This is a genomic window from Paenibacillus sp. FSL L8-0663 (genome assembly GCF_038008125.1).
GTDB lineage: Bacteria > Bacillota > Bacilli > Paenibacillales > Paenibacillaceae > Paenibacillus > Paenibacillus polymyxa_D.
In genome coordinates this window covers 1,107,742-1,223,084 of the sequence record NZ_JBBOYM010000001.1, presented here as the reverse complement: position 1 = coordinate 1,223,084, position 115,343 = coordinate 1,107,742, and the positions used below count along the sequence as shown (strand labels likewise).

Sequence of the window (115,343 nt, the reverse complement as noted above, 5' to 3'; positions counted from 1 at the left end):
CCAAACTTGGTCATCGTTAAGCCTTTTCGTTTCAGATAAGTTTGAATTTCTGCCTGTATCGTAGGTGTGATTTCCATGGACAAACCACCCTTTCAGCATTTTCATAGAATTTCAATTTCAATAAACAATGTAGTTTGGAAACTAATGGTATAATTATTGATTTTCTTTCACGATAATACCATCTTTTGGAACAAACATAAATGCTTTTACTTTATTGATTTTTATATTTTTTTTAGGAGATCATTGGATGTTGGACAATGGAAGGAGAAGATCACTTGAAAAATACAGGTATGACACGTCCCTTGGATACGTTAGGCCGGATTGTTATTCCTAAGGAGATGCGAACCTCTATGGGGATTCAAGCTGGTGAATCTTTAGAATTTTATTTGGATGTTGAAACAGGATTATTGAGCATGCGAAAGTATATAGGAGTCTGCTGTCATTTATGCTATTCGGTTCAGGATTTAAGCTATTTCAGGGGTTCATTTTTATGTAAAAAATGCATAAACGATCTGAAGGGAAACATAGGTGTGAGTCAAATGCCTGTTCCTGTTATTAAGGAACCTGCGTGCAAAGAAAAAAGTGTACATCGGTTGTCTTCACAATATTTGGTTGAGAAGCTAAGAAAACTCATGCGCGAGCATCCAAACGCCAAGCAAGGCGAATATGCTGAACGGCTCGGCGTATCCCAAGGCCGTATTTCCCAGCTTAAAAAGCTATTATAGGTATCGCTCAACTCATATTCTAGCAAAGCTAAATAACCAGTCGCTGGTTGATTTCGTGCGACTGGTTATTTCAACTTCTAAGCCTATATTTGCTGTAAATTATGGAATTAAACCTATCAAAGTGGTATATTGACTCAAAGCTAAAAACTAATGTTGAAGTAGGTGTATAAATGAAATCACACGTTTTAATTTATGATGGTTATGTGAGTTTTGAGATTATGCTAGCAACCTATTTTATGAAAACCAAAGGGGACATTGTTACGATTGGAGTAACCAAAGACCCTGTAATTTCCTATGAGGATTTTAAAGTTACGCCTTCGGTAGCCCTTGATGAAGTGTCTGCTGAGGATATTCAACTCCTAATTATACCTGGTGGAGATAACACTCTATTAAAGACGAACAAGCAACTTCTAGCTCTAATCAGTACACTAAATAATGATCATAAAGTGATAGCGACCATTTGTTCTGCCACTGAACTACTGGAGATAGCAGGTGTCTCCTATAAAAATCCTGTGAATCATCCAACGGGTCTGGAGATACACAAGAATATCATTACGGCTAAACCAAATCAGTATGTGGACTTTGCAATTGAAATAGGCAAGGTGATGAACATTTATACTGATGATGAAGATTTAAAAGAAACCATTGATTTTTTTAAGCTCTTTAAAGATAATTGACTCTTCTGCTCTCCCACAACAATCACTTTATGTATGGTGATATTTAGGATACTATAGTGAGGGAATTAGCATACATAAGAGGGGTAATCAAAATGAATGACAAATTAAAGGGGCTATTAGTGGGCTTAACCATTGGTATGATGATTACTGGTGCAACCGCAATGGCTGCATCTGGAACAAGCGTAAATGCTGTTGTGAAAAAGTTTGATGTATTTTTAGAGGGGACAAAAAAGAACACTGCCGATGGCTTGATTTACAACGGAAACACGTATATCTCTGTTAAAGATATTGGGATTGCAGAAAGCAGACAAATCAGCCTCATTGATAATAAACTGTATTTAGGTAAACAGCAAAAGATGATTACAGAAAATCAAGCACTCCATATTCTTTCTGATAAAATAAAAAAGGATGCTGTTAAATATAATTTAAACTTAATGGTTGAAGGTTTGGAAGGAACTAAATATTGTATAAGAGTTTACGAAGATTTCCCTGATCACATTGCAACTTATGGATTCTATTATGTAGATAAATACACCAGTAAAGTAACTAAATATGACATAGCACAAGATAAGGAAGTGGAAATTTAAGGATGGGTTTCCCCCATCCTTTTTTTATTGTCAAACGATCTACTCCTCGACTTATTCAAGAGCAGATATACCACGGTATCCCCGGCTAACGCTTCAATTGAGCTTCATTCGAAGCGCCGGACTTACGATCGAATGTAATCGGGCCTTTACGGTTCACAAGCCGTTTCAAGTCCACGGTCATTTCATTCTTCAACTTATCAATAAGCTGATCTTCTTGGATGCCTTTGCTTTTAGCAACCTCGGCCAACGACTTCCCTTGTCCCAGCTCTTTCTCTAACTGGACAGGAGTGATGCCCAGCAGCTTGGCTACTTTCTCGTTGAGATGGTGATTCAAACCCCCAGGCCTTTTGCCGTGCCTATGTCTGTGAACATGCCCGTGTTCGTCCTGTGGTTCAGCATTCCATTGGCGGGCTGCCCCTTGGATAGAGGCGTTGGAGGTGATTGCTTGCAACGAATTACCCGGTTCCGTCCCGGAAGCTCCAGCTGCACCCGCAGTGCCATACATCATCACTCCTCCATACAGGATAGCAGCGGTCAGTTTCCATTGTTTTTTCATGTTGCAGACCCTTCTTTCATCCTTTTTAAAATAATATTTTCTTTTCCCGCTATTTTTATTCATATTTTCGCCTGTTAAGTAACCATAAGACGGGAAAAAAGAAATTATGAACATTGCTATCACAATTACACCCAACCTTCGATCTACACGCGCTCCTTGGGAACCCTATCCTGTAGAGTGAGCAAGAATGAATAACTATACTTTCTACAATATAACTTGAAATTTTCCAAGTTATATATTAAGGAAAATATGATAAAATAAAATTGTAAACGTTTACATTTTTATTTTTGGAAAGACATGTTGCATTAAGCTACTACAGAATGCACTGCATCATAGTGAGGCTACAGGAGGAAAGTCCAATGAAACAAAAAAATAAGGTTATTTTTATGGACATCCAAACGCACGAGCAAAACCATATCGGTCAGCGAGCACTTCAAAAAGCGGGAATATATGGACAAGATGTATGAAGATTCACTTATTGTATAGGGATACCAAATCAGTCGGAGTGCCAATGTAACTAGTAATACAATTACGATTGGCGGCAATAATGGCACCAGAAACCAAGAGATCGAGCTCGTTGTAATAGCCGATGACGGGACATGGGATGCTTATATTAACTATTTGGAGATCGACTAAAATTTCAAATCTAGTAAAGAGTTGAATCGGTTCGGAGTATCGGAACATCCATACTATATTAAAATAGCTAGGAGGTAGACCCATGTTTATAGCTAAAGCAGGAAAATGGACGGCGATTATGTCAATCACCTTGTCTTTATTCACAGGCTCGCTGGTGATCTCGAGCAACCAGGCGCTTGCGGCTGATTGCTCGAGCGGTTATGTAGCGTTAACCTTCGACGATGGTCCCAATCCCTCTAACACCAAAGCGCTTCTTAGTGCTCTGAAGCAAAACGGTTTACGCGCGACGCTCTTTAATCTTGGACAAAACGCGCAGAATAATCCTTCGCTTGTACGTGACCAGCAAGCAGCAGGCATGTGGATCGGTAATCATTCATGGTCACATCCGCATATGACACAACTGAGCACATCGCAGATGTCATCGGAAATTACACGCACGCAGCAAACGATACAGTCCATTACTGGCACGGCACCAAAGTTGTTCCGTCCTCCGTATGGCGAGACCAACGCAACCCTCAAATCCATTGAGACCCAAAACGGTCTTACCGAAGTATTGTGGAACGTTGACTCCCAAGACTGGAACGGCGCCTCCACCGCACAGATCGTAGCTGCTGCGGGCAAACTTAAAAACGGCGATGTGATCCTGATGCATGATCAGTACCAGACTACACTCCAAGCTATTCCACAAATTGCACAGAACCTCAAAAATCGTAACCTTTGCTCTGGTATGATCTCACCAAGCAATGGCCGGGCGGTAGCGCCTGATGGCGGAAACGGCGAAACGCCGCCAAACAAAGGTACAAAAGTGGAAGCAGAGAATATGACCAAAGGCGGTCAGTATACTTCAAATATCAGCTCGCCGTTCAACGGAGTGGCTTTATACTCCAACAATGATTCAGTGAAATTCACACAGAATTTTACCAGCGGCACCCATAGTTTTTCACTCCGTGGTGCTTCAAATAATTCCAACATGGCCAAAGTTGATTTGAAAATTGGTGGACAAACGAAGGGTACCTTCTACTACGGCGGGAGCAGTCCTGCGGTCTATACTTTAAACAATGTCAGCCATGGAACCGGAAATCAAGAGATTGAGCTTGTTGTAACAGCCGATAATGGGACATGGGATGCTTATATTGACTATTTAGAGATCATCTAATTTAAAAAAAACAAAATCCCGGCGGGATCTTCCCAACCGGGATTTTTGTCGATATCCTTTTTACAACATTCTCAATGTAAAAATAACAAAATCTTGAAAATTGCAATCTGTTGTATAATGGCGGGTAACAACTAGAAGTCGCTATAAAAATATTCATAAGAGATGCAGGTGATGGCGATGGAATGGTATTTTGCATACAAAGACGAATTGGAAAAAGTATTTCGTCAAGCGGAGGAACGGACGTCCACGTTTCCAGCTCCCTTTCAGCAAGAGGGTTTGGACTATCTGGCGCGTTTTAATCCGTTGCGGGAAGACAGCACGCGTAATTACATATGCTATTTGCTTCCATTTTGGCTGCAAGAACTCACAGGACTGCCCCCCGAAACATGCCGCAGGCTGTCACTTGGCAACGTGTTCGTCATGGCTCACTATTTAATTCAAGACGATGTGATGGACACAGCAGCAGACAACCGTAAAACGCAACTCGCTTTAAGTCAACTATTCTATACCGAGTGTCTAAGCGTATATCGGGACCTTTTTCCGGCAACCTCTCCTTTTTGGTCATATGCCCGAACGTATGTTGATGAATGGGCCGTTAGTGTGATATCCGAAGGAACAGAGGACTATTTTCAAGGAGAAAAAAATAAGGTCGCGCTGAAAGCAAGTCCATTAAAAATGGCCGGAACGGGTGCTTTGCTGCTCGCAGGCCGTGCTGATCTGATTCAAAACATTACAAATATGACGGACTTGGCGCTACTCGTGCTTCAAATGTCGGATGATTGGGCGGATTGGTCAGAAGATTTGGTCGAACATAGCTATAACTGTCTTTTGTCCCATATCAGTGCCGAGCAAAAGACGGCTTACTGTGAAGGATTGGGACCCAAACAGATTCAGGAAGCGATTTATGTACGCGGTGCGCTTGCCAGCTATGTGAACATTGCCGATCAAGCAGTCCAACAGTTAGAGACCCTGGAGCCTTCTATCCACGGCCTACATAGCTTTGCACATTCTATCGCAGCTGAGCTGGGCGAAGTGGCGGCAGAAATTGAAGGCGGACGCTCGCATTTGAGAAGAGGCGGACTTGACTACTGGCTCTCCAAAAATATGAAATAATGCTAGATTTTTCTGAGTCCTTCGTGGTATACTGACTAGGTAAATATATCCAATTGAATGAGAGGGTGATTTTTGATGGCTACTGAAGTTCTTCAAACACAAGTCATTCAAAAAGCTTGGGAGGATGCCAGTTTCAGAGAGAAACTGATGACTGATCCCAAATCTGCAATTCGTGATGTGTTAGGAGTCGTGATCCCCGATCATATCCAAATCAAAACATTAGAAGAAACGCCTGATCAGTTTTTTCTGGTAATCCCTCCAGACCCCTCCGGCGTGCTCGCTGCATCCCAGAAACCTCGCTCAATGTGGTAGAATGGTTGTTAATGCTTATTTAATCTAGATTCCTTAACCTCATAGGGGTGGGCTCAGCAAGCTTCCCTCCGTTTTCTCCGAACGCAAAAAAGCCGGATATTATCCGGCTACGGGGAAGCGGATGGTCGCTTCTGTTCCCACCCCTTTTGCACTTGTAAAAGTTATTTTTCCATTCATCGTTTCAATAATCCGAAAAGTCACCATCATTCCTAAACCTGTGCCTTTTGTCTTATTCGAAAAATAAGGCTCACCTAGTCTGGATAAAGTCTGAGCATCCATCCCTTCACCATTATCCCGAATATGAATGACAGCTTCTCCGTTATCCACATAAGCCCATATATGAATAAGCCCCTGGTCTCGCAGCGCTTCAATACTGTTTTTGATGATATTGATGAACGCCTGCTTGAACTTGGAGGAATTCCCGCGTACTTTGATTTCCTGGGGAATATCCAGCGAAATTTTTCCACCTTGCAAATTAGCCATTGGACTGATGATTCCTTCAATATGCTTGAATTCGTCCAATATGGTCAACGTTTTGGTTTGGTCAAATTCTGGCTTGGCAAAGGTCAGAAAATCAGTAATAATCGCGGAAGCTCGATCCAGCTCCTCCAGAGCGATATGTAGATAGTCTTTGTTCTTACCATCCTCCTGCTTGCTCATCAACTGAAGAAATCCACGTGTAACTTGAAGGGGATTACGTACCTCATGAGCTACAGATGCAGCCAGATCGCTAATAATCTCCATTTTCTCCGAACGTTGAAGCTCATTATTGAACATTTCCAGTTCTCTGGAATACCGAACCACCTGCTTGTGCTTTTCTGCCAGTCTTCTGCCCAAAATCGCGATCAACGCCAGTACAAAACCGAACACGCCCCATTTCCACAAAAACATATTGTAGTGTCCGTCCAGAATGAAAAACCAGCTCAGTTCCCCGATAGAGATGACTGCAAAAAATGCAAAGCCTGTCGATAAGATGATCGCTTCGTGATCACCCTTAAGTGCCATGCGAACCGAAGCAAATACCAGCAGTATCATTAAGGCGACGAGTAATATACCCAGAATGACTACACTAAAAAAATAATATATGTTGTTCAACCGCTCCTGTGCTCCTAAATTCACAATCATCATGGTAAAGCAGAACAAAGAGTAGGCGGTTAACAACTTTCTGAATTTGCGAATCAGTATAATCGAATTGATGTTTTGCTCAAAAAAGAAGGCTAATGAGGGCAGCAGAATAAATAGTGCCACATCAAAAAGTTGTAAGTACAGCTTGCCATAGCCGCGATAGAATGTATACAAGAATGGTGAATACGTTACGATCATCAGACCAATAGACAATACAATCGCACTTAGAGACAGCCACATGGCCATACTCGGACGGAACAGAAAAAACGAGCAGATCAGCAGCACCAGGGCGATAAAGATAAACGTACTGCCCAGTACAATATCTAAAACATCCATTCTGACCAAGGTCCCCAACAAATCACGATAATCACCGGTCATCACATTACCGATGATGCCCAGTCTTTTCTTACTGCTTTCCGTCCATATGTATAATGTTTTACCGCTGTCTTCCGGCTTCAGCGGAATCAGAATACGATTATTCTCATAATTGTACCCACGGTAGGATTCGTAAAAATTGGTTCCATCCTTATACAGCGTAATATGCCTACCATAAATATTTTCAAAAAGGATCGCTGGCGTTTCATCATTTAGCGAAGGTAACTTAATACGAATCCAGGCGGAGCCTATATTGCCAGGCTGCCTAAGCAGTTGTGTATCATTTTCAATATGCATCCAGATCTTGCTGGGATCCTTTACCTCATCTAAAGAGCCATCCTCGTCTACCTCTCCCCATCTCATATCCCAGGAGGGTATTTTATAATCCCCTTCCGGGGTTATTTTGGCCGCATAGGCGGAGTGACCCAGCGACAACAGCATCACAATGACCGCTAGCAGGGCGGCGACAGCTTTGGGCACATGCCTCATATTAAGCACCTCAAAGTTACATAGTAGGATTTACAAGTTTGTATACGTTTTAACATTTTTTACGTCCTGAAATTATATTATTCTATACGATGATGTGCATACCTTCTTCACAAGAAGGATATCATGTTCTTTTTACTCATTTTTTGTAAAATCTTCATATTGATTAATGATCATTTCCTGTTCGCGCCGCTCTTTCTGCTCTCTAATCCCCAACCATGGTTCACAATCTTCATCTTCATAGATCGTCCAAATATCGGAAAATAAATAATCGCGTATTTCTACTATTTTTCCGGCCTGTCCGCCATCTGTCCAGTATAAGCCTTCCGGGCGTCGAATGAGGGTGCGGGAAAATCCCGGGGTAGATGCCTTTTGTCCTACGCGGATACGACTAATCATCGGACCAAACATGTACCATTCCAATTCATATCCCTCCCTATCTTCTTTATCATATCACAGCAGTTACCAAAAAAACGCTAATTGAGAATGGGCATCTCCCTATTCGCATGATTTTAACTTCCTACAGACACACTAACTGAAGGTTTAGCCGTTCCGCTGTTTGGGTAAGGTCGGAATAAGCAACAAAAAGTAAAGGAGCTGAGCAACATGGCAAATCGTGACGATCGAACTACTGAGCTACATGACAATGATTTTGAGCCTTCTCTGCAAAATGCAGAAACCAACTGGGAGAATCTGACCGAAGGGCCGGATACTCCTCTGGAGGACGTACCAGATGCCGATGAACTGACACCGAACAGTCCCGTTGATCCTTCTGCTCCTGCCGAATTCCTGCATGGTACCGATTTGCTGAATGGTACCGATGGGGATGAAGAAGATCAACTGGAAAGCGACGATATGCTGGATTAACCACTTCATTTTATCGAGTGAAAGAAAACGGTTACCCATTCTGCTATGCGGGTAATGTAGTGTATAACAGAAAGGAGTTGACTGATCTCCTATGTATAAAGATCCGATGTCTCAGGCCGATATGGAATACAAACGGTATAAAGCCTTGAATCCTGTGGAAGCAGACGACCGTAGGACTGCGGACAAGACGAATACGGACGATACCTCGACCGAAGATAACCCACGAGGAGTCGCATCTGCGAATCCCGAACCCAGGGATCAAGGAAAATAAAAGGGCAGCAATTCAAGGGCAAAAACTTGAACCTGATAATCAGGGCTTGCCTTCTGCACCTACTTTGTTTAAAATAAGGTCAAATCTTTTGAATACCATGAACAAAGACATCGACGGAGACAAGTAAACGTCTAATGGATTCCCACAGAAAGGTACGAATTGCTGAGAGCGTACCGCAATCCCGCGTTGAAATTCACTCCCGAGTCGAGCCTTGAACCGACAGAAGGATTCATTCCTTTGTCCGAGTAGAGGTTTCCGGAAGCCCCCGTTACGGGCATCAAGCTCAGAAGTTACTGCTGTCGACTGAACGACGTTGACGATTCGTATGTATACTTCTGTAATTAGGGTGGTACCACGGCATTCGTCCCTTGCGGCGAGTGCCTTTTTGTGTTATTTTCTGCAAAAAAGTCCATGGACTGACAGAAAAAACAAATTAAATTCGGGAAGGGTGTAGTACTGTATGTCTACAAATGAAAATTCTTTGGAGCTGCTGCGTGAACAACTCGATGCTACAAATTTGCAATTGCTGGAGCTGCTGTCCCAACGCGCTGAACTGGCCGGACAACTTGGAAAATTGAAGGAAGCTCAAGGGGTACCTGACTTTGATCCGGTACGTGAGCAACAAATGCTGGACAAGCTGATCGCGGCTAACCGTGGGCCTTTTGACGATGCTACGATTCGCCAACTGTTCAAAAATATTTTCAAGGCTTCTTTGAACTATCAAAAAGAAGAACACAAAAAACATCTGATCGTCAGCCGCAAAAATCAACCAGATAGCACAATTATTAAGGTTAAAGATACGCTGGTAGGCGGCAAAGCCTCCATCATGGTCGCAGGTCCATGCTCGGTGGAAAGCTACCAGCAAACTCGTGAAGTAGGTGCGGCTCTCAAGGAAGCCGGTGTGCCGATTCTTCGTGGTGGCGCGTTTAAACCACGTACGTCTCCGTACGATTTCCAAGGACTGGGCGTGGAAGGACTGCAAATTCTCAAACGTGTAGGTGATGAGTTCGGACTGGCTACAATTAGTGAAATCGTCGATCCAAGACATTTGGAGGAAGCGATCCAATACATCGACATTATTCAAATTGGTGCACGTAACATGCACAACTTTGAATTGCTCAAAGCTGCGGGTGAAACAAGAACTCCGGTTCTGCTCAAACGCGGACTGGCTGCAACAATGGAAGAGTTCCTTCATGCTGCTGAATACATCGTTTCCCGTGGTAACACGCAAGTCATGCTGATTGAACGCGGTATCCGTACGTACGAAAAATGGACGCGTAACACGCTGGATATTTCCGCTGTTCCGATTTTGAAAAAGGAAAGTCATCTGCCTGTATTGGTGGACGTGACTCACTCGACAGGCCGTAAGGACATCCTGGCCCCTTGCGCCAAAGCTGCCCTGGCTGCTGGAGCCGACGGTATCATGGTGGAGGTCCATCCGAACCCGGCAGTCGCTTTGTCCGATGCTCAGCAACAGCTGAACATTCCTGAGTTCCACAACTTCCTATCTGAAGTCAAAGAATCCGGTTTATTCAAAGCGTAAAACTAATTTTATGCTGGGACTTGTAAACCGCTTTCATTTTCTCGGACATTGATGTAAAATCGGATCAGGATTGTGACTGATCATGCAGGCAAAACCTAAATGTATATATGCTCAACTATTGTTGAGACATATATATGTTTAGGTTTTTTTTATGCCTAAATCTTGAATAAAAAGAATACTTACATGGTCATAATCCTAAAAAACATCATAGGAGCGTTCAGAGTGGGGAACAAAAATGAGAGAAAGTAAACACGATTGACTTGCAAGGTAGTGATACGAATGCAGTTAGTTTCACAGTTCCCGCAGATGCTAAGTCAGGGAATACGCTTCATATCATTGCAGAAGTACAGGACAATGTAAAACATCCTTTAAAGCATTATCAACGTGTGATTGTAACCGTAAAATAATAGAACACAACATCCAATAAAATTAGGCTCATGGAACACTCCATGGGCCTGTTTATTTTTGCACATCGGACCTCAGACAATCTCTATACACGTTTCATGCTTTTTTCAGTCAAAGGAATATAATATCCTTTGCCATTCGGACCCATAGCAAATTTATTGCGGAGATGGATTAGATTAGGGCCGAATTTCTCTTCTAATTGTTCACGGAACTCATATAGGATTTCCATGATATAAATATCATGAATAATCACTTCCGTAATCGGCATCACCAGACCCGGGTGTAACGTCCATGCAGCGCGGCTGTCATCACCAAGTGAAAGTATGCCAGCTACGACCTCCCGGTCGTCTATGCTAAGTACAATCCACCGACCCCCAATTTCGGACGTAATCTCTTCACTCATATCATGGCGGTAAACAGTAGCGAAATCAAAGTTAAGCTCCCCATACGCTACAATGATTACTTCAATTCCTTGTTGGGCTACTTGCTCTAAGGCATCTCGGAACACCTCGGCATCCTCTTTCCAAATTTCCAATAAAATTCGGTGTTTTGCTCCTTTTACCCCTTCATTTATGCGATTGATAATGGCTTCATACCCCGAAATATTCCAAATATTCTCTCTGTTTTGAAATGATGCCGTGTACTGCTCCAAACTCTCTTGCGCCACATTGAAAATCTGCTCTGCTTTGCGTTTTCTCTGGGCAATCAATTCATGTGGCGGAAGCGGCACATACAGAGGCGTATTTTCTTGACTGACCATGATGTCCCCACGGTTGACCATTCCAGACAAAACCTCGTAAATTTTGGATCTCGGAACCCCGGAATTCAATGAAACGGCGTATCCCGAAAGCGGAGAGCTTTCCAATAAGGTCACATAAGCCTTGGCTTCATATTCACTAAAATTCAAATCCCGTAGAATTTCTAATATATTTGGTTTTGGTTTCATGACGTCTTCTCCTCAATTCGTGTTCATCCTTACTATATCACTTCCCCTTGACAAAAACTGATATACACATTATCTTTTTAGTAACGTTTTTATAGTAGTCACCATAGTAGCAACTATTGTATTTCACAGGGGATTACCTCAGGGAGGATTTAACTTGAACAAAGTCATAACTCATCACAGCGAAAGCAACAGGATTTACTACGGTTCTACGATCCTGGCCCTATTGATCTGGAGTACATCGTTTATTGCCACCAAAGCAGCCTACACGACGTTCCCCCCTCTTACCTTGGGTCTATCCAGATTTATGATAGCTTCCGTTGTGCTAGGTATCGTTTTGCTGATTAAAAAAGAACATGTCAAAGTAAAGCCAAAAGATTTGGCTACGATTTCGTTTAGTGGTGTTTTGGGAATCACTCTCTATTTTTCAATGGAGAATATAGGGGTTAGCCTGACTACCGCTTCCAACGCAGCATTAATTGTTGCATCATATCCCGCAATTACATCGCTGCTTGAACTTATTTTGTATAAAGTGAAATTATCCAAATATAAATTCTGCGGCATAGCACTGGCCATGATCGGGGTATATTTCTTGACTTCAGTTGGCGAAAGTTCGGATAGTAAGAATCAACTCATCGGAAATTTAATATTGATTGGAACGGGTTTTGCGTGGGCGTTTTACACTTTCATGACGCGTAAGGTTGTGGACAAATATCCACCCGTGACGTTATCTTTTTATCAAACCGTTGCAGGGAGTATCTTTTTTATACCGTTGGCTCTATTAGAAAAGGATCGTTGGCAGGTTCCAACAACAGGATCGTTTATGTTGTTAGTATATCTGGGTGTATTCTGCTCCGTTATCGCGTTTTTGCTTTATAATTACGGATTAATCAAGCTGTCACCGAGCAGTTCCGTTTCTCTGATGAATTTGGTTCCGATATTTGGAGTCTTATTTTCTGTGTTGCTTTTGCAAGAAACGATTACATGGCGCCAAATCATCGGCGGTTTGGTCGTTATTATCGGTGTTTTACTAAGTGCCCATCAAACAAACCGTACCTAAAATGATAGATTGCACACTAGTTAGAAAAGTTAAGACAAGCATCGTTGTTATAATTATTAGCGCTACAATACAAGGGCGAGTGACCTCACCAAAAGTTTCTCGCCCATCGGTTACATTTATGCCGTCGGTTTTTTTTCTTTTATATAAAAAAGGTGGTTATATTGATTGATGAGGTTATCCATAATTACAGACTGTCTGAGCACACTGGCATGATTAAAACCATGTTTTGCTTGCAAAATATACAGCTTTTGACGAGCATTCTCAAGCTGTTGACGCAAAATGTCGTCTCTTATCATAATATATCCCTCCTTGTCATATTATCAGTGTAGAGGGTTATGAATAAGTATACTAAAAGTAAAGGTTTGGGATAATTATCTAATCGCGCAAAAAAAGACCTGCTCTAGGAACCTTAAGCTTATGCCATTAGACAATCTGCTGTCATTCTCCTATCCGGCAGAATGAATATCCTGATCCGTGACGTTCTTCTTGGCTGAAACCGGAAAAACGTTTTTTCCCTTGGCCCATAGCAACAACGCTGCAAGCAGCAATATGCCACCGTTTAACACAAAGATCCAGCGGATTGGCATCCAGCTGCCAAGCATGCCGCCAATCAACGGCCCCGCCATGGTCGCGAGTTGGGTGGCTGATTGATTCAAGCTAAAGGCTCGTCCGCGAAACTCCGGCTTGGTGACCTCCACAGTCATTGCGTTGATAGCAGGCATGACGGACGCATAAAACAATCCATATCCAAACCGAAGCGCACCAAAACCAACGAAGTTGGATACATAAAATTGTAGAATATTCCCGATTCCCGAACCGATCAGCCCAATCAGCAGCACGTGTGCAAATCCGGTCCGTCCTCCAATCCGTCCCCACCGGGGGGCCATCAGCACGGCCGCAATACCTACGGCTGAGAATACAATTCCGGAACTTAGAGACGCTTGGCTGCGGTCAACTCCCATCTCAAGCACATATACCGTAATTAATGGTTCCAGTATCATAACAGAAAAGGTGCTTAATCCCGCCAAAATAAGCAAAAAATACAATGGCCGGTTAGCAATAGCCTCCTTGATATCATCACGAACATGCGAGCGGGTACGGGTTCCCTTGAAGCTGTCCTCTCTAGCGCCAAAGGTCGCAATTAATGCAGATACCAGTACAAGAGCTGCAGAGAAAAAAAAGGCATTCCGATTGCCATAATAATGGCTCACTACACCACCGATCAACGGGCCTATAATGCTGCCTGTCGCCCCAGCGGTCGCCATTATACCGAGCGCATAGCCCGTTTTCTCTTCTGGCGAACCCGTTCCGACCAGCGCAATCGCAGCAGGAATAAACCCGGATAGAAGACCTTGAAACAGTCGTACTCCTACGAACACATATGGATCTGTCACAAAGGCACATATCAGGTACAACACCGCCAGGCTAAAGCCTGAACGAATCAGCATCGGCTTACGTCCATATTTATCTGCAAGCGAACCCCAAAATGGGGCAATCAGCGCACTGGCTAAAAAAGTGACTCCAAAGGCAGTCCCCGACCACAGTTCCAAATGATCATTTACGCCCATTTCCGTATTCAGAAAAATAGGTAAAAACGGAATAGACACGGAATAGGCCATGCTGCAAAACAACACGCCAATCCACAAAATGACCAGGTTTCGCTTCCAATATAGATGCATGATGCCACACGTCCCTTCTGCTCATTCCATTATTACCCCCTCAATTAGAAAAGTCTACCGCCCCCCTCATCCTTCCATCGTGGAACAACCGTGAAGAAGCTGATATAATCGAATGGAATGGAGATGATGACATGGCTAAGAAAAGAAATTCGTCTTCCCCTGCTCCTGCGCCTCAGGACAAACCTGCTACGTTAAAGGATCTGTTGAGTCAGGATGTGCTGAATAAGCTTAAGGCTCAAGCCAATGAAGCCCAAGCAGAACAGGACAAGCGTAAAGAAGACGAACGGCAGCGTGCCGTCGAAGCAAAAAAAGCTGAACAGAAGAAGCTAGATAACAACTTTGAGCATCTGCTGAATAACAGCAATTTGGACTGGCACAAATACAAATAAGCCAAAACCATAACGGTTTTGGCCTATCTTTACGCTTTATGTTATAGCCAGTCACGAATATGTTGTACTGAGTACAGCACCCCTACCCAAACCGGCAGACTGAACGCCATACCCCATATGAGACCTTTTGCCAGCTTTTTGTCTACCTCCATCATGATCCTGCCCCTTTCCTTGGGAATAGCAGCAGTATGGGTCAAGAATACGGCTTTCAAACCCGTATTTCCTTATCCCCAGCAAAAAAGGTATGATAGAAAATGGAAAAGTGTTCTGCGCTGCCCCCAAACTTTAAATTAGGATGTTACACCATCCAACCTTTCAGGAGGAATATCAATGAACCGAAAAACGATACGCCCATGGTACACGCTGTGCCTACTGGCCATCATGCTCGTGCTGGTTGCTGGATGCGGTACAAAAGCGGCCGATGTGGAAGCTGCCAGCCGGACAAGCACTTCAACTCCTGCTGCGACTAAAGACAAGAACAAGGCTGTTTCCCATCCGATTGTCACGATTGTCATGAATGATGGCAAGAAAATTAAGCTTGAGCTGTATCCGGAAGTAGCACCGAACACGGTTAACAATTTCATTTCTTTGGTACAAAAGGGAGCCTATAACGGCACCATTTTCCACCGTGTGATCCCAGGCTTTATGATTCAGGGTGGTGATCCGCAAGGTAACGGTACAGGTGGCCCCGGCTACAGTATCAAAGGCGAATTCAAGAGCAATGGTGTTAACAATACACTCAAACATACACGTGGCGTATTATCCATGGCCCGCTCAGCGGATCTGGATTCGGCCGGATCGCAATTTTTCATCATGGTTGCCGATGCGGACTACCTCGACGGTCAATATGCCGCTTTCGGTAAAGTAACGTCCGGGCTGGACGTGGTCGATGCTATCGTCAATTCCAAACGGGATAGCAATGACAAACCGATCCAACCGGCTACGATGAAAAAAGTAACTGTGGATACGCTGGGTAAAAAATATCCAGCTCCAGTCAAAGTAAAGTAAGACATTCAAATCACTCTTTCAAAACGGGATAACAGCAACGACCTTGTGCATACGCATGAGGTCGTTTTTGCTTATCCCTTGATGCTCTCTAAGCTGCTACCTCTATGATGTAGTAAGAGTATATACACAAAAGGAAGCGTTTTCAATCATTATTTTTAAAGTTTTTTTCCGTTATAAGAGCCGCCAGCGTTCGACAAAAAAACTACTGTATGAGCAGTAAATTCGTCTAATTGGACTTGGTCTCGACTGAACGAATACCTTCCATCTCTTGCAGCAGTGACAGCAATTCCTCCACTCCCTCTGACCGGGACAGCTTTAGAAGCATATGAATAACCAACTGTTCACCGTTATTGATGCGCTCGGCGTGAAAACTGTGAATGCTCAGCTTCTTGTGCTCCAACAGTTCTTTGATCCGATTCAGTACGCCCGGTTCATTGTCGACCTGAACAACCACTTGTCGCGTAGACGGGGTAGCCATCTGATAAAACCGACTATGGAGCAAGGACTGAGCCGCTAAAATAAACAGCGTCACACCTGCACCAAGCCCATACATCCCTGCACCTACGGCTATACCGATTCCGGCGGTAGTCCAGATGCCTGCGGCAGTGGTCAATCCTTTGATTCTATTTTTTTGTGTGAAAATCATCCCTGCGCCGATAAAGCCGACTCCACTTATAACCTGCGCTGCTATTCTGGAAGGGTCCAGCGACAGGTTAGACCAGACGGCTTGATCCTGAAACCCATATTTGGATACCACCATCATGAGCGCTGCGCCAATACCGACAATGAAATGCGTGCGAATGCCTGCCTCCTTCATCCGACTCTTCCGTTCATAGCCGATTAACGCACCGCACAAGCCAGCGAACATGACCCGAATCAGATAATCCCAATCCCACATACTTTTTTCACTCCACTATTTATTTATGTTTTGAAAAGATGTTGCCTTAATATATACAACTCAATAATGCTACGGCAAATGAGCCGTTTATACAGCTGTTATTTTGTTATTACCCAAATTTTAAGGTATCTTCACTTCATGCTCTGGCAGATTGCGATGTACCTTTCTCCCCTTAAGCAGCCACAACTCCGGTGTATCCTGTACACCATCAAGGCGCAAGCTGAACGCCCCCGCTGGTAAATTGCGTATACGCAGCAATAGACGGTTTCCGTCTGCTACGGCATCCACAAGCTCCAACAACGTTAGTGAATCCTTCCTTAGGTGGCGGCTCAGGTCACGTGTTGTACCTGCTCTGTCCTCCCGGCTCCATATACGCAGCTCATCTACAGACGGTGTAGCAATCCGCTTGCTGAAAGAAATAACCACCTCATCTTCAGCTGATCGTTCCGCCTTAAGCGGTTTGGGCGGCTCATCGTACATGTAACCACCCAAATGGTATTCATAGGCGGTCCAGGCGTCGTACCCGCCCTCCAAGGCGGCAGCGCCAAACCGCCGCGTCCACTCACGGTCCCGAACCATACGCGCGAGAGAACCGATATCCGCCTGCACCCCGAGGGGCAGGCCCGGATAAGCGGCTCGTATCGACTGCGCGATGCGGGCGTAGCCGCGAGTATACTGCGGCGGCAGACGGCGCCGCATCCAGTCCGGCCAATGGGTCTGGAGCACGTGCATATCCGGGGCTACGCACCCGATCATGGCTACCGCGTCAAGACCCTGCCATTCCCGTAGCTGGCCGGGGACATCGCCGCGCCCGCTCACAGCAAGCGACCATGTCGCCACGCAGATGTCCGGCCGGACATCACGCACACCACCCGCACCGTTTACCAGCTCGCTGATCAGGCCATTCACGGCGTCCACGCGCAGGTCGACCCACTGCGCGTACAGCTTCGGAACCTTCCGGTAATAATTCCGCGCATGCTTGTCGCGAAAATCCGGAATGTCCTCACCGCTACGCTCGCGAAAGGCGCGCTGTGCATGTGGCCCAATATCCCCGTACACTCCACTGCGCAGCCCGTTCCATTCGGGGAAATAAGGCTCCGCCACCTCGAACCCGTCGAACGGAATGTCGGTGACGAGCCGGGCAGCGGCTTTCTTTTTCCATTCCACATACTCCTGGGCAAAATGCGAAAGCCGCTGAAACCCGTCGTTCGGTTCGCGCAGCAGCTCCATGCGCCATCCTTTCCACTCCGGCGGCAGCTGGGACACGCCAAAAGAACCGTTGCCTAGCACCATCGCCCACACCGCTATGCCTCTGCGTTGAAAAGCAGCAACAAGCGCTCCATCCACTTCATTTTCACGCACGACAAAATAATGAACGGTCTGGTAGCCCGCAAGGGCGATCTCATCTGCTATACTGTCCCGCGAACGGTTCGCGTAATAGGGAAACAACGGATCGATTTGAATACTGGGGCCGCTCAGTGCCCACGGTTTCACTTTTCCGGTCAGTGCTATAGCGTCTGTCGATTCGGGTTGGTCATTTGCGTTATAGCTCAATTCGATCCACCTCCGTCACCCGGTCTTCCCCGATACGTGTTCCTGCTATAAGTTCCTGCTGGTTCCCTATGTTACCATATTTCGCAAATGGGGTGAAATCCAGCGGTGACTGTTTCACCATCAACGTACAGAGGTATGGAATAACGAGTCAGGTTTAGTTTATGAACGGAATGGGAGGAATAGTCAATGGCAGAGCAGAGATTGCAAGGAAAGATAGCAGTGGTCAGTGGTGGAGGTTCAGGAATCGGCAAGGCGACCGCGATCCGTTTTGCAGAACAAGGCGCCAAGGTGGTCATGCTGGATCGGACACCCAAGCATGCAGAGGAGACCCAAGCAATTATTGAGCAGGCTGGCGGTGAAGCACTTGTGCTGGAATGTGATATTTCCAAGCCAGATATGATTCAGCAGGGGTTCGCTAAAGTCGTGGAAACGTACGGAAAGTTGGATATCGTGTTCGCCAACGCAGGCATTAACGGCACCATGGCCCCTATCGAGACACTGGAGCTAGAGGAATGGGACCGCACGATGAACATTAATCTTCGCGGCACCTTTGCTACTGTTAAATATGCCGTTCCTTACCTGAAAGAACGCGGCGGCAGCATTATCATTACCAGCTCCATCAACGGTAATCGAACCTTTTCGGGTATTGGATTCTCAGCCTACGCCTCCACCAAGGCAGCTCAGGTTGCGTTTATGAAAATGGCAGCGCTGGAGCTGGCACGTTACAAAATTCGGGTCAACGCGATATGCCCGGGAGCCATCGACACGCAAATTGACAATAACACATACCCTTCGGAAGACTTGAAGAAGGTACAAATTCCAGTCGAATTTCCGAAGGGCGGAGAGCATCCGCTAGAGGATGCCCCTGGTGAACCAGAGCAGGTTGCCAATCTGGTCCTGTTTCTCGCCTCAGACGAGTCATCTCATGTATCGGGTACGGAAATTTATGTAGACGGAGCAGAATCACTACTGCGTTAAGTATTAGAATGGAGAACGTTATCCCCAGGCGTACTATTGTTTAGGCATTCTTAGCATTCTTAGCAGCCTTATCCTTGGTCAGATACTTGTGGAGAAGGCTGCTTTCATATGGCTTTACAACGGCTTTGATGTCGACCTATCAGCACCATGCACAGCTCCTTTGCGAAAGCGGACATACAGCCTGCCTCCCGGGAGCACCTCGAACAACAGCATCAGAAGCGAAAAGAACAGCAGTGCAATGGCTTCTTCTGCCAGAATGTACAGAGGATATGGCCCCAAAACATCCAATATCGACGGTGTCGACGGCTTTCCGGCTAGAAACATGTAGTTAGCACCGAGAGCATCGTCTACGATCCACACTATCAGCGCCAAGCCATTCAGAAAAAGCATAGCTCCCCCCACACTCTTCCATGTCGGTTTGAGTCCTTCTATCCAGGTCATATACAAGGCTGCCAAAATAATAGCACTATGAGCTACGAAAAAATGGATAAAACGATAATGCGGAAAGGCATATGCCAAATTAGGCGTGAGTACTGCTTGGAGCGCCCCTCCAATTCCGGCAAAAAGGATGATCGGATATAACCAGCGGCTTCGAAAAATGAGCATCAGGATAGACAACAGCAGTGTCACACTACACAGTTCTAATGGCAATGAAGTCTGGACATCCCAAATATGCTGCATCACATACCAAACATTCAGAGTCACCTCTGACAGAATGAGGACTGTAATTAACAACCAGCGAATTCCCTCACTTACAGGCTTGTTCGACCGAATCCATCCCCTAGTCAGCCACAGCAGCAAAGCGCAAACAATGAGTCCCAATACAGCCAACCCATGTGACGGAGAAAAAGCCTCGAACCCTTCTGGCGCGTTGGCATCAAACCAAGGCCCTGACCACGACCTATCCATAGCTAGCCCCCTTTGATCTCTTTCTCGATCTCTTTCTCGATCTCTTTCTCGCTTCATTGCATTCTATTTTATAACCAATAGCCAATTATGTTCTAGCCGCGTTTCTTGCTTGTTCAATACCTTACCTTTATGATAAAAGATATTATATTCAAAGGAGAACCCTCATGGCCATTAATCGCCGATTAATTACAGATCAGGATTTCAATGAGGCACTGGAACGTCATCTTCGTGTCCGAGTATTTCAGGATGACCAATTGATTGGCTCTGGCGGAATCATAATCCGTTTCGACGATCAAACCATCGTCGTGCAATCCAGCGTCAGTGATCTGGCTTACCACCCTAGAAAACAATGTGAGTTTTTTGAAATTAAAAAATAGCCGCTACACACCGGGAAACCATTTTGCTGCGTTTTCCGGTGTATAGCGGCTACATTTTGTTCGTATATATCATGCCTCACATGACGATTTCTGATTATAGTTGCATTCCACGTGTTTTCATCATGAGTTTATTCGTAAGCACTTTCAAATCCTCGGAAGAAGACGAAATTTCCTGCATAATTGCTGTCTCCTCATGAGCAGCTGTATAAATTTTGTGAGCCCCTTCAGAGAAGGCCCCAGACATTTGCTGAATACGATGGATCTGCTCAAAGGTTTGATCTACCCGATTCGTCTGCTCCGTCACGGCCTCTTCCATTAAACGGATGCTCTCGACAAATTCACGTACAATAGCGTTCAAATGGTTCAGCGTCTGATCCACAGAGCTTGTCCGTTCCGCCTCGGCACTGACCAATGACGTTTGCTGATGCATCAACTGCACTGTCTCTACGATTTGTGACTGCACACGGCTAACGATGGCATTTATTTGCTGCACAGACTCCGTACTTTGGGCGGCAAGTGCGCGAATTTGGTGAGCCACTACCGCAAACCCGTTCCCTTCTTCTCCCGCACGCGCCGCTTCTATAGAAGCATTCAACGCCAGCAAATGGGTTTGTTCAGCAATATCCTTCACGGTGCTTGTAATCGCTTCAATTTGGGAAGCTTCTTTTTCCAGTCGTGCAATTACCTGCTGCGAACGACCATGTGATGCTGTCAGCTCTCCCATTCCATCCATCAGGGATGAAAATACGGTCTGCGTCGAATCTACTGAATGCTCCATATGGCCTGACAGTTCCAGCATATGTCCCGATTTGCTACGCATCATTTTAAAATCGCCCAGCATTCGGTCTGCTGTTTTAATCGATTGGGCAGATGCTTGCTTTTGCTGCTCCACGCCATTCAAAATATCTTCTACCACCGAAGACATGGACTCAATTTGTGTGGTAGCCTGTACAATAGCCAAGCTCAGATTTTCCGCACTTTGCGAAGTGGTTCTGGTGCTGTACGAGATCTCATTGAACATATCTTTAATGTTCAGCATCATGTGCCGAAATGCATCATACAGAACTTTGATTTCATCCTCCGAGCGACGTTCAGGAATCACAACAGACAGGTTCCCCGCCGAAGCTTCCTCTGCCGCCTTCGCCAACCTAACAATGGGCCGCGTGAGTAATTTTGAGATCAACCAGCCCAAAATGCCACTCCACAGGACACCCAATAACAGAATGATCGAAGTGTACACCCATTCTTGTGTACCTTGAGCAAGCCAGTCCTTGAGTACAAAAATAAAAAAAGCGCTTGTTCCATAGGTTATTGCAGAAATTGAGACAAATGCAGTAACCATTTTCGTACCTAGTGACATCTTCATGTACTGTAGCCCACCCCAAAAAACTCAAATTTGATTCCATTTCACCATAAAATTGCTACATTTCTAGTAGAATTTTTCACAGACAGATATATTTATGAGCATAAAGATACAGAGTCTTAAGCCCCCTATCCTAATTACAAAAAACAATATGTTACCAGGTAGCAGCTTGCATCTTAAGATGGACAAATCGCGTTGCCACAAGCTTTACAGGCTATTCGTCACATCTTAAGCAAGCTGTTACTCGACAAAGCCATTTTCCATTATTAAAAATCATTGTCATTTTTCTGTTCAACGACTGCTTTCTTCATTGCTTCAATTGTGTCTATTTGGTGACCGTTTTTTTCCAGTACAGTAAACTTCCATAAACCGATGGTCAGCTTGTCTCCTTGCTGGATATCAAAACGCTCTGAAAGCATCCATCCACCAATCGTATATACGTCCCCGGCCTCAATATCCGTCTCCAAGCGCCGATTGACCTCATGAATGAGCGCCTGTGATTTGAGTATGTAACGATGATCATCTGTTTTTGTAATGAGTGGAGTTAACGCTGCGGGGGTTTCGGTGTCGGTATAGGAAGGAATGTCTCCAACAATCTCCTCCATAATATCCTCCAGTGTGACAAGTCCAGATGTTCCACCATATTCGTCCACCAGCACCGCTACTGGAATGCGCCGTTTTTGCATCTGAATCAGCAGATCCCGAGCCTGAACCGTCTCGATAACCTGAAGCACCGGATGAATATAAGAAGCCATCGTCGTATTCCCTGTGCTGTGCCCACGTGCCAAATCATGCAGGGCTTCCTTAACGCGAATCATCCCGATAATACGATCCCGGTCGCCATGTTCAGCTACAGGTAGAAAATTATAAACTTTGTCCTCGATCAGCTCCATAAACTCGGCCACTGTTGCCTGGTGGGAGATGGAGCGGATGTGGATGCGCGGTACCATAATTTCCTGCGCTGCACGGTCGTCAAAATCAAATACATTGTTCAGATATCGATATTCTGTCGGTGTAATTTCACCACTACGAAAACCTTCAGATAATGCCAAACGAAGCTCAGCTTCACTAAGTGCTGCATCTTCTTCAGATACTTTTTTGAGCCCAAAGAGACCTGTAATGACACGCGATGAACGACTAAGAACCCAATTCAGAGGATAGGTCATTTTATAAAATATCGTGATCGGACGGGCAAAAAACAATGCCATCGGTTCCGCAATCTGTATGGCGAATGTTTTCGGTACCAGCTCCCCAATGACCACCTCAAAATAGGTCAAGATCAGAAAAGCCAGCAAAAAGGAGAGCACTCCCGTCAGGCCTGGCGGAATATGAGCCAGCACAAACAGGGGGTGTAGCAGATGTTCAACAGTAGATTCCCCTAGCCAGCCTAGCGCCATTGAGGTTAATGTCGTTCCGAGCTGACAAGCAGATAAATACTCGTCCAGCCGAGAAAGAATGTTTTTAACAGCTTTCGCATTTTTGTTACCTTCTGAGGCCAATTGATTGATGCGAGATACCCGCACACGAATAATGGAATACTCCGAGGCCACAAAAAAGGCAGTTAATGCGATAAGTATTATAACCAAAATGATATTTATCGTTTCCATAGCCCTCTCTTGCTCCGCTTATGACGAAGCAAGAAGCACCCCCTTTGACATTCATTTTTGGATGGAACCATAACATAAGTAATGATGTCCATAATCGTGTATTACCCAAAAATGACAAGGAGTAGACTATGTATGACCCTGTTAGCGAATCGCCAGCGGACTCTTTTGCACGATATCTATCCATTGATTAGCTATCAACTGATGCCCAACCGCTGTCGGATGAACCCCGTCATGCAGCCAATAGGAGGCGTCCGCCTGGGTAGCGGCTTCGTTCAACATGCTCTGGAGCGGCACAAATACAGCACCAAATTCGTCCGCTAGCTGACGTACAATACGCTGATACCCCGTTATTTTTTCTTGCCAAATGTTCCATCGCGCTTCGGTAGCTCCTGTTTTCAAAATAAACGGCTCGCACAGCACGAGTCCCAGATCAGGCATCACTTCACGCGTTTCTTCCAGAAGGTGGCGATAGGCTCGTTCAAATCGGTCCGTCACCCCGGACGGCTCCTGCTCGACGATCCGCCAGGCGTCGTTCACTCCGATTAGAATGCTGAGCAGGTCTGGCTTCAGGCTAAACATGTCCTCATTCCAGCGTGCATACAAATCCGAAACTCGATCCCCCGAGATTCCCCGGTTCACAAATTCTGGCTGTGTGGTCGTCAAACGGCTCCCCAATGCACCTGCGATCAGATACACATAACTCTGACCCAGCCAATGGTTCGCATCCTCATTTCGTCCCCTTCCTCCGTCTGTTATAGAATCTCCCTGAAATAGAATACGTGCGTGTTCTGTACTCGTCATCTTCCTAACTTCCTCCTTCACATTTTCCAATAATACCCTTATCATACCTCGCGTCATCTAAATTATAAAGCGGTTTCAAAATATAGAAGAATTATAGATTTGCCATATGGCCGGATTCACTAGCTTTAATTAGGGTAGGAATCCGGTGGCAAAGGCGATCAAGTCATTTCACACCGCTCGGTACTTACACACCTCACGAAAATTACAGCCTCCGCACGCTCTGCGTGAAGGCATCGGAGTGAAGAAAGACTCGGACTTGGGGCGGTTATAGTAATCGTCATTGAGACAGGACTTCATTTCATCGATGTATCGTCCTACATTACCAACCACTTTGTCGATATCTTCTTGCGCGGGACGATATACCTCATGCTCTCCTGTCATCAAATACTCCACACGTACCTCAATCTTCTCCAAAGGAAGCTGATAGTGCTCCTGCACATAGGAAGCATACAAAAAAAGCTGGTCGGAAAAATCGCCTTCCTTGCCTGTTTTCCAATCCACGATGACCATGTCTCCATTGTCTCTACGGTAGAGCAAATCCATTTTGACATACACCTTCGTCTCATGAAGGAGCATCGTATCCCACTTCTCCACTTCTACAATTCGGGCCTTTCCCTGTTGCAGTTCACGCCAAACCGCAGTACGGTACAAATTGTGTATCACCGCGTGCTGCCGCTCCTTAATAAGGGCGATCCGTTCTGGAAGCACCTCGTCGTCGTAATAAACCTCCGCCAGCATGACGCGATTTTTCGGATCTTGTAGCCATAGCTCACGGTGTAGCGATTCCTTGTAGCTGTTATTCAACATGTTCTTCATAGCTGTCTCAAGGTATGCTGTGCGCGGGATAGCCCCTTTTTCCATCCATCCACGTATGACGGATTCACACATTTGATGCGTAATATTCCCGAATAAAATATATAAGTTGCTCAGTTGCTTGAGCCGATACAATGTAACTTGCTCTTCAGTGCCCTGTGCCGAATTCCAGCCATTATGCGAGCCGTAATAATGATAATAGTATTTGCGTAAGCATTCATCGAACGTTTGAGCCCTCGATTGCGAATAGGACCAGGACGGGTATATAGCCATGACAGGCCCTCCTTCATTAAAACTATCATCTCTTTATTATAACGCAAACCCAAGCTGTATCGGCGATAAAAAGGACGAAGACCTTAACCCATGGGTTAAAGTCTTCTACTGACTGACTAGTTTGTAGACTCGCAATGAGTCCGTTCAACATTGATCAAATCACTAACATTAACAGCACCGTCCTCACGGACGTTGACAACAAGTACCGGAGTTCCCAGCATGCCGCTGATCCACTCCTTATAATTATCCACATGATTATTCGGAAGAATCGTCAAGATGACACCAGCAAAGCCACCACCATGTACCCTACATGCGCTGTTATCTATTGACTTTAAATACATTTCGGTTAAAGCCAGTGCAACCGATACGTCTTGTTCCCGCGCAATCCCACTTCTATATACGTTTTGGAGCCATTTCCATGAGGAATTACCAGATTCGGTAACGAGCCTCAGGAAATCAGTAAAGCGCCCTTCCTCCAGTGATTTCACCTGTTCATCCACACGTCTATTTTCTTCAAAAAAATGCAATGCCCGCAGCACTGCACGGTCTCCTGCTTTTTCCCTGACCATCTTGAGGTTGGCATATAGATCCTCCGGCAATAAGTCACGGCAAACCGTTGCGCCTAAAGATTGTGCCACTGCACGCATTTCGTTGGGCACTGCCGCGTAATCGTCCGTTAAATCAGCATGATTTCCACCTGTATTTACAATAACAAGGGAATATCCGTTTTGTTCAAAATTCCAATGAACAGGATTTATGATCGGTTCCTTGGGATTTTCAAAGTCAATGGAAATCAAGCCGCCATACGCACAAGCCATCTGATCGAGCAGCCCCGACGGCTTGTTCCAATAGCCATTTTCTGCATACTGACCAATTTTGGATTTAGCAACAGCATCTAACGCTCCCTCGTTATAAAAATGATTTAATATCGTACATATCAACATTTCAAAAGAAGCGGAAGAGCTTAAACCTGAAGCAGAGAATACATTACTTGATATATAAGCTTGGAATCCCCCAATACGGTATCCGAATTCAAGTAGACCAGCGGCAATACCACGGACCAGCAGCATCGTACTGTCATCCTCCGGTTTTGGCGACAAGTCAGTTAAATCGATGACGTACTTCGTCTTGTAGCCTTCAGAAAAGAATGTAATTACAGATTCCTCCACTTTAGAAGCTACAGCGATGGTATCAAGTGTAATACTGCCTGCCAGCACCTTCCCGTGATTGTGGTCTGTATGATTTCCACCAATTTCGCAGCGCCCCGGAGCACTAAACAGTTCAATATCCCCTACACCAAAATGCTCCCGATACGCCTGTATAAGTGATTCATATCGAGTCGTTTGCTCAGAGATTTGCTGTTGACCGTACATTCGGGCAAGCACTATTTGTCCCTCTCTGGAATTCAATAGTTCCATATCTTTCATCGTATATCCCCCTAATTGTATGTGTTTTCCTATGCTGGAATGATACTATCATTATCTCAATTTTCCCTGTATGAAAGTATGGCACTTTTAAAATTTGTAAGCGCTTATTTTAATCGCTTTACTGAGCATTTTATCAATATAACTAAAAAAGAACCAGCCCCTAATTGGGCCGGTTCCTTGAATTTCTTTTTAGTCGCGTTTCAGTACATATTCTCCATCACTGTTACGAGTTACTGTGGCGCCAAGCGCCTCGGCAACTGATTTGAAAGGAACATACAATGTGCCATATTCATCCGTATATGGAGCTTGTGGCAACGTCAATGTGCTTCCTTCCAATACAGCTTGTTTAGAGCCACTTTTCAGCTTAATCGTCTTACCTGTAATATCATCAATTACAGTAGTCTGTTTGGCAGCTGCATCCCATTTTAACTCGGAGTTCAGTTCGCTCGTCAGTTCACGCAATGGAATAAAGGCAGTACCACCACGATTCTCCAAGACGTAGTAATCGTCTTTAGGATCGAAAGTTGTTTCTACTTTTGTAATTTCCAAATCATTTTTTAAAATGTTGTAGATCGGAGAATTCGCTTCAAAATTGCGCAGCGTCGCTCCCGGAGTTAATTCAGCTTGTTTATTCAAGTCAATAACACCGTTAGAAATATCCACTTTATCAGCCGTCACACTACCATTGACGTTCCAAGATTGAGTTTCGGTCAGAATTGTGAAGGACTTCACCGGAAGACCATCCACATCTGGCAAAGCAACCGTCAGGTCTGTTGCCGCTTTGCGAACATTTCCTTTTTCATCAAAATACATGTCGCTTTTCAGAACCGTGTTAGCACTCAGGACCGTTTTGATTTCAGGGGACTGTGCATACATGGTGCTAACGCCTACATCATATTGATCAACAGCTAGATCCAAATATTTTTTAACTTCGGTATAAGCCTCATTGACCATTTTTTCTTTGTTAGCACTCAGTTCCGCTGTTACTTTATCACTATCTTCAATATTCATGCCGGAAGCAATCGTCTTCGTCATATCAATGGCTTGCCCGATCAGCTCTTTCAAGCCTGCTTCGTCCTTGGCCAGATTCGCCAGGAACGGTTTTACCAATGTTACCAGCTCATCACCACGAAGTTCAGCATGCAGATGGGTCAGTTTCACTTTGTCTTTCTCACCGTATACTTCCTCGGTTACAGACGTTGCAGAAATGGTCGAAGGGTTAGGCGCATGCTTGAGCATAAGTGCAGCGGCTGTTTTCGTCAGTTCTCTCACGTCTTTGGAATATACATATGGATCAAATCCAGCAGGCAGACCGCTCAAACTCTCTTGCGAGTTCAGAGATATGTAATAAGGTTTTTTGGCACCTTCCAGTTGAATAGCCAAACCTTGGCGGTCTAAAGCAAGTTCAAACGGCAAATTATACTTATCGATGTGCAATGTACCTTTGGCAGAAGCAAGTTCCTCCGATTGTACTTTGGCTTCATCCACAGTGACGGAAATCGAATTAATCAAATCTACGATTTCTTTATCTCCTTGCGTGATTCCTTCTTTGGGAGTCAACTTAAGAGAGATTTTCTCCGTTGTCTGCTGGGATTTCACATCAAGTGTTCCCAATAAATTTTTACTTACATCAAATCCGCCTACTGCCTGGCAACCTGTCAAAGCTACCATTAACAGAATAAGAGGGACGGCAATCCATTTTTTTATATTCATATTAATCCCCTTTCAAGATATTTCCGTAATCTCTTCTATTATCTCAGTGTTAACACGCATTGTAAATGAGTAGAATGGAAAATAGAACTAGTTATTTAGGATCAATTTTCAGCCTGCAGCATCCGGTAAGCCAGTAGTGCCATTTCCAGGCAACGACGTTTGTCAGGGTCTGCCAGATTTCCCTCTATGATTTCATTAATTTTATCCAGCCGATTATAAAGGGTCTGTCTGTGAATGTACAAAATTCCGGCGGTATCACGCTTGGAACCATGGGATTGAAAATAGGCATCCAGTGTATCCAGAAGCTGCATATGGTGCTCACGATCATGCGCAATCAGCCCACCCAAATGGTCCTCTACGAACTCTTGTAGAAAAGGAATGCGGGGCACCGCCTTCAACAACTGATAGATTCCGATGCTGTCGTAAAATAACCGATCCTTCATGACTGGGACGCTTCGTGCCACTTCAATGACCTCATATGCCTCTTCAAAACTGCGATCCGTCCCCGTCATGCGATGCCTTACCTTACCAAAGCCTGCATGAATGCGCACCTTATCAAGCTGTCCTGCGGCATAGTTCTGAATATATTGAACTGTATGGGCAAGCACTTTTTTCATTTGCGCTGCGGAACGCAGTGTTAATTCCTCCTTGGCACAAAGGATGTAACACTGACTCCCCTTCATCATCAACAGATTGTGCAACGTTTCTTTTTTCAACAATGAACGAAGTAGCACTAGCACATCCTGATTGATGGACTCCTTGCGCACCTGACTGGCATCTTTGTCCTGATGTTCCACCTCAATGACCCCTGCCCAAAATAAATACTGTCCCTTCGATAACAATCGCAGGCCCATTCGGGTCTGGGCCTGCTCTTCACTGGGAAGCTGCCCGCTCAGCACATCCTGAATCAATTCATTTTGATTACGCAGCAATCGGTCTTCAAGAAACTGTGTTCTCAGCACCAATGTAGCGGCCGCCTTGGCCGTGTAATCGAGCAGCAGCGACATTTCTTCTGTCGGCATTTCACCATGCAGCACCAAACCTACTGCGGAAAACACCTGACCGAAGCATACAACGGGCTGAAACAACACGGCAGTGGATTCATTCAGGTGAAATAGCAGATGCCCCTCCCGATCGGCGGTCATACTAGATTCCACTTCATGGGCATAAAAATCTGCAATACGGTCCGCTAGATCCGGCTGGACGGAAGGTACGAATCGATTGGTATCAATGGAAGACATGTAGATGACCTGCCGGGCTGCATAGTCATGGAGCACACGCAAGAGGGCGCTCATATCAGTACTGCGCAGGGTTTCCTGCTGAAGTTGACGTGAAAATCGTTCCAGATCTTTTAGGAGTTCATGATGTCGGTTAATAAGTAGGGAATGAATATCTTGTGTAATTTCAACAAAACGCACTGGCTGCTCAAATACGATGACCGGGAAGTGATGTCGTTCCGCCAACTCCAGGATTTCAGAAGGGATTTCATGAATGCTCGTGCCCAGCTCCACACACAATCCCGCGGCTTCCGAGCGGATCAGTTGCTCCATATACTCGGCGCGCTCTTCCCCCTTCCGGGTGAGCCACAGGCCGGTCGTCAAAATCAAGTCATGCCGGCTCACAAACGGAGAGACATTTGTGATTTCTAGCACATGGACCCAACCCACACGGCGATGTACGCCCTGTTCCCCCGCCGCCAGCTTCGCCCGCCGGAAAACGGGACGTTCCAGCACATCCGCAATGGTAAATGTTTTTTTACCGTTCATCGGCATTCTCCTTATGTATATGTCTTTATGTCATTTTACATGACATATATTCATCAAAAAGTCGAGCCTTTAAGTCAGATAATCCGACAAAATGTATGATGTCAAGGAGCTTCACCCCTTGTAAACTGTACCTAATCTAACATGAATTGCATTTATCGGCTTGAGTCCATGTAACTAATCAGCAGGCTGCATAAAAATGATAGTGAAATTTTCTTAACCATTATTTTTAGGAGAGGTGAATGAAATGAAAATTGGGGTTCCGAAAGAGATTAAAAACAATGAGAATCGTGTCGCTCTAACGCCCGCAGGTGCAGCTCAAATGATCCAACACGGACATCATGTGTTTGTGGAAAGCCACGCAGGTGTTGAAAGCGGCTTTACGGATGGAGATTATGCCACTGCGGGTGCGACTCTTGTGCAGCAAGCTGCGGACGTGTGGTCCCAGGCGGATCTGATCATCAAGGTAAAAGAGCCGCTCCCCTCTGAATACGGATATTTCCGACCAGGATTGATTTTATTCACCTATCTGCATTTGGCCGCCGAGCCAGCACTGGCCCGCGCTTTAACAGACAACGGTGTAGCCGCTATTTCCTATGAGACACTAGATGTTGAGGGCAGCCTCCCGCTGCTTACTCCGATGAGTGAGGTTGCCGGTCGAATGGCTGTACAAATTGGAGCACAGCTGCTGGAAAAACCAAAGGGTGGCAAAGGTATCCTGCTGGCAGGTGTGCCGGGGGTCAAACGCGGTAAAGTGACCATTATTGGCGGAGGGGTGGTCGGTACTAATGCTGCCAAGGTCGCCATCGGTCTCGGGGCAGATGTGACACTAATCGACCTAAGCCTGCCAAGACTGCGCCAACTGGATGATATTTTTGGCAATCAGCTCCATACGCTAGTGTCCACCCCGTCCAACATTGCTGAAGCCGTGGCGCAAAGTGATTTGCTGATCGGCGCTGTCCTAATCACTGGTGCCAAAGCTCCGCGGCTCGTAACGGAAGCCATGGTACAGACGATGCAGCCCGGTTCTGTGATTGTGGATGTCGCCATCGACCAAGGCGGCATTGTCGAGACGATTGACCATATCACCACACACGATCAGCCTACCTATGTGAAGCATGGCGTCATTCACTATGCGGTAGCAAACATGCCGGGCGCGGTACCGCAAACCTCGACGCTGGCCCTGACGAACGCGACGCTCCCTTTTGCTCTCCAGCTCGCAGATTTGGGTGTGCAGGAGGCGCTTCGCAGAAGCAAACCACTGCTTAGTGGCACCAATGTCCTAAATGGACATATTACCTACGAAGCGGTCGCACGTGATCTGGGATATCCTTATGTTCCCGTGGAACAGGCATGGCAGGCGAAAGCCTTACAATAGAAACAGCTCAAAGAACCACACGCTCTTCCCAGCAGGAACCGAAGCGTGTGGTTCTTTTTGTACTAGCTATATTCACCGTACTTACTGCATTTCAGATATTTCTGACGAAAGGAACGTTTGAAGACGGCGATAAATATCTGTGATTTCTTCCAGCGACATGCGCACCAGTCCGCTAGACGAAGGTGCCACAAATTCATGCATCTCAGGAATTAGCGGTTCAGGCTGAAATCCCCAATCTACTTTGGATCTTTTACTGTATTCGGTGTACACGCCTTTGCCGACAAAGCAAGCAACCTTCGGGCGGTATTCCTTTAGCTTCTCGTATAGCTTCAGACGTCCTTCGGCGTATTCCTCGCGTGCAATGTCCTCCATTCCCCTCGTGGGACGGGAAACAATGTTCGTAAAACCGAAGCCCAGCTTCAGCAGCTCCCGATCTTCCGATGGATTGTACAAGCGAGGTGTCAAGCCTGCTCCCTCAAGTATGCGCCAAAAGCGGTTGCGCGGATTCGCATAATGATGTCCTACCTCGCCTGATTTCAGGCTGGGATTAAAGCCGATGAATACAACGGATAATCCATAATCCAGATGATCATCTACCTCATGCAGTTCTGTCTCTCGCTCTGTCATGGGCTCCTCCTTCCTCAAACCATATCCAGCGGCTGCTTCCGCATCGGCGGAGGAAAAGCTTCGTCTATTTGTTGAAGTTGTTCAGGGGTGAGCCGAATACTTGCTGCCGCTGCATTTTCTCGTACATGCGATTCCTGTACCGCCTTCGGAATGGCCCAGACATCACCGTCTCGTATGACCCACGCAAGCGCAATTTGCGATGGAGTTACCCCGTGGCTGGCAGCAATGTCTACCATAACAGGATGCTCCAGCAGGCCCCGTCGCAGGCGACCACCTTGGGCAATCGGGCAATAGGCCATCACAGGCACTCCATTCGCACGGCTCCATGGTAGCAGATCATATTCGATGCCCCGCGAAGCCGCGTGATACAGCACTTGATTGACAGCGCAGGCTTCGCCTCCACTCAGGCTCCATAGCTCCTCCATGTCGGACTTGTCCAGATTGGACACTCCCCAGCTGCGGATTTTGCCCTGCTCACGCAGTTTTTCCATACCTTCTATTGTCTCTTCCAGTGGAATATTCCCTCGCCAATGCAACAAATACATATCCATGTAATCCGTTCCCATGCGGGTTAAGCTCGCTTCGCACGCTTGAGCCAGTCCTTGGCGGTCCGCATGATGAGGGTAAGCCTTGCTGACAAGATAGACATCGTCCCGGCGCCCCTGAATGGCCTCTCCGACGATCTCTTCTGCGCCGCCCTCCGCATACATTTCAGCCGTGTCCACCAGCAACATGCCCAGCTCGAAGCCAAGTTGAAGCGCACGCATCTCCTCCTGCCGAAGTGAGGCTTTTTCGCCCATATTCCACGTGCCCTGCCCGATGAGCGGTACTTCACGACCGTCCGTCCATGTGATCACACTTTTCTTATGTTGGCTCATATGCATTCCCTCCTTAGGAGCCTGGTGTCACAGGCTTATCAAATACATGGCTCTGCGTCCAATGCTGTCCACCATCCGAGGTAGTGTACATAACTGGGGCCTGCTCTGAGTCCGAAAAAATAGCCCAGCCTTCTTTGGCATTTGCCATCCCGATTTGCTGACCGCCATAACCGTCAAAGCCTTGCTTTCCATTGTTCCACGTCTTGCCGCCGTCAGTCGTCCAGCCAATCGTATTGGGCTTGTCGCACGGTGCGCAATAACCGCCCATCCATGCGGTACTGCTATTAACCGCATAGAGCATACCTGGTGCCGCCCCTTCATTTTTAGGAACCTGATTGTCTTGCTGGCTAATACCTGGTGCCGGGCCACCGCCAGCGGTGGCATTCGCCAGTACAGGACGCCAGCTTTGTCCACTATCGGCAGTATGCCAAAGCGAATACGACGTCTGATTCATCCCCGTATCTCCAACCAGCTCGATCCATGCGTTGCCACGTTCTACCGAACGAATAATGGCTCCATTTAGAGGCGCCTCCGTTGTCCGTGACATGACAGTAGTCCACTTTTGGCCCCCGTTAACGGTATGTAAAATCTGGAATGAACGGTCTGTGTCCTGCGTAACCGCCCAGCCGTTTTGCCGATCATGGTAATATGGCTGTCCTACCATGTGGCCAGGCACGGGGAGCGAAGACCAGCTTTGCCCGCCATCCTTCGTATATTGGTTGCCACTGAACCCTTCCTTGGATGATACAAAGTGTAAAAAGCCCGTTTGCCCTTGCTCAGGTACAGTCCCAACAACCTCCCAGCGTTTGCCGCCATCGCGAGTGGCCAGCAGCGATCCGCTGTCTGCCATAACAGCCCAGCCTTGCTGCCCGTTCAAGGCAAAAATCTGCTGAACCGTACCTTGACCCTGATATTGCACATTCCACGTCGATCCGACTGAACCGGATGCAGACGCGTCCGTTCGGGCAATCCAGCCATTTCCGCCGATCCAGCCGGATTGGCCGTCGATCAAACGCAACGCGGTAATATTGTCCATGCGGACTTTCGCTATAGTAGTGTCTGTGGTTGCTTGTCCTCCTGTTTTCGGTGTATCTACAGTCGCTCCCGAACCATTCGCTTGTGCCGAGACGGCACCCTTTTGCTCATTTTGAGCCGTTTGTCCTGTTTGCGAACTTGTTTGTGAGCCTGTTTCACACCCCGCTGTCACTATGGCTACGGCGAGTAAAAGCACCCAGACCGATGTTTTTTTCTTCATTTTCGTTCATCCCCTTATGTTGGTGATATACATGGCTGTGCGGGTATTGTATTCACAGCCATGTATATTCTATGTATTACCCTGCTGTCTTCGTTTCACTCTTAAGGTGAATATACGGAATGGACTGAATGCAAACCAGCGTTACAGGATTACGAGTTTACAGGAACAAAGCCGCCTTTTTCGATGGCCCGAGTTCCTTCTTCACTTTGCAGCCATTCGAGTAATCGTTGCATCGAAGGGCTTGGTTCCTCGCCTTCCCGTGTGACTACAAACAGTTGAGCTGTGAATGGATATTGCTTCGAGCGGATGTGCTCTTTGTTCGGCTCCACTCCATCAATAGACAAAAATTTGACCTCTTGACGATTATGCATCACATTTGCAAAATAATAAAATGAATAACCGAGCGCGTTGTGATCCTTGTTAAAATCTGCGACTGCATTAATCATACCACCCATAATGCCAATTTGTAGTTCACGTGGCGGGTCAGCCATTTCATGGCCTGCCATCACTTTCTTTTGCATATATGTCTGACTGCCTGAATTTTCTTCTCGCTGATAAGCAATGATCGGCTGATCCTTGCCCCCTACTTCATTCCAATTACGGATAGCCCCTTCATATATACGGCGAACCTGCTCCGAAGAAAGTCCTCTAACCGGATTGTCTTGATGTACGAGGAAAATAAACGCATCCCACCCAATGGGTGTGAGCTTCATTTGTATTCCCCGACTTTTCGCCAGCCGCAGTTCCTCATCGGAAGGACCAGCCACCAGAATCAGATCCGCCTTCTTTTCGATCAAATTGACATATGCCTGATGGGTCGTGTTGAATCTCAGTTCGTGCGCTGCTCGCGCCTTGCTCATTCCGGTCAGTTCATGCAGCATATCCTGCGCAAACGGAATGGCCGCTGTAGCCCCGTCAACTACCGGAAAATCTCTCTCTGCAATGTATGGGCGTTGAGGAAGCATCAGTGTAATCGTCAGCACAATGACGAGCGCAGCAGATATCGCGGCAACAATCCATTGCCATCTATGATCCACCTTACCATTCTTGTCGGTTAGCGCTGGATAACGATTTACCCCAACTCCTACTACCATGCCAACTATCGGCAGCAGTGCAGCCAGTAGAAACCAGATTTCACCATGCTGTGTATATGGACCCAATACCTCTAACACAGGCTCCGCCCAAGCATGATAGAGTGAAAAGAGCCCCCACGCCCCTCCCGACACTTCAGCAGGTTGACCACCAGACCCTTGTATTCCTACAATCCACAACCACAGCCCACATAATAATGATAATAGCCCGGTCAGCATCAGCGAAAGCTTGCCCATGCTGGACATACGCGCACTCAAGGCACCATAAGCTGCAAAGATGAGACCGATAATCCATGCATATAGAAGCAGTATTACAATCACAGTTGTATCCGTTACACCTTCATGCCTCAGCAGAAGCTGCACTTGGGGTGCCACAACCATACTCCAAACTACATTAAACATGACTGAAAACAATCCAAACATAAACGTACCGCCCAACCATGGCCAAAACCATGCTATCCGCACAGACTCGTCCTTTTCCGGCTTGGTTATAACTTCCTTTGGATCAGACATGTACATCCCCCTATAACTAATGAATGAAATGAGACTGTAAGCCATTGCTTCTTCATTGTACAATTATGGTAAAGATTAGTATACGAGAGGAGGAAAAAAAAGCCTTATCCGATCTTCCCAGCGATGAATTACTCAAGCTGCGTATGGCAAAAAAGGCCTCCCCCACGGGAAAGGCCTTTTTGTCATCGAATCTTCTTTATATTGCTCTGGCATGGATCAAAAAACGGTGCTGCTTCACGTCCCAATAGCCATCACGTTTAATATCTAAATACAGACCATATAGCTGTTCTATATATTTCTCCGGCTGAAAGTCTGTAATCTGCCATTCGATTGCTTTTAAGTAATAGACAATCGCTCCAATATCGTAAAAGCGCTGTATCGGAAACTGTTCCTGCTGCTCTAAAATTTCGAAGCCATTGCTTTTCAAACCTGCAAGTGCTTGAGAAAGGGTCCAGTCCGCATACTCGTAATCAGGTGCTCCCAAACGGTCGTTGATGCCCGCACAATCTAGGCCCCCTACCTGTTGAGTCAAAAACGTCCCACCTGGTCGCAAAATACGCCGTACCTCCGTTGGCGAAAATGACTCATGCTTATTCAGCACGAGGTCGAACCCGGCATCGCCAAACGGAAGGGAATCGTCATCCTGTATAGCCATAACGCGCACACCCAGCGGCTCCAATCTTTCCTTGGCGATAGGAACATTCGGTGCATACGCTTCTGTCGCACATACGATCTCTGGAAAAGGGCGTAGCCGAGATAATAGCTCTCCCCCGCCTGTTCCCATATCCAGCATCGCCTTGGATGAATGAATAAACTTCATAGCCTTGCTGACATAAGACCATTCCAAGGGCTCGCTCGCCACACGTCCCGTATCCGAGATGAATGAAAAATCCCATCCGGAAAATGACTGCTTATAATTCTCCAAGAACTGTAGAAATTCACGATATTCTGTATATTTCATATTATTTTTGCTCCTCCACCATTGAGCTGTACGTTATTGAACTCTTCTCTCTGTATGTTCTACGTTGTATCTCTCTGTACATCTATTTTATGTCAGCTCTAATGTGGAGGAGCTCTTGCCCGTCGGTGAGGTTGTTATATGTCGTGTCGGAACCATCCCATGTTTATCTACCTCCGTCCATATGCCATCCAAACCAGATGCTGTCCCACTTAAGGAACTGTCGGTAATGCCTTCGCAAGCTCCGGTGTGATGTCTTTTGAGGTTAATAAGTAATAAATCGTATGAAAGCCGGAACCGCTGATGGACTTGATTTTAACTTGGAACAGATAAGTGCCTTTCTCTACTTGTGGATCATAGCTGTAGTCATTTCGGTTATCCAGCACAGTATTCCAAAGTTTTGGATCTTCAATTGTGGTGACTTTATACTTCTGCTGCAATATTCTGAACAAATTCGCTGGTTCAATATACTTACCGGGCTGATACGACTTCTTCTCTTGAGAAACCATTGGAATAGCTCGAATCGATATAATGTCTTTCGACGTGACAATCACCTTGTCGGCGTATCCTTTGCGTTCCAGCCAAGCATTCAGCTTGTGGAAGGATATACGCCAATTAAAGGAGACAGTGCGAGTCCACTCTGGTTCTTCTGACAAAATAGATGAAGGTTTGTTCACAATATTAATATTCCCCAACGCGTAAGAACCTGCCTGCATTTCACTATAGCTCATGCCCAAAACTTCTTCTTTCAATACAGCTTCAAATTCACGAATATCTTCCGGATCAGTCAGAACAACTCGCCGTTCATTATCATCTGCCGATTGAATGCTGATCGTCTCCGCTTTACCATACAGCTTATCAAGTGAGTAGCTTACTGTTTTGTAAGGCTCAGACAGCATCACATTCGCCAGCGCTGCCCGGAAAGGCTGCTCTGGAAATGTATAGCTACGAGTCATAATGGTACCATCGTCCAAACGATAGGCAATGGATATCATTTGTTGCGGTTCTTTATTGGACCCAGCCGACTCTCCAACTGAGTGTGCACTTACAAGCTCACGCTGTAAATTCAGCACAGCAGCAATAAAAACTTTATCTTGCGAAAAATAGAGATTTTTCTGTGTCGCTCCCCCGTCCAGATACAAATTTTGCCCAGCATAGACTTGCTCGACTGAATGAGCGGTTGGAATCCGTTCCTCGTAGCCTATCCAACTAGACGTGGGGATGTACATTGCCAGACCCAAAACTGCCCCATATGCAACCAGCTCCAGCAAAGCGCGAATACGTACAATTTGCCATGTCTTGCGGATGACCATCTCCACAGCAATATAACCTAAAATAGCTCCAAGCACATACCCGAAAATTGACCAATCTCTCCCCTGGCCTCCTGTGCTATAAAAATATTCTCCTATCAGCAACATGGCACATAACATGACCCCTGCCTTAAAAAAGGGCTGAAAGAAAGTAAAGGCCATAGCCTGTGTTGCCTTTTCTACCAGCCGCTTGCGATATAACACATAGCCTAAAATCACAAACAGCAAGGAAACACCCATATAAATAAGCAGCTCCACATATGAAAATACGCTACTCGACAAATCCATAATGCGGACGAACGGCGATAAACTATACCAAATATTATTGCTGCTACGCAACCCCACGCCATTACCGTTCTGAACAATGGTTCCCAAAATCTGAGAGTAACCATATAGATTGTGCCCCAGAAAACGACTTATCATGGAGTACAAGAAAAAGGGCAACAACAGCAAAACATACACTACAACAGCTTGCAACAGCGATTGTCCTACACAGATACCTACAAACACGGTAAAGGTAAACAGGAAAATCGTAAGGACGGATACGACCAAAGCCCACGATCCAATATCATTGATATAAAAAATATAAGATAGTTCAACCGACGTATTTAGCAGGGCAGTTACTCCCGCGGTCAGCCAAATAGGTACGAGTAAAAGGATAAGGCCGCTAATTAAATGTGCCGATAACAGATGCTCTCTGCGTAAAGGAAGACTATGGTATAAATCTGATGAACCCTTCCGCTGAATAAAACGAAGCAACATCACGCCCGCCAGCACAGGCACAGTCAAGAAAATAATATTTTGCAATTCATTTCCTGGGATTGTACTATCGAACAAGCTTCTCAAAACCGTGGGCACTCGCTCGTTTCCAGTACTCATAAATAGTGGCAGTGGCACCGTAAACAATAACCCCGCCAAGTACAATAGACCGATCCAGCCATGCTGTCTCAGGCATTGGCGAATTACGCCGCCGCTACAGAAGAATCGGTTGGATGTCATAACCTGCGTCCTCCATTTCATAAATGAAAATTTCTTCAAGCGTCAACGGCAGCAAATCGAACACATGTGGCTCGTATGCTTCAATCGTCTCCGCAATCCGCTCTCGCTCACCCCGGATAATAAGCAGCAGAACACTGCCCCTTCGTTCCTTATGTACGACCGAAAGTTGGCTACAGACAGCTTCCTCATGCATGCTGTCCCGAAAAGCAACCTGCACCTTATGCGTATCGGATTTGAGGTCATCGACCTCTTTTTCCAATAGCATCCGACCTTGGTGCATAATGCCGACATGATCACACATGTCTTCAATCTCACGCAAATTATGAGATGAGATCACGACGGTCATCTCACGTGCAGCGGTTTCTTGGAACAAGAGATTTTTGATCATTCTACGCATCACTGGGTCCAGACCATCAATGGGTTCATCCAAAACCAGCAGCTCAGGCATGCAGCTCAAGGCAAGCAAAAAAGCGGCTTGGCGCTTCATCCCTTTGGAAAAACGGTGAAGTTTGCGCTTCGGGTCCAGCTTGAAAATATCCGTAAGCTGTGTGTAGCGTTCCTCACTCCAACTTGGATAAATGGAGCGGTAAAACCGGGCCATCTGACGAATTGTCGCTTGCGGGAAAAAATAAGGGGTATCCGGTAAAAACAGAATGTGCTGCTTGACTTCAGGCTGCTCATACACTGGCTGACCACCGATTAGCACCTTGCCAGTATCCGGTCGGTAAATTCCGGCAATGATTTTGAGCAAGGTCGTTTTCCCTGCCCCGTTCGAGCCCAGCAGTCCAAAAATGGAGCCCTTCTTTACCGTAAGGGCAAGCTGATCGACAGCCTTTTCTTCTGTAAATGTCTTTGTGACTTCCCTTAATTCAATCAAGGGACATCCCCCTTTCCTTTGTTTGCATAGCTTCCACGTATATGTCGTCCACTTCCTGCTGTGTAAAACCGAAATGGACAGCTTCGATCATCTGTTTTAACAATGCCACCCGAATCTCATCCCGCTTCATTTGTTGCGGCTGCTGCTGGGTAGGCGTGACAAAGCTGCCTTTGCCCTGAACGGAATAGATATATCCTTCGCGTTCCAGCTCGCGATACGCCTTCTGAATCGTATTCGGATTCACCGTAAGTTGAGCGGACAATGCCCGTACAGAAGGCAATTGCTCATCCGGCTGAAGCGATCCGTACATGATCATTTCCTTGACCTTCTCCATAAGCTGTTCGTAGATCGGCTTACGGCTGCGGATATCCAGCTCGAACACATGGACTTCCTCCTTTCAACACTGGCTCAAATTCATTTATACATGTTCAACTGTTCTAACTGTACTATTATTAATAGTACAGTTAGAACAGTTTGTCAATCTTTTCTTTGAACATTTCTTACAAAAATAGCCGTGATGCATCCTGCATCACGGCTATGTCTTTTTAGCCTTCCTTTGAATCATAAGGCTGATCACGGCATATATTGGCAAGCGTTTGCCCTTCCGGCAGTTTAAGATCCAGCTGGAACCGGAATGTTGCTCCTTTGGCCTCGTCGCTATCCACACCAATGGAACCTCCCATTAGCTTGACCAGGTTTTTGCAGATGGACAAGCCTAGGCCTGTCCCTCCATATTTTCGGTTCAGTGCCGGATGAAGCTGGGAAAAAGGCTGAAACAATAGATGTTGGCGGTCTGCTGGAATACCGATTCCAGTATCAGTAACACTGAACTCAATCAGGCATCTATTTTTACGACGGCTGTAAGCCTTTCTCTCCACAAAGATATTTACACGCCCTCGCTCCGTAAATTTGATCGCATTGCTCACCAAATTCACTAGTACCTGTCGAATACGCACATGATCACCGACCAGCATCCCCGGCATCTCCTGATCCACATGCCATTCCAGCTCAATGCCTTTTTCCATAGCCTGCGTCATGAATAGGTCAGCCACACTGCCGACCACGTCATCTAGCACAAAGGATTCGTGCAGCAAAGACATTTTACCAGCTTCGATTTTGCTCAAATCCAGTATCTCGTTCAATATCTGCATTAAAGCACCACTGCTACTGGTAATAATGTCTATATAGCTACGCTGCTCCTCATCCAATTCAGTATCTGCGAGTAACCCTGCCATACCTATAATGCCGTTCATCGGTGTACGGAGCTCATGACTCATCACAGAGAGAAACTCTGACTTGGCCCGATCGGCGCGTTCAGCAGACTCCTTGGCCCGAATGATCTCCTTTTCATTCGTCCTGTCTACAAAAACCATCACAGCCCCTTTTCGCTCGCCATTATCCATCAAAGGGCTGATTCGATAGGAGGCCAGAAAGCTGGACCCGCCTTTTTTCCAAAATACTGCTTCCTCTGCCTGATAAGAGGCTCCACTTCGAATCGCTTGAAGAATAGAGGACTGTTCGTCCGGAAAATGACTGCCAATTTCGTCAGCATGGCGGATCATGTCTATGCATGCGCCATTCAGCGGTTTGGCCGATCCTACGCCGAACATCTCGACAGCTGCCGGGTTCATAAAGCGGACATGTCCTTCGTTACTTAAACCCACAATTCCTTCGGATACAGCATTCAAAATAAGCGAATGCTCATTACTGAGCTTCTCAATTTGAGCAATGTAGCTTTTGAGAGGGGTAACATTTTCTATAATCCCGTAGCAGCCTACAATTTCCTCTTGCACGAAAATCGGGATATTCGTCATCTTGATAAATAGACGCTCCCCCTCCTTATGTATAAATTCCGATTCATAGGTTTGCGTCTCACCCTGCTTGGCCAGCTCCATGTGACGCTTGATTTTATCCTGTTCCTCAGAGGAAGCCATGATAAGTATGTCAGCCCCAAGCAACTCATCCTTCGTATAACCCGTAAGCTCCTCCAAGCTCGGATTCACACTTAAGATATGACCTTCCATATTCACGGCGCATATCCCGAGTGGATTATGCTGAAATAGTGACTTATAGCGGTTTTCACTTTCACGCAGGCGCTGCTCCATTTCCCGGTGCTCTGTAACATCCTGGATCATACCCACCACTTGAACGGGCTTGCCTGCATGCTCGTCCATTTCAGCTTCCCAGATTGAACGCAGTACCTTTTGTTCCCCATTCGGCAATACAATTCGGTAAAAGGTCTCTTCGTGTATTCCCTTCAATATAACGTTGGTGATAATCTGTTTCATGCGCTCTGTATCTTCTGGATGAACAGCCGCCATGAACGCGTCAATACTTGTTTCAACCGGCTTGACACAATAGCCAAATATGCTGCGAAATTCCTTGGAAAAATGCATAACATTGTTGACCAGATCCCAGTCCCATGAGCCGAACATCGCCAACTGTTGAGCTTTTGCCAGGTTCTCCTCGCTCTTCTGGCGCTCTGTGATATTTCGTCCGATGGATAGAACTCGCTTGATTCTGCCCCGTTCATCCCGAATAATGCGGTACGATACTTCTAGCCACAAATAGTGCCCGTCCTTATGACGAACACGCCGCTTCATGATGCCTGTTTCCTTGAACATTCCATGTACACGCATGTAATCGGCATCTTCGACATGGTAAAATTGCAATCGTTTTTTCCCAAGCATCTCCTGTTTCGTATAGCCTAGGAGTTTTTCCACCGAAGGAGAGATATATTGGAGTATGCCGTCCGCCGTGCTATATGAGATAACATCCGGCGTATTTTCCGTAATCAGCATATACAAATCCTCATTATCCGAGAGCACCTGCTCCATGTCCTTTTTCTCCGTGATATCCATTGCATACGCAATCAAATATGACTGCTCGGTAGCCTCATCATCAAATATGGTTAATTCCAGCGATAGCCAGACGGATGTTCCCCGTTTATGTTTCAAACGTAGCTCTGTCTTATAGACTTGATCCGTAGCCTGTAGCCAACCTGCGTAAGCCTCCCTCAACCCTCGCTGATCCTGAGCCTCTTTATACAAGAGATGGTAATATCGGATATCCAGTAATTCCTCCTGCTCATATCCGACCATTTTGCAAAAGGCGGGATTGACGTACAGGCACTTCCCTTCCCTCGACAAAATCACGATTCCTGTCGGGGCATGATTATACATATGTTCCAGCAAAGGTAGTCGTCGAGCAGCAGAAAACACAATCAATCTCCTCCTTTGTAGTCTGGCAGTTTTATCCAATTGCACATATTATACCATGACGTGGGATTTTTATAGCGGTGAGTCCACCTCTAGATGAAAGCCCTTAAACATGTATGCACAAAAGATTGCCGATGCAGATTCATCGGCAATCTTTGAATTATTTTTTTATACCACCCGGCTAATTTATACCACCCGGCTAAGAAAATGACGCAAAAATCGCTCCGCATCGACTTCAAGTGCCACATCAACCGTAGTCAGTGCTTGAGCTTCGTTCTCATTTTGCATCTCACGGGTGCGACCAACCTCGGTGGAATCGCCCACCTCGACGGCAATGTGCATTGGACGCGTCTCCACAAAACTGGAGTCAATAGCCAACCCTACGGCTAAAGGGTCATGCAAAGCACAGCCTGCAATGCCAGGTCTGAAATTGCGATAGGCTTCCATATAAAAGTCTGTCATATCTGCCATAAACGCGCCCAGCTCGGTCCCTTGCTCACGCCATTTGTCCACATCCTGCTGGGGAAGCAGTGTCTGCATCGTGACGTCCAGCCCGACGAGCGTAAGCGAAAAGCCCGCTCCCAGCACATAGGCTGCGGCTTCTGGATCGGCGTAAATATTCGCTTCAGCCGTTGGAGTTACATTCCCTTTCACTGTGACCGCGCCGCCCATGATGATCAGGCGCTCAAGCAATTGGGGCAATTCGGGACAGCGATCCAATGCAATCGCAAGATTGGTCAGCGGTCCCACAGCTACCAGGGTAAGTTTGCCCTCATAGCGACGAGCCTGTCCGATTATAAAATCAGCGGCATCCCCAGACGCAGCCTGACGGGAGGGCGCTCCTTTCAACTGATTGCCAATACCGTCTTCACCGTGAATATGCCGAGAATAAGGTTTGAACAGCTCCCGAGCATACGGCTTGTGAGCCCCAGACACGACCGGAGCCTCTACCCCTAGTTTTTCCAGCAGAATCAGTGAGTTACGTGTTGCCTCCTCCACCGAGATATTGCCAAAGGTGGTTGTAATACCGAGTAGCTCCAATTCCGGCGAATGGACCGCGTACGCAATAGCAAGCGCGTCGTCAATGCCCGTATCTACATCTAAGATTAACTTTTTGCTCATGATGACCCTCCACAGTAGAAACAGCATTCTTTTTTTCATTATACACAATTTCAATGCTTATTCCCTTGGTCATCAAATTCTTTATTCGAAGACGTAAAAGAAGGCTACGACAGTTATGCCGTAGCCTTCTTTTACTACTTTTCAATCACTCAAGGGGCACATGTTCTAGCCGAATCCTAAGGCTCGATTCCCCACACCAGCTTATCATTGTGGAACAACGTTACTTTGTTCCATTCTGCATAAGAGGTTTTAGTTGGATCAAAGGAATAATCATTGGATTCGTTCAGGTTAGACCAGTCGCTATTGTTCATGCGGATCTGAATATCACCTGTTTGCGCTCCAGCAGCGAGCGTGCCGGCAGCAGCACTGAAACCAATTTCAATATAGTTGTCTGTAATGGTGCGCAGCACGTTATCATTGCCTACTTGCGCATAGTCTACTGTGGATTGCAGCTCTTGGCTGCCATCCTTCGTAAAATAGTAACGGATTTTCAGCTCACTCAGCTTCACGGGTGTTGTGCCTTTATTTTTCAGGTTAAGGAAAGGCTTAACTGCGTTATTCGCTGGGTCGGTGTCCCCGGCCCGGTACATTACAACCAGATCACCCGCTGGTTCTGTTGGATCAGTCGGTGTACCTTTAGGTTCAGCACTTACCGTTGCAGAATCCTTACTTGTTCCTTTCGCATTCGTAGCACTTACAACATAGAAGTAAGTTGTTCCGTTCGTCAGTCCCTTATCTGTGTACTCTCTTTCTGTTACAAGAGGGGCAACGGCTGTAAAAGGACCTGCTTCGCTAGTGGCACGTTTTACCGTGTAGCTATCGGCACCAGTAGACGCACTCCAAGTCAGCGTCACTTGAGCATTACCAGCTACGGCCTTTAAGCCAGACGGTACAGCTGGAGCTGTAGGCGCTGGGTCCACACCACCAGTGGAAGGCACGATTGCAGGGTACGCATTTTGTACCAGCATCACAAACTGATCATGGAACCAAGCTCCTGAAATAGGTGCATTCGGCAAAGCATCTGTTAATGTGCCATCCTTGGTTGTATAGGTAGGATCACACATACGGTCAAAGCCTTTACCCTCATCGTTCGGAATGAGTGAGCTGGAACCATCGGAATCACCCGGAGGTTTCGCCCAGACATAGGCATCGATATGGCCAGCTGGAGCCGTTTGTGGCGGTGTTCCCATACCTGCTCCGCTGCTATTACACCAGTTACCACGGTGCGAACGTTTGTCCACACGACCTGAGTTTACATAGGAGTTAATATCATTGCCGACTGCGGAAGTCGGACGGTTAGGTCCTCCCCATCCATTACGGCCGGTATCAATTAACATGCCGAGCGAGCTTGGCCAGCCTGCATTGACAAAATCTCTATGCAAGGACTCAGCGAAATCCGATTCATCGAAATTAGGATTCCATTCGTAGAATTTGGATGATTTGATCGGCTGCCCGCCAATATTCAGGTTGGGATCAGGCAGATTCGGTTCTGTCAACGGTGAAGTATTGGCTGTATTCGTGATAAAGCCATCCACACTGGACAAACCTTTGCTAGTATCTTTGAAGATAGTTGTAAACAGAGATACCGTTGCTGTACGGTTGTTATCCCAACCTAACCAACCAGAGTGACCGATATCCACGTATTTGTACACATTCGGAATCTCGTTCAGCTTATTCATTGTGTATTTAACGCCAGCCTCATAAATTCCTGTAGATTTGGCTTGTCCACATTGGGGAGTATCCAGATTGGTTACCAGATTTGGCAAACTGTCCGGTTCAATGATCGCTACGATGCGAATATCCTTATATTTGGGATTCGCAAAAATAGAAGCGATTTTGTCAATATAATCCTTTTTGTACGTTTCCAGACCTGCCTGAGTCAACGGCAATTCACCATTGGAAGCCAAGGCATGACAATCTCGTCCGGGCAGATCATACACAATGAATTCCGCCGTAATCGGCATGTTGCCTTTCTTTTGCGCCAATACTTGGTCCAAATGCGCTTCCAAGCCAAGCTTGCCCCCACCACCGTTAATAGCAGCAATACGATCAAGCCATACGGCTGTCGGGAACGTTTTGACCGTTTGCATTTTTGCTTTCAGATTGGCATCCGTAATTTTGGCAATCGATGTGTCGACACTAGCCGCATAATCAGGGTTAACATATTTTGTCGCTCCTTGGTAAGGATTATCGACATGTGATTCTGCATGTATTTTATCCGTAAATCCTGCACCTGGTAGAAAGCTGCTTGCGACGAGTGATAGCGCAAAAGCATACTTCATTCCTTTACGAAGCACTTGCTTTGTTTTCAATTGCTTCACCTATCTTTCCGTGGATTTTGTTGAATCTTCCTATGTCGGCACCTGATTGTTACATGATTAATTGTGAGTTACGCCTACTCTACTCTCTCCAAAAAAAGTGGCGTTCATAGTTGCGAAAGGTAAGCGCTTTCTATTTGTGCATGCGCTCACATTTTCCCCTTTTTGTCACCTCCTATGTTAGATTATAGTGAGCTGGAAATCTGCTGTAAATTGAATAAATTAAGGACTACATTATTAATTAGGCATATGAATTGCCACCCTAGTGGTTCATCACGGCCCCTCTTTTTCTGAAGTCGGTTTCTTCATTTGTTGAACATCCCTGCTATAACAAGCTTTCGGGAGATTTAGGATCGACGGCAAAAGAGCAAATTCATAAAAAGCAAGACCGTATTCTTTAATTTCCGTCAGCCTAAATCGACAATGATAAACTCCAGCACGCCAACTATGCCAAATCGTTATATCTATCGACAGCAAAAGGGTGTTTTCAGGCCCTCATGACCGTGAAAACACCCTTTTATTGTTGTGAAGTCAATCTCTGCCCTTGTTGTTCTACACTTTTTCGCGATCCTTGCCCTTGTCGGATTGTCCTGCATTTTTATTGGCGGCATCCCGATCCAGTTGCATTTCTTCAACCGTCTTCGCCTTAAGTCGTGCTGCTCCCTCATAAGGCCGGGTTGGAATCAGATCGCCTGCAGCCAAACGTTGGCGCGCCTCGGCAATCGCTGCTCCGTATTGCGGCAGCCATGCTTCCTGTGCCACTAGCATCTCATCGACCATCTGCCAAATTTCTTTGGGATTACACACCGCGCCCACTAACGGGTCCATCATAAACGCTTGCCGAAGTAGCATGTCGTCACCATGTACAGCTGCTTCGACAGCCAAACGCTGGACGGAAATACTTACATTGCAGACGGCAGCAGGACCGAGCGGAAGGTCTCCTACATGTGGCATGGAGATACCATTCCGATCCACATATCCAGGCGCTTCAATAATCGCATCGTCCGGCAAATTGGAAATCACACCGTTATTAACGACATTAAAATGCCCCCGGTATACACGTCCGGTTTCCAGACCTTCGATAATGTATGAACCATGCTCTTCACCACGATTTTCCGCCTTGTACTCCAATGGGTCTTCTTTCATCCAGTTGGGGAAATCTGTTTCAAACCAATTACGTCCTTCTGTACATACACGCAGATAGCCGCCTGTTTCTCCGTTGATCCAGCTGCCTAGATCAATCCAGTCCATAATCTCATTCGGACGCTTCCGGTACCAAGGTACATATTCACTTAGATGACCATTCGACTCTGTGCTGTAATAGCCAAAACGGCGAAGCATGTCGATGCGCACCTTTTCGGTACGGCTATATTCGGGATGTTTTTCAAAAGCCTCCAGCAGCCCGGCTGTCAGATCCTTGCCTTCATGTGACGCCTGAATGTACCACGTCTGGTGATTGATTCCGGCGCACACAATGTCCACATCCTGCTTCTCCAGACCATACACCTCGGCAATTTGGTGATGCCCATGCTGTACGCCGTGACATAGACCGATTGTACGCACACCGCTGTATTTATTACAGGCCCACGTCATCATTGCCATGGGGTTCGAGTAGTTCAGCAGCAATACATCCGGTGCACTTAGCTCGCGGATATCCTTGCAGATGGCCAGCATTTCAGCAATACCACGCTGACCGTACATAATCCCTCCTGCACACAGTGTATCGCCCACGCATTGATCCACGCCATATTTCAGTGGAATATCCACATCGGTTGCAAAGCCCTCCAGCCCGCCAACCCGGATCGTACAAATGACGTATTTGGCATCCTTTAAAGCTATCTTACGGTCCGTAGAGGACTGTATTTGTATGGACAAACCATTCTCGCGAATATCCCGCTGGCACAGCTCAGTAACCATATCCAGATTGTGCTGACTGATATCCGTAAAAGCCACTTCAATATCATTAAATTCCGGCACCGATAACAGATCTCGCAAAATTCCACGGGTAAAACCGATGCTTCCTGCTCCAATAAAAGCTACTTTAAATGACACGGCATTCAACCTCCGGTAATTAGAATGGGTATATACCGTCATTGTAGCAATAGGCCTGTGGAAAGCGTTATCAAAATCATGACCAGTTTCGTATTTAGGTGTCAAAAATCCTAACTTTCGCGTGATCAGAGGGTTTCCCATTTCCATTTTGATCCATCCCGTTTCTCTCTTTCTATCTAGTGTTTTTTCAGTTCAATATGTACTTTAAGTGCGGTAAATGTAGTAACATAAAAGAAAACATTGGAGAGCAAGGAGCAGCCTAAGATGAACAAAAAGATTATCTTTTTAGATATAGATGGAACGCTAGTGAATGATGATGGTATGATTCCCGAATCTGCAAAAACAGCATGTATCGAAGCGAGAAAGAACGGACATCTGATTTATTTATGCACTGGCCGATCCAAAGCGGAGATTTATGATTTTATCATGGAGGTCGGTTTTGACGGGATCATCGGAGCTGGCGGGGGCTTTGTAGAAATCGAAGGTGAGATGTTATATCACCACAAAGTATCGGATGAAGATGTTAGACATATGGTCGATTACTTTGATGAACATGATTTGGACTTTTATTTGGAATCGAACGGGGGACTGTTTGCGAGTAAAAACTTTTTGCCCCATGTGGAACGGCTTATCTACGGAGATGTAGACAATGATCCCGTGGCCAGAGAAAAAAAAGAACAACGCCCGCATCCTTTTATCACCGGCCTAACTATAGGAGAGGACAACCTGTACCGTAGTGACGTGAACAAAGCATGTTTTTTGGAAAATAAAAATGTTCCTTTTGAACAAATCAAAAAGGAATTCGCAGGGAAATTTGAGGTTATTCAATGTACTGTATCTGCTTTCGGGCAAGACAGTGGTGAGCTAATGGTTCCCGGTATTCACAAAGCCGTAGCTATTGAAAAGCTTATTGAGCATTTGGGAAGATCCCAAGAAGACACCATTGCTATCGGAGACGGGATGAACGATGCTGAAATGATTGAATATTGTGCCCTAGGAATTGCCATGGGAAATGCCAAACCGGGCCTCAAAGCCATTGCAGATGACATTACGGATGCTGTGGATGAAGATGGACTGTTTCACAGCTTTAAAAAGCATGGTCTGATTTAGTGAGGTTATTTTTATATACTTAAGCCCCTGCAGCAGTTTCTGGACTTAAAAATGTCCTAATCCTACTGGTAGGGGCCTATCTCCAATGCTATCTTTCCACGGAATTCATTTAGTGTCTGCTCGACTTCCATCTCCTCAATAATCGCGCTTATGCTGGCGATAGCTGCCTACGCTTCTTTGGCTACTGTATAATGAGTTAAGTCTCTAAATATTTACAAAGGAGCAAGACATGTCAAACCGTAAATGGACATTTATCCTTATCCCGGTCTTCCTGCTATTTGCCTGGCTGCTCTTTCAGTTCACTCTGTCTTCCTTTCAAATCCACCAATTTGCAGAACAATTGAAGACGGTTTCACCAAACGACGGGGGTTCCGATACAAAAGTGGTATTGATATCGCAAGAGCTAGACAATTATTACTGGCGGTCCATTGAACAAGGAGCCCGAAAAGAAGCGGAACAGTACGGTATGCGGCTCGATTATATCGGTCCAGACCGCATTAATCCGTCCGAGCAGATCAAACTGCTGGATAAAGCGATCGCTGCCAAGGCGGATGCAATTCTGGTTCAAGGGATAAATGATCCGGAGTATCGACGATTAATCGACAAAGCAGCCGGACTTGGCATACCTGTCATCGCGATCGATACGGACGAACCGGACTCCCGAAGGCTGGCTTACGTCGGAACGGATAACGAAGGAGCAGGAAAACAGATGGGCGCGCTATTAGCGAAAGCCTCTGGAGAGCGTGGCGACATTGGAGTTATGATCAGTAGCGAGCACGTCGAGAATCAGCGACTCAGGCTTGCCGGATTTCGCTCCGTGATCAGCCGCTATCCCAATCTCCACATTGTGGAGATTCGCTCCTCAAATATTTCACGGCTTCAGGCAGCCCAGCAAGCTCAAAACATGCTCGCCCGATATCCGCAGATCCGCTACATGGTCGGATTCAGTGCGCTGGACGGCCTTGGCATTCTGGAAGCCTCGGAACGGCGCGGAGCGCAGAACTTGCAGATTTTCGCTTTTGACGATATGGCTGAGACGTTGGAAGCGATCAAAGATCGCAAAATCGAACTGACCCTTGTTCAACAGCCAGAAGAAATGGGGGCTAAGGCCATAAAATTGCTGAATGATTATCTAAAGGGGAATGATCCCCAGCAATTAACATACACCAGGGTATATGAAGTGCATGCGGACACTCCCGACAACATGTCCGGAGATGACAGACGATGACGATCAGAACGAAGCTGCTTCTGTTCATCCCTCTTCTAGTTGTGTTCGCCAATATCATCGCTTATTTTGTATTCCAAAGCGGAAAGGTCGTACAACAGAGCTACGATGAAATGCTTGGCCGCATTCTCCTCATCGAGCAAACCTCCGAATCGGCGGAGAGCAACTTAAAGCTCCTATATGCCTATCTGCTTAATCCAAGGGACGATAAGGCTATGCAGGGTCCGACAGAATACCAATTAATGCAGTTGAAAGGCAAAATCCAAGAAGTCTCCGACTCGACCGACCCTTCCTTCGCCGAGGAGGACTACGTGAATTTGTTGACCACATTTCTTGAACAGAAACAAGCCGCAGTTCTGGATGCAAATACACAAGATCCTCAATCGGCTTTTGAACATTATATTGAAGCGGAGAAAACCGTCAGCTATATTCATGAGGAGGGACAGCGACTGATCGATGCTGAACTGGCCTATTACCGGCCGATCATCGAGAACATTCGGAACAAAAATGAGCGAATGAACGTTTTAGGAGTGGCATTGTTCGGCATGAACGCGCTGATGGGGGTTTTGCTTGCAATCTGGATCTCGCGCAGCATTACTGGCCCTGTCGGCAGACTTGTTGGACTGGCAAAGCGAATCGCTACAGGTGATCTGAATATCAAGCCCCCACCGCGACGGGATGACGAGCTAGGCGTACTGTCGGACGCCATTTCGCAAATGTCCGCCGATTTGAGCATCCTCATTGAGAAGGATAAACAGAGTCTGGAAATGCGGCGGCTTGTGAAGGAACTGGAGCTTCTGGCTCTGCAAAATCAAATTAATCCGCACTTTTTATTCAATACCTTAAATGTGCTCTCCAAGCTGGCGATCCTGGAAGGGGCGGAGAAAACCAGCGACCTGATCGTTTCGCTGTCCAATCTACTACGGTACAGTCTGCAGAAGCTGGACAAACCCGTAACTCTTCAGGAGGAACTGGATCATATTCGCGAATACGTGACCATTCAGCAGGCGCGCTTCCGGGACAGAATTCTCTTTAATCTGCACTTTGACGCTTCCGTTCTTCAGCAGCAAATTCCGGCCTTGACGATCCAGCCATTTATTGAAAACGCTTTTCTTCATGGTGTGGCAGATATGGAGGACGGAGCCATTATCACGTTGACGTTGTCGCGAGCGAACGAGGATGTACAAATTGAAATCTCAGACAACGGAAAGGGTATGACGGAGGAAACCCGACTGTCCGTGCTCCGTCTTGAAGGCAAAGTCGAAAGTGACAGTTCAACAGGACTTGGAATGCAAAATGTGTTTAGGCGGCTGCAGTTGTTCTACGGAAAAGAAGGAATGGTTGAAATCAGTAGCAGTACCGGACGAGGTACTACCATAACCATACGAATTCCAGTCAAGAAGGAGAGTGAGTAGACTGATGTATCGGTTGTTAATCGCGGATGACGAGGCTTTAGAGAGAGAAGGACTGGAATTGACAGTGGAACGGGCGATGTCGGGGATATTCCGGTTTATTCATGCCGGCAACGGTCGCATGGCGATTGAATGTGCGGAAGAGCACCGCCCCCATATTGCGATTCTGGATATCAATATGCCCGGAATCGACGGGCTTGCAGCGCTTCGTGAATTAAAGGAGCGGCTTCCCGATACCCGATTCGTGCTCGTCACTGCCTACGATTATTTTGCCTATGCCCAGAAGGCGCTCTCTTTGGGCGTAAAAGAATATATTCTGAAGCCGGCGAAGCGAGAACTGATCATCGGCACACTGAAACGACTGATTGAAGAAATTGAGTGCGAGAAGCGAGCACGTACGGAAGAATTGGAGCTTAGGCACAAAATCTCACAGCTGATGCCGCTCGCAGAAAATGAGCTGGCTTTAATGCTTATGGTCGACCAGACAGTGGATTCGAGCGCTTCCCAGCTAGCAGAATGGCTGGACTTTCCTCTTGATCAGGGAAGCGCCATCATTGCCGCCTTTGACGGATATACGGACGAGCAGGATAAAAAGAAAATTTACGAGCATTTCCGAAGCTATGTAAAAACACATGGCCCGAATGCCATTGTAAGCTCCCTGATCGACCATCATGTAGCCACTTTTTTATGCAAGCCGCCTGCCACCAGCGAAAACGACTGGCGCCAGTTGGTTAAACACCTCGTTCAGCAGCTCTCCGAGCTTGCCCACCAGCAACTTGGCATTAAGACGGCCATTGGAATCGGATCGCTGCATAGCGGCGAGGAAGGACTTCGCAAGTCCTATTTCGAAGCCGTTTTTGCCTCCACCCTACGCAAGCGGGATGGAGGTTACTGCCACTTTGACGAACTGAAGTCGTCAGAGGCTGGAAACGCTTCTGTGCTTGCCGTCAAAGCGGAGAATGGAATGCTTCAGCAGACGTACGTCATGTCAGCACTGCAACGGATACGCGAACAGCGGGAGGTTCAAACACTGACTATGCTGGGCAGAGCGAAAATGTATATCGAGGAACGATTCAACGATGAGCTTTCGCTGGAAGAAGTGGCTGATTTTGTCCATTTGAATCCCCACTACTTCAGTAAAATTTTCAAACAGGAATACGGAGAGACGTTCATCGACTTCGTAACCCGGCTACGGATTGATAAAGCTATTTCTCTGATCAAGGAGGGTAACCTTGCTCTGAAAGAAATCAGCTTTGAAGTGGGTTATAAGGACCCAAACTATTTTAGCCGTGTCTTTAAGAAGATAACGGGGGTTCCTCCCACTGAGTTCAAAAGCCAAAAATAGTAGAAATTCATCCATGCCGACCATCGGCATGGATTTTTTTAAGCTCGAATGACAAGGTAATGCTAGATTTGGCTCCTCCGTCTCCAATTCGAGAACCGAAGCCAAAATCGTGCGTGAAAAGGTCCGTTTATTGAAGACGATAACCGGCCTTTCTTTTATAAGCGCATGTTATACTTCTCCTCGAAGAACGGAATGAGGTTCTAGGAATCTGGAGGGGAGATGATTATATGGGAGTAATCATTCATAATGAAAGCGCTCAACAGAAAGCGCTTCAATCAGAAAAACCCAATATGCTTTTCGTGACGCTGGTATCCATCGTAGCTGCGCTTGGAGGGATATTGTTCGGTTTTGATATCGCGGTCGTTTCGGGAGCAGTTGAATTCCTACAGCAGCGTTTTTCGCTGAGCGAATTTCAGGTTGGTTGGGCGGTGTCGAGTCTGATTGTAGGGAGTATCACGGGAGCGGCTCTCTCCGGCTACATGAGTGAAAGGATCGGTAGAAAAAAGGTATTACTGGCCGCCGGATTTTTATTCGTCGTCGGCTCGATCTGCTCTGCGCTTCAAGACTCGTTCACCGGGTATGTTATCTTTCGCATGATCGGCGGCATTGGCATAGGCATCACTTCCACCGTTTGTCCGGTGTACAATGCGGAGATCGCTCCTGCCAAATACCGCGGCCGTTTGGTTGCTTTAAATCAGCTGGCGATCGTAACGGGCATTTTCCTGGTTTATTTTCAGAATTCGTGGATCGTCAGCATGGGGGATGAAGCCTGGGGTGTCTCAACAGCCTGGCGCTGGATGTTCGGAGTGGGAGCCGTTCCAGGACTGATCTTTATGCTCTTGATGCTCTTCATACCCGAAAGCCCGAGATGGCTTATTAAACAGAATCGGCCTTATGAAGCGTTGCCGATATTGCTGAAAATTCACGGTGAAGAAGCCGCTAAGCAGGAAGTGCTTGATATCAAGGAATCATTCAAAAATGAGAACAACTCATTGAAACAATTGTTCGCTCCCGGTATTCGGGTCGCTCTCTTTATCGGTGTCATGCTCGCCATTATGCAGCATATTACCGGCATCAATGCCATTTTGTACTACGCGCCGGTTATCTTTAAAGGAATGGGACTCGGTACGGACGCTTCTTTGACCCAGACCATCTGGATCGGGTTGATCAATGTGTTGTTTACCATCGTATCTGTATGGCTGATCGACAAAGCAGGACGAAAAATCCTGCTGATAATCGGCACCTCGTTAATGACCTGCTGTTTGGTCATTATTGGAGCCGCATTCAAAATGGGTTTGACCACCGGACCGCTCGTACTCATCATGATATTGATCTACGTGGCCTCCTACGCTATATCGCTTGGGCCAATCGTATGGGTCATGATCTCTGAGATCTTTCCGAACCGCATTCGCGGCAAAGCTGTAGCCATCGCTTCGATGGCACTATGGGCCGGTGATTATCTGGTATCGCAGGCATTCCCTCCTCTGCTGAGTTCAGCCGGTCCGTCCAATACCTTCTGGTTATTCGGAGCCATCTCGTTATTCGTCGTAGTCTTTATATGGCGCAAGGTTCCCGAAACCAAGGGGAGATCACTTGAACAGATGGAAAATATGTGGCTTGGGAAATGACCCAACTTTAGCTCTCAAGAAGCCCCGACACATGTTATAATGCTTTAAAATACACGCCCTCTGAGTCATACCGACCTAAATCGGCAATGGTTCAGAGGCTTCTTATTATCAGCTCCCTTCCTCCTCGGCATAGTTCCTCACATTGCGCTCCACAGCTGAGCGGTATTCTACAGGGGTTTGGCCTGTGTGCTTTTTGAACAGCATATGAAAATACTGCCTGCTGGCTACGCCTACATAATCGGCAATTTCTTGAATGGGAATGTCCGTTTGCTGAAGAAGCATACGGGCCTTGTCCATTCGCAGCATTGTTAAATACGCGGTGAGTGTTAGCCCCGTATGTTTTTTGAAAATACGGTGCAAATAACCTGGGTGCAGATTCACGGCCGCCGCCATGTCCTTGACCACAATCTCTCGATCATAGTTCAGATGGAGAAATTCAATGCATCGTTTGATGTACATATCCGTTTGCTGCGTGTTGCTACGCTCTGCCTCTTCCCGTAGACGTGCAATTCGTACTAGCAATTGCATAAAAAGCATCTCTGCCATTGCACCCGGCTGTTCTTTTCGTTGGTCCAGCTCCAGCACGAGACTTTTCAGCGCATAATATACCTCTTCCGGGTCCGATAGTACCAGATACGGGAACGGACGTGACATGAGAGTCGTGACCTCCTGCTCCTCCGTTGCGATTTGTCGGATAGACGGCCCTACCCTCACCCCTTCCGTAAAACCAAACTCTACATTTAGCATCCGGCACGGTTGTTCTCCTTCCACCACCAGTCGATGCGGTACACCTGCGTCCAGCATAATAAACTCGCCTTTACGCAGCGTGATGCTTTCTTCCGTGTTCTCTCCCGTTTGTACATCTACCCTGCAAAAGCCGGAAATCATGTACATAATTTCAGTGGAATGATGATCGTGGTAAGACATCGTATAGTCATGCCATTGCTTGTAATAGTAAGCAAAAAAGCGGGGAATATAATCCCCGTCACGCAGCCGTGGCTCAAACAGACTTCCGTTCATCCCCGCACCTCCGTGAAATAGATAAGGCTAATATGGCAAGTATATGTAATCGCTCTATTTTCACAGTTTAGCAGACTGAGCCGTGTACTTCTATTTCACACCATTGGACGATCTATAATCCTTTGGAATGTAGCAGGCGACTTCTACCTAAAAGGTAGGGGATTCATCACTTTCTGGACTTAAATACTGAATCAACATCCCCACAAATCGGTTAGCAATTTCTATATCCTCAAGTTCGTTATTCCGTTCGTCCTTGGACGTCAGACTCATTTTCTGGAGTATACCCATCATAGACGTGAAGATAAAATGAGCGGTCTTCAAGGGCTCCGTGTCGGACTTTAATGATCCATCTTGGAATCCAGCTTCCAGAGCATCCATCAGGAAATGTCGTTCCTTTTCCCGGCTAACAAAATTGTTGTACTGTTCTTTGAGTTCTTGATTTGAATCATAAGCTTCGTAATGCAGATCGAATAAAAGAATAAACTTGATGTATTCCGGATGTTGCCAAGCGTAATTAATCCATGCATCAAGCATCGAAGTAAGCATCTTCTTCCCGCTCATTTCAGCTGAAGGTGCCCTTCTAACAAATTCGGTCATGCTCTCAAGGATTTCCATCTGGACCTCAAAGATCAGTTCGTTCATGGACTGAAAGTGCTTATAGAATGTGACCCGACTTACACCAGCCACGTTGCATACATCCTTAATATTAACTTTGAGAAAGCTTTGCTTCATAAAAAGTTCCTTCGCAGCCGCAATGAGTTCTTCCCGATTTTTGTTTTTTAAATTCTGGTGCCAGTTCTCAGTCATTCACAACCATCCGTTTCTTATTTTTCGATTTTTGTAAGGTTAAGAAAAGGGCAGATGCAAGGATAAGTGCACCAAAAATATAAGGAATATGAATGTGTTTGTCAAACAACAAGCCCGCTAAAATGGGTCCCAATATATTGCCTAGGCTGGTATACGTCGTATTCAATCCAGCGGCATATCCTTGGCGATCACCAGCTGAGTTCGCGATCATTGTACTTACCGTTGGTCTTAGGAAGGCATTAAAAGCAAAAAATAGAGCAGATACCGCCAGCAAATAACCTAGATTAATCTTAATGATCATTAACAGTAAAGCGATGGCTGTCATGATCAAAGAAAGACGTATAAGCTTCATCTCACCAAGTCTCTTGATGAGATAATCAAGTAGCCATATCTGCACAACGATGCCTATAATTGCACCAACCGTAATGATCATTGAGATTTTAGTGGCATCAAAACCATATTTTCGTTCCACAAAAAGAGCATACACTGTTTCGTAATTCATCAAACCTAATGTCATGATCAGAATGAGGAGAAGATAACGAAAATAGGATGTCCGAAATGAATTTAGGATTTGGTTGCGAATGGGTTCCCGGCGGACCCAATGGCTAGCGGGTTTTCGTTTTTCCTTGGGTAATGTCTCTGGCATATACAAGCTAAGCAGCGTAGCAACAAGTCCAAGTCCACCAGCAAAAAAATAGGGCACCCTTATGCCAAACTCAGCGATCATACCGCCTAACCCCGGACCAAGCACCATCCCCAAATTCATGGAAGCACCCAAGTACCCCATTCCTTTAGCGCGAGTTTCAGGAGTGGTAATATCAGCAACGTAGGCCATATTGGAAGGAACCATTAATCCAATACCCATCCCCCCAATAAATCGGGCAATATATAAAAGGGGCAATGTCGTAGATACAGCAAACATGAGATCCGAAATGACCGTTAAAAACAGACCGGTGATGATCATGGATTTTCGACCCCATCTATCCGAAAGCTGCCCACCTAGGGGCGAAAAAATAAACTGTGCTGCTCCAAATGCGGCAATAAGATACCCCGCAGCAGCTCCTGCCGCATTAAATTGTTTCAGATATTCAGGCAGAATGGGAATCACCATGCCTTGACCCAATAAAGCAATAAACAAATTCAGCATCAGAATGAAAAGCGGAAATGTAGCAGACTTAGGTAAGCTGCTCATGTTTGTAACCCCCTCCAACCCTTTACACTATGTAACCCTTTACTATGTGTAAACTATATTAGTTGAAATAGGGGGCATTGTAAATAAAAATACAAACCTATTGAGCCTAGCTAATACCGAAAAGAGATCTTGTTATTCTTGATTTACACATGAGGCTCCCTTTTTGCAAACTCTTGTAACATACCTCTTATTTGTTCTACCAATATAGCAGGTGCTTTCTTGGGTGAACCCGTGTCAAACGGAGGCTGAGGATCGTATTCCAAAATCAGCTGGACTCCTTTACTCATGTCTTCTCCCAATTCCCATGCTATTAGCTGGAGTGCCATATCAATACCAGAGGAGACACCGGCTGCTGTAATGATTTTGCCCTGACGAACCACTCTCTCATCTGTTGGAATGGCTCCAAGAGATTGAAGCAGGTCTAAGGAGCCCCAATGACTGGTGGCTACGGTTCCATTTAACAAGCCTGCGGCGCTCAAAATCAGAGAGCCATTACAAACCGACGTGGTCCATTTCGTAGTTTCATGTATTTGGCGAATCCAGTTTAACGTTTCTTCGTCATTCATTGGAGTTTTATAATTTGGCGGACTGCAGCCTGGAACAACAAGAATATCAGCTGAAGGTACTTCAGAAAAACTGTAATCGGCATGCAAATAACCCATATTTGAGTCCAGTTTGACTAACCCTTTTTTCTTAGCGACAAACTTCACTTCACATTTCAGTGTAGCAGCAAATACATCATATGGACCTATGGCATCTAATGCTGTGATTCCATCGAAAAGCATGATTGCGATTTTCATGATGACTCTCCTTTGAAGTGGGATTTTATTCTTGCACACCCATACTAACATACATATACGGGGTATGGGTATATTTAATTTTGTGAAAACACTGCTCGGCTTTCTTCATAGACGATATTGCCCACAACCAGAACAGTGACCTTTTGAAGTAATAATACGCTTACCAGCGTAAAAGCCTCTGCCCTCAAGGGGGTATGTTAATTTCAAACATCTCTTGTCACCAAAAGGCATACTTAAAAAGGGCTACCCCCAGGGTAGTCCTTTTTAGCATCATAAAGCTTCTACATCTTGCCTACAAATCTGTGAATCGAGAGCCGGCTTAAGAGCTTTGCTTACTCAATTGACCATAATATAAATCACTGTAAAAGCCTTTGTGAGCCAGCAGCTCATCATGAGAACCCTGCTCCTCCAGACGGCCATCCTTCAAGACCAGAATCCGGTCAGCCAGACGAATGGTATTCAGCCGATGTGCGATGACGAAACTTGTTCGACCCTGCATAAGCCGCTCCAGTCCTTCTTGTATCTTCATCTCAGTAATGGTGTCGATGCTGCTGGTTGCCTCGTCGAGTACAAGAATGGAAGGGTTGGCCAAAATAGCACGGGCAATAGCCAGCAGTTGTTTTTGCCCTTGACTGATGCCGCTGCCGTTCGCTTCCAGCACCTTGTCGTATCCGTCCTTCATCCGCATGATAAAGGAATGGGCGTTGGCCAGTTTCGATGCTTGTTCAACCTCCTCATCGGTGGCGTCCAGTCTGCCGAAACGGATATTTTCACGAATCGTCCCCTGAAACAGGAAGGAGTCCTGTAGCACAAATGCCATGCGGGAGCGCAAGCTTTCACGCTGTATGGTGGTAATATCGCGTCCGTCCAGCGTAATCGTGCCCTTGTCGGGGCTATAGAATCTAGAAAGGAGCTGGATCAGTGTCGTTTTTCCTGCCCCGGTCGGACCGACCAGCGCGATCATTTCACCGGGTTTGGCTTCAAAAGAGATACCTTCCAGTGTAGCACTTCCCTCATCATAACCGAAGGAAACATCCGTAAACCGCACCGCCCCCTCCACATGCGCTACCTCCACTGCGCCGCGTTCATCCTTGGACTCTTCATCTTCATCCAATATTTCAAATACACGCTCAGCTCCGGCAATAGCAGACAGCAGGGTGTTCCACTGGTTAGCCAAATCGTTCAGCGGTCTGGTGAACTGGCGGGCATATTCTACGAATACAATAATTGTACCTATAGTAATGGAGCCGCGAATGGCCAAAATCCCACCGATCCCCGCTACAATAGCAAAGCTGAGATTATTCAGTCCATTCATCAGCTTCGGTATAAAGCCTGAAATCGTTTGTGCCCAGAAGCCCGACAGCCGAATACGGTCATTGCGCTCGCCAAAACCATGGATGACTCTCTTTTCCTGCGAAAATGCTTTAATAATCTGCTGCCCGGACAGCGTTTCTTCGATGTATCCGTTCAGTTCGCCCACATTCTTCTGGCGTTCCTTATATAAGGGCCCGGTGCGACGTGTAATCCAGCGCATCCCGGCAGCCATCAGTGGCACTACGATAAAGGTCAGCAGGGTCATCAGTGGGCTTAACCACAGCATCACCGTGAGTGTACCGATTAGCGTCAATATGCTCGAAAAAATCTGAATGGCGGAGCTGTTGAGCGTAGAACTGACATTTTCGATATCATTGGTCAGACGGCTCATGATCTCTCCCTGCTGACGTTTGCCATAGAAAGGAATCGGTAGTCGATGCAAATGTGAAAACAGATCGAAACGCATACGGTACACCGTCTCTTGGGCAATCTCAATCATCCAGATATTTTGCAGCCAGGAGGTCAGCGAGTTCAGTAGATATACAGCCCCTAATCCGATGAGAAAATAAATCCACGTGCGTCCACCCGGACCTTCGAGAAAATCATCCACCGCTACACCAACCAGATATGGACCCAGCAGAGCCAGCCCGGAGCTGAGCAGCACCATGAACAGTACCAGCATCAGTTTGGCCTTACGACGAGCCAGATAAGCCCATATCCGTCCTAAGGTGCCAGACCAGTTTTTCGCTTTGGCCTTGCGGCGTCCTTCAGCTCCCGCCGGATTTCGCAGCACACCGGACGGCGGTGTAGGCTGACAGAACGGTTCAATGAGTTCCTTGAACATGCGACTCCTCCTTTCCATATTGTGATCCATAGATACGTCGATACAGATCCGAGCTATCCATGAGATGCTTATGACTTCCGCTTGCCATCAGACGACCCTCATCCAGCAGTAAAATCTGATCTGCCGATGCGGTCGAGCTGATTTTCTGCGTAATGAGAAATGTCGTACAGGACAGGCCATCGAGTGCATTCAGTAGTGCTGCCTCCGTCCCTACATCCAGCGCACTTGTGCTGTCGTCCAAAATCAGCACTGCCGGCTGGCGTACCAGCGCGCGGGCAATCGAAAGTCGCTGTTTCTGTCCGCCAGACAGATTGACGCCACGCTGCCCGAGCATCGTATCATAGCCTTGCGGCAAGCGTTCAATCATACTATGGATTTGCGCCATGCGTGCGGCTTCCTTAATTTCCTCCAGGCTGGCATTCTCCAGCCCCCAAGCAATATTATCCCGAATCGAGCCGGTGAATAGCAGTACCTCCTGAGGGACATAGCCAATGGCCTCTCGCAATATGGACGCATCCAGTTCACGAGCGTCCTTTCCGTCAAAGCGCACATGACCTTCATCCTCTTCATAGAGACGCGTAATCAACTGCACAAGTGAGGATTTTCCCGAGCCAGTGGCCCCCATAATAGCTATCCGCTCGCCCGATTGCGCTTTAAAAGATATTTCCTTTAGGACAGCCAGATCACTGCCCGGATAATGAAAGCTCACCCGGTCCATTTCCACCTGTCCCTTAATCCGTGTATGATGTGTTGAAACAGGCTCCAGCCCATGCCTATCTTCATTAGAAGTTTCCAATATCTCTCGGATCCGCCCCGTAGATGCAGTTGCCCGGGAAAACACAACAACGATACCTGATAAGGCAGACAAGGCTCCAATCGTCCGCAGTGAATAATTGACGACTGCGACCACCTGTCCTACACTGGCATCCCCAGTGTAAATTTGGCCGCGTCCGAACCAAAGTACTGCAATAATCCCTGCATTCATCGTAAACAAAATGAACGGCATCGTCGTTTCCGTCCAGCGTAGAGCGGACACCGTCCCTTTCATCAATTCGCCTCCGTAATGGGCGAAACGTTCGATTTCATGCCGCATCCGTACAAAAACCCGGATGAGCCGGATTCCTGTCAGGTTCTCCTGAATCACTCCGTTAACGTCATCCAGGCGACGCTGGACACCCTTAAACAAAGTGACCGTTCGCCGCATCATCACCAGCACAAACACGAACAGCACCGGGGCCATAACCGCCAATAGCAGCCCAAGCCTGAAATGTACAACCAGTGCCATCACAATACTGCCGATGACTACAAGCGGAACCCGTGTCATAAACCGCAGGCTCATAAACACCGTATCCTGTACTTGCGTGACATCCCCGGTCAGGCGCGTAATCAGCGACGAAGTGGCAAAACGTTTAAACACAGGATACGAAAAGGATTGCACTTTACGGTACAGCTTTTCCCGCAAATCATAGCCGAAGCCCTGACTTGCATGTGAAGCAAAAAAAGAGCTGGATATCCCCGCCATAAAAGCGATAACGGCACTGCCCACCAGTACACTGCCCCATAACCAGACGACGGACAAATTCTGTTGCCGAATGCCCTCATCTATGATTTTGGAGATCAAATACGGCTGCGATAACTCTACCGTCAATTCCAGCAACATCATCACGAGTGCCGCGATGGCTGGAACCCGATATTTTTTTAGAAAAGAGAACATCATCCCCACAAGCATTCCTCCAATTGCCCATAGCCGTCCTTCCAGATCAGCGTGTAATGGTTATAAGATTCGAACCTGCCTGCTGAAAAAACCATATATACGCACTTTATACAGCACTATATTTTATTATACCCTTCTGAACGGCTTCGTTTAACCGGCAAATTGGAGACTCCGGTTGTGAAATTAAAAGATATACAAGAAAGCGTTCCAGTCACGGTCACACTTACCGGACGGGAACGCCTTTTCGGTTATTTCGGCAGCTCTGCCGGATAATACTGCAGCCAGCGCCTTAAATCTGCGCTATGGATGACACGCTTGGGATCTTCACCGACGAGGCGAAGCCTTTCCAGCAGGAAGTTGACTTCACCGGAGCCTGCCGCGATTCCTTCCTGCTCCAGCATATATTGAACTGCACTTCTGCCCGAATGCTTGCCGAGTACGAACGAATGGTCCGTTCCCAGCTCAGTCGGATCAAGGGCCTGATAGGCAGAGCGCTCCTTTAGCAGACCGTTGATATGTATGCCGGATTCATGGGCGAATACCATGTCTCCCACAATTGGCTTGCCTTCGGGAATGATTCGGTTGGAGGCTTGGGACACCAGTGCAGCCAGCGGGTTCAGCAGTTCGGGACGGACGCTGCAGGTTCCTTGATATAGGTCCCTCCACGACATCACCACCTCTTCCAGCGCCGTATTACCTGCCCTTTCTCCAAGTCCCGACACCGTGGTACTGGCCCAGACAGCTCCCGCCTGCAAAGCTGCCAACGTATTGGCAAGCGCGAGGCCATAATCATTATGACAGTGAATCTCAAGCTCCACATCCTGCGGCACGCGCGATACAAACCTGTCTATACGGGCAGCTATGGCAGCAGGATGATGAACGGACAGCGTGTCGGCATATCTGAAGCGCCGGATACCATCCCTGTAGAGCTGATTCGCCAACTGCTCAAGGAACAGGTCATCTGCCCTCGAAGCATCCTCAAAGCCTACGGAAATAGTCATTCCTTTACACTGACCGTAATCGACAGACTTGCGGATCAGTTCCGTCACCTGCTCAGGATTCATACCCAGCTTGGCCTTCATCTGCACCATCGACACGGGAACCGAAATATGGGCCCAGCCGACACCTGTCGATTCAGCTGCATCAATATCTGAGAACACCGCGCGATTCCAGGTCATTAGCTTCATCTGAAGTCCAAGAGCAGCAATTCTGGCAATAGACCTGCACTCCGCCTTTCCCATTGCCGGAATTCCGATCTCAGCCTGCTCCACCCCCGCCGAGTCCAGCATGATGGCAATTTCAGTCTTCTCCTCGGCCGAAAAGGCAACGCCCGGAGCCTGTTCTCCGTCACGCAGTGTCGTATCACAAATATGCAACTGACTCATCTGTATCCCCTCCCGTTCCGCAACACAGACAGCGTGGGTTGCGCTTGACCGCTATGGTACAGCTGCTCATATCCAGCACATTCATACGGTACATGCGGTCAGTGAACAGATTACCCGCATCTGTAATCCATTTGACCGCTTCCAGTGCAGCCATGCAGCCAATCAAGCCGGAGGTCGCTCCCAGGACCGGGAATCCCAGAGGTTCCCAAGGCTGTCCGCCTTCCGGGTAAAGACATTCCAGGCATGCCGTCTTACCGGGCTCAATGGTCATCAATGATACTTCATAGGCGTACATGGCCGCTTCTATCATCGGTCTGCCATGTCGAACACATAGTCTGTTCAGCGCATATCTTTCCGGAAAGTCATAACGTGCATCAATCACAATATCGGCCGCTTCTACCCATGATCCAGAGGATTCTTCCGTGATTCTGTGGGCGTGGCCCTCAAGCTCCGTCTCCGGATTGATACGATGCAAATGCTGTAATGCCGTCTCCATCCGTTCCTCCCCGATTCGTCCGCTGTCCATCAGCACCTGCCGGTTCATATCGGGCAGATGGATTATGCCCTCATGGGCCAATATCAGCTTTCCTACTCCGGCAGCGGCCAGGTACATGGCCGCTGTCCCTCCCAATCCTCCGATGCCTGCAACCATAACAGTAGCCTGCTTTAGCCTGTTCTGACCTTCTACTCCCAACAGCTTCAACTGGCGTCCGTATCTACTGTCTTCCAGCAGCTGTACCATTCGTCCACCCCCTCCATGTGCGGCTCCCGCCTTTAAGATATTCGGTCCGCAGGATCTTGATAACTTATAGGGTTGCTCTTCCTTACAGGAGAGCTCATGATTCGGCTTTGCCGCTGCCCTCCTCAGCATGCAGGATTTTGGCAAGCCACATGGGCGGATTGCGAGCCAGCATATTCTGGAGACGCTGGACCTGCTCCTCAATGGTGCTACCGAAGGCCACCTTCACAGGCATAATGGTCCGTTTGGTAACCTGTGCGGCGGCCGAAGCGCCAATCTGTACCAGGAAGATCAAGGTACAATCCTCGATCAAGCCAATTCGGCTGGCAATCTTGCCCGCCTCGTTCTCATCGCTCCCCAGGGCTATCCGCCGATGCTCCAGGAACTGGACGCCTGAGTGCCGGATTTCAAATACAGTGAACATAGGACTCTGCCCAAAATGAGCATTCACTAGCACGCCGTCTTCCGTCGCAAATGCAACCTTCATCCTCCCCTCCCCCTCTCGGCAAGCAATACATTGCCCACCTTATTCACCCACTCCATGGTTCCACGGTATCCGACGCTTACGGATGTGTGGGCGCCTAGCTCGTCATACACCGGCAAGCCTGCCGGTACGAATGAGGCCCCAGCCCGTGCCGCTCCCTTTCTTCCATGTGAATTGCTGATCCACAAATCAACACCCTGCGCGCTCTCCTCTGCATCATCCAGGTCACCGATCCAGACTTCCCGTTCTGTCTTTTGCAGTGCGGGCGTGCTGCAGGGTGTAATTAGCCGCTTCAGTTCCACTCCCATCTCCTCCAGCCAGGCTGCGGTCGACAGCATATGATCCGGTTCTAGCGCCACTACAGCCGAAGCGCCGGAATAATAGAAATGGGCATCCAGCATGCTGTCCAACAGATTTTCACGCTGCCAGCGAAAGCGAATGGGGGCTGGCTCGCGGCTGATCTTCTGCAGAAAATGTATGAACGCATCGCTCGCGGCCAAGCCAAACAGACCAGCGAACAAGTGGTAGGGAATGCCTGCGGCATGAGTCAGCCTGCGCGCCGGCCGCTCCATGCTCGCGCCAATGGCAATGGTACAGGAAGACTCCAGCATCTGGCAGGCTGAATCTAGCGGAGTCCCCCCTCTTGTCAAAGGGGAGAAGCCTGTCAGCAGGTGACCGGACAAGGAAGTAGAGATATCGGGGAGCGTAATAACCTCCAGGCCGAAGGAAGCGATAATATCCTTGATTTCCATGACATCTCCGGCAGTCAGATGAGAAGCCGGCAGCAGATTGACCTGCATCCGGCGCTGTTTTCTGGGGGACTTGCCTCCGGCCAATCCGAGTACAGCATCCATTAGGGACTCTACTGTACTACTGTAGCCCGTCTCCAGAGAGCCGTGAAAATCAGGCAGCGATACAGAAAACAGCAGACTGTCTTTCAAGGCCCGTTCTCGCTTGAACGCCTTTACCCTGGACTGAAAATCAACGCCTGCCACCTCGGTGAGGGCTGTGCTGATGACGCCGATGACATCTGGATGGTGTTTGGACCAGATATGATCCAATGCCTCCTCCAGATTCCGGTCTGCATCAAATATAACGTCCATCTCTTGCAGTGCAGAGGTCTGAACGGCTATCGGCTCTCGAAAATGGCGAGTCAGCAGCGCCTTGGAGAAGGCCGAGCAGCCCTGAGCGCCGTGCAGCAGAGGCATTGAGCGATACATCCCCTGCAGAGCCAGCACGCCCCCCAAAGGCTGTCCTACCTTGAGCGGGTTGATACTGACAGGCTTCGTGGCGGATTTAATCGGCAAATTCCGTCTCCTCCTCCCATGGAGCTGGTTTGGCGGTCAGCTCCCACACCGGATGCTGCAGCGTATGCACAAGCTGTTTCGCCAGAGACAACAGCCCGTCATAGCCCGCATAGGCTTTGTGCCGCTCCTGATTGATGTCCACAAAAGGAATCTGTTCCTTAAGCGCCATATACATATTCCGGCCCCCGGCAATGACCATGTCTGCCTTGCGGCTCCGTACGGTTTTGAGAATCTGCCGGGCACCGCCTTCCGGGATGTATTCCGCATCATCCCCGATACGGTCAGCAATCCGGGATACATCCTCGGCAGTGCTCTTGTTCGTGCCTACACCTACCACCTTTATGCCCAGCTCCTGCAAAGCCGTAATGACAGACCAGCTCTTTACACCCCCGGTATAGAGCACTGCCCGCTTTCCTTTCAACTGCTTGCGATAGGGCTCCAGCTCCAGCGATAGCCTCATTTCCTCCCGTGCGGCCAGCTTATCCACCCGTCGCTCTACATCACGATCTCCGGTCAGATAAGCCATCTGCCGCAAGGAATAACTCGTCTCCTTTGCTCCATAAAATGAACCTTCAAAATAAGGAATGCCGTATTTACGCTCCATTTGGACTGCTAGGCCCAGCAAAGCTCGGCTGCATACGACCATGTTGGCCTTGGCACGATGCGCCCATCCCACCTCACGGAACCGACCGTCCCCGGTAATTCGGGACAGGATAGTCATTCCCGTCTGCTGCATCAGCCGCTCGATATGCCACATCTCGCCCGCAATATTGTATTCCCCGATGAGATTGATATCATGGGAGGTTGTCTGTTCCGGCTCGGTACTGCCGATAATATGCTGGAACAATACATCTCCGGCCAGCCGAGTCCCGAGATTCTTACTGCCCACAAATCCCGGACTGTTCACCGGAATGATCGGCGTCCCCAGCCGCTCCGATTCAGCCTTGCAGACCCCCTCGATATCTTCACCGGTGAGGGCTGTGACGCATGTGGTATAGACGAATACAGCGGGAGGAGCAAAACGGCTGACAATGTAGCGGATCGATTCATGCAGCTTCTGTTCACTACCAAAAATGATATCCTGTTCTCCAAGATCAGTAGTGAAGCCATACGCCGACAGCCCCGGGCCGCTGGACAGGCTGCCTCTGCTCTCCCAGCTATTGCCGAGACACGCAATCGGCCCGTGCACCAGATGAGCCGCATCTGCAATGGGGATCAGTGTAATCTGGGCCCCGTCAAAGGAGCAGCCACCCGAAGCCTCCCCCGGCACAGGCCGGGGACAGGGCGTGCTTTTGGGAATTTTGTTGCCGCAGGATATCTCCAGCCTTCCGTTAGACACAGCCGGCTCCATCCGCACACCCCCTTATTTCAGATAGAATCCATTGAAATCACAAGCCAAGCTGCCAACTTCCATCTACGCGATACAGCAATTAGCGCACCAAATCAAAGCTATGATCCGGAGCCTGCTCTTCCATGACATCCAGTACGGTATTCACGAATTGGGTAAGCAGATTCAGCGTACCCTGGTAGCCGATAATCGGATAACGATGTAGATGATGCCTGTCGAAGATCGGAAAGCCCACACGGAGCAAAGGAATTTTCGCCTCTTTCGCCGCAAACTTCAGATGGGAACTGCCAATAGCCAGGTCCACCTGGTCCTGGAACAGCAGCGAACGCATATGCCACAAATCCTGACCAGAATGAACCGTGGCTTCTGCACCGTAAGGGCTGGACTTCAGCAGAAGCTCTGCTTCCTTCTCAAATTTCCGGTCTCCATTGGAGCAAACAATATGCACCGGCTCCATGCCCAGCTCTAGACAAAAGCCAATCAAGCCGATGAGCATGTCCGGGTCTCCTGCCATAGCCACTCGTTTGCCGTGCAGATAAGCATGCGAATCCATCATGGCATCCACAACTCGAGCACGCTCCTGCTTCAATGCCTCGGGTATTTCTCTTCCGGACAGGCGGCTAATCTCCTCAAGCAAGCGATCTGTAGCCCGGATACCCAGCGGTGTGGAGATGGAGAACATCTGCTGCCCCCAGGTTTGCTTCATATAACCTAATGTTTTACGAAGAGAGTACTGCTGGATCGCCAACGTGCCGGCAGCATCTGCGGCCTTGGGCACATCCTCAAGCGGCGTTCCCCCGTAATAGTAGCTGTACTCCCCAGTAGCTCCTGAATCAAAATTACTGCTGTGGTCACCCAAAATGGTATACGTAGCGCCGAACATCCCCAGTATGCGCCGCATTTCCGCAAAATTTCCCGTATACCCGTCAAACCCGAGCAGTACATTCAGCTTCAATTCATGACCAGGCTGCGGCGTCCGGCCTGACTTGTTATACAGCGTCTCCAGCACAGAGCGCAGCATGGCATCATAGCCTGTAATATGTGAACCGGAGAAGCTGGGGGTATTGGCAAAAGGAACTGGCATATCCTCGGGAAGGGCTCCCTCCTGACGGGCATTAGCCAGGAAGGCAGACAGGTCATCTCCGATCACCTCTGCCATACAGGTCGTGCATACCGCAATCATCTCCGGCTGATACAAGGCAATACAGTTCTCTATACCGTCAATGAGGTTGCGCATGCCGCCGAATACGGCGGCATCCTCGGTCATCGAGGTGGAGACGGCAGGAACAGGCTCCTTGAAGTGGCGGGCAAGATGGCTGCGGAAATAAGCCGTACAGCCCTGTGAGCCATGAATGAACGGGAGCGTTTTTTCAAAGCCCAGTGCAGCCATAACCGCTCCCAGCGGCTGACAAGCCTTGGCCGGGTTCACGACTACGGCTGTGCGGGCAAAATTCTTGTCCTTGTATTCCTTGGTCTTGGTGTACTCCAGGGTGTCGGTAACCTCCTCTGGCGAACAAGGGGCCTCGAAGGCTCGTTTCTCCTCACGCTGGCGCACATATTTATCCTGCCGAAACAGCTGATTGTGATCGACAATATTCAGACGCTCGCTCATACCGACACCTCCGCAGTCTGCCGGGACGGCAGCAGGCTCCAAACTGGACTGTTTATGGTCATATCCATATCACGTGCAAAAATCTGGAAGCCGTCAAAACCATGATAAGGCCCGCTGTAATCCCATGAGTGCATTTGACGGAAGGGAATGCCCATTTTGTGATACACGTATTTCTCCTTGACTCCGGCGCCCATTAAGTCAATATTCAGCCGCTGGGCCAGTTCCTCCAGCTCATAAGCCGCTGGATCATCGTACAGAATAGTGCCTTCCTTTACATCGGGAAACGTCTTTTCGTAATCATCCTTATGGGCAAATTCGTAGCCTGTAGCCACAATTTCCATCCCCAGATCCTCATAGGCACCGATGGTATGCCTTGCCCGCAACCCGCCAATCAGAAGCATCACCTTTTTACCTTCCAGACGTGGGCGGTATTTACGGATGACTGCCTCCATCTGCGGCATATATTGGGCGATGACCTGCTCACATTTTTCCTGAATCGTTTCGTCAAAACGAGCTGCAATCGCCCTTAAGCTCTCCACTGTCTTGGTCGGGCCAAAGAAGTTATATTCCATCCAAGGAATTCCGTATTCCTGCTCCATCGTTGTGCACATATAATTCATGGAACGATGACAATGGATCAGATTGAGCTTGGATTTGTGCGCAATCCCCAGCTCATTGATCGTACCGTCCCCCGACCACTGCGCTATGACCCGCAGTCCCATTTCCTCCAGCAAAATACGCGAAGCCCAGGCATCACCACCGATATTGTAGTCTCCGATAATGGAGACATCATAAGGCCCGCACTCCTTCAGTTTTCGGCGCCCCATTAGAAAATCGCGGATAGCATCATTGGCAATGTGATGCCCCAGAGACTGGCTCACTCCGCGAAAACCCTCACAGCGTACAGGAATGACCGGAATGCCCAGCTCCTCTGTCATCTTCTTGGCCACGGCGCCGATATCATCACCAATCAGTCCGACCGGACATTCAGATTGTACCGAGATGCCTTTGGCCAACGGGAACATCTCCTTAATTTCCCTGCAGATCACCTCTAGCTTCTTATCTCCGCCGAACACGATATCCTTTTCCTGAAAATTGCTTGTAATCTGCATGGCGGTAAAATTATCGATTCCCAATATCCCATTCGCATAATTGCGTCGGGTACCCCAACTGTATTGCCCGCAGCCGATGGGACCATGGCTAATGTGCACCATGTCTTTAATCGGGCCCCATACCACACCCTTTGACCCTGCATAAGCACAGCCCCTTGCTGTCATGACGCCGGGTCGTGATTTCATGTTGGACTTGATAGAACAGGTCCCGCAGTTCACAAGCTCCTCATCCGCGATCTCAAAATGCTTGGTCCGGTCCTTCTTGGCCTTCTTGGGATATACCTCCAGTATCTCCTCTACGATCTGCTTACCCTTATCCACAATACTGCTCATTTGACCTATTCCTCCCTCCTGCGAGCTGCGCGTTCAGCTCCTCCCATCATCACACGATGATTCCGTCATTAAGCCTTCTGGCTACAGCCTACTGCCCGGACGCCTCAGCTTTGTTAATTGCGGTTTCTTCATCCTCAATAATGCCGAATTCCATCAATAGATCCTCCAGTTCTTCCATGGAAATAGGGGTGGGAACCGTTAGCATGTCATTATTCAAAATTTTACCTGCCAGCTCTTCATACTCCGCAGCCTGCTTATGGTCCGGGTTGTATTGAGTTACAGTCATACGGCGCAGCTCAGCGTGCTGGACAACATTATCACGCGGCAAAAAGTGGATCATCTGCGTGTTCAGTCTTCTTGCAAGCTCTGTAATCAATTCCGCTTCCAGGTCCGTATTCCGGCTGTTGCAGATTAAGCCGCCCAAACGCACCCCACCGCTGTTGGCATACTTCAAGATCCCGCGTGCAATATTGTTGGCAGCGTACATAGCCATCATCTCGCCTGAGCATACGATGTAGATTTCCTGCGCCTTCTTCTCCCGGATCGGCATGGCGAAGCCCCCGCACACGACGTCCCCCAGTACATCGTAGGATACGAAATCCAGCCCTTCGTAGGCCCCCTCTTCCTCCAGAAAATTAATGGCCGTGATAATGCCGCGCCCTGCACAGCCGACACCAGGCTCCGGCCCACCGCATTCCACGTTCAGAATGTCACCGAAGCCCTTCTGGACAACGTCCTCCAATTCCAGGTCCTCCACCGTACCCCTTTCAGCCGCCAGATGCAGCACAGTCTGTTGGGCCTTCGTATTCAAAATAAGACGGGTGGAGTCTGCCTTGGGATCACAGCCTACGATCATAATTTTTTGTTTGAATTTGGTCGCGAGTTGAGCCAGTGTATTCTGCGAGGTTGTCGATTTGCCGATACCGCCTTTACCGTAAAACGCAATTTGTCTCATATTTTCTCAGCCTCCAAAATGTTCAATGGGTAAATCCGAATGACTGCCCTTAACTCCCTTATTACGCTGACTTCCCTTATTGCTCTGCACAGGATACATATAACGTAGAAATTTTACATATTCCAGAACGGATTCCTCAATATCCCCGCCGCATACAATAGGCAGCACGCCAGCTTCCTGCAATGCCTCTTTGGGGGCCTCGCCTATGCCGGCCGACAGCAGCAATGCACAGTCATGCACCATGGAAAGGATCTCCTTCATCGTCTCGGCCTTGTCTCCATTGCAATCGGCTTTCCCGTGGCAGTAGGATTGCACCTTACGAATGCCTATGAAATTTACGATAATCCCGTCGCTTTCATAGATCATAAATTCCTTGGCACGGCCGAAATGCTGATTCACCTTCCCTCCGCCACGACTGGCCACAGCGATTAGGACTGGCTTTGAGGTAAAGCTCACTTCAGGCTTATCCCCAGATAACGGGCAGCTACATCCAGCCCCGGTTGACGGTTGTTTGGGGTGCGATTGTCCCTCCTTGCGTTCCATTCTCACTCTCACCTTCTCATCCAGTTCTTTCTGAAATTGTGCCCTTGCCTCTTCATCCATGGGAGGAGCAGCCGCAATGTTCTCCCATGTAAAATCCTGATTGCGATCCTCGCCCAGCAGTCCAATCGCATCCGCCCTGCACTGACGGCAATGGCGCATAATGACAGCTCCCGCTTCAGCACATTTCTCCTGCAGCTGCCGGACCAGGCGGGGACGGGGGGCCCGCATCCCTTCCTGCTCATATCGGCTACCAGGTGCGATGATGAGCGGCATAATGTTGTGCAGCACTGCGCCGTGCTCCTTGACCACCCTGGCTACCTCCGGCAGATGGGCATCATTGACTTCGGGAATCAGCACCGAGTTCACCTTGCACAATACGCCTCTCGAAGCCAGCATCTTCAAGCCTGCCAGCTGGCGGTCAATCAACAGCCGTGCGGCCTCCTCTCCTGCATAGCGTTTTCCTTCATCGTAGACCCATCCATAAATACGGCTCCCCACCACTGGATCTACAGCATTGATCGTGATCGTGACATGCGAAATGCCCAGATCTACAATCCTGTCGACATGCCTGATCAAAGTAAGGCCATTCGTGCTGAGACAGAATATGACGTCCTTAACTGTCTCACGGACCCGGCGGAAGGTATCGAAGGTTGCCTCCGCATTGGCCAGCGGATCTCCAGGTCCCGCAATGCCGACAACGGACAGCTGCATCAGCTGTGCCGCTACGCCATAGGTCTTGCTCGCCGCCTGCTCCGGCGTAAGCAGTTCACTAACAACGCCGGGACGGCTTTCATTGACGCAATCGAATTTGCGGTTGCAATAATGGCACTGAATATTGCATGCCGGGGCTACTGGAAGATGAATGCGCGCAAAATAGCGATGTGCCTCTTCGTTATAACAAGGATGTCGTCTGAGGGTATCCATTGCTAAGGGGGTTTCCGAGAGATCAACTAAAGAGTCCATTCATTCCCTCCTCTCCACGTTATATTACCTTACATAAATCTCTGTTTTTGTCTGGAATATAATTACATCTTAGAGACAGGGACAAATACAGTCAATTCACTTCTCCATGAAATCCCTGACATTTATCCTCAATTCACATATGTGTCAAATTTTACGTCAAGTAATATATCGTACACTTTACATGTGCGCGGTTACATTTCATATTCTCAATAACATCAAGACGTAAAAAAAGAGAGTCCGTAAATACGGCTCTCCTTTTGAGATAAGAAACTTTAATTTTTTATTATATATTTTGGGAAATAGTCTCCGCTTATCATTCCTTCACATCTATTTTCGTCCCATCGACTATCGTTCCATCGACTTCTTTTTCATCTACCTCTGCTGCCTCTACTTCATCCGCTTCGTCACTGCTCTCTTCCTCTATTAAGGCTTTTGGCGTGTAGAGCTTGGGAATCGGCACATTCGCCCAATCCATATCGGATGCAAAATAAAAGCTCGTGTAGGACGGCTGGTTATACCCGGTATTTTGACGCGCCACATCCGTGCGATACTGCGGATCATGCATCAACGTGTACAATTTATGCGTCGTAGGTTCTGTGCTCAGATAGATACGGATGGCTGAGCTATCCGCTGTACGGACGAGCATTTCCTCCCGCCAATCTCCGAAAATGTCGGCTACCAGCGATGGAGTTCCTTTCGTATAGTTATTCGTTTTGGTTCCAGTAGCGGTCAGCAATGTACCTCGTTTCCAATCCTCAATGGTTGGGGTTACATCAATTGCGCCGTTTACGATTTGTGTGGTCATATCAGCTGCCCATTTGATACTCATATTGGTACCCGGCATCTTCGTATCCAGTTGTTTGCCCGCTGCGGTCCACAGGCCTATGGCCCAGGTCTCCAGACCTCGCTGATCCGGGTCTATGTCACCGACCATTCCCCGACCTGTATCCTTGCCGGAATATGCGCCGTAAATGATTTCACCCGTTTTGGCATCCCGCAAAGAATAGCCATATGGAGCGTAGGTGCCACCTTCATGTACCATAAAGATTTCTTTGCCGGGACGATCCGGGTCAATATCGGTTACATGCAGCGCATCACCATGTCCCAATCTGGCGGTTTGACCCGGAGTTGCGCTTTCAGGAGGCATGACATCAAATGAGCTGTACAACAGGCTGCCATCATGGTCAATCGTGGCGGAACCGTATACGATTTCGTCCTTGCCGTCACCGTCCACATCCACCACGCTCAAAGAATGCGCTCCCTGTGTGGTCAAGGTGCCAAATTTCGGGTCCGTTCCATCACGCCCGTGCGGACTATCGTTAAATGGATTGGTCATTGGTGTCCAGCCACTGTCCACCATCCAATGTTTTTGGAGATGGCGGCCATCCCATGTGTAGGTGGCCAAGGTGGAACGCGTATAATAGCCGCGTGCAAATACGGCGTACGGCTTGCGTCCGTCCAGGTAAGCCACACCTGCCAGGAAGCGGTCTACACGGTTGGCGGGTTCAATTCGGGCCATAGCGTAGTCGCCCCACATGAGGCCATCGTCATGACGCTCCGGCTCATAGCGGATGGTATCCAGCTCAGCACCCGTTTTCCCCTTGAAAATCGTCAAATACTCCGGTCCATCGACAATAAAGCCCTCGAACTCTCTCAGCTTGTTTTTGTCGCTCCGTGATGGGGCATATACATCCATAAAGTAGTCTGTCAGGCTTTCCGCATCCTTTCGGGATAACGGATAACTGTACTTCGGAGCGATGCCAAAGCATTCCTCCAGCGTAGCAGGCCATTGTCCCTTGACCACTTCTTCATGCTTCGTCCAGTTCATGAACATGTTCACCACATGCTCATAATAATCCGAACGACTCAAACGGTAATCGTCCTCATGTGTAATCCCTGCTTTGCGATCCTCACGTGGCAGAGTAATATACTTTTCTTTTTTCGGCTTGCCCTTCTTATCAAAAGAAATCGTTTTGGTCCCTGGAGCCGTCTTGAACATCAGCTCGGCTTTACCATCGCCGTCAAAATCGTACACCATCATCTGTGTATAATGCGCACCTGATCGAATATTCACGCCCAAATCGATCCGATACAACAGCTTGCCTTCGGCCGTGTACGCATCGACATACGTATTTCCGGTGTACCCCTTCTGAGATACATCTTTGGAGTTCGACGGGTCCCATTTTACAAAAAATTCATATTGCCCGTCTCCATCCACATCCCCCACACTCATATCGTTGGCCGAATAAGTATAGGATTCACCCGCTGGTGTTACACCATCGGCAGGCTTTTGAAGAGGAAGCTCATAGTAACCCCGCTGCCATGGCTTCACTTTAGCGCTACGATCCTTTTCCCGCCCATTAACGACTGAAGCTACTCTGTATACTGATTTACCATTCCCTTCCTTATCCACATAGTTGGTACTGTCGGTCACTGTCGCAATCTTCTTACCGTCACGGTATACGTTGAAGTCCGCTCCTGTCAGCCCCGTTGAACCGTAACCGTTCACTTCTTGAGCCAATAACCGCCAGCTTAAAAATACCCCCTCCTGCGTCACCGCAGCTACCAGTCCGCGATCCAGCTTTTCCAGCTGAATGCTGCCGCTACGGTTCTGTTCAACTGCAATGGCTGATTCCGCCTGTAGTGTCGGTTCGGACAAATCTTCCGCAGCCACTCCTCCAGTCGTGCCCGTCATCGCCAGCATCGCTGCCAACGCAGCGGTCAAGCTTCCCTTTCGCCATGCGCCTTTACTTTGAGCCATTCGGGTCGTCCTCCTCAATAGTATTGTGATGACAAGCAAGTACGCCAAAATGATTGCGCTTACATAAATTAAATTCCCTATTATTATAGTTTTGCCGTTCCCTCAAACGCGTTTAAATATCCGAGGATTTCCCTACACAAATCCGTGTTGTTTACTCATTCCAAATAAAACAGCCCCCACCAAGGCTGTATGAAAACGGCATGTCGAGGGCTGAAGATAGGTCTAAATATTCGCATAAATGCAAAAGGAAATAAAAAACGGACAGTGGATTGTTCCCATTGTCCGTTTTCGTATTTTTCGCGCTAGTTACGGATTAGGATTCGTCTTGATTACTGCAACCTAGTGAGGGACAAATGAACTGAAATCGTCCCTGCTCGACTGATCCGCATGATAAAATACTACATCCCCGTCCTGTAAATGAAAGGTATGCCCGTACGGGTCCTTTATCTCTCGGTGGTAACCCTCCAGTTGCCACTGGTTCAATAGCGGGCCATTTATATACTGTAAATGCGGATGCTCGGTGTCACCCTGACGCAGTGACTCCAAATTAAAGCGAACGACGATAAAGCCTGTTTTCTTAAATATATCCGTATGCTCGTTAAGCTCCTGACGGCGACTGACCTCGCGCAAATCTGTGCCTTTGGTGACTGCGTACACATCAGCAGGCAGGCTATATTCACCATACCAGCGCTGAATCGACGCATTAGCGCGATCCACATTGACCCCATCCGGCAGGTCTGTCTTCGGACCCATCAAGGTACGCACAGCCGCAGGCAGCACCAGCCAGTCGTAACGTCCAATCCAGGTCTTGCTGCGTGCAATACGGTGGGCATACAGAGAAACATAGCGTTCCAGCGTCGACTGGCTTTGCTGTGCTTCACTCAGCTCATGCTTGTATTGGTAGGCTGCCGTGTCCTGCATTTCCTCCATCGGCACATTGCGCAGCCGTTCATTCAAAATAACATATCGCTTCTCCCGGTCCTCCGCCGATCCCAAACGGATAAATTTCCGGTTGCCGGAGTGTGTATACAGATCCACCTCTCCCCGCTGTCGCCCATCTTTGCTCACCCAATAGAACGATGGCGTGATGCGAATACCGTCCTTGGCGCTAAACATATTGCCTTTGGTTTTGAGATCAAACTTGAAATGATAGCCTGTCTTGACCGACACATTTGCATAACCTTCATGTGGGTGACTGCCGGGACGAATGGGCAAGGTGAATGGCTCCTGGTTCCCTCTCGGTAACCCGTCAATATTGCCAAGCCCCGTCCAATAGGACAGGCCGCTATGCGTCGGGCTCCCTTTTCGTTGCCGAAACACCCGCTCCCAATGGTAATCGGCAATATCCGTGATATGAAAATCATACATCCGTCCGATGACCTCTATATTTACCACATCATTGGCGACATGATGGGCGATATCCGTGTTGGCATGGCGCTGTTCAGTGAACCCGTCCGGTGCATTTTCAGCAATGGTACGGAACTCAACTGTGTAGTTGCCTTCATCTACCCACACGGGAAGATAAAAGTCTGTGTTGAGCTGCAGCACTGGAATGTCGATCCAGGTACCCCGCGGATAAAAATGCGTCTTTCCTTTGTCGTACACATCGAACGGAAAGCGAACCTGCTTGGTTCGTACATATTTGGCATACTCCCGATCACCATAGCCAGGAATATTCAAATGTGGACCTGCTGTTGAAATCGTCACCCGGAAAGGTCGCTCTAAAATAAGTGCGGATCGACCTTTCGTCGGTTGGGTTTTCTGATTATGAACAGCATCGTCCGACACTTTAGACAGATTCACTACGGGAGTGTGGACAGTCACCGTATTAATTCCCTGTATCGGGAACGTTTTATCCGCACCTCCATTGATATTTCCCTTAAGAATAGTGTAAGTGATGTCACCGCTGCTGGGCGTATTGGGTTTATTGATCTTATGCTTTTCAATCATATGGCCCGGGCTGTACAGGATATCCGACCCGATTTTTACGGGTTCAGGGATTTTGCCAGGAGTCGGTCCCTTTTCCTTGACACGCTGGTGGTCCATGATCGTTTGACCGTTGAATTTCACAGTATCGTTTTCAACTTCCACGTCTGGTGTAGCCTTCTGGGCCACAGGCTCCAGTGATCTTTGTTCATTGGGCACCTTCGGCATACTCTTGCCGCCATAAATATAAAGTGAACCCCCATCGACGATGCCCGGAGAAGGAGCCGGATAGTATTTTCCGTTGGTCGCTGATTCTACAGACGGCGGCGTGTAATTCCTTGGTGGAATCGTAATACTACCTCCCGGCAGTGCATAGTTGCGTAGCTGCGCGTTCTTGATACCGTACACCTCAAGGTTGTCGATCACCCAGTAGGAGTACGGTTTCACAATTTCGTATTTGTAATACTCCGCGACCTTCATGTGCCGGGTATCGTTGATATCTTCCCATTCCAGATCATACGTGCGCTTCAGCTTGACGTTGTAGGTGCACTCGCCTTTGAGCTGTTGGTAGGTGTTTTGAAACAGGTAATTCCGGGCCAGCACGTTTCCGTACAGGCTTTCAGAAGTTGGAATACCCTTGGCTACATCAAAACGTGACGCGCCTCGCTGATCGGCTTTAATAACGGCAGATACTGTCGGGTCCAATTCGGCAGTTTCCAAGCGCAGACCTGGAACGGGGCGGGAGCAGACAACACCTTTCGTTGGCTGTTCATGATCTTGGCAATCCGAGGGTGCTCCCTCTTGGCTTTCTCCAGGCTTAGGACAGCCCTGAGCTTCTTTGTAATACAAGTAAGCGGTAAACTGTTCAAAAGAACCGTCATAGGTAAACCCGGGTACAATTCCCGGCAAAATATCTCCGCTTGGCGGTTTACCTGTCGTGCTTTTCTTATAACCCACATACTCATATTTCGGGTTGGTTGGCGGGGGAAAATCATACGGTTGATCAGCTTTCAGTTCATCCTCTATTGGTGTAAATACGTTGTTAAGTGATTTCCCGTCAGTGGTAAAATGCTTGACGATTAGGTTGCTCTCCAGTTCGATCTTGAACAGGATGGGTTGGTAGATGCGCCAGGCTTCTACATTGGGATCGAGAGGATTAGAACTTGTTTTTCTAATATCCTGCGGTTTATCTGCGTCCAATCTTATATTCACCGTAATTGGGATTACCGTAGTATCGGTTCCGATTCCTCTCTCATCAAAAGGGCGAATATCTTTATTTTCAGTTCCTTTACTTATAGAACGTAAATAATCTTCGTAAATATCTTGTCTGGAATTACTAAAATATTCATCTGGGTCGGACGAAGTGTACAGACGAGCTTCTACGTTTTTGATTTTTCTCCCTGGAAACTGAAATTTGTATGTGAATGTAGCTTCCCCTTGCATGTGTTTATTAGGCTGTTTCCCACCCTCTGTAACCCACTGACCAGAGCTATTTTTCCACATATCGAAGTACATCATCCCAACAAAATAACGGTTATTCTTATCTGCATGGTAGGACAATGGTGTTACTTCGGCGTCGGCTGAAGCTTTGTTGGTTGGGGAATAAAAAGGTGGAAGCTGCAACAATAGCAGTACCCCCACCAGCAATACGGCAAGAATTCGGTGTGTCTTTTTCAAGTGTTTAATTACCCTTCCACGGATTAACCATCAACAAAATGTAATCTTTCGATGCCAAATCAAAACCAATATACTCAACTTCAGATAGTTTGAAAGAACGATAATTTTTAATACCATAATAGACTTCATCCGCAGATGAAAAGATTTTATAGTACATCATTTTTGTGCCATCGCCATTGTCTTTTGTCAATTCCTCTAAAGCATATCTAAAACGAGTTTCATTATTTTTGGTAACATAAAAGATTGCTCCTGCTTTAGAGTTAGTTTTAACTCTCATTTGTATATATGGCGTTCCATCAGAAGCTGTGTACCGATCAACAGAATATATATCACGTAGAAGCTTTACAGGAAGATCAGAATTCTTGAAAATCATCACTTTCTCGAAAGTGTTACCTCTTGCCCCCTTCAACAAGCTAGGGTCTGACGCAAAAAGTTTTTTATACGGCTCGATACTCACCGCCTGATGCCCCGTATCCTCCAGCGCAGCAATTTCCTTCTTTCCAATCCAGACCCAGCGACTGACCTTATCCCACTCCACCGTTTGCCCCAGACCCTCACTTACCAACCGCAGCGGCACAAAAGTACGGTTTTGCTTCAAAATAATCTTCGTCTCATACGTTTTGGTCTGCCCATCCACGGTAGCGGTGTTTTGACCCACTGTCATGTTAACAGCATGGGCATCATTTTTAATCGACACAGCCAATTGACCGCCTGTTTTCTCCCAGCCTACCTTAGCCCCTAGCGCTTCGGATACAAAACGAATCGGAACCATCACATAATCGTTACTATCCTGAAAAGGTTTAGCATCTGGAAACTGTATTTTTTTCGCGTTTAACAAGACTTCAATGGGCTTGGTGCTGCTTGCCGCCTCCGTCGTTGGAATCGTAATTGTCGCGCCCCATAGCAACGTGACTGCGGTCAAACTCAACATCCATTTTTTCATACTCATCTCTCTATCCCCTTTGTCGGCTTAAACTTTAAACTATGTATATCATCTCTAATTTCATAAACTTATCGCATCCCCACTTTCGGAAAATACTGGATACAACTTATATATTATAGGGTTTCCCTCTTACAAAATCTACAAGAAAAACTTCTAATACAAAGTATTCCAAACAAATAGACTCTATAAAGCAATCCCTCCCCCTCAATCATAGAACTGACTCATTAAAAAGTTTTATATTTCCGCAAAATATCAACAAAAAAGGGCTGCCTCTCCCCTATGAAGGAAGAAACAGCCCGTGTGCTTCACGCGCAACAAAACTATGAATATATCAGCTTATACCACCATATGGATTATTCCAGCATCATCCAATATTTCTTACATCATAAATCATACCGGACGAAAAATCAAACGTTACTTTTTCTCACGAAACATTTCAAAGATCATTCATGTATACCTGAATTTCCAGCTTGATAGAGTTGCTCATATACGTCCTTGTTGACCATCCTCAGCCCAAACAATCTGCGGATACGCTGTCCCGGCTTGGCTTTGAAGGTCACTGTCGCCTGATCCTTACCCTCCAGATATGCAGCCGGAATAGCGGCATTCACGTTGTAAAATTTATCGGCTTCATCAAAACCTTCACTAAAATGCTCAAGCGGATGACCGTTAACCAAAATATCAAAACCACAGTTTGGCATTTCCAGCGTAGCCGTGTAGGTAATAACCAACAGCATCGGAGCAGATGGATCTGTATTCAAATCAAAAGAAAACCAGCCGTCAATTCCCGCATTCCGATAAGGTCGGTTATTCACATATCCAGTGCGAGTCGAAGCATCTCCCTGGAAGTTATGATCCCGCTCCGGCTGCATTTCTCCGGGTTGGGCAAAATCAATCGTACACTGCTCCAGAATCGCCAGCTTTTCGCGTGCCGCTGTGTATTCCTGTTCCGCCTCCTGCCACGCTTCCTTCGTAAAAATATCCCAATATACGGAATACGTACGATCATGCATTTTATACAGAGGAGACAATTCCACATCCCGAGGATGCCCTGCATTCAAGGTACGGAACGTATTCGTCTTATCCTCTACAGACTGTATCCAGGCATCCAGCTTTTCCGTTTGAGGGATAAATACCGGTGTATAGAGGAAATCCTTGGCTTTAGGATCTTCTAAGGGTCCAAGGTCGCCTGCCAGCACCAACGGTCCATACATAACAGCCGCCCGATCCGGATTATCCGGCATCTGCTCCAGCCTCAGCGACATCGGAATCGTCACCTCTACAACATCCCCGTCAATCCACGTTCTGGCGATAGAGATGAAGCTGCCCGGTTCCGATACAACCGACTGTTCTTTGCCATTTACACGAATGGTAATTCCTTTTTCAGCCCAATATGGATAGCGGATGAGTAGCGTAAATGAGGCAGGTTGATCGCATTGAATCTCCAGCGTCGTATGATCTGTATCTGGATAGGAAGTGTTTTGTTTTAGCGTAACGCCTCTGTCCTTCCATTCCAGCGTGGAAGCAATGAACTGATTGACATACAGCTTATCGTGATCGTGAAAATAAATACCGCTGCCGTAGCTCGCATGGTTTTCCATCCCTGTACCAACACAGCATGTGAAATCGTCAAATTTGCTTTCAAAATGCTTGTGCCCGCCCATCGCCAGCGACAGAAAATACGTTACGCCCCCGTGAACCGGGTCCTGCGAGGCCAAAATATGATTGAATAGACCTCGCTCATAAAAGTCGGCTTCCTTGGCGGAAACATTCCATTGAAACAGATGATTTGTCAGCTTGAGCATGTTATAGGTGTTGCACGTCTCCGTCGTATGAGGCCCGATGCGATCATTCAAGCCATCCGGCGCTCCAAAATATTCTCCAAAGCTATTCCCGCCAATGACATACGAATGATGATCCACCACCCGCTCCCAAAAAAACTCCACCGTCTCCCGGCGCTTCGTATCATTAGTCAGCTCATATTCCTTGGCAAGCCCGATCAGCTTCGGAATCTGTGTGTTGGCGTGAATGCCCTGTAAACAGTCTTCCTGCGAGCTAAGCGGGTCCAGCACCAGCTTGTGCCAGAAGCACTCAGCCAGCCGCAAGTAGCGCTCTTCCCCAGTATCCGCATACAAATCGGCCAATACCTCATTCATGCCTCCATATTCGCAAAACATCATCTGCTGCATCTGCTCATCGCTCATCGGCTTCATCATTCCTTCGAGCCAGTCCGCCAGCTTGCGCTCCACCGTCAATGCCTTGTCACAGCCTGTCAAATGGTACGCATCACGCAGGCCAGCAAACAACTTGTGTAGTGTATACAAGGGGGCCCAGGCACCGTTTAGGTCAAACCCCTTCGAGCGAATATTTCCAGCAGACACCTCTTCAAAAAGTTCCTTTCCCCCAGGAATACCGGATACATATCCGTCACCGTGCGCTGCCTGACAAACGGCTAGTTCATCCGTAATGTAATGTGCAATTTCTTTAAAACGCTCATCGCCCGTTGAAGCATACATCATGGAGCAAGCGGACAAATAATGTCCCAGTGTATGACCGGAAATAGTCATCGCTTCCCAGCCCTCATATTGAGGCGCTTTGGGCGTAAGTCCGGCATATTCCCGAAAACGCGCCAGCAGACGGTCTGGTTGAAGCTCCAACAGATAAGATCGGTTCAGCTCCATCGCCTGTTTGAAGGGACCTTCAGCCAATACCACCTCGTTCAGTGCGAACGGTCTTGCTTTCATATGGGCTTTTGCTTTAAGAGTCACTTTCCGTTCCTCCTTTAAGACGAATTTGGGACAAAAAAACGCATATCAAACACAACGAGCCGTTACGCGCCGCTGCCAAAGGTTTGCCCCCACTGCTGGTACAGCTGCGTTCTCGCCTCTGTAATGCCGGGATGAAACTGAATCAGCGCATGATTACGTGCAAAATGGACCTCACGGATCGCCTCCTGCACCCGCTGTTCCCCGCCTGCTCCACCGAGTCCAGCGGCATGCAGCATGGAAGCGGCGGCTAATCGACCTTGAGCCATCGCGACCAGCCCGCTTTCGATGCCGGTAATATTGCCGGCAACGTACAGCCCTTTGAGCGAGGTTTCCATTCGCTCACCGTGCAGTGGAACATGCCCGCCTAGCTCAGGGCTGTACACGAATTTGCACCCAGCTACCGCCGCCAGCTCAGCGAGCGGGTACAAGCCGCCGCTGAGCGCCACGAAGTCGGCGGGTTCGACGCGCTCGCTGCCAGGGATAGGCGAGCCGTCCGGTTTGACGTGGACCAGGGTCACGGATTCGACCCGGTCCTGCCCGTTGACGGACAGCACCGCCGTCCGCAACCGGATCGGGATATCCCACAGACGGAAGCCTCTGTGGGGATAGCAGCACGCGATAAGTTTCTCCATCCGCATCGCCGCTGCCAGCCTGCCGCCTGCACGCATCCAGGCGGCAGGAGCTAGCCCCGACAGCTGAAGCAGCAGCTTCGCGGAGGCTGTCGGATCTGCCGCCGCACCAGCCAGCGGATTAGCGCACGGCAGTGTAATTGCCGCCACCTTCACCCCGGCGACAGACAGCTCGCGGGCAATCGCCATCGACAATACGTTCATGCCTACGATGATGCCGCGTTCCCCCGGCTTAACGTAATGAACATTAGTCATTACTTGTGCGGCCCCGATAGACATGACGCCCGGTAACGTCCAGCCATCCAGCGGAACGGGAATTTCGGCAGCTCCAGTCGCTAGCAATACGTAATCCGCAGTGAACAATCCACAGGAAGTGGAAATTTCCCACGTTGTTGTATATTCCATACCATGCACGGAAACGCCGCAGCGAATGTCCACCCCAAGCTCCCCGCAACGGGTAATCAGCTCATCCGAAACGTGTTTTCCAACCCACCAGCCTTGACTGCCTTCCTCATGATATTGCCCGGGCATACGTCCACCCGGCTCTGTAAACTCATCCAGTACCGTGACTGGCAATCCTTGCTCAGCAGCCGATACCGCTGCGGACAATCCGGCGGGACCCGCCCCAATGACGATAAGATGCGCCATTTCATTCATGTCACAATTCTCCCTGTGATTTCATTCGATAGCTGCCGCCCGGTTTCCACCACCATACCTTCTTCCAGCTTGGTCAGGCAGGAACGGACGGTACCGAACGGATGAACCGTCAGGCGGCATTCGTTACAATGCCCAATGGCGCAGTATACGCCTCTGGCCGTACCGGATTCCTCATGCCTTCTCAGCAAACGGACACCGCTGGCCAGCAGCGCTGCTGCCAATGGTTCTCCAGCCAATCCCTGCATGGGACGACCGTCAAAAAAGAAAGATACCTGCCGCCGCTCCGGCTTTGGTCCCAAAATAGGATGATTTACAATACGCGTGCGGCTCATAAAGAACCTCCCTCTGCCAGCTGCCCGAACGTTACGGGACGCACTGGTGGCCTTTGCGATAACAGCTCCGCCTCCCGGCGGGCAGCAGGAACCTGATTGTAAAACCATGACTCCACCAATTGTCGGCATACCCTACCCTGACATGCCCCCATCGTCACCCGCGTAGCCATTTTAAGCTGGCGCACGGTGTCCATACCCATGCGGCAAGCCTGCTCCATCTGTGCGATACTCACTTCTTCACAGCGACATATGAGCAAATGACCTGATGCGCTCCCCACCGTCTCACTTCGTCCCGTCACCCGCTTACTCATAGCTGATCGCACAGGTTTTAATCGCTGAATAAAAATCCAGCGCCGCCTGGCCCTGTTCCCGGGTATGTGAACTGGATTGCTTCAGACCGCCAAACGGAGCCTGGTATTCCACACCAGCCGTCTCCTGATTAACCCGAACCATACCGGCGTTCGCCTCATCCAGAAACCGATGAGCCAACCGCAAATCGCGGGTGAATAGAGAGGCGCTTAATCCATAAATAGAATCATTGCACAGTCGAATTGCATCCTCGAAGTCGTCCGCTTGCACGACCCCCAACACAGGTCCAAAAATCTCCTCCTGAATCAACGGATGGGATGAATTGAGTCCAGTCGCCACCAGTGGACGCACATAATATCCGTTCTCTGTCCCGGCGGCGGCTCCACCTTCGGCCAAAATGTGAGCTTCCCGACGTGCGAGTGATACATAGGACATGACCTTCTCGTATTGACCTGCGGATGCCACAGGTCCAAGATACGCACCGGGGTCAAGCGCCGGAGCGATCTGTATTTTTTCCACCGCTTGGCGTAAGGCTTCCGTGAACGTCTCATAGACAGACTGTTCCACGATCACCCGGCTGGTGGCCGTGCATTTCTGCCCGGCTGAACGTAAAGCTCCGCTGATAATCATCGCCACCGCCTGTGCTACATCCGCGTCTTTCAGCACAATGGCGGCATTTTTACCTCCCATCTCGGTCTGGTATTTCATGTTACGGCGCGCGCATCGCTCGGCAATGCCCAAACCTGTAGCGGTGGAACCCGTGAAGCTGACCGCATCTAGTACCGGAAGCTCCAATAAGGCATCGCCAATACGGTTCCCCTGCCCAATGACTAAGTTCAGTACACCGGGTGGAAGCTGCACCGCCTCGAATAGCTTGGCGACCCGTACTGCAGTTAATGAAGCATGTTCGGCAGGCTTCCAGATGACCGTGTTTCCGCACAAAAGTGCAGGGGCGATTTTCCATAGCGGAATAGCTACCGGAAAATTCCACGGCGTAATAACAGCCGTTACCCCCAGCGCAATGCGCTTTGTGTATTGGAGCACTCCCGGCTCATTCGAAGGAATGACTGTACCGATGGAACGTACGCCTTCTGCCGCATAGTAGCGGAGCAGATGGACACCTCGCATGACCTCTCCGCGCATCTCGGTAATCGGCTTGCCCATCTCACGGCTGGCCAGTTCAGCTAATTCAGGTAATGCTGCTTCTAGTAACCCGGCTGCTTTGAACAGATAAACTCCCCGCGCTGCGGGACTTAAAGCAGCCCAGCCCGCCTGAGCCAGCCGTGCCGCATCCCCGGCCTGTGTAATATCGCCCGTTTCTGAAAAATGGACGACTCCCACCTCCTCCTTCAAGTCCGAAGGATTGTGAACCACCAATTCCTCGCCGGAAGGGCTCAGCCACTCACCACCGATCCAATTTCGGCTCTCCATCATCTTCACCTCCATTCAGGATGAAACCCCGCTCGGACGAACCGCCACCTCAAATGCTTCGCGAATGCGGTCATAATCCGCCTGCGGCAGCGCAAGTCTGGGCGGACGTGTCGGACCGACCGGAAATCCAGCCAGCTCCATCATATATTTGATGGACTGTACCAATTGCGGGCTGGCATCATAGTGGAACAGCGGCAGCAGCCTGCGATACAACGCGGACGCTTCTGCCATATTTCCCGCCTGTGCAAGTCGGAACAGCTCTACCCCTTCCTTGGGCAACGCATTAGGCACCCCCGAAATCCAGCCTGTCGCGCCGAACAATGCCCCCTCCATCGCTAGATTATCTACTCCAACCATGACCTCCAGCTCTGTCTGATCCAAAATAGCGTGAATACGCCGTACATCACCGGAAAATTCCTTGACTGCTACGATATTTTCAATTCGCGACAAGTCCGCAAGAATATCTGGAGTCAAGTCAACCTTGTAATCATGGGGGTTGTTATACGCAATGATCGGCAAGCCCACCTTTGACAATGCTTCATAATGGGCCGTTACCTCATGAGGCAGTGGATTGTAATTAATGGGTGGCAGTGCCATGACACCCGCAGCCCCAGCATCCTTCGCATGCTGAATCCAATGCACCGCCTGTTTGGTGGACGGAGCCGCCGAGCCGACAACAACCGGGACACGCCCTGCCGCAGCGTCAATTACGGTATGCACAACCTGCGACCGTTCCTCCGGGGACAAAGCCGCATATTCTCCCAGCGATCCTGTAGGAACCAGTCCGCTAATGCCACTTGCAATCAGATGCTCGCACAGCTCGGTCAGACGCTTATGGTCTACCTCCAGCTCTGCCGTGAACGGTGTAACCAAGGCCACATACACACCTTCAAAACGTGCCATATGCTTACCAACCCTTTCCCATCTTTATTTTCATATTCAGCATTCGGGACGGATGTAAAATGCTCACATCAGCAAAAAACCTTCTTTAAGCGGGTCCTCGGGGTCCAACACAAATTGATGATGTCCCGTCACCCAAGCCGATCCTGTAATTTGTGGAATGACTGCCGGATAAGGACCTATCTGCGTCTCGCCCACGATTTCAGCCCGAAACATGGAACCTGTGATGCTTTCATGTACAAACGGCTCATTGAAGTCCAGTTTTCCTTTGGCGTGCAACACCGCAACCTTGGCTGAGGTTCCTGTGCCACAAGGAGAACGATCGATACCTCCCGGTGGGATGACAACGACATTGCGGCAATCGGCCTGTGGAGCTACAGGCTCCCCGTAAAATTCAATATGTGTCAATCCTTGAATAACCGGATTTTCAGGATGTACGACCTCAACAACCGCATTCACCGCCTCCCGAATCTGCACCGCTGTTCGTACAATTTTTGCCCCATGGCTCTGCTCCAGTGCAAGACCGATGGAAGCCGCCTCTACAATGCCGTAAAAGTTGCCTCCATACGCAATATCCAGCGTGACTTGCCCGATGCCCTCTACCTGAATCTCCACTTCACGGCGGTACACAAAAGAAGGGATGTTTGTGAACGCTACTTGTCGCACCTTGCCCGCATCCACCTCCAGTTGCACTTGAACCGGGCCTGCCGGAGTGTCCAGCAATATTGCTTTTTTATCCGCAGCAATCAGTCCGCCCTCCATCAGCGCCGTACATACTCCAATCGTATCGTGACCGCACATCGGTAAATAGCCACCGGTCTCTATAAAGACCACACCAATATCTGCATCAGGATGACAAGGTTCTGTTAAAATGCAGCCTGACATCACCTCATGACCACGCGGCTCGAACATCAGCAAACGGCGAAAATCATCATGATGTGCTGCCATATAAGTCATTTTTTCCAGCATCGTACGACCTACCAGCTTAGGCGCGCCGTGAATGACCGTTCGCGTCGGATTGCCCCCCGTATGGGTATCAATGGTAGTAATTCTGCCTGCTACGATCATCCTGTTACCTCCCCATGAACCTCGTGGCTGGTAAAAACCTCTCCAAATCGGTCATAACGTAGCGGCTCTACCGGAATACAAGTGGATTCGCCGCGTACCATCTCGGTCACCAGCTTACCTGTAACCGCCGCAAGACTAATACCATCTCCTTCATGGCCTGAAGCGATGAATAGCCCCGGCACTTCATCCACTGCGGATACGATGGGCAAATGATCAGGGGTCCATGGACGCAAACCGGTATACGCCCTCATCAGCGGTACATTGGCCAAGGCAGGAAAAAAGCGAATGGCTCTGCGAGCGATTAAGCGAATCACCTGTTGATCGACACGTGTGTCCATACCGACAAACTGACGGCTGCTGCCGATCAGAATGTTTTGAGATGCGGTTGGCTCGAATACCAGCGCTACACCGTATTTTTCATAAAGCTCATCCACACACCGCTGACCGCCAAACTTGCTCATCAGATAGCCGAACTCCATTACCTTGCGGTTGCCAATGGAAGGCATTCGAGCAGACACCAGTATATGTCCTTTGCGCGGTATAATCGGAAGGTCCATACCGAGTGAATGACCCATGCTGCGTGTCCATACACCTGCCGCCAATACCACTGCACCTGCATGGATAACGCCATTAGGCGTCTCGACCCCGCGGACGTTCCCCCTTTCGTCCTGAAGGATGGACTGTATCGGCATGCGCGGTAATAACTTGGCCCCCATCCGACGCGCGGCCTCGGCCAGTGCATACGTCATCAACACCGGATTCACAGTGGAATCTGTCGCACACTCCAGCCCACCCGGTAAATCTTTGGCCAAATGTGGCCATTCCTCTCGCAAATCCTGATGATCCAGCATGCGAAACGGAAGTCCTTCCTGCTGCTGACGGGTTACCCACTGCTCAGCCGCTTGCATCTCCTGATCGTTTTCACAGACCAGAATACTTCCAGGCGCACGATACTCAAACTCATCCTCCAATTCCCTAGCCAGCTCTGCCACCAGTTCCTGCGATACCAACGACATTCGACTGTCAAACCCGGGCTCTTTATCGATTGCCAATATATTTCCATCACAACGGGACGAAGTGCCTCCAGCAATCTCCCCTCGCTCAGCCAGCACGACCTTCATACCGGACTTAGCTGCATAATAAGCGATGGCTGTACCGATGATTCCGCCGCCTACAATGACCAGATCCGCGGCATCATGTTTCATTCGCTTCCCTCCCTTCGGCCGTTTTAATCTGCTTATGAGGTATTATTTACAGCTTGAGCGTAAAGGTTTGCGTCACAGGCTTGCTCAGCTCATCATAATCCCGCAGCTGTACAGTGAACGTATACGTCTTGTTGCCTGCTCCGCTGTCCGCTGTTCCGCTAATCGTTCCTGTAAAGCGATCCAGTGTGAGCCCTGCGGGCAGTTGACCGCCTGTCACCGTCCAATCGTAAAACGGAACGCCTCCTTTGGCCTCCAGCTTGGCCGTGTACGCTTTGCCTTTGACGGGTGCTGGCAATTGCTTCGTTATGATTTCTGGCGCGAGGAAAGGAGTCAGGTCCTTACGCAGCGGCCAGCCAGCTTTTTCTGCTACCAGTAGCGAAAGCTTCGTGTTCATCCAGCGCCGGGTCGGGAACAGATGGCGCCAGCCTCCATTTTGTCCGCTCAATCTGTCGACTTCTGCAAGCTCTCCGGAGAGATGATAGCTGTCATCCAATGCAGCTGGTCTGTGCTGATAAGCCAGAATATCCGGATCATTGCCCGCCGCTTCCTTCAATGCTTTGACACCCGGGAATGTGTCGCTGAACACAATCGCATGACCAAATTCATGCATGATCAGCCCATGCACATCCGTCACCATGGACAGATCGGATTGATACCATTCTTCATCGTCTACGGATGTGAATGGAATCGCATCATCATAGAAATCCAGTATCAAACTATAGGAACGGTTCAGGTTCCCCGGGACGGTCACACCGTTACGTGTATGATAATTGCCGTTCGTGGCTGGAAAGCCCGTAGAATACGGCCCGTTCAGCCCTCTCATAAACACCCACATGCCTTTGTAGGGCTTATCATTTGTCACCTGTATTTCATTTTGCCAGTCGTCTCCTGGCAGATGGTTTACCTCCGCTTTGGCAGGAACCTCATCGAAAGGAGCCAGATCAAAGAAATAGAACCAGTCCTTTACCGCCAGCTCTGCGGCTTTTTTGGTAGCTGCATCATTGAAATAAGGCTTGATCGTATCGAATCTGTAGTCAAAATGGAGAGGAACTGTGGGCTCTTTATTATCGTCCTGATCCAACACGCGAATCGGAATGGACTGAGTAGTCGTGTGACCATCATTTCTGGCAACGGACATAGACAGCGTATAGTTCTCTATTTCACCGTTTCCTCCAATCCGGTCAGGATGGATGGCTAGCCGAAAATCTTTTTCCTCCTGGGCATTGGCAAAAGTCAGCGTTTTGCTTGCACCTTGCGCCGACAGCGTACTTGGCAAATCCATCATCAGCCGGGACGTGCCCTGCGCATTTAACGTAACCGTTAACGGAAAAGCAGCATCCGCTGGCGGTTTTACTTTTAGCTTCACATACGGGTTGGCCAGATATCCTTGCCAATCAACCAGATCTATACCATAATCGTTTACCGTCCGACTAAAGATGTCGATGACTTTTACATCCGACTCCGCCTCCGCATAAGCCTGTTGACCCGGAATAACTGGTGCCAAAGCCACAATGAGAGAAGCCGCTAGCGCAGTCAGCCATATTTTGGTGTGTCTTTTATGCGTGTTCATTTGATTCCCTCCATCTCATTTTTGAATGACTTGCAAACGATGATAGTTACCTATAGCGCGACTGCGTTTTATAATAAAAGCAGCTCCTTAGGCGAAGAGGTCAGTACCTTGACACCGTCATCTGTGATCAGCACATCGTCCTCAATCCGAACCCCACCGAAGCCTGGAATATAAATGCCTGGTTCCACGGTAATGACATGACCCGGTACGAGCACCGACTTACTTTCGCGGGACAGCCGTACCTGCTCATGAATCTCGAGACCAAAACCGTGGCCCAGCCCGTGACCAAACTGCTCCCCATAGCCGTAAGAGGCAATCACATCCCGCCCCAGACTGTCTCCCTCCCGACCGCTTAAGCCGGGACGAAGTCCTGCAATCGTCTTCATATTTGCTTCCAGCACAATGGCATACAATTTCTCATGTCGTTCTGAGGGCTGGCCTACGAATACGGTACGCGTGATATCGGATAGGTAACCACGCACATTTGCGCCAAAATCCATCGTGACAAACTCGTTCTGTCCAATTTCTTTGTCACTGGCCAGTCCGTGCGGCAGCGCCGAACGCTCACCTGAAGCGACAATGAACGCAAAACCGCCTGATTCCGCGCCTGCGAGCCGAAGCTGATATTCCAGTTCCGCCGCAATCCGCCGCTCTGTGACCCCAGGCTGAATATAATTCAGCACCTCCGTAAAGGCAGCATCGGTAATACGCGTTGCCTCACTTATGGTCCGAATCTCTTCTTCGTCTTTCACATCGCGCAGCCGTTCAATTACATCCTCCGTTTGCACGTACTCCAACGAGCCCAGCGCGGCTTGAAGCTGTCCCGACTGTTGAAGTGAGACATGCCTGCTCTCCAAACCCAGTCTACGAACCCCCAACTTACTTGTGAGATCAGCGATGGTCTGGAAGATTTGCGCCTCATGCCGAATCACTGAATATTCCGTTGCCTGATCTGTTGCCTGCATCATATAGCGGAAATCCGTCACTAAAAAGGCCTCTTCCTGCGTAACAAGCGCAATTCCAGCAGAGCCTGTAAATCCGGTCATATATCTTAGATTGGGCCCATGTGTAATAAGCAGTGAATCTATCCCTAGAGCCGTGAATTTCGAGCGTAACCGGGCCAGTCTGCCAGGAACACCCTGTAACGGTTTTGTCTTTTGACCGTCTTCCTCTTTCACTCGTACGCCTCCTTATTCCACATCTCTTTTCAAGGCATATGCCTTAGAACACACCAGCGCGTCCTAACTTCCTTTAGCCTTTAATCCCTGTCAATGTGATGCCTTCGATAAAATAGCGTTGTCCGATAAAAAATATCAGGACGATCGGAGCCAAAATCGTGCTGGAAGCCGCCATCAGGTAAGGCCAGTTGGTATTGTTTAATCCCCGGAAAGTCGCTAGCCCCAGCGCTAGCGTAAAATGCTTTTCGTCACTTAAGTAAATAATCGGGCCCAAAAAATCGTTCCACACATCAATAAATGTAAATATTCCGATCACGATCAATGCAGGCGAAGATAAAGGAATAATGACACGCCAGAGTACAGTCAGAGGCGTACCTCCGTCCATATAAGCCGCTTCGTCTAGATCGCGCGGGATCGTCAGCATGAATTGTCGCATCAAGAAGATGTTAAACGCCCCTCCACCAAACCATGCAGGAACAATCAGTGGCAAAAATGTATTCAGCCCGCCCAGCTCACGCCACATCACGAAAGTGGGAATGAGCGTCACCGCGTAAGGCAACATCATCGACCCGATCAGCAGGGAAAAAATCAGATTACGTCCAGGCCAGCGCAGGCGGGCAAAGGTAAACGCCGACACAATTGAGGTCAACATCACTCCTGCCAGCACACACACCTCAATCATGAACGTATTCATAAAATACCTGCCGAACGGTACTGAAGTCAGCGCCTCCGGGTAATTGCTCCATTGAAAAGGAGAGGGTATCCACTCCGGCGGGAACACGAAAATTTGCGATGTCCCCATCAGAGAGCTGCGAATAAGCCATGCAAATGGCAACAGCATTAAAACACTACCTATAATTAAAACGATATACAGTACAACACGGCTGAGTGGGAAGGGTTTGGAATGGGTGGCGGTCGCAGGACTTCGGGAACGTTCAGGCTGTGGAAGCGGATGTTGTGGTGTTTCTGAAGAATTGACAGAAGAAGTGACCTGATTCATGAACGTTCCCCTCCTTCATAGTGGACCCACTTTTTGGATGTGGAGAAAATCAGAACCGTTAGCACCATGATGACGAAAAATAAGATCCAGGCCAGCGCTGAGGCGTAGCCGATTTTAGTCTCCGTAAAGGCCGTACGCCACAAGTAGAACACATAGAACAGCGTTGAATTATTCGGCCCCCCGTTGGTCATAACATATGCCTGATTGAAGGCCTGAAAGGTGCTGATTAAAGACATGACCAGATTGAAGAAAATGGTTGGTGTCATCGAAGGAATGGTAATGTGAAAAAATTTATGCCACCTATTGCCGCCGTCTACCTCAGCTGCTTCATACAGATGAGTGGGAACCGACTGAAGTCCCGCCAAAAAGATAATGACCGTGTTCCCGATCCCCCAGGTGCTCATCATGATCAGCGAGGGTATTGCAGTGCTCTCATCATAAATCCATTTGCTCCCCGGCAGTCCAACGCCCTCCAGCAGCGAATTTAACAGTCCAAAATCCGGGTTGAACATCCACAGCCACAGCATCGTGTTGGCAATACTCGGTACAATGGTAGGTAAATAATAAATCGTGCGGAACACCGACAAACCCTTCACCTTTTGATTTAATAACAGCGCAATGATAAAAGCCGCCGCCAAGCCTAGAGGTACGCTGCCCAGTGCATAATATGTGGTCACGAACATGGATTGGGAAAAGGTATTATCTTCAGTCAAAATGGTTCGGTAATTATCCAATCCAATAAAGGTCATCTGTCCGCCAATCGTCCAATCGGTTAAGCTGAATACGAACGAGGCCGCGATCGGTCCAATTGTAAAAATCATTAATCCGAGGATGGCAGGAAGCGCGAATAGCAGACCCCAGTTTCGCTCCATGCGCATCATTCCTGATTTTGGTCGCTTCATGGGCTGTTCTCCTTTCGCAGCTGTCCCGCCGCATTATTCATCCGGGTATACGCCTTGAAGCAATGGCTGAATGATAGGTTCCAGTTCATCCAGCGCCTGCTGCGGCGTCTTCTTGTTCGTCCAGATCAGATCCAGCCCCGGGGTCAGCTTGGAACCGATATCAGGCCAGTTGCGAAGGGTCGAAGTTGACGGCTTGATCGCATAATCTCTGGCATACTCAATGCCAGCCTTTTGAAATTCCGGTGGATGTGCGGCATTGTTCGTCCATGACTGGATAGCCTGCTCATCGGTATAGTATTTTTCCTCGATAGGCATCCAAAGACCGGACTTGAACAGATCCACCTTTTCGGGATTGTTATGGTATAAATAAAATTCGAGCGCTTCTTTTGGGTGCTTGGTGCTCTGGAAAATGACCGTGGCTCCCGCAACAATCATTGTTTTGGGCTCTTTTAGCTTCGGCAGAACGCCGATACTCCATTGCAGCTGCTTGTTGTTCGAAAAATCGAGCAGAGACCATGTTCCGTCTACCACCATCGCGACCTTCCTCGTCTGGAGACGAATTGTATTGGACGGCATGTCCTGCTGCTGGATCAAATCAGGAGAAACATGCTCCTTAAAAACCAGATCCTGCAGCTTCTGAAATACCTCTACCGATTCAGGACTGTTCAGGGTATACTTTTTGCCCGTTTTGTCGGTCAAACCTCCGCCGTTGCTCGCTAAGAGCGGCCCCCAGGAGCTACGATCATTGCCGAAGGCAAAGCCGTATTGCACAATATTTTTCGGATCAAATCCGCTGTCTCCCGGATGCTTGCCGTTCTGATCCTTGGTTAGCTTTTTGGCAATTTCCAGAAATTCTTCCCATGTCCATGCTTTTTGAGGATCAGCCGGAGGGACGGGTACCCCTGCTTCTGTAAACAACTCCTTGTTGTAAAATAACTGCATCACTTCCAATGCGGTGTAATTGCCGATCGACTTGCCGGATTCACTGTAGAGATAGGAGGATTTGAGCTTGTTTTTTAATTCGGGATATTCGCCATAATAAGAGGATAAATCCAGGAGTCTGCCTTCACTTGCCCATTTCATCGTGAGGGAATCGCCCAGGTAGGCGATATCAGGAAGCTGATTGGCAGCCATTAACGTATTAATTTTCGTCGTGTAGTCACCAGGGACATGCTCGCCCTTCACCCGGATGTTCGGGTGGGATGCATTAAAGCTTTGAATCATTTTTTCCATCGCCTGCTTCTCGTCATTGCTTCCCCAGTACATAAACTTGAGTTCGACCGCATTGGGATTAGCCGGTTCGCCAGCGTTACCACTGCAAGCCGTTAGCCCTGTCAACACCGCCGTCATCACGAGAGCCATCCATGTCCGTAACCTTCGTTTCAGCAAATCAACCGGCCCCTTCCTGAACTGGTTTCTCCTTACAAGCTTATTATGCGCCGAGAGCCCAGAGCCGACCACCCAACGACTCCAGACTCTCTTTGTTTTGGTATGATTTTTTTAACAGCGCGTTTACAAAAATGTTTTACGAAACTCCGTCGGGGTCAGTCCGGTGTGCTTTTTAAAGGCAATGCTAAAATAGTTCGTATCTGTGAATCCCACAAGCTCCGCTACCTCCGCCACCTTGCGATTCGGGTCCAGCAGCAGTTCTCGGGCTCGCTCAAAGCGAACACGCGTCTGGTAGTCGGCGAAGCTTTCACCTGTAACCTGTTTGAAACGGGTACTCAAATATTTGGGGCTCATATTCATGTACTCTGCCAGACGGTTCAGCCCACCATCCTCCTGAAGGTGCTCCCGAATCCATTCCTTGGCTCGTTGAAATTTGCGTGGAATGCCCTTCTCGCGTGATTCTCGGACATGTCGACCCACCCGGACAAAATAGCGCGATACATAATCAACCATCTCGGTCCCATGTCGTAATCGGGACAGCTCCAACAACGGGTCCTGCTCCTGCATGGACGTTTGTCCTACAGATTCATCACTCTGAACGATCCGCATGACGAACAACACGAGCTGAGTGACAATCATTTTCACCTGCTTGAATGGCAACCCTGCCAACTGTCCTGACCATTCCTGTAAAATTGCATGTACGGCAGCATCATTACCGGCTCGAATTTCCGTAATCATCAGCAGTTCCTTCTCCAGTAATTGACTGCTGTTCAGCTCGGCCGCCTGAATGCTCTCATAGGGGATGATCTGGCTATAGCCCACCCAACCCCGATGCTCCGCCGCTTGCACAGCTTCCTCATACGCTTCGGGAAGTTGCTCCATCCGTTGTACGGGACGGCTAATCCCGATGGACACGCCCTGGCTCAATTGTTCCTGCACGGTCTGCCGAATCTGCTGTGCCGTCCGCTCCGCCGCCCTGCAAGATGCCATCGCCAGCAGCACAACACGCCGATCGCGGGAAACCGCTGCACTGTGCGCCTTCGCCCCGGCTGCTGCCGCAGCCTCCCCAGCCAGTCCAGCGAATACATGGCTGTTTTTATGCATGGAACCGTGTAGCTTGCTAGTTGCGGTTGCTTCCTGCTGCGCCGCCTCCTCCAGCTCGCAACACAGCACAGTATAAGGCGGCCCACTCGTCTCACTGAAAAATCTCAGCCCGTCCATCTCCCGAATGACCTCGGCTGCAGGACGCCGCTGCTGGAGCAAATCCAGCAGCAGATGCTCCCTGTACAATGGCTCCAATGAACGATGGCGGTGAATCGCTTCCTCCTCGCTTCTTCGCCATTGCGCAATACGATCCTCAGCCCGGCCCAATGCCGCTTCGAAATCCTCGCTGGTCACCGGCTTGAGCAAATAATCGACCGCTTGAAGCGAGACTGCCTGACGAATATACGTCATAGATTCGTACCCTGTCAGGAATAATAACGGGGTCTGCTGATCCTTTTCCCGAATGGTTTTTGCTACGTCCAGTCCACTCATATCCGGTAAATTAATATCCAGTAAAACCATGTCCGGTCGCTGCTCCGTATACAAACGTAATGCCGTTGCGCCGTCTCCCGCCACATCACTGACTTCCACTGACAGGCCACTTTCCGCCACCATCAGCTTCAGTCCTTCCCGAATATGATATTCGTCGTCCACAATCAGCAGCCGGTACATGCCATCCTCCCCTTTCTTATTCAGTTCGAATGGGTGCCAGCAAGGTAACCGAAGTGTACTGACCCGGCTCGCTTGTCACGGACAGTCCATATTGCGGACCATAATGCCCAAGACGTTCATGTACGTTGCGCAGTCCAAAGCCAATAGCACTTCCCCGCTCGGCATCTAGCGACTTCCGAATATCGTCCAGACGCTCGGCTCCAATACCGCCCCCATCATCACTGACCGTCAAACGCAACATATCCCCTTCCCTTGTGCCGGATAACATGATATAGCCATGGTCGGTGCGCCCTTTTAAACCGTGGTAAATAGCATTTTCGACGAGCGGCTGGAGGATTAGTTTGGGTACATAAAATCCGCAAATATCCTCCTCTACCTCGCAAATCCACTCGAACGAATTCCTAAACCTGAACTGCTGCACCTTCACATAGGCGCTTACATGCTCAACTTCCTGTCCCAAACTGATTTGCTCTCGGCCATAACTTAGTGAAATGCGAAAACATTTACCGAAGGCACCGATTACCTCTGCCATATCCCGTTGCCCATTCGCCAATGCCATTCCCTTCAGTGACTCCAGCGTGTTGTACAAAAAATGCGGATTAATCTGCGCCTGAAGCGCGCGGAACTCAGCCTGCTTACGCGACAGCAACGCTTCGTAGACCTGATCGTACAGTTCATGATTTTTTTGCATCATATGAAGAAAACGCTCCCCGATCTGCCCTACCTCATCCTTAGGATTAAAAACAACGGAAGTAGGAGCTTCGAAAGCTTGGGCTGAGCCTGTAGCATTCACACTCCCATCGACCGCCATTAATCGGCTCAATTGAAGCAGGGGGCGACGAATCGTGTCACTCAGCCGATAAGACAGCATCCAGCCCAGCATCAGTGCAACCAGAAAAGTCCAGATGGTCCAGGCACCAATTTTCCGCGCATCCTCGAACAGCACAGACTGATCGACTTTTTGCAGCAGCGTCCATTGTCCTTCATTTAACGGGCCGTAAGAGATCATCGTTTGGCGACCGTTCCATGTTCTCCAGTCCTTCGTAAGCACTGGCCTATCCACAGCCGATTTAGCAATCTGCCGCAATAGCGCTTGATCCGCAACGCTTTGCTCCGGCAATCGGTATACAGGCTCGCCCTCCTGATCCAGCACCCACATCTGGGTATTGCCGTCTGTCTCATGAAAAGCAAGCCCCCGAAACAGACTAGCCTTGTCGATTTCCAGCAGCAAAAATCCGAGGGGTGCGTAATCTCCAGTCGTTTTTCGAAGTAGCTTCCCCACATAGATGCGATCCCTCGCCATCCCGCGTCCTGATTCAAACGGCGAATGAGCCATCCACATCATGGGCCGCTCGGCGAGCAGGCGGCGATAGTACACACGTGCTTCCTCTAATGTAGGAAGGCCGCCAAAACGGACCGAAACATTCCCCTGATAGAGAGAATGCTTGAGCCCGCCATTGGCGGCATATATGAGAGAGGACGTGATATACGGCTTGGTCTGGGTTTGCGTACGGACAACCATACTGAGTGTTTCATCGTTCCGTAAATATTCATAATCATCTTCCGGCTTGGTCTCCAGCATGGACTGCACATCAGGATTGCTGAGAATGGCATTGGTCAGGTCATTCAAATCGGAAAGCGTCGCATTGACGTAATTTTCACTCATTTGCCGAGACTGCATAGCTAATGCTTCTGATTTCTCACCGATGGAATGGGCCGCGATCCGGTAAAAGGTAAAGGTCAATACCACCATCGGAATGACGGTGAGTACCAGCGTCAGTACAATAAATTTCCCACGGATTGTAGGAATCCCGGCGAACTTTTGACGACCCCGGCCTCCCATTCATCTGTCTCCCTTACACATAGGGTGGGAGCCATTCCCCGTGCGCTGCGATCAGGTCATCACACAGAGAAACGATATCATCTATGGACAGCTCTGCGGACGTGTGCGGGTCCAACATAGCAGCATGATAAATGTGCTCCTTTTTCCCGGTGATTGCAGCTTCAATCGTTAACAGCTGGGTATTAATATTCGTCCGGTTCAGTGCAGCACATTGGGGTGGCAAATCCCCGACAAAGGTTGGCGTAACCCCGTTACGATTCACCAGACAAGGTACCTCTACACAGGCTTCCTTCGGCAGATTGGTAATTAAGCCTGTGTTCATCACATTGCCACCAATGGCAAAAGGCTGATTCGTTTCGATCGCCTCAAATATATAAGAGGCATACTCGTTTGACCGTTCATGACGCAAATCCTGATCGCCCAAAAGCTCCTCACGCATCGTTTCCCATCGTGCAATCTGGTTCACACAGCGGCGCGGGTATTCATCCAAAGGAATATTGAAGCGCTCGATCAGCTCAGGGTATGCCCGTTTGATAAAATACGGATGATATTCCGCATTATGCTCGGACGATTCTGTAATGTAATAGCCGAATTTTAGCATCATTTCAAAGCGTACCATATCATGATGCTTTTCCTGCTGTTTAGCGGCGGCTCGTTTTTTAATCTCAGGATATAAATCTACACCATCCTTGCTCACTTCGAGCAGCCACGCCATATGATTGATGCCTGCGATTTTTGCCTTTACACCTTCCTGCTCCAGCCCAAGGCTTTTGAACAGCTCCGGTATACACGCCTGCACGCTATGACACAGCCCTACCGTACGGACACCGCCATAAACGTTCATTACATTCGTCAGCACTGCCATCGGATTGGTGTAGTTGAGAAACCAAGCATCCGGGCACACCTCACGCACGTCTGCCGCAAAATCGAGCATTACCGGAATCGTGCGTAAATTGCGGAAAATGCCACCAATGCCGACCGTATCGGCAATCGTTTGGCGCAGACCGTATTTTTCGGGAATTTCAAAATCCGTAATTGTACACGGATCATAGCCACCCACCTGGATGGCATTTACCACATAAGTTGCTCCACGCAGTGCTTCCTTGCGGTCAGTGTAGGAGCGGATCACACAGGTGCTCCCTGTTGTTTTTTTCAAATTGGATAAAATATTTTCTGAATCTTTCAGCCTTACGGGGTCAATATCGAACAACGCTAGTTCAAAGCCCTGCAAAGCAGGCGTCAACATACAATCGCCAAGCACATTTTTAGCAAATACCGTACTGCCTGCACCCAGAAATGTAATCTTGCTCATACTTTTCCCCCATTCACATTTTGTTCGCAGCTTTGCACTCCAAATGCAAGGATACCCACCGCCACTCTCCCCTTTATAGGAGGAAAGTGACGATGGGAAAAATTAGTCATGACTATGCGTTGTTGCCGCCCATTCAGAATACCCCCGCTGATTTAGCGGAGCTGACAGGTCGAGGCGGTAAGGCAGATGTTACCGGGGATGTCGTAGTTGGCGGGGTTACTGAATTCTCCGGGCCAACCGGTGTTACCGATGGAACCGCAGCCCCTGCCTCAATCACGGTTACCTTCGCCATTGCCTTTAACTCTGTTCCTTCTACTTTGCCCTTCAACTCAAACGAACCTGGAGCAGCATATTGTGCAGGGTCTATACCCTCCCATTCCACAGCCACCCATTTAGTGGAGCCTTCGCCATACGTAGCTTCCACTACGCTTGGCAGTTCGGGTTTTTCACCCGTACGAGTCGTCACGTTTACTTCTTTTAAAGCCGTAATTTTCTCGACTCCCGTTAGGCTTTGTGCTGTACCGGAGACCAAACCTGCTACCTCAGAAGCATTCAAAGCACGGCTGTAGATCCGGAATTCATCCACCAGACCATTGAAATAAGGATCAGGGTACTGAGATTTGCCGATAAAATTATTTTTGGTCTGTCCCAGACTGGTAGGGTTCAGAGTCAGGTTGGTATTGCGTCCCACTTCTTTTCCATCCACGTACAAAATACCTGTGGAACCCGAGAGCGTGACCGCAACATGCTTCCATACGCCTGTCGGCAGTACTGGGCCTTCAATCGTCTGCTCCTGTCCCTGCCCGTTGCCTTGGTTGGTAATGGCAAACAGCATGGTATTTCCTGCTTTAGGCGTCAGGAACATATATTCATTCGTCCCGGAGCCGAAGTCAAAAATCCGTACATAATCGCTCAGGCTGTTCGCTTTGACCCAGCCGGAAACGGTCAATTGCTGTGCCCGACTGACAATACCCGCCGGAAGTTGCACATAGCTATCCTTGCCGTTCAGGCTAACAGCATTACCTGTTTTACCCGCAGCCCATGCAGCCGTTCCCTTCACGGCAGCATCATTGCCACTGTCCGATGAATCCGCAACTACAGAACCGCTGGTTTCATCAAACTTGTAAACTGCAATCTGTTCAAGTAACGGATCCGCCGGTTCAGCTACCACCGTTACTTTAGCCTCCGCTGACAACTGAGAATCGCTGGCTGTCAGCTTGAACACATACGTTCCCGGCTCGGAAACGTCCACCTTCGTGCGAAGCGATGTTTTGCTGCTGAATGTGACCTTCGCGTCCTGCGGTCCTTCAACCAGACTCCATTCGCTCGTCACCTTGCCTTGTGGAAGTCCATCATCCGTAGCTGTGCCTTTCAGAATGATCTGATCTGGCAGCTTCACCTTCGAATCTTTGCCAGCATCCACGGCAGGTGCTTTGTTTGGATCAGGTGTGGTCGGTGTCAGCTCTACCGTGTAGGAGGATGCTGTACCCATCTCCAATTTAAGCTTGTTGGAAGGCGCATATGCATTAAACTTCCCTTGTGATTGACCGCCTACTTTAACCAAATACGTTCCTTTCTTCAAACCGTCAAATGTAATGTACGTGGAATGAGCTTGGCCTGGCGTTTGATTTTTCAACTGAAGCCACACATAATCCTTGGAAGTTGCCAGCTTGGCTTCAGTATATTGGTCCTTTTCCAGCTCGATATACATCTTTTCCGTGATCAGATTGATTCGCTTAAACAGGCCATCCAGCGGCTTGATCGTATACACGTTGCCGCTTTTGCTCACCTCTGCACCGTAGCCCGTCAATCCGAAAATAGGATCAATCGCGATATCAGCACTTAATGTTTTGAGTGCACCGAACAATCCGAGATCAGCCTCACCGCTCATGCCGCGCCAGCCGTTAAAAAGCGGAACATTTTTACCGCCGCCAGTGCCGTTCGTGCCGTTATTACCTTTTTCCGCTTGATACGTCCATGCGACCGCCCCGATGTTCTCAGGGTCCGAGCTGATTTGTCCGGAGTTAATCGCTCCGACATTGGCAATTTTAGCTGCATAGGACAACCGTTGTTGTTCCTCACGGTGATTGTCCTCATGATGGCGAATCCAGTCATCCATCGCATATCCAGCGAGCGAAGTCGTGTACTGGAAGTTAAACCAGTTCTCCCCGGTAATCGTCACCGGATCGGTGTAGTAGTACCATACGGGCATGTGACCGCGTGCCGCACGGGTTTTGGCATTGATTTTACCCATCATTTCCAGGGCTTTACTTTGCTCGCCCTCTGTATCTATATTCTGCTTGGCTAACGTATATACAGCTTCTTCCCCTGTATTGTCATAGCTATATTCAGAACCATAAGGATACTTTGTATTTTTAAAATTGTTATATTTACGATCCATTTTTTCCTTAAGATCATTCGCTTCATCATCATAGCCTTCATCATGAAGTGCCTGAATAATATCCGGTGTGGTCAGTTCGCCCATCAAACCTGTTTCCCAGTTGTACGCGACTGGCCCTTCATACAATGCTTTGAAAATGTTATACGCCCGCAGCAAATACGTTTCCTTTGGATGCTTGTAAGTAACAAGATCCGGGTATTCCTTGGCAATCTTGTACATGCTGAAATACGTGTTGTATACATGCGGATAAGCATACCCTCGATAGGTCGGTGTATCGTTAGGCTCTGGCATCAAGAAATCATGAATTAAATAATCCTCATGATGTCCGTTCATCAGATTCGTCCAGATCGCCGTTTCCAAATAATCGTCTACGGCCCGCACCTCTTTAACGACCGGAGACAGTGTGTTTTTCTCAGCCAGGAACTGTCCGTGCGTCAGACCCCAATCGTCTCCCCAGCCCCAGTAGCCGTTGAAAATGTTCCGTTTGGATTTGGTATGCATCATCCAATCGTCAAATACCTTGTCGCGCAGATCACCCGGTACATTCCATTGGGTTTTGTCGACCATAAATGTAGCGTGCCGTTGCAGCGCTTGATCAATCGGCTCGATGGCATAAAATTGTAGAACCGTTTTGCTGCCATTGCCGTATTCTACCGTTATGAAATTCGGACCCAATTTAGTAAATTTCAATTCATAAATGTGGTGTCCTCCAGCCTTGCTATCCGTCTCTGGAATAACGGTTCCGTCGGGATAGGTTACTTTGCTGATCGCCTGCTTGGAGCGCAGGTCCACCTTCGCCTTTTGATTCGTAGGCACGATCATGCCGGGTACGACTGTTGTATCCACCAAGTTTTCTTGGTACAACGTATCTTTTACATCATGCTCGTCCTTCACAGCCAGAAACTTGAAGCCATAGTTTTTGCTTTGACCGGGATTCAGGATCAGGCTTGTATTGGGCAAATAGCCCCGGTTGGTGGACTTGATGACATTGGAATGAATATAAAATACATTCAGCCCTTCCAGCCATTTACCTTCATTGGCCGGATTCCAGGCCCATTTGCTGCCCGGATGCTCCTCATCCCGCCAGTGATCCTGATATTCAAAACCCGCACCTGTTGTCGAATCAGGAATCAGCAAAAGGGAAGAGCCAATGCCGCTGGGACGCCCAGCTGTAATATAGGAGCTGTTATTGCCGACAAAGGAATGCGTCACCACTCTAGTTTCGTAGATCGCATCACCATTAGTCCATTGCTCATTAAAAGGCAGAGGCAAACCGAAATCGCCAATCTCCAATTTTTTCCCACTTGTATTCTGTACCTGTATATTCCACAACACCGAACCATTCGACTCTGCCGAATACGTTTCGATGACTTTAAAATTGCGTATGCCTTCTGCATTAGTAGAGTTCTCGTACGTGACAGTGACACGGTTACCACTGATTGTGATCTTGCGTGCGTCTGCCGACTTGTTCGTCCATGCTTTCGTCCAGCTACCTCCATCCAATCGATACGTGAACATCAGCTCCCCTAGCCACTGATGATCTGCGGTGTTCTGCTCAGGTGTAACCGTTGCATTCATCACATATTCAGTCGGGAAAGCATCTCCTTTGATACGTATGGATGAGATTTCTCCATGCTCGCCTGTCTGAATCGTTAGCTTGTCATTGGTTAGTTCATGGGCCTCTGCCGTATGCACTCCAAACAACACAGACGCTGTGGTTAAAAATAAAAACGCCGCCAATATTCCCTTAAATTTCATCAACACGGCCTCCTTTTGGATTTCGGGGTCCTTATTTGCTTGCCAATCACCTGAAGTCTCTTCATTTCGCCGCAACCTCCTTGGAAATGTAAGCGATACAACTCTATTGTACAAATCCTTGTCCATTGGTAAAATCAACATTTTCAACCGATTTATATAGGATTTCAACCTTTCGAGACCACCACTTTAACATTGAACTATCGTTTCTCGTTAGTTCAATGTTTTAATTCTACTTTAGTCCCAAAAATTTAATTTCAGTAATTATATGTTTCGCGCTGAGGGTGCTTCTCTATAGACTGGATTACAAAACGCACTTCTACTTTGATGCGAAATCCATTTCTTGGCTAGATCGATACCTTGACGGAGACGATGCTGGAGCAGAGAAGTAAATAAGTTTACTAAGGAAACCGCAGAATGCATGACAGGAATGTCATACCTTGCAGTTTCTTTTATAAGATTCGCTTCTGCTGCCAGAAGTAGAGTATAGTAGGAGTAGTTGAAAAAATATTCCAGGAGGCTACAGCCATGTCACAGGATATCTGGATTAACCTGCCGGTCAAAGATGTTGAGAGGTCAACTGCCTTTTTCAATGAGATTGGATTCCATGCGGTGAGCGTTGGTAACGAGAGATCCAAGCTTGCCATAGGCCAAACAACGATTCTGCTGTTCCCGGATGCGGCGTTTGAGCAATTCACAGGTTCAAAAACCGCAGATACTTCCAATACCGCAGAAGTAATATTTTCCATTGGCGCTGAAAGCAGAGAAGAAGTAGATGCCTTTATTCAAAAAGTAGAGTTTGCCGGAGGAAACATCTTTGGCAAGCCGAGTGAAATTGACGGCTGGATGTACGGCGCAGGATTTGCCGACCTGGATGGTCACCGCTGGAACCTGCTGTACATGGATGAGAGCAAAATGCCGAAACGCTAATATGAAAACGCCGGTCACCTGCTTAAGGTGACCGGCGTTTTTTACACCCTTATAATCTCATATCAGTAATTCAAATCAAAATGGTTGCTTAGAAGGAAAAATTCGTGGGTTAAACTTATACAAATCACCTGGGTTAGCCCGTATTAATTTATTGGTCTTACATAAATAATCAATATTAACGCATATTTGAACTAACCTGCCCGTTCGTATTATGGGATCAACCAGTTCTTTCTGGTTGATCCTTTTTGCCTTTGCTTTGAGGATTAAGGTAGCCGGGTCGAACGCACCTGCCCGTGGGACTAGATTCCGAGAGCTATAATGTTCACCTCTACTTGTCATGACCATGATTGAGGCTGGTTGGGACAAAGATCCCGTATCACATGCGATGCTATGGAGCGACAAGAAGATTTATAGAGGCTGCCGGCAAATTTACATTAAGGAGAGGTCAGATGAATCCTGTTATCGGGTTAGATATTTCTAAAGGAGAAAGCCACGGACAGGCTTTTTTAGATCGTGGAAAACCATACAAAGGAACGTTTTATTTCGAGCATACGCGAGAAGGACTCGAGAAACTCCTTCAAACTATTCGTGATGTCGAGCATGCGGTTGGACTTCGTCCTACACTGATTCTCGAGGCAACTGGGCACTACCAAAGCCCTGTCGTTCAATTCCTAGAGGAACACCACTATTTATACATTGTTATTAATCCGCTCATTTCAAATCGCCTTAGAAAGTCCCATCTTCGCAAAGTAAAAACGGATGCTGCGGATGCTTATCTTTTGGGCGATCTTTACTACAGGGAAGAGTTTGAGCCTTTTAAGAAAAGGGGCGTGCAACTGCTTAATCTGCGTTATCTGACGCGGCAATATGAGACGTTATCAAAGATGTGCGTGCAAACAAAGCTGCAATTCCAGGCGGTTCTGGATCAGGTTTTCCCTGCATACAAGGGTGTTTTCGGAGCTATGTATTCGAACGTTTCTCTTCGTTTCTTAAGTGAGTTCTCAACATCATCTTCCGTTCTGCAAGCGGATGAGGAAACCCTTAAAATCTCAATCAGAGCTCTGCTTTCTTCAAAACGAGGTCGTTCAGAAGCTTGGATTAATGAACGAGTTCAAAGGCTGATGAATGCAGCAAAACAAAATCCCTTTCAACAAACGATGTACTCTAGCCATTTAATTAATTTAAAGATTCTGATCACCCTTATTCTTCAATACCAGGAGCATCTAGCTGATTTGGAACAGAATATAGATGCCCTGGCAAAAGAGATGAAAGAGTATGATTTGATTCAGTCGATTCCTGGTATTGGCCATAAAATTGCTGCAACAATTTTATCGGAAATTGGAGAAGTCGACCGATTTGATCATCCAAAGAAACTGGTCGCGTTTGCTGGCATTGACCCCAGTGTTTTTGCTTCAGGTAAGTTCACAGCAACTCGAAATCGGATCACCAAACGCGGTTCCCGGCAGCTTCGATATGCCCTAGTTATGGCCGTGCAGTGTGGGTTGATCCGTTCTCGTAACACTCGGATTAAAGATTTTTACGACCGCAAAAGAGCCGAAGGAAAGCCTCACAAAGTTGCTCTAGTGGCATGTGCAAATAAGCTGGTTCATTGGCTGTATGCCATTTTAAAAAGTAAGAAATCATTCCGTCTGACATAACAAAAAGTTAATGGTATAACCTTCCAACACAACTCGAATTGGAAGGTTGTTTGGCATGCTTATTTTTCACTATACCATAAGGTTTCTAATTATTTTGCTGGAAATGTTGACAAGCTATTAGCTGGTATAGTTGAACCCCGAATTAAATTAAGTTTTGCTTACATTCCGTAAAAGTATTTCCCTAATACTAAGGATTTTATATGCAAAAAGTAACTTTGAACAATGGGACTGAGATGCCTATACTCGGTTTTGGTGTTTATCAGATCCAAGATGCAAATGAATGTGAACAAAGTGTTTATGACGCTATTATGGCAGGCTATCGGCTGATTGATACCGCTGCCTCTTATCTAAATGAAGAAGCAGTTGGCAGAGCGATCAAACGTAGTGGCGTGGCAAGAGAGGAGTTATTTATCACTACGAAACTTTGGGTTCAGGATACTGGTTATGAGCGTACAAAAAAGGCATTTGAAAAATCACTGGAAAATGCACCCATTCAACCGGCAAATTGAACATGCAAAATTTACGAAAGAGAATAATGTTCAGATCGAATCCTGGGCGCCTTTTGCTGAAGGGAAAAACAACTTGTTCCAGCATGAAATATTGGTATCCATAGCTGAAAAGTATAATAAATCCGTTGCTCAGGTGGTTTTACGCTGGTTGGCACAAAGAGAAGTTGTTGTGATTCCAAAGTCTGTTCGTAAAGAGAGAATTATCGAAAACTTCGATATCTTTGACTTTGAGTTAAGCCAAGAGGATATGGAGTCGATTACTACGTTAGATACGAAACAGAGCCTGTTCTTTTCACATCGCGATCCTGACATGGTGAAATGGATCGGTACCCGTAAACTCGATATCTAACCCTCTTTCAAAAGATCACCCGTAGGTTTTGATTACGCCAAAAGAACCAACAATTTAGGGTAAACGTAAACCTAATTGAAACCGCCCATCCAATAACCGGATGGGTGGTTTTTACATACTACTTCTCCTGCTCCTTTATCACCTGCTCAATCCCCAACAGAATCAGCTTCAAGCCGAACTCAAACGCCCCGTCAGTTCCCATCAGATTGAACAGCCCGTTCGTGAACATCCTCCGAAACAGTCCCACATCCGTCTCGCTCATGGAGTCCAGAAGGCGAACCATCTCCTCACCCGGATGCGTTTTCTGGTCCTTAAAGATAGCGGAGACATTGCGCTCATGCTGATAATCGTCTAGAACGAAATAGAAGACATAGTTCACAAGCGTAGTAACCACTTGCATTTTCTGCTCTTGCTCAAGCGGCGTCGATTCCACACAGAGCAGCATACGGTTGGTGAACCGGATGATATCCGGTTCGTGGGGCAGCGTCATCATCATGAGCTGCGTGGAGCAGGGATATCGGCTGAGCACGTTCCGTACCGTTACCGCAAGCCCCGTCAGCTGCTCCTTCCATTCCCCCTCGGAGTGGAACTCTTCCAGAATCATTTTCGATACCTGGTTGGCCAGACGCTGGTAGAGATGCTGTTTGCTCTTGAAGTACCAGTACAGAGAGGGAGCCTGAATCCCTAACCTGTCGGCCAATCGTCTCATGCTTAATTTCTCGATGCCCTCCTCTCCAAGAAGCTCCCACGAGGTTTCCAAAATCTTATCCTCCGAAATCTGAGGTTGCTGCTTTTTCATGTCATCCGCCCTTTTATCTAACAGTGTAAGTTTATGCTTTACAGGTTCATTGGTTCATGATACCATCTAACACTGTAAGGCACAACCTAACAGTGTTAGACTGAAAGGCAAAATAAATAGAGAAAGTAGTGATCCGCATGGATGCAGAAAACCTCCATTACTTTGAAAAAGCACCGGTCGCAAAAGCCGTAGCTCACTTCGCTATACCCATGATGCTAGGCACGTCAATGAGTGTCATTTATTCCATCTTGAATGCCTATTTCCTTGGTACACTTCACAATACTGCCATGTTAACCGCACTCGCACTGACCCTGCCGTTATTCGCAATCATTATGGCGCTAGGCAATTTGATTGGCATGGGTAGCGGTACATTCATCTCCCGTTTGCTAGGAGAGAAAAAATATGATGAGGTAAAGCATGTGTCTTCATTTGCCTTTTACAGCAGTTTAGTTCTCGGTCTTATCGTGATGGCCGTGGGTCTCCCGTTGATCAATCCAATCGTTCATGGCCTGGGAGCAACGTCTGACTCCTTCGGATTCACGAAGGACTATGTCACGATTATGCTTATTGGCTCACCATTCGTCGTATTATTCTTCACACTGGAGAATATCGTGCGTTCGGAGGGCGCAGCAATCACGTCGATGATCGGTATGATTCTCAGTGTTGTTATAAATATTATTCTCGACGCGTTAGTCATCTTCGTGCTCCATTGGGATGTGATCGGCGTTGCGTCTGCTACGGTCATTTCTAACTTGGTTGCGAGTGCATTCTACGCCTTCCATATGGGATATAAGAGCCAATTCTTAACCGTCTCCGTAAAATGGTTCAAGGCTACCAAGGACATTCTGAGCAATGTATTCAAAATCGGAGTTCCCGTCTTTATTATGAGTATCTTTTTGGGTGCAATGTCGCTCATCTTTAACCATTTTCTTGTCGAATACGGGGATCGGGCCGTAGCGGCTTACGGAATTTCATCACGTTTATTGCAATTTCCTGAGTTTATTCTGATGGGCTTATGCGAGGGAGTCGTGCCGTTGATTGCCTTCTCTTTCACAGCGAATAAATTACGCATGAAGAATACCATTGGATTTACGATCAAAGTGATTGTGGCGTTAGCAGTCGTATTTGGCATCATCGTCTATTTGATTTCCGACCACTTAATTGGTTTATTTACAAATGACTCGCAATTAATTGGAATGGGCAGCTACATTCTACATGTGACGTTCCTATCCTTGTTCATTACAGGAATGACCACATTGTTTACCGGGATCTTCCAAGCATCAGCGCAAGGAACTGCCGCGTTTATTATGTCAATTATTCAAGGAATTACTCTGATTCCTGTGTTGTTTATCGCCAATCAAATGAACGGCTTCCACGGGGTGGTCTGGTCGCTTGTCATTGCGGATGCGGTCGCATTCCTTGTTGGTGCCATCATGTTGTATGTTTTGCGGACCAAATTGCAGCCAGAATTGGATAAGTTAGTACAGTAGAAAACATATAACACCCAAGAAGGCAGGATAGGACACTCCCCGACCCTGCCTTTTTTAGGTATATGGACGGGGAATAGGGCAATTGTCATTTTAAAAAGGAAAATGCCCCCTACCTACACGATCTTGCTTATTCAGCGCCCCCATCGCCACACTCATCGGAAAGTTCTTACCTCTGAAGATCATCGTTCCCAGCGCAAACTTCGAGACGAGCAAATCCGTGCCTCCTAATCCCTTATATTTCATTTTTCAACGCTACTGTATTAACCTGTACTGCCCGTTACTTCCATGAAAGAGGGAGCATTTGCCACGGCAGTGTGCTCCCTGTTCTAAATTCAAATATCGTTTCCCGTTAGTTGAATCATTTCTGTGATTGATCCACCTTGTAGATTCTTCTGGGATGGCGGCCTGTGCAACCTGCACTGATCCACGACCTCGAACAGTCTCACTACTTCAACAACTGATTGGAGACGAGACCGAGAATCGATCATGGGCCGCTTAATAAAGCACTTGAGAAAAGCGAAGCTAGACATGGACTAACAACAACATGTATGAAATAGAAGTTTGGATATTAAAACAAAATCAACACGAGTGCATACCACACTAAGTGTTGTTACCTTCATTCGCAGCAAACTATTCTGGCTAATCGTATTGTTAGGTCACTTCGCACAAGGAAATTTTTCATCTTCACTTATGGTATGGTTCACCGCGTTGGCTGAAAGGGCAAGTTCTCAAAAAAAATAGTCTCCTTATCAGAGACTACCCGCGATCTTCCTGTTTGATAATCATACGATAAGCGGTAGCTTTTCATCATTCTTTCAAAAAAGGCAATCCTTTTGCGGGATAGCCCTTTCTTTAATTTCACTTTTTTGCAAAGAGAATAAGGTGCTGGATTCCTCCATTTGCGCTTTTGCTTACTTTAATATTGTCCTTTAATTACAAAAAACGAACCCCGAATTGTTCCAGCTAGTTTAGACTTCTGCCTAGCAAACTTAAACTTCCCTTCTAGCTCCTTTGGTACCTCCATCCCCTCAGAAAGCTTAAAACCAACAGCCCGCTTTTTAGGGTCATCCACCGTACACATGACATTGATTGCAAGACCATCCTCATAAAAAACGTAGGTAAATCGGATATTTTCCACTTGAAAACGCGACGTTTCTAAAGGTTTAGCCGCAAACGCAATATCACGTTCTTCTCTCAAAATTCGGTTCACATAATCAAGGCTCTCCTGGCTTTCGCTAGCTGGTACAACCGTAAATTCATACTTGTACTTGTTCATAAAATAACGGGCTTCATTAGCACGTAAACCAGCAAGCGCTTCTGCTACAGGTGAAGACTCTAAACCAACCGTAGATACATCTTTAAAATCAACGAGATACGACATTTCCATTCCTCCTATTCTCTCTTTACGCCCTAACAGCTTCCGCATTTCACCAAAATCAAATTCATTTCTCAAGTTGTTGTAGAAACATCCTTATAGCCAGACTTCAAATTAATTCTCTTATCTACCACATAGTATACCAAAATTGATTCAAGAGAAGATTTTGAATGGCGAATTTGTTAGTTTGTTAAATAGTGTTCACATAGACTGGTATTCACAAACACCGCTTTAAATATTCGACCAGCGAGATAATACGATACTGCCTATAGTTCCTCGAGGTCGGGAAATTAAGGACTCAGAGTATGTCCTACCAAAAAACTCTCGGCCTGTGTCCTGTACTTCCATTAAGGAGGTTCAGATTCACAAGCCAAAGATATTTTCATTCATGATGGTGGCCGTTAGTCCATGTTTGTTTGGGAAAGACCCTCTGCACGGAAGGGGGCGTACCCGCATACATAAACCAAATGAGTACGATACCTATCTATCATGAATATATAGATGCATGGCTGAAGAATCATATCGTGCCTGTAATTGCGCTAAACTTTGTAACGGTTATACACGAGCGCCAAATGAAAAAAATCGCCGGGGACGACAAGTTGTTGCGGCAGATGATCGCGGCTATGGACGAAGGCTTTCGCATGTTAGAGGCCTTACGGTATCCGCTAACGCCGGCCGCGCAAGCATCACTAATCCGCAAACGATCGGCGTTGATGCGCCTTTTTACGAAAATTTATCATAGGATGCCGATCAGCCGACTGGTTGACGGATCCGTAGGGGAAATCGTAGCTTTGAGCCGTGTGTTTCACCTTTGGAAGGAACAGACACGGGTCCCTCCCCCCCCAACTGGGACGAGTTGGAAAAGCGTTTTGAAGCCAAGGTCAACCGTTCATAACTTTTACCCTAGGAGTAATCAACCGAGGATGATCCTAGTTCTACAAAGAAGACTTTGAGCATTATAAAACAAGGGGCGTTTAGTTGCTTGAATCTTTGAAACTTAACACGACAGCATAACACGTTTACCGGTCTATATATCCAAATTAAGCTGCAGTTCCAAACCGCATTGGATCAGATATCCCCTGAATACAAAGGTGTTTATCGGGGATCTTCATTGAAGGTACGAACACCCGTACAGCAACTATCTATCCAGCAGCAATAAATACAGAATTGTTGACTACCATCACAGATAAGAATACTTTAAAAGGTGCAACTGCATTGTATGAACAACATGGTATTTCACCTGATCGAGTTGCCAATGTTGTTGCGTTCGCGATTGATCAGCCAGAAGATACGAACGTTAATGAGTTTACAATTGGACCAACAAGTCAACCTTGGTAAGTTCATCTTCTAAAGCGCAAAAGTCTGTCGAGTTTCCCAACAGACTTTTGTGCTTTCTGTGTTGAGTTGGTGAAGTAAACTTAAAACTAACTTGTCCGTTAGTTTAATAAAAAGAGCAGACTTGAAGCGCCTGCTCAACATTGTGTGTTATTTAACTATCGTTCCTCGTTAGTTGTACGCCCTATCTTAATAACGCAAAAGAACGGAGGAGATTGCCTTGGGGTTTCTACTGCTTGTAATGTCGATAGAAATAGTTTAAAAGTAAAAAAGGAGAGATGGCATAAAAATAAGCCATCTCTCCTTTTTCATCTATATAAAGCGGGTAATGGGAATCGGACCCACGCTACCAGCTTGGAAGGCTGAGTTTTACCATTGAGCTACATCCCGAAATAGATGCCGGTGAGAGGACTCGAACCTCCACGGTTTCCCTCACGATTTTGAGTCGCGCGCGTCTGCCAATTCCGCCACACCGGCTTATGAAGTTAATGGCGTCCCCTGAGAGATTCGAACTCCCGACCTTTTGATTCGTAGTCAAACGCTCTATCCAGCTGAGCTAAGGGGACTAATAAATGGAGCGGACGACGGGAATCGAACCCGCGACCCTCGCCTTGGCAAGGCGATGCTCTACCGCTGAGCCACGTCCGCAAAAACAAGATGCGCGTGGAGGGACTTGAACCCCCACGTCAAAGACGCTAGATCCTAAGTCTAGTGCGTCTGCCAATTCCGCCACACGCGCATACAATGATAATGGTGAGCCATGAAGGACTCGAACCTTCGACACCCTGATTAAAAGTCAGGTGCTCTACCAACTGAGCTAATGGCTCGTAAAACTGGTGGAGGATGATGGATTCGAACCACCGAACCCGTAAGGGAGCAGATTTACAGTCTGATGCGTTTGGCCACTTCGCTAATCCTCCAATATGGTGCCGGCGAGAGGACTTGAACCCCCAACCTACTGATTACAAGTCAGTTGCTCTACCAGTTGAGCTACACCGGCGTATTAAGTTAAATGGCGGAACCGACGGGATTCGAACACGCGATCTCCT

The 115,343-nt window shown here is 47.9% G+C and carries 92 protein-coding genes, 8 tRNA genes, 5 pseudogenes and 1 other annotated feature (2 of these 106 only partly in view); of the genes and pseudogenes, 29 read left to right on the top strand and 76 right to left on the bottom strand.

The window, feature by feature from the left end:
- A protein-coding gene (locus tag MKY75_RS05450; RefSeq protein WP_318627019.1) for a helix-turn-helix domain-containing protein crosses the window boundary here: on the bottom strand, positions 1–77 show its 5' end (the start). 1,321 nt of this gene lie to the left of the window's left edge; 77 of the gene's 1,398 nt are visible here — the first part of the coding sequence; the start codon lies at positions 75–77; the stop codon falls past the left edge of the window.
- A gap of 198 nt (positions 78–275) precedes the next feature.
- Here MKY75_RS05450 and MKY75_RS05445 point away from each other — a divergent pair, with 198 nt between their 5' ends.
- The 3 genes from MKY75_RS05445 (at position 276) to MKY75_RS05435 (ending at position 1,989) form a co-directional block, all read left to right on the top strand.
- On the top strand, positions 276–725 hold the full coding sequence (locus MKY75_RS05445) for an AbrB/MazE/SpoVT family DNA-binding domain-containing protein (protein WP_445671525.1): 450 nt from the start codon (positions 276–278) through the stop codon (positions 723–725).
- 170 nt (positions 726–895) lie between these two features.
- Positions 896–1,402 carry a DJ-1/PfpI family protein gene (locus MKY75_RS05440; RefSeq protein WP_069010368.1) on the top strand — a complete coding sequence of 169 codons (507 nt, stop codon included), beginning with the start codon at positions 896–898 and terminating at the stop codon, positions 1,400–1,402.
- A gap of 92 nt (positions 1,403–1,494) precedes the next feature.
- Positions 1,495–1,989, top strand: coding sequence for a hypothetical protein (locus tag MKY75_RS05435; protein ID WP_029516121.1), 495 nt, complete (start codon positions 1,495–1,497; stop codon positions 1,987–1,989).
- A gap of 85 nt (positions 1,990–2,074) precedes the next feature.
- Here the strand turns inward: MKY75_RS05435 and MKY75_RS05430 are convergent, their stop codons facing one another.
- Positions 2,075–2,545, bottom strand: a complete 471-nt coding sequence (locus MKY75_RS05430) for a hypothetical protein (RefSeq protein WP_029516120.1) — start codon at positions 2,543–2,545, stop codon at positions 2,075–2,077.
- Positions 2,546–2,938: 393 nt separating this feature from the next.
- On the opposite strand from MKY75_RS05430, the pseudogene MKY75_RS25560 reads away from it, so the two are divergent.
- The 4 genes and pseudogenes from MKY75_RS25560 to MKY75_RS05410 form a co-directional block, all read left to right on the top strand.
- A pseudogene (locus MKY75_RS25560) lies at positions 2,939–3,094 on the top strand (glycoside hydrolase family 11 protein); the annotation flags it as partial.
- 169 nt (positions 3,095–3,263) lie between these two features.
- Complete coding sequence (locus tag MKY75_RS05420) at positions 3,264–4,337, top strand: polysaccharide deacetylase family protein (RefSeq protein ID WP_039269442.1); 1,074 nt, start codon at positions 3,264–3,266, stop codon at positions 4,335–4,337.
- A gap of 177 nt (positions 4,338–4,514) precedes the next feature.
- The gene (locus MKY75_RS05415) at positions 4,515–5,450 is read left to right on the top strand and encodes a hypothetical protein (RefSeq protein ID WP_029516118.1); all 936 of its coding nucleotides are present in this window, start codon (positions 4,515–4,517) and stop codon (positions 5,448–5,450) included.
- 75 nt (positions 5,451–5,525) lie between these two features.
- Positions 5,526–5,762 (top strand): NHLP leader peptide family RiPP precursor, encoded by a 237-nt coding sequence (locus MKY75_RS05410; protein ID WP_013309068.1) that lies wholly within the window; start codon positions 5,526–5,528, stop codon positions 5,760–5,762.
- Between the two features lie 99 nt (positions 5,763–5,861).
- Here the strand turns inward: MKY75_RS05410 and MKY75_RS05405 are convergent, their stop codons facing one another.
- Complete coding sequence (locus MKY75_RS05405; protein ID WP_340884579.1) at positions 5,862–7,751, bottom strand: ATP-binding protein; 1,890 nt, start codon at positions 7,749–7,751, stop codon at positions 5,862–5,864.
- Between the two features lie 132 nt (positions 7,752–7,883).
- Positions 7,884–8,171, bottom strand: coding sequence for a hypothetical protein (locus MKY75_RS05400; protein ID WP_165144500.1), 288 nt, complete (start codon positions 8,169–8,171; stop codon positions 7,884–7,886).
- Positions 8,172–8,354: 183 nt separating this feature from the next.
- On the opposite strand from MKY75_RS05400, the gene MKY75_RS05395 reads away from it, so the two are divergent.
- From MKY75_RS05395 to MKY75_RS05380, 4 genes and pseudogenes are all read left to right on the top strand, one after another.
- Positions 8,355–8,615, top strand: coding sequence for a hypothetical protein (locus MKY75_RS05395; protein ID WP_029516115.1), 261 nt, complete (start codon positions 8,355–8,357; stop codon positions 8,613–8,615).
- A 91-nt stretch (positions 8,616–8,706) separates the two neighbouring features.
- Positions 8,707–8,886: a hypothetical protein gene (locus MKY75_RS05390; RefSeq protein ID WP_029516114.1), complete on the top strand. Its 180-nt coding sequence runs from the start codon at positions 8,707–8,709 to the stop codon at positions 8,884–8,886.
- 101 nt (positions 8,887–8,987) lie between these two features.
- Positions 8,988–9,258: a binding site (T-box leader), on the top strand.
- A gap of 88 nt (positions 9,259–9,346) precedes the next feature.
- Positions 9,347–10,429: a bifunctional 3-deoxy-7-phosphoheptulonate synthase/chorismate mutase gene (locus MKY75_RS05385; RefSeq protein WP_029516113.1), complete on the top strand. Its 1,083-nt coding sequence runs from the start codon at positions 9,347–9,349 to the stop codon at positions 10,427–10,429.
- Positions 10,430–10,668: 239 nt separating this feature from the next.
- Positions 10,669–10,836: pseudogene (locus MKY75_RS05380) on the top strand (hypothetical protein); the annotation flags it as partial.
- Between the two features lie 83 nt (positions 10,837–10,919).
- On the opposite strand, the gene MKY75_RS05375 reads toward MKY75_RS05380, so the two are convergent.
- Complete coding sequence (locus MKY75_RS05375) at positions 10,920–11,780, bottom strand: TrmB family transcriptional regulator (RefSeq protein ID WP_029516112.1); 861 nt, start codon at positions 11,778–11,780, stop codon at positions 10,920–10,922.
- A gap of 154 nt (positions 11,781–11,934) precedes the next feature.
- Here MKY75_RS05375 and MKY75_RS05370 point away from each other — a divergent pair, with 154 nt between their 5' ends.
- The gene (locus MKY75_RS05370; protein WP_340884578.1) at positions 11,935–12,837 is read left to right on the top strand and encodes a DMT family transporter; all 903 of its coding nucleotides are present in this window, start codon (positions 11,935–11,937) and stop codon (positions 12,835–12,837) included.
- Positions 12,838–12,953: 116 nt separating this feature from the next.
- Here the strand turns inward: MKY75_RS05370 and MKY75_RS05365 are convergent, their stop codons facing one another.
- Together MKY75_RS05365 and MKY75_RS05360 are read right to left on the bottom strand one after the other, a co-directional pair.
- Positions 12,954–13,133, bottom strand: coding sequence for an aspartyl-phosphate phosphatase Spo0E family protein (locus tag MKY75_RS05365; protein WP_023987319.1), 180 nt, complete (start codon positions 13,131–13,133; stop codon positions 12,954–12,956).
- Between the two features lie 150 nt (positions 13,134–13,283).
- Positions 13,284–14,516, bottom strand: coding sequence for an MFS transporter (locus MKY75_RS05360; RefSeq protein WP_029516110.1), 1,233 nt, complete (start codon positions 14,514–14,516; stop codon positions 13,284–13,286).
- Between the two features lie 131 nt (positions 14,517–14,647).
- Here MKY75_RS05360 and MKY75_RS05355 point away from each other — a divergent pair, with 131 nt between their 5' ends.
- Both MKY75_RS05355 and MKY75_RS05350 read left to right on the top strand, forming a co-directional pair.
- Complete coding sequence (locus tag MKY75_RS05355; protein WP_029516109.1) at positions 14,648–14,905, top strand: YqkE family protein; 258 nt, start codon at positions 14,648–14,650, stop codon at positions 14,903–14,905.
- Between the two features lie 330 nt (positions 14,906–15,235).
- A complete protein-coding gene (locus tag MKY75_RS05350; protein ID WP_029516108.1) occupies positions 15,236–15,913 on the top strand; it encodes a peptidylprolyl isomerase in 678 nt (225 codons plus the stop codon).
- A gap of 226 nt (positions 15,914–16,139) precedes the next feature.
- On the opposite strand, the gene MKY75_RS05345 is transcribed toward MKY75_RS05350, so the two are convergent.
- From MKY75_RS05345 to MKY75_RS05335, 3 genes are all read right to left on the bottom strand, one after another.
- Positions 16,140–16,811: an MgtC/SapB family protein gene (locus MKY75_RS05345; protein WP_340884577.1), complete on the bottom strand. Its 672-nt coding sequence runs from the start codon at positions 16,809–16,811 to the stop codon at positions 16,140–16,142.
- A 120-nt stretch (positions 16,812–16,931) separates the two neighbouring features.
- Entirely contained in the window at positions 16,932–18,365 is a 1,434-nt protein-coding gene (locus MKY75_RS05340) for an N-acyl-D-glucosamine 2-epimerase (protein WP_340884576.1), read from the bottom strand.
- Positions 18,355–18,489 carry a hypothetical protein gene (locus tag MKY75_RS05335; RefSeq protein ID WP_268988484.1) on the bottom strand — a complete coding sequence of 45 codons (135 nt, stop codon included), beginning with the start codon at positions 18,487–18,489 and terminating at the stop codon, positions 18,355–18,357. The genes MKY75_RS05340 and MKY75_RS05335 overlap by 11 nt, the downstream gene beginning before the upstream one ends.
- 62 nt (positions 18,490–18,551) lie before the next feature.
- Between MKY75_RS05335 and MKY75_RS05330 the strand changes: the two genes are divergently transcribed.
- A complete protein-coding gene (locus MKY75_RS05330) occupies positions 18,552–19,343 on the top strand; it encodes an SDR family oxidoreductase (RefSeq protein WP_165144479.1) in 792 nt (263 codons plus the stop codon).
- 114 nt (positions 19,344–19,457) lie between these two features.
- Here the strand turns inward: MKY75_RS05330 and MKY75_RS05325 are convergent, their stop codons facing one another.
- Positions 19,458–20,252 (bottom strand): YwaF family protein, encoded by a 795-nt coding sequence (locus MKY75_RS05325; protein ID WP_340884573.1) that lies wholly within the window; start codon positions 20,250–20,252, stop codon positions 19,458–19,460.
- Between the two features lie 164 nt (positions 20,253–20,416).
- Between MKY75_RS05325 and MKY75_RS05320 the strand changes: the two genes are divergently transcribed.
- Positions 20,417–20,629, top strand: a complete 213-nt coding sequence (locus MKY75_RS05320) for a hypothetical protein (RefSeq protein ID WP_013309048.1) — start codon at positions 20,417–20,419, stop codon at positions 20,627–20,629.
- A gap of 94 nt (positions 20,630–20,723) precedes the next feature.
- On the opposite strand, the gene MKY75_RS05315 is transcribed toward MKY75_RS05320, so the two are convergent.
- From MKY75_RS05315 to MKY75_RS05285, 7 genes are all read right to left on the bottom strand, one after another.
- Complete coding sequence (locus MKY75_RS05315; RefSeq protein ID WP_029516103.1) at positions 20,724–21,995, bottom strand: methyl-accepting chemotaxis protein; 1,272 nt, start codon at positions 21,993–21,995, stop codon at positions 20,724–20,726.
- A 263-nt stretch (positions 21,996–22,258) separates the two neighbouring features.
- Positions 22,259–23,599, bottom strand: a complete 1,341-nt coding sequence (locus MKY75_RS05310; protein ID WP_340884571.1) for a hemolysin family protein — start codon at positions 23,597–23,599, stop codon at positions 22,259–22,261.
- Between the two features lie 141 nt (positions 23,600–23,740).
- On the bottom strand, positions 23,741–24,400 hold the full coding sequence (locus MKY75_RS05305; protein ID WP_029516101.1) for an SGNH/GDSL hydrolase family protein: 660 nt from the start codon (positions 24,398–24,400) through the stop codon (positions 23,741–23,743).
- Between the two features lie 168 nt (positions 24,401–24,568).
- Complete coding sequence (locus MKY75_RS05300; protein ID WP_340884570.1) at positions 24,569–25,486, bottom strand: PD-(D/E)XK nuclease family protein; 918 nt, start codon at positions 25,484–25,486, stop codon at positions 24,569–24,571.
- A 116-nt stretch (positions 25,487–25,602) separates the two neighbouring features.
- The gene (locus tag MKY75_RS05295; RefSeq protein ID WP_069010359.1) at positions 25,603–26,913 is read right to left on the bottom strand and encodes a galactokinase; all 1,311 of its coding nucleotides are present in this window, start codon (positions 26,911–26,913) and stop codon (positions 25,603–25,605) included.
- Between the two features lie 189 nt (positions 26,914–27,102).
- On the bottom strand, positions 27,103–28,626 hold the full coding sequence (locus MKY75_RS05290; RefSeq protein WP_029516098.1) for a copper amine oxidase N-terminal domain-containing protein: 1,524 nt from the start codon (positions 28,624–28,626) through the stop codon (positions 27,103–27,105).
- A gap of 101 nt (positions 28,627–28,727) precedes the next feature.
- Positions 28,728–30,392: a PucR family transcriptional regulator gene (locus tag MKY75_RS05285; protein ID WP_340884569.1), complete on the bottom strand. Its 1,665-nt coding sequence runs from the start codon at positions 30,390–30,392 to the stop codon at positions 28,728–28,730.
- A 244-nt stretch (positions 30,393–30,636) separates the two neighbouring features.
- Between MKY75_RS05285 and ald the strand changes: the two genes are divergently transcribed.
- Positions 30,637–31,767, top strand: coding sequence for an alanine dehydrogenase (gene ald, locus MKY75_RS05280; RefSeq protein WP_340884567.1), 1,131 nt, complete (start codon positions 30,637–30,639; stop codon positions 31,765–31,767).
- Positions 31,768–31,848: 81 nt separating this feature from the next.
- On the opposite strand, the gene MKY75_RS05275 is transcribed toward ald, so the two are convergent.
- The 12 genes from MKY75_RS05275 to MKY75_RS05220 all read right to left on the bottom strand — a co-directional run bounded on the left by MKY75_RS05275 (position 31,849) and on the right by MKY75_RS05220 (position 48,985).
- Positions 31,849–32,394 carry a mismatch-specific DNA-glycosylase gene (locus tag MKY75_RS05275; RefSeq protein WP_029516095.1) on the bottom strand — a complete coding sequence of 182 codons (546 nt, stop codon included), beginning with the start codon at positions 32,392–32,394 and terminating at the stop codon, positions 31,849–31,851.
- Positions 32,395–32,408: 14 nt separating this feature from the next.
- Positions 32,409–33,272, bottom strand: a complete 864-nt coding sequence (locus MKY75_RS05270; protein ID WP_340884565.1) for an aldo/keto reductase — start codon at positions 33,270–33,272, stop codon at positions 32,409–32,411.
- A gap of 13 nt (positions 33,273–33,285) precedes the next feature.
- On the bottom strand, positions 33,286–34,527 hold the full coding sequence (locus MKY75_RS05265; protein WP_039269410.1) for a WD40/YVTN/BNR-like repeat-containing protein: 1,242 nt from the start codon (positions 34,525–34,527) through the stop codon (positions 33,286–33,288).
- Positions 34,528–34,676: 149 nt separating this feature from the next.
- Positions 34,677–36,131 carry a PstS family phosphate ABC transporter substrate-binding protein gene (locus MKY75_RS05260; protein ID WP_340884563.1) on the bottom strand — a complete coding sequence of 485 codons (1,455 nt, stop codon included), beginning with the start codon at positions 36,129–36,131 and terminating at the stop codon, positions 34,677–34,679.
- A gap of 196 nt (positions 36,132–36,327) precedes the next feature.
- Positions 36,328–37,092, bottom strand: coding sequence for a class I SAM-dependent methyltransferase (locus MKY75_RS05255; RefSeq protein WP_340884561.1), 765 nt, complete (start codon positions 37,090–37,092; stop codon positions 36,328–36,330).
- A 209-nt stretch (positions 37,093–37,301) separates the two neighbouring features.
- Positions 37,302–39,398 carry a multidrug ABC transporter permease gene (locus MKY75_RS05250; RefSeq protein ID WP_340884559.1) on the bottom strand — a complete coding sequence of 699 codons (2,097 nt, stop codon included), beginning with the start codon at positions 39,396–39,398 and terminating at the stop codon, positions 37,302–37,304.
- Complete coding sequence (locus MKY75_RS05245) at positions 39,373–40,275, bottom strand: ABC transporter ATP-binding protein (RefSeq protein ID WP_029516088.1); 903 nt, start codon at positions 40,273–40,275, stop codon at positions 39,373–39,375. The genes MKY75_RS05250 and MKY75_RS05245 overlap by 26 nt, the downstream gene beginning before the upstream one ends.
- A complete protein-coding gene (locus MKY75_RS05240) occupies positions 40,268–40,657 on the bottom strand; it encodes a GntR family transcriptional regulator (RefSeq protein WP_029516087.1) in 390 nt (129 codons plus the stop codon). Before MKY75_RS05240 ends, MKY75_RS05245 begins: the two co-directional genes overlap by 8 nt.
- Positions 40,658–40,820: 163 nt before the next feature.
- Positions 40,821–43,496 (bottom strand): PAS domain S-box protein, encoded by a 2,676-nt coding sequence (locus MKY75_RS05235; protein ID WP_340884557.1) that lies wholly within the window; start codon positions 43,494–43,496, stop codon positions 40,821–40,823.
- 183 nt (positions 43,497–43,679) lie between these two features.
- Positions 43,680–44,615 carry a nucleoside hydrolase gene (locus tag MKY75_RS05230; RefSeq protein ID WP_165144455.1) on the bottom strand — a complete coding sequence of 312 codons (936 nt, stop codon included), beginning with the start codon at positions 44,613–44,615 and terminating at the stop codon, positions 43,680–43,682.
- A 176-nt stretch (positions 44,616–44,791) separates the two neighbouring features.
- On the bottom strand, positions 44,792–46,936 hold the full coding sequence (locus MKY75_RS05225; RefSeq protein ID WP_340884556.1) for a glycoside hydrolase family 6 protein: 2,145 nt from the start codon (positions 46,934–46,936) through the stop codon (positions 44,792–44,794).
- Positions 46,937–47,485: 549 nt separating this feature from the next.
- Positions 47,486–48,985 carry an alpha-glucosidase/alpha-galactosidase gene (locus tag MKY75_RS05220; protein ID WP_340884555.1) on the bottom strand — a complete coding sequence of 500 codons (1,500 nt, stop codon included), beginning with the start codon at positions 48,983–48,985 and terminating at the stop codon, positions 47,486–47,488.
- 264 nt (positions 48,986–49,249) lie between these two features.
- On the opposite strand from MKY75_RS05220, the gene MKY75_RS05215 reads away from it, so the two are divergent.
- From MKY75_RS05215 to MKY75_RS05195, 5 genes are all read left to right on the top strand, one after another.
- Entirely contained in the window at positions 49,250–50,095 is an 846-nt protein-coding gene (locus tag MKY75_RS05215) for a Cof-type HAD-IIB family hydrolase (protein WP_069010348.1), read from the top strand.
- 229 nt (positions 50,096–50,324) lie between these two features.
- The gene (locus MKY75_RS05210) at positions 50,325–51,323 is read left to right on the top strand and encodes a substrate-binding domain-containing protein (RefSeq protein ID WP_340884553.1); all 999 of its coding nucleotides are present in this window, start codon (positions 50,325–50,327) and stop codon (positions 51,321–51,323) included.
- Positions 51,320–52,735 (top strand): sensor histidine kinase, encoded by a 1,416-nt coding sequence (locus MKY75_RS05205; protein ID WP_039269403.1) that lies wholly within the window; start codon positions 51,320–51,322, stop codon positions 52,733–52,735. The genes MKY75_RS05210 and MKY75_RS05205 overlap by 4 nt, the downstream gene beginning before the upstream one ends.
- 4 nt (positions 52,736–52,739) lie before the next feature.
- Positions 52,740–54,077: a response regulator transcription factor gene (locus MKY75_RS05200; protein ID WP_209950045.1), complete on the top strand. Its 1,338-nt coding sequence runs from the start codon at positions 52,740–52,742 to the stop codon at positions 54,075–54,077.
- Between the two features lie 227 nt (positions 54,078–54,304).
- Complete coding sequence (locus tag MKY75_RS05195; protein WP_340884552.1) at positions 54,305–55,705, top strand: sugar porter family MFS transporter; 1,401 nt, start codon at positions 54,305–54,307, stop codon at positions 55,703–55,705.
- 108 nt (positions 55,706–55,813) lie between these two features.
- On the opposite strand, the gene MKY75_RS05190 is transcribed toward MKY75_RS05195, so the two are convergent.
- The 35 genes from MKY75_RS05190 to MKY75_RS05020 form a co-directional block, all read right to left on the bottom strand.
- Complete coding sequence (locus MKY75_RS05190; RefSeq protein WP_340884550.1) at positions 55,814–56,725, bottom strand: AraC family transcriptional regulator; 912 nt, start codon at positions 56,723–56,725, stop codon at positions 55,814–55,816.
- 147 nt (positions 56,726–56,872) lie between these two features.
- Complete coding sequence (locus tag MKY75_RS05185) at positions 56,873–57,532, bottom strand: TetR/AcrR family transcriptional regulator (RefSeq protein WP_069010342.1); 660 nt, start codon at positions 57,530–57,532, stop codon at positions 56,873–56,875.
- Entirely contained in the window at positions 57,525–58,724 is a 1,200-nt protein-coding gene (locus tag MKY75_RS05180; RefSeq protein ID WP_069010341.1) for an MFS transporter, read from the bottom strand. Before MKY75_RS05180 ends, MKY75_RS05185 begins: the two co-directional genes overlap by 8 nt.
- 143 nt (positions 58,725–58,867) lie before the next feature.
- On the bottom strand, positions 58,868–59,524 hold the full coding sequence (locus MKY75_RS05175) for a DJ-1/PfpI family protein (protein WP_039269397.1): 657 nt from the start codon (positions 59,522–59,524) through the stop codon (positions 58,868–58,870).
- 319 nt (positions 59,525–59,843) lie between these two features.
- Positions 59,844–61,682 (bottom strand): ABC transporter ATP-binding protein, encoded by a 1,839-nt coding sequence (locus MKY75_RS05170; RefSeq protein ID WP_340884547.1) that lies wholly within the window; start codon positions 61,680–61,682, stop codon positions 59,844–59,846.
- Positions 61,663–63,399: an ABC transporter ATP-binding protein gene (locus tag MKY75_RS05165; RefSeq protein ID WP_340887067.1), complete on the bottom strand. Its 1,737-nt coding sequence runs from the start codon at positions 63,397–63,399 to the stop codon at positions 61,663–61,665. The genes MKY75_RS05170 and MKY75_RS05165 overlap by 20 nt, the downstream gene beginning before the upstream one ends.
- Before the next feature lie 245 nt (positions 63,400–63,644).
- Positions 63,645–64,781 carry a homocitrate synthase/isopropylmalate synthase family protein gene (locus tag MKY75_RS05160; protein WP_340884546.1) on the bottom strand — a complete coding sequence of 379 codons (1,137 nt, stop codon included), beginning with the start codon at positions 64,779–64,781 and terminating at the stop codon, positions 63,645–63,647.
- Positions 64,759–65,523 carry a HesA/MoeB/ThiF family protein gene (locus MKY75_RS05155; RefSeq protein ID WP_340884545.1) on the bottom strand — a complete coding sequence of 255 codons (765 nt, stop codon included), beginning with the start codon at positions 65,521–65,523 and terminating at the stop codon, positions 64,759–64,761. The genes MKY75_RS05160 and MKY75_RS05155 overlap by 23 nt, the downstream gene beginning before the upstream one ends.
- Before the next feature lie 94 nt (positions 65,524–65,617).
- The gene (locus MKY75_RS05150) at positions 65,618–66,007 is read right to left on the bottom strand and encodes a NifB/NifX family molybdenum-iron cluster-binding protein (protein WP_069010336.1); all 390 of its coding nucleotides are present in this window, start codon (positions 66,005–66,007) and stop codon (positions 65,618–65,620) included.
- Positions 66,004–67,311, bottom strand: coding sequence for a nitrogenase iron-molybdenum cofactor biosynthesis protein NifN (nifN, locus tag MKY75_RS05145; protein ID WP_340884543.1), 1,308 nt, complete (start codon positions 67,309–67,311; stop codon positions 66,004–66,006). Before nifN ends, MKY75_RS05150 begins: the two co-directional genes overlap by 4 nt.
- On the bottom strand, positions 67,301–68,662 hold the full coding sequence (nifE, locus tag MKY75_RS05140) for a nitrogenase iron-molybdenum cofactor biosynthesis protein NifE (protein ID WP_340884542.1): 1,362 nt from the start codon (positions 68,660–68,662) through the stop codon (positions 67,301–67,303). The genes nifN and nifE overlap by 11 nt, the downstream gene beginning before the upstream one ends.
- Positions 68,663–68,741: 79 nt before the next feature.
- On the bottom strand, positions 68,742–70,271 hold the full coding sequence (nifK, locus tag MKY75_RS05135) for a nitrogenase molybdenum-iron protein subunit beta (RefSeq protein WP_069010333.1): 1,530 nt from the start codon (positions 70,269–70,271) through the stop codon (positions 68,742–68,744).
- A complete protein-coding gene (nifD, locus tag MKY75_RS05130; RefSeq protein ID WP_340884540.1) occupies positions 70,268–71,716 on the bottom strand; it encodes a nitrogenase molybdenum-iron protein alpha chain in 1,449 nt (482 codons plus the stop codon). Before nifD ends, nifK begins: the two co-directional genes overlap by 4 nt.
- Before the next feature lie 88 nt (positions 71,717–71,804).
- On the bottom strand, positions 71,805–72,671 hold the full coding sequence (nifH, locus tag MKY75_RS05125) for a nitrogenase iron protein (protein ID WP_069010331.1): 867 nt from the start codon (positions 72,669–72,671) through the stop codon (positions 71,805–71,807).
- A gap of 6 nt (positions 72,672–72,677) precedes the next feature.
- Positions 72,678–74,177, bottom strand: coding sequence for a nitrogenase cofactor biosynthesis protein NifB (nifB, locus tag MKY75_RS05120; protein WP_340884538.1), 1,500 nt, complete (start codon positions 74,175–74,177; stop codon positions 72,678–72,680).
- A 313-nt stretch (positions 74,178–74,490) separates the two neighbouring features.
- Positions 74,491–76,938, bottom strand: a complete 2,448-nt coding sequence (locus MKY75_RS05115; RefSeq protein WP_340884536.1) for a rhamnogalacturonan lyase — start codon at positions 76,936–76,938, stop codon at positions 74,491–74,493.
- 339 nt (positions 76,939–77,277) lie between these two features.
- Positions 77,278–80,541 carry a DUF5704 domain-containing protein gene (locus MKY75_RS05110; protein ID WP_340884534.1) on the bottom strand — a complete coding sequence of 1,088 codons (3,264 nt, stop codon included), beginning with the start codon at positions 80,539–80,541 and terminating at the stop codon, positions 77,278–77,280.
- Between the two features lie 4 nt (positions 80,542–80,545).
- The gene (locus tag MKY75_RS05105) at positions 80,546–81,490 is read right to left on the bottom strand and encodes a copper amine oxidase N-terminal domain-containing protein (RefSeq protein ID WP_340884532.1); all 945 of its coding nucleotides are present in this window, start codon (positions 81,488–81,490) and stop codon (positions 80,546–80,548) included.
- Between the two features lie 437 nt (positions 81,491–81,927).
- Entirely contained in the window at positions 81,928–84,228 is a 2,301-nt protein-coding gene (locus MKY75_RS05100) for a glycoside hydrolase family 127 protein (protein WP_069010385.1), read from the bottom strand.
- Positions 84,229–84,314: 86 nt separating this feature from the next.
- Complete coding sequence (locus MKY75_RS05095) at positions 84,315–85,538, bottom strand: NAD(P)/FAD-dependent oxidoreductase (RefSeq protein WP_340884528.1); 1,224 nt, start codon at positions 85,536–85,538, stop codon at positions 84,315–84,317.
- Positions 85,535–85,870 (bottom strand): (2Fe-2S)-binding protein, encoded by a 336-nt coding sequence (locus MKY75_RS05090; RefSeq protein WP_029516055.1) that lies wholly within the window; start codon positions 85,868–85,870, stop codon positions 85,535–85,537. Before MKY75_RS05090 ends, MKY75_RS05095 begins: the two co-directional genes overlap by 4 nt.
- Positions 85,867–86,181, bottom strand: a complete 315-nt coding sequence (locus MKY75_RS05085; RefSeq protein ID WP_029516054.1) for a (2Fe-2S)-binding protein — start codon at positions 86,179–86,181, stop codon at positions 85,867–85,869. Before MKY75_RS05085 ends, MKY75_RS05090 begins: the two co-directional genes overlap by 4 nt.
- Positions 86,174–87,610: an aldehyde dehydrogenase family protein gene (locus MKY75_RS05080; RefSeq protein WP_340887066.1), complete on the bottom strand. Its 1,437-nt coding sequence runs from the start codon at positions 87,608–87,610 to the stop codon at positions 86,174–86,176. The genes MKY75_RS05085 and MKY75_RS05080 overlap by 8 nt, the downstream gene beginning before the upstream one ends.
- A gap of 15 nt (positions 87,611–87,625) precedes the next feature.
- Positions 87,626–88,513, bottom strand: a complete 888-nt coding sequence (locus MKY75_RS05075) for a dihydrodipicolinate synthase family protein (protein ID WP_340884526.1) — start codon at positions 88,511–88,513, stop codon at positions 87,626–87,628.
- A 63-nt stretch (positions 88,514–88,576) separates the two neighbouring features.
- Positions 88,577–89,578, bottom strand: coding sequence for a proline racemase family protein (locus tag MKY75_RS05070; protein ID WP_340884522.1), 1,002 nt, complete (start codon positions 89,576–89,578; stop codon positions 88,577–88,579).
- Positions 89,575–90,783 (bottom strand): NAD(P)/FAD-dependent oxidoreductase, encoded by a 1,209-nt coding sequence (locus MKY75_RS05065; protein ID WP_340884520.1) that lies wholly within the window; start codon positions 90,781–90,783, stop codon positions 89,575–89,577. Before MKY75_RS05065 ends, MKY75_RS05070 begins: the two co-directional genes overlap by 4 nt.
- A gap of 46 nt (positions 90,784–90,829) precedes the next feature.
- A complete protein-coding gene (locus MKY75_RS05060; RefSeq protein ID WP_340884517.1) occupies positions 90,830–92,353 on the bottom strand; it encodes an Ig domain-containing protein in 1,524 nt (507 codons plus the stop codon).
- A 68-nt stretch (positions 92,354–92,421) separates the two neighbouring features.
- Entirely contained in the window at positions 92,422–93,531 is a 1,110-nt protein-coding gene (locus tag MKY75_RS05055) for a M24 family metallopeptidase (protein ID WP_445671524.1), read from the bottom strand.
- Positions 93,532–93,604: 73 nt separating this feature from the next.
- Positions 93,605–94,531, bottom strand: a complete 927-nt coding sequence (locus MKY75_RS05050) for a carbohydrate ABC transporter permease (RefSeq protein ID WP_340884515.1) — start codon at positions 94,529–94,531, stop codon at positions 93,605–93,607.
- On the bottom strand, positions 94,528–95,433 hold the full coding sequence (locus MKY75_RS05045) for a carbohydrate ABC transporter permease (RefSeq protein WP_039269383.1): 906 nt from the start codon (positions 95,431–95,433) through the stop codon (positions 94,528–94,530). The genes MKY75_RS05050 and MKY75_RS05045 overlap by 4 nt, the downstream gene beginning before the upstream one ends.
- Before the next feature lie 33 nt (positions 95,434–95,466).
- Entirely contained in the window at positions 95,467–96,822 is a 1,356-nt protein-coding gene (locus MKY75_RS05040; RefSeq protein ID WP_340884514.1) for an ABC transporter substrate-binding protein, read from the bottom strand.
- Positions 96,823–96,945: 123 nt separating this feature from the next.
- The gene (locus tag MKY75_RS05035; protein WP_340884512.1) at positions 96,946–98,538 is read right to left on the bottom strand and encodes a response regulator; all 1,593 of its coding nucleotides are present in this window, start codon (positions 98,536–98,538) and stop codon (positions 96,946–96,948) included.
- Between the two features lie 16 nt (positions 98,539–98,554).
- The gene (locus MKY75_RS05030; protein ID WP_029514792.1) at positions 98,555–100,381 is read right to left on the bottom strand and encodes a sensor histidine kinase; all 1,827 of its coding nucleotides are present in this window, start codon (positions 100,379–100,381) and stop codon (positions 98,555–98,557) included.
- 13 nt (positions 100,382–100,394) lie between these two features.
- Positions 100,395–101,693, bottom strand: coding sequence for an alpha-glucosidase/alpha-galactosidase (locus MKY75_RS05025; RefSeq protein ID WP_340884509.1), 1,299 nt, complete (start codon positions 101,691–101,693; stop codon positions 100,395–100,397).
- A 133-nt stretch (positions 101,694–101,826) separates the two neighbouring features.
- A complete protein-coding gene (locus tag MKY75_RS05020; RefSeq protein ID WP_340884507.1) occupies positions 101,827–105,852 on the bottom strand; it encodes a DUF5695 domain-containing protein in 4,026 nt (1,341 codons plus the stop codon).
- 525 nt (positions 105,853–106,377) lie between these two features.
- On the opposite strand from MKY75_RS05020, the gene MKY75_RS05015 reads away from it, so the two are divergent.
- The 3 genes and pseudogenes from MKY75_RS05015 to MKY75_RS05005 all read left to right on the top strand — a co-directional run bounded on the left by MKY75_RS05015 (position 106,378) and on the right by MKY75_RS05005 (position 109,295).
- Positions 106,378–106,779 (top strand): VOC family protein, encoded by a 402-nt coding sequence (locus MKY75_RS05015; RefSeq protein ID WP_029514787.1) that lies wholly within the window; start codon positions 106,378–106,380, stop codon positions 106,777–106,779.
- Between the two features lie 449 nt (positions 106,780–107,228).
- Positions 107,229–108,437, top strand: coding sequence for an IS110 family transposase (locus MKY75_RS05010; RefSeq protein WP_165150870.1), 1,209 nt, complete (start codon positions 107,229–107,231; stop codon positions 108,435–108,437).
- Positions 108,438–108,637: 200 nt separating this feature from the next.
- A pseudogene (locus tag MKY75_RS05005) lies at positions 108,638–109,295 on the top strand (aldo/keto reductase).
- Positions 109,296–109,413: 118 nt separating this feature from the next.
- Here MKY75_RS05005 and MKY75_RS05000 read toward each other — a convergent pair.
- Positions 109,414–110,094 (bottom strand): TetR/AcrR family transcriptional regulator, encoded by a 681-nt coding sequence (locus MKY75_RS05000; RefSeq protein ID WP_165150858.1) that lies wholly within the window; start codon positions 110,092–110,094, stop codon positions 109,414–109,416.
- 137 nt (positions 110,095–110,231) lie between these two features.
- On the opposite strand from MKY75_RS05000, the gene MKY75_RS04995 reads away from it, so the two are divergent.
- Positions 110,232–111,584: an MATE family efflux transporter gene (locus MKY75_RS04995; protein WP_165150857.1), complete on the top strand. Its 1,353-nt coding sequence runs from the start codon at positions 110,232–110,234 to the stop codon at positions 111,582–111,584.
- Between the two features lie 90 nt (positions 111,585–111,674).
- On the opposite strand, the gene MKY75_RS04990 is transcribed toward MKY75_RS04995, so the two are convergent.
- Both MKY75_RS04990 and MKY75_RS04985 read right to left on the bottom strand, forming a co-directional pair.
- A complete protein-coding gene (locus MKY75_RS04990) occupies positions 111,675–111,827 on the bottom strand; it encodes a hypothetical protein (RefSeq protein ID WP_161626959.1) in 153 nt (50 codons plus the stop codon).
- 673 nt (positions 111,828–112,500) lie between these two features.
- Positions 112,501–112,965, bottom strand: coding sequence for a phage tail protein (locus MKY75_RS04985; protein ID WP_340887064.1), 465 nt, complete (start codon positions 112,963–112,965; stop codon positions 112,501–112,503).
- 461 nt (positions 112,966–113,426) lie between these two features.
- Between MKY75_RS04985 and MKY75_RS04980 the strand changes: the two genes are divergently transcribed.
- From MKY75_RS04980 to MKY75_RS04970, 3 genes and pseudogenes are all read left to right on the top strand, one after another.
- Entirely contained in the window at positions 113,427–113,912 is a 486-nt protein-coding gene (locus MKY75_RS04980; protein ID WP_203056004.1) for a hypothetical protein, read from the top strand.
- A pseudogene (locus tag MKY75_RS04975) lies at positions 113,893–114,058 on the top strand (IS110 family transposase); the annotation flags it as partial. The gene MKY75_RS04980 and the pseudogene MKY75_RS04975, both read left to right, overlap by 20 nt.
- A gap of 14 nt (positions 114,059–114,072) precedes the next feature.
- Positions 114,073–114,297 (top strand): annotated as a pseudogene (locus tag MKY75_RS04970) (oxidoreductase); the annotation flags it as partial.
- A gap of 394 nt (positions 114,298–114,691) precedes the next feature.
- Here MKY75_RS04970 and MKY75_RS04965 read toward each other — a convergent pair.
- The 8 genes from MKY75_RS04965 to MKY75_RS04930 all read right to left on the bottom strand — a co-directional run.
- A tRNA-Leu gene (locus tag MKY75_RS04965) sits at positions 114,692–114,771 on the bottom strand.
- Between the two features lie 12 nt (positions 114,772–114,783).
- A tRNA-Arg gene (locus MKY75_RS04960) sits at positions 114,784–114,860 on the bottom strand.
- A 7-nt stretch (positions 114,861–114,867) separates the two neighbouring features.
- Positions 114,868–114,942: transfer RNA gene (locus tag MKY75_RS04955), tRNA-Gly, on the bottom strand.
- A gap of 10 nt (positions 114,943–114,952) precedes the next feature.
- Positions 114,953–115,033: transfer RNA gene (locus MKY75_RS04950), tRNA-Leu, on the bottom strand.
- Positions 115,034–115,045: 12 nt separating this feature from the next.
- Positions 115,046–115,121: transfer RNA gene (locus tag MKY75_RS04945), tRNA-Lys, on the bottom strand.
- Positions 115,122–115,128: 7 nt separating this feature from the next.
- Positions 115,129–115,214, bottom strand: a tRNA-Tyr gene (locus MKY75_RS04940).
- Positions 115,215–115,218: 4 nt separating this feature from the next.
- A tRNA-Thr gene (locus tag MKY75_RS04935) sits at positions 115,219–115,294 on the bottom strand.
- Positions 115,295–115,307: 13 nt separating this feature from the next.
- Positions 115,308–115,343: transfer RNA gene (locus MKY75_RS04930), tRNA-Asp, on the bottom strand; it runs 41 nt beyond the window's last position.

Excerpts from the sequence above, each read along its gene's own strand:
- MKY75_RS05415 (WP_029516118.1), top strand. The coding sequence starts at position 4,515 with ATGGAATGGTATTTTGCATACAAAGACGAATTGGAAAAAGTATTTCGT.
- MKY75_RS05385 (WP_029516113.1), top strand. The coding sequence starts at position 9,347 with ATGTCTACAAATGAAAATTCTTTGGAGCTGCTGCGTGAACAACTCGAT.
- MKY75_RS05175 (WP_039269397.1), bottom strand. The coding sequence starts at position 59,524 with ATGAAAATCGCAATCATGCTTTTCGATGGAATCACAGCATTAGATGCC.
- MKY75_RS05155 (WP_340884545.1), bottom strand. The coding sequence starts at position 65,523 with ATGGTACAGCTGCTGGAAGACAGTAGATACGGACGCCAGTTGAAGCTG.
- MKY75_RS05200 (WP_209950045.1), top strand. The coding sequence starts at position 52,740 with ATGTATCGGTTGTTAATCGCGGATGACGAGGCTTTAGAGAGAGAAGGA.
- MKY75_RS05045 (WP_039269383.1), bottom strand. The coding sequence starts at position 95,433 with ATGAAGCGACCAAAATCAGGAATGATGCGCATGGAGCGAAACTGGGGT.
- MKY75_RS05170 (WP_340884547.1), bottom strand. The coding sequence starts at position 61,682 with ATGTTCAAGGAACTCATTGAACCGTTCTGTCAGCCTACACCGCCGTCC.
- MKY75_RS05315 (WP_029516103.1), bottom strand. The coding sequence starts at position 21,995 with ATGAAGATGTCACTAGGTACGAAAATGGTTACTGCATTTGTCTCAATT.
- MKY75_RS05000 (WP_165150858.1), bottom strand. The coding sequence starts at position 110,094 with ATGAAAAAGCAGCAACCTCAGATTTCGGAGGATAAGATTTTGGAAACC.
- MKY75_RS05265 (WP_039269410.1), bottom strand. The coding sequence starts at position 34,527 with ATGAAGAAAAAAACATCGGTCTGGGTGCTTTTACTCGCCGTAGCCATA.
- MKY75_RS04985 (WP_340887064.1), bottom strand. The coding sequence starts at position 112,965 with ATGTCGTATCTCGTTGATTTTAAAGATGTATCTACGGTTGGTTTAGAG.
- MKY75_RS05150 (WP_069010336.1), bottom strand. The coding sequence starts at position 66,007 with ATGAAGGTTGCATTTGCGACGGAAGACGGCGTGCTAGTGAATGCTCAT.
- MKY75_RS05250 (WP_340884559.1), bottom strand. The coding sequence starts at position 39,398 with ATGACATCCAACCGATTCTTCTGTAGCGGCGGCGTAATTCGCCAATGC.
- MKY75_RS05075 (WP_340884526.1), bottom strand. The coding sequence starts at position 88,513 with ATGGCACGTTTTGAAGGTGTGTATGTGGCCTTGGTTACACCGTTCACG.
- MKY75_RS05010 (WP_165150870.1), top strand. The coding sequence starts at position 107,229 with ATGAATCCTGTTATCGGGTTAGATATTTCTAAAGGAGAAAGCCACGGA.
- MKY75_RS05080 (WP_340887066.1), bottom strand. The coding sequence starts at position 87,610 with ATGGAGAGCCGAAATTGGATCGGTGGTGAGTGGCTGAGCCCTTCCGGC.
- MKY75_RS05270 (WP_340884565.1), bottom strand. The coding sequence starts at position 33,272 with ATGAGCCAACATAAGAAAAGTGTGATCACATGGACGGACGGTCGTGAA.
- nifE (WP_340884542.1), bottom strand. The coding sequence starts at position 68,662 with ATGGAGCCGGCTGTGTCTAACGGAAGGCTGGAGATATCCTGCGGCAAC.
- MKY75_RS05310 (WP_340884571.1), bottom strand. The coding sequence starts at position 23,599 with ATGGAAACGATAAATATCATTTTGGTTATAATACTTATCGCATTAACT.
- MKY75_RS05305 (WP_029516101.1), bottom strand. The coding sequence starts at position 24,400 with ATGACGAGTACAGAACACGCACGTATTCTATTTCAGGGAGATTCTATA.
- MKY75_RS04980 (WP_203056004.1), top strand. The coding sequence starts at position 113,427 with ATGAGTACGATACCTATCTATCATGAATATATAGATGCATGGCTGAAG.
- MKY75_RS05255 (WP_340884561.1), bottom strand. The coding sequence starts at position 37,092 with ATGAAATATACAGAATATCGTGAATTTCTACAGTTCTTGGAGAATTAT.
- MKY75_RS05230 (WP_165144455.1), bottom strand. The coding sequence starts at position 44,615 with ATGAGCAAAAAGTTAATCTTAGATGTAGATACGGGCATTGACGACGCG.
- MKY75_RS05180 (WP_069010341.1), bottom strand. The coding sequence starts at position 58,724 with ATGAGCAGCTTACCTAAGTCTGCTACATTTCCGCTTTTCATTCTGATG.
- MKY75_RS05050 (WP_340884515.1), bottom strand. The coding sequence starts at position 94,531 with ATGAATCAGGTCACTTCTTCTGTCAATTCTTCAGAAACACCACAACAT.
- MKY75_RS05015 (WP_029514787.1), top strand. The coding sequence starts at position 106,378 with ATGTCACAGGATATCTGGATTAACCTGCCGGTCAAAGATGTTGAGAGG.
- MKY75_RS05185 (WP_069010342.1), bottom strand. The coding sequence starts at position 57,532 with ATGACTGAGAACTGGCACCAGAATTTAAAAAACAAAAATCGGGAAGAA.
- MKY75_RS05325 (WP_340884573.1), bottom strand. The coding sequence starts at position 20,252 with ATGGATAGGTCGTGGTCAGGGCCTTGGTTTGATGCCAACGCGCCAGAA.
- MKY75_RS05375 (WP_029516112.1), bottom strand. The coding sequence starts at position 11,780 with ATGAAACCAAAACCAAATATATTAGAAATTCTACGGGATTTGAATTTT.
- MKY75_RS05095 (WP_340884528.1), bottom strand. The coding sequence starts at position 85,538 with ATGAATGAAATGGCGCATCTTATCGTCATTGGGGCGGGTCCCGCCGGA.
- MKY75_RS05440 (WP_069010368.1), top strand. The coding sequence starts at position 896 with ATGAAATCACACGTTTTAATTTATGATGGTTATGTGAGTTTTGAGATT.
- MKY75_RS05205 (WP_039269403.1), top strand. The coding sequence starts at position 51,320 with ATGACGATCAGAACGAAGCTGCTTCTGTTCATCCCTCTTCTAGTTGTG.
- ald (WP_340884567.1), top strand. The coding sequence starts at position 30,637 with ATGAAAATTGGGGTTCCGAAAGAGATTAAAAACAATGAGAATCGTGTC.
- MKY75_RS05410 (WP_013309068.1), top strand. The coding sequence starts at position 5,526 with ATGGCTACTGAAGTTCTTCAAACACAAGTCATTCAAAAAGCTTGGGAG.
- MKY75_RS05060 (WP_340884517.1), bottom strand. The coding sequence starts at position 92,353 with ATGAACACGCATAAAAGACACACCAAAATATGGCTGACTGCGCTAGCG.
- MKY75_RS05215 (WP_069010348.1), top strand. The coding sequence starts at position 49,250 with ATGAACAAAAAGATTATCTTTTTAGATATAGATGGAACGCTAGTGAAT.
- MKY75_RS05390 (WP_029516114.1), top strand. The coding sequence starts at position 8,707 with ATGTATAAAGATCCGATGTCTCAGGCCGATATGGAATACAAACGGTAT.
- MKY75_RS05355 (WP_029516109.1), top strand. The coding sequence starts at position 14,648 with ATGGCTAAGAAAAGAAATTCGTCTTCCCCTGCTCCTGCGCCTCAGGAC.
- MKY75_RS05070 (WP_340884522.1), bottom strand. The coding sequence starts at position 89,578 with ATGATCGTAGCAGGCAGAATTACTACCATTGATACCCATACGGGGGGC.
- MKY75_RS05435 (WP_029516121.1), top strand. The coding sequence starts at position 1,495 with ATGAATGACAAATTAAAGGGGCTATTAGTGGGCTTAACCATTGGTATG.
- MKY75_RS05350 (WP_029516108.1), top strand. The coding sequence starts at position 15,236 with ATGAACCGAAAAACGATACGCCCATGGTACACGCTGTGCCTACTGGCC.
- MKY75_RS05065 (WP_340884520.1), bottom strand. The coding sequence starts at position 90,783 with ATGAAACATGATGCCGCGGATCTGGTCATTGTAGGCGGCGGAATCATC.
- MKY75_RS05295 (WP_069010359.1), bottom strand. The coding sequence starts at position 26,913 with ATGAAAGATATGGAACTATTGAATTCCAGAGAGGGACAAATAGTGCTT.
- MKY75_RS05420 (WP_039269442.1), top strand. The coding sequence starts at position 3,264 with ATGTTTATAGCTAAAGCAGGAAAATGGACGGCGATTATGTCAATCACC.
- MKY75_RS05035 (WP_340884512.1), bottom strand. The coding sequence starts at position 98,538 with ATGTACCGGCTGCTGATTGTGGACGACGAATATCATATTCGGGAAGGA.
- MKY75_RS04995 (WP_165150857.1), top strand. The coding sequence starts at position 110,232 with ATGGATGCAGAAAACCTCCATTACTTTGAAAAAGCACCGGTCGCAAAA.
- MKY75_RS05195 (WP_340884552.1), top strand. The coding sequence starts at position 54,305 with ATGGGAGTAATCATTCATAATGAAAGCGCTCAACAGAAAGCGCTTCAA.
- MKY75_RS04990 (WP_161626959.1), bottom strand. The coding sequence starts at position 111,827 with ATGAAATATAAGGGATTAGGAGGCACGGATTTGCTCGTCTCGAAGTTT.
- MKY75_RS05090 (WP_029516055.1), bottom strand. The coding sequence starts at position 85,870 with ATGAGCCGCACGCGTATTGTAAATCATCCTATTTTGGGACCAAAGCCG.
- MKY75_RS05330 (WP_165144479.1), top strand. The coding sequence starts at position 18,552 with ATGGCAGAGCAGAGATTGCAAGGAAAGATAGCAGTGGTCAGTGGTGGA.
- nifK (WP_069010333.1), bottom strand. The coding sequence starts at position 70,271 with ATGAGCGAGCGTCTGAATATTGTCGATCACAATCAGCTGTTTCGGCAG.
- MKY75_RS05025 (WP_340884509.1), bottom strand. The coding sequence starts at position 101,693 with ATGAGCAAGATTACATTTCTGGGTGCAGGCAGTACGGTATTTGCTAAA.
- MKY75_RS05160 (WP_340884546.1), bottom strand. The coding sequence starts at position 64,781 with ATGAGTCAGTTGCATATTTGTGATACGACACTGCGTGACGGAGAACAG.
- MKY75_RS05300 (WP_340884570.1), bottom strand. The coding sequence starts at position 25,486 with ATGGCTATATACCCGTCCTGGTCCTATTCGCAATCGAGGGCTCAAACG.
- MKY75_RS05320 (WP_013309048.1), top strand. The coding sequence starts at position 20,417 with ATGGCCATTAATCGCCGATTAATTACAGATCAGGATTTCAATGAGGCA.
- MKY75_RS05030 (WP_029514792.1), bottom strand. The coding sequence starts at position 100,381 with ATGGGAGGCCGGGGTCGTCAAAAGTTCGCCGGGATTCCTACAATCCGT.
- nifD (WP_340884540.1), bottom strand. The coding sequence starts at position 71,716 with ATGAGCAGTATTGTGGATAAGGGTAAGCAGATCGTAGAGGAGATACTG.
- MKY75_RS05405 (WP_340884579.1), bottom strand. The coding sequence starts at position 7,751 with ATGAGGCATGTGCCCAAAGCTGTCGCCGCCCTGCTAGCGGTCATTGTG.
- MKY75_RS05190 (WP_340884550.1), bottom strand. The coding sequence starts at position 56,725 with ATGAACGGAAGTCTGTTTGAGCCACGGCTGCGTGACGGGGATTATATT.
- MKY75_RS05260 (WP_340884563.1), bottom strand. The coding sequence starts at position 36,131 with ATGTCTGATCCAAAGGAAGTTATAACCAAGCCGGAAAAGGACGAGTCT.
- MKY75_RS05100 (WP_069010385.1), bottom strand. The coding sequence starts at position 84,228 with ATGAAAGCAAGACCGTTCGCACTGAACGAGGTGGTATTGGCTGAAGGT.
- MKY75_RS05395 (WP_029516115.1), top strand. The coding sequence starts at position 8,355 with ATGGCAAATCGTGACGATCGAACTACTGAGCTACATGACAATGATTTT.
- nifH (WP_069010331.1), bottom strand. The coding sequence starts at position 72,671 with ATGAGACAAATTGCGTTTTACGGTAAAGGCGGTATCGGCAAATCGACA.
- MKY75_RS05345 (WP_340884577.1), bottom strand. The coding sequence starts at position 16,811 with ATGTGGGATTGGGATTATCTGATTCGGGTCATGTTCGCTGGCTTGTGC.
- MKY75_RS05365 (WP_023987319.1), bottom strand. The coding sequence starts at position 13,133 with ATGATAAGAGACGACATTTTGCGTCAACAGCTTGAGAATGCTCGTCAA.
- MKY75_RS05165 (WP_340887067.1), bottom strand. The coding sequence starts at position 63,399 with ATGATGTTCTCTTTTCTAAAAAAATATCGGGTTCCAGCCATCGCGGCA.
- nifB (WP_340884538.1), bottom strand. The coding sequence starts at position 74,177 with ATGGACTCTTTAGTTGATCTCTCGGAAACCCCCTTAGCAATGGATACC.
- MKY75_RS05360 (WP_029516110.1), bottom strand. The coding sequence starts at position 14,516 with ATGCATCTATATTGGAAGCGAAACCTGGTCATTTTGTGGATTGGCGTG.
- MKY75_RS05210 (WP_340884553.1), top strand. The coding sequence starts at position 50,325 with ATGTCAAACCGTAAATGGACATTTATCCTTATCCCGGTCTTCCTGCTA.
- MKY75_RS05085 (WP_029516054.1), bottom strand. The coding sequence starts at position 86,181 with ATGAGTAAGCGGGTGACGGGACGAAGTGAGACGGTGGGGAGCGCATCA.
- MKY75_RS05115 (WP_340884536.1), bottom strand. The coding sequence starts at position 76,938 with ATGGCTCAAAGTAAAGGCGCATGGCGAAAGGGAAGCTTGACCGCTGCG.
- MKY75_RS05105 (WP_340884532.1), bottom strand. The coding sequence starts at position 81,490 with ATGAGTATGAAAAAATGGATGTTGAGTTTGACCGCAGTCACGTTGCTA.
- MKY75_RS05020 (WP_340884507.1), bottom strand. The coding sequence starts at position 105,852 with ATGAAATTTAAGGGAATATTGGCGGCGTTTTTATTTTTAACCACAGCG.
- MKY75_RS05285 (WP_340884569.1), bottom strand. The coding sequence starts at position 30,392 with ATGAACGGTAAAAAAACATTTACCATTGCGGATGTGCTGGAACGTCCC.
- MKY75_RS05290 (WP_029516098.1), bottom strand. The coding sequence starts at position 28,626 with ATGAATATAAAAAAATGGATTGCCGTCCCTCTTATTCTGTTAATGGTA.
- MKY75_RS05430 (WP_029516120.1), bottom strand. The coding sequence starts at position 2,545 with ATGAAAAAACAATGGAAACTGACCGCTGCTATCCTGTATGGAGGAGTG.
- MKY75_RS05275 (WP_029516095.1), bottom strand. The coding sequence starts at position 32,394 with ATGACAGAGCGAGAGACAGAACTGCATGAGGTAGATGATCATCTGGAT.